This window comes from Pseudomonas sp. PHC1, from assembly GCF_046487845.1.
GTDB lineage: Bacteria > Pseudomonadota > Gammaproteobacteria > Pseudomonadales > Pseudomonadaceae > Aquipseudomonas > Aquipseudomonas sputi.
Genome location: NZ_JBJXHJ010000010.1, coordinates 1 through 114,215 on the forward strand (window position 1 = coordinate 1; position 114,215 = coordinate 114,215).

Below are 114,215 nucleotides of genomic sequence, written 5' to 3' on the forward strand. Positions count from 1 at the left end.
ATGTGTTTGCTCGCACGAACATCATCAACCAAATCGGCGTTCTTGTTTCTATGTTTCCCGGGATTCCGTGAAGAACCTTTTTTTCGCCTGTCGAACGGCGATCAAACCGAGAACCTGGCCACCATGCTGTTCAGGTCCACCGCCAGCCGCGACAGCTCCTGACTCGCGGCGCTGGTCTGATTGGCACCGGCCGACGTCTGCATCGCCAGGTCACGGATGTTCATCAGGTTGCGATCGACTTCCCGCGCCACGGCCGCCTGCTCTTCCGACGCACTGGCGATCACCAGATTGCGCTCATTGATCAAGGTGAATGCCGAAGCGATTTCCTCCAGCGCCACGCCGGCGGCCTTCGCCAGCTCCAGGGTCGAGCGCGCTCGGACGTTGCTTTGCTGCATCGAGCTGACCGCCGAATCGGTGCCCTGCTGAATGCCGCCGATCATCTGCTCGATCTCCTGGGTTGACTGCTGAGTGCGATGAGCCAGCGCCCGCACCTCATCCGCCACCACCGCAAAACCGCGTCCGGCATCCCCCGCCCGCGCCGCCTCGATCGCCGCGTTCAACGCCAGCAGATTGGTCTGTTCGGCAATTGAGCGGATCACATCCAGCACCTTGCTGATGCTGTAGACCTTCTGCGCCAGATCCTCCACCTGCGTGGCATTGGCAGTGACATCATCCGCCAGCAGCTCGATGGACGACACGGTCTGCTGCACCTGCTCGCGGCCATGCTGGGCGATGCGGTCAGACTCACGGGAAGCCTCGGACGTCGCGACGGCATTGCTCGCCACCTCCTCCACGGCGGCGGTCATCTGATTGACTGCCGTGGCGGCCTGTTCGATTTCCAGGCTCTGCTGGTGCAGCCCCCGCGTCGCGTCCTCGGTGACGCAGCTCAACTCTTCCGAGGCCGAAGCCAGTTGACTGGAGGACTCCGAGATCTGGCGGATGGTGTCCCGCAAGTTGTGCTGCATACTTTTGAGCGCATGCAGCAGACGCGCCGGTTCGTCCTTGCCGGAAATGCTGATATCCCCGGTCAGATCGCCACCGGCCACCACTTGCGCGACATTGAGCGATTGCGACAGCGGCAGCACGATGCTGCGGGTCAGCAACAACGCCAGCGCGATGGTAATCAGCGCAGAGATGCCGATCATCACCCCGACCCACACCCGCGAGTTGGTGAACACCAGCCGTGCGGCCTCTGTGGCGAGGTTGGCGTTGTGCTTGTTCAACTCGACCAGCTCACGCAGGGTCACTGCAATTTCATCCGCCAGCGGGCTCATCTGCCCGTTGAGAATGGCGGCCGCCTCTTCCACTCGTCCCTGAGCAGACAACGTCATCACCTGCGCCTGCAGCTCCAGGTACTTGTGTTCGGCAACCCTGAAGCGGTCGAACAACGCACGCTCTTCAGGCAGTACGATCAACACGTCATAGCGCTGCTGGGCCTCACTCAAGGCACCGCGCAACTCATTGAGCTTGGCCACGTTCTGGTCCAGCGCCTGTGGATCGCGATTGAGCAACAGGCGCATGGTCAACGCGCGCAGGCGCAACATGTCCTGGCTCATCTCGCCCACCGCCATCACGCTGGGCAGCCAGTTATTGTCGACCTCGTCGGATTGCGCGCGCATGTTCGCCATCTGCAGCAGGGCGAACGCCCCAAGGGCAAACACCATCAGCGCCAGCACGCCAAAACCCAGCCCGGCCCGGGGCGCAATATTGAGACTACGGATACTCATTGCTCTGGTTCCTTCCAAAAGCGCTGCATCAACCCTGCAGCTGGTTGCTCTAGAAGGTATCGGCCCTTTGGAAAAATGCGTAAGACCAAAACGTGATATCAAATAGCCTTGATACTTCGAACCTACAGCATTAACGATTCAGCGCGGTTTTCTCGGACTTGAGCGATGTTCGCGGCAGGATCGCGAGAAAGTTGTCCCGTGCGACTTTTTTAGCGACCGCCTCGGGCAAGGCGTCGAGAAACGGCTTGAAACCGTGGATTTCCTTGCCGAGTTTATTGAATCGCCCGACCACGTCCGAACCGAGCATGAAACGATCCGGGTAGCGCTCCACCAGTTGCACCCACTCCGCCCGCGGCTGACCCTTTTCGTCCAGCAGATAAGGCGTCAGCAGGCTCCACGACAGATCGATGAATAGGTTCGGATACGCATCCAGCATTCGCGTAAGGGTCGGCAGCAGAAAATCCAGCTGCGTTTGATGACGATGGATTTCGGCGCTGGTGCCGGCATGCGCCCAGATGAACCGCGTGTGCGGATGATTACGCAGCGGCTCTTCGATTTCCTTCAGGTACAGCGGATTCTTCTCACGCTTGGAAGTGATGTTGGAATGCAGCATCACTGGCAGATCGTTTTCGGCGGCCAGGTGATAGATGCGGGTCATGGCTTCGTTGTTGGCGCGTGGCGTGTCGCCGGAGGTCAGTGCCGTAAGGTCGTCGTGACGGGTGAAGACCTCGCCGATGCCCTGCCACAAGCCAGGATACAGATCGAGCATGCGCTGGATATGCGCAGCGGAGTTTTTGTCGTTGGGGTTGAAGCCTGAAAGAAACGGGTGAAAGGACTGACGTTGCTCCGGCGTCAGCTTTTGCACAGCGTCGGCGACAATCACGTCAGTCGCGCTGTACCAATAGGCATCGGCGTCATCGCCGGCGTAATAACGCGGACGCTTCGGCTCGTCTTCATGCCACTTCTTCGCCACGGGAATGCCGGAAATCATCACATGCTCGATGGCATTTTCCTTCATGGCCGTCAGCAATTTCGGCATGCCGGCGGTTTCCTGGAAAAAATCCACGTAATGCAGGTGCGCATCACTGTAGGTGTATTCCCGGGCAGTGGCGGCATTGGTGAAAACCACCAGCCAGGCAAGGCTCAAACGAAACAAGGACACAAGCATTCTCCGGCAGACAGGCATAGCCTAGACCCTCGCCGGGCAACGAGGGTTCACCCGGCGAGAAAGTGGAACGCGCCTGTGTGGGAATGCTCTATACCTGCAAGGTCTTTTTTGATCGAATCCCTTTTCCTGTCGCTTGCGAGGTTCACATGACCGTTACCGTCAATACCGTGTCCGCCGAAGGTTTTCGCCACACCGTACAGATCGATGAGCATGAACTGTTCGCCGATGTCCCGACCACTGCCGGCGGCGAAGGCTCGGCTCCGGAGCCGCACGATTACTTCGACGCCGCCCTCGGCGCCTGCAAGGCCCTGACCCTGAAGCTGTACGCGAAAAAGAAAGACATTCCGCTGACCGGCGTCGGCGTTGAGGTCAAACGCGACAACAGCGAGGAGCAGAAAGGCAAGTATGCCCTGCACGTAACCCTTACCCTCAAGGGCGTGCTCACCGATGCCCAGCGCGAAGAACTGCTGCGCGTGGCCGATCGCTGCCCGATCCACAAGCTGATGACTACCAGCGAAGTCACTATCGAAACCCACGCCCCCGTCGGCTTCGACAGCCAGTAATCACCCCGACGACACTGGCGGGTTATGCTCCACGCATCACCCGCCCAGCCTGGAATGGACCATGGACACCCAACCCCTGATCATCCGCCCGCGCGCCGAAGACGTCGAAGGCCAGCCGATCCTGCGCCCGCTGCCGTCAGCCAAATGCCGCAGCGTCGGGCCTTTCGTGTTTTTCGACCACATGCTCGAAACGGTTTATCCCGCCGGTAAAGGCATGAACATCCGACAGCACCCGCACATCGGTCTGTCGACCCTCACGTATTTGTTCGACGGGCAGATCCAACACAAGGACAGCCTGGGTTCGGATCAGGTGGTCAGCGCCGGCGATGTCAGCTGGATGACCGCCGGCACGGCGATCGCTCACGTCGAGCGCACGCCCGAACCGTTGTGGGAACAAAGCTTCAAGATGCACGGCTTGCAAATCTGGCTCGCCTCGCCCAAAGAGCACGAACAAGGCCCGGGGCATTACAGCCATCATCCGGCCTCGACCTTGCCGGTCAGCGATAACCTCGGCGTGCAGATCCGCATGATCGCCGGGTCAGGCTTTTGCCTGGAATCACCGGTGCCGGTGCTTTCTCCTACGCTGTATGCCGAACTGAAGATGCAAACCGCGACCACACTGCTGATCCCGACCGAGCATGAAGAGCGGGCGCTGTACGTGTTGAGCGGCGATGTGCAGTTGAATGGCGAAACGATTGAGCCGCATGCGCTGGTGGTGTTGCCGGCCGGGGAAGAGATGAGCCTGTTCGCCGAGAGCGACAGCCACGCCGTGTTGTTCGGCGGTGCGCCACTGGACGGGCCACGGCGGATCAACTGGAATTTTGTCGCGAGCGATCCGGCAGCAATCGATGAGGCGCGACGCAAGTGGGCGGCCGGGGATTGGCCGACAGTGCCAGGGGAAGTCGAGCGGATCGAGCTGCCCAAATCGCGCAGCGAACCGACACCGTTGTAAACGAGAACTCCCACGTTTGGCGTGGGAGTACTTTCAGTCGATCAGCCGTTGAACACTTCTTCCAGCAAGTCATGCATCGACTTGAACGCCCGCGCTGCGGTCTTCGCGTCGTACATCATCTTGCCCGGCACATTGGCGTGCGGATCAGTGAACGAGTGCACCGCGCCGCCATAGCTCAGCAACTGCCAGTCCACACCGGCGGCGTTCATCTCGTCTTCAAATGCCGGCAACTGCTCTTTCGGCACCAGCGGGTCCGAAGCGCCGTGCAGCACCAGCACCGAGCCCTTGATGTTCTTCGCGTCCGCCGGGTTCGGGGAATCCAGTGTGCCGTGGAACGACACCGCCGCTTTCACCGGGGCACCGGTGCGGGCCAGGTCCAGCGCACAGCAGCCGCCAAAGCAGAAGCCGAACACCGCCAGTTTCGAGGCATCGACCGCCACCTCGCCCTGCTTCTGCAATTGCTCGAATGCGGCCTGCAGACGCTTGCGCAGCAGCGCACGGTCGTCCTTCAGCGGCATCATCGCCGCGCCGGCCTGATCGGCATTCTGCGGACGTACGGCCTGACCGTACACGTCAGCGATCAGCACCACATAACCCTTGGCCGCCACCGATCTGGCGATCTCTTCAGCGCCAGCGCTGACACCCATCCAGTTCGGCGCCATCAGCAGGCCCGGACGCGCACCTGTGTGCTCGGCGTCGAACGCCAGGCGACCTTCATAAGGCTGGGCGTCAATCTGATAGACCACGGAACGTACAGTGACTTGGCTCATTTCTGACTCCTGATTGATTGAACACCAGAATGAAAAAACCCGCCGAAGCGGGTTTTTCTACAGCTTGATCAGGCCGACAGCTCGACCAGCAGCTTGTTCAGACGGGTCACGTAAGCGGCCGGGTCTTTCAAGCTGTCGCCAGCCGCCAGGGCGGCCTGGTCGAAGAGGATGTGCGACAGGTCGCTGAAGCGATCTTCGCTGGCCTCGTTGTCGAGCTTCTCGATCAGCGGGTGGCTCGGGTTGAATTCGAAGATCGGCTTCGAATCCGGCACCTTCTGCCCGCTGGCCTCGAGGATCTGACGCATTTGCAGACCCAGGTCCTGCTCGCCAATGGCCAGAATGGCCGGCGAATCGGTCAGGCGATGGGAAACCCGGACTTCGGCAACGGAATCGCCCAGTGCGGTTTTCAGACGCTCGACCAGACCTTCTTTCGACTTGGCAACTTCTTCTGCGGCCTTTTTGTCCTCTTCCGAGTCCAGGTTGCCCAGGTCCAGGTCACCGCGCGCGACGTCGACAAACGTCTTGCCGTCGAACTCGCTGAGGTAGCTCATCAGCCACTCGTCGATACGGTCGGTCAGCAGCAGTACTTCGATGCCTTTCTTGCGGAAGACTTCCAGGTGCGGGCTGTTCTTGACCTGCGCGTAGGTTTCGCCGGTGAGGTAGTAGATCTTGTCCTGACCTTCCTTGGCGCGCGCCAGGTACTCGGCCAGACCGACGATCTGCTCGCCGTCGGTGCCGTTGGTCGACGCGAAACGCAGCAGACCGGCAATTTTTTCCTTGTTGGCGAAATCTTCTGCCGGGCCTTCTTTCATGACCTGACCGAAGTTTTTCCAGAAGCCTTTGTATTGCTCAGGCTCGTTTTTCGCCAGTTTTTCCAGCATGTCCAGCACGCGCTTGGTCAGCGCCGACTTCATCGAGTCGATGATCGGGTCTTTCTGCAGGATTTCCCGCGACACGTTCAGCGACAGGTCGTTGGAGTCGACCACGCCTTTGATGAAACGCAGGTACAGCGGCAGGAACGACTCGGCCTGATCCATCACGAACACGCGCTGTACGTACAGCTTCAGGCCTTTCGGCGCTTCACGCTGGTACAGATCGAACGGTGCGCGGGCCGGCACGTACAGCAGCGAGCTGTACTCGAGCTTGCCTTCGACCTTGTTATGGCTCCACGACAGCGGGTTTTCGAAGTCGTGAGCGATGTGTTTGTAAAACTCCTGGTATTCCTCGTCCTTCACTTCGGTGCGAGGACGGGTCCACAGGGCGCTGGCGCGGTTGACGGTTTCCCATTCAACTTCAGGCTTCTCTTCGCCTTCGGCAGCGGCCACTTCTTTCGGCAGCTCGATCGGCAGCGCGATGTGGTCGGAGTACTTCTTGATGATGTTGCGCAGGCGCCAGCCATCGGCAAACTCGTCTTCACCGGCTTTCAGGTGCAGGACGATGCGGGTGCCACGTTCCGGTTTGTCGAGGGTGGCGACTTCGAATTCGCCCTCGCCTTTCGACGACCAGTGCACGCCTTCGCTGGCAGCGGTGCCGGCGCGACGGCTGTACACGTCAACCTGGTCGGCAACGATGAATGCGGAGTAGAAACCCACACCGAACTGACCGATCAGGTGCGAATCCTTCTTCTGATCGCCGGACAGGTTTTTCATGAAATCGGCGGTGCCGGATTTGGCGATGGTACCCAGGTGGGTGATCACATCGTCACGGTTCATGCCGATGCCGTTGTCTTCGAGGGTGACGGTCTTGGCGTCCTTGTCGAAGCTCACACGGATTTTCAGTTCAGCGCCACCTTCGAGCAACTCAGGCTTGGCCAGGGCTTCGAAGCGCAATTTGTCGACGGCGTCAGAGGCGTTCGAGATCAATTCGCGAAGGAAGATTTCCTTGTTGGAATACAGCGAATGGATCATGAGGTGCAGCAGTTGCTTCACCTCGGTCTGGAAGCCCAGGGTTTCCTTTTGAGTTTCCACACTCATGGTCATCAAACTCCAATCAGATGGCATTGGCCGCGACCTTGCCGGTCGGCGGCGGGTTGTTCTGTGAGTTGGGGGCGTGCTTCAGGATTTCAAGGGCTCATCGATTTTGAAATGCGCGCGGGCAGTGGCGATCGGTTCGCTTTCGGTACTTTGCCAGGCCGTGACCGCGACGTTGGCCACCCGCCGGCCCTGACGGCACACCTGACACCGGGCCCAGGTATCGCGAAACTGCCCGGCCCGCAGGTAATCGAGGGAAAAATCGATAATCTTCGGCACACCGGGCGCACCAGTGAAAATCAGCAGGTGCAGGGCCGCGGACAGCTCCATGAATCCGGCAATCACCCCGCCATGGATCGCCGGCAGTAAAGGGTTACCAATGTTGTCCTTGTTGGCCGGCAGTTTGAACAACAAGTCATCACCGACCCGCGAACACTCGACGCCGATGAGTCCGGCGTAGGGGATCAGCTTCAGCAGCGGCGCGTAGTCACCCTTCTCGTGCGCCTCTTGCAGTTGCTGCTTGAAATCATCGCTCATCGGTTTTCTCCCTTGATCGCGCCACCGAAGCCTTTGGTGCCTTTAAGGCCCTTGCCCATGCGCATGAAGGTACCGACGACATGGGCAATCGGCTGCTCGGGATCATCCTGATAGGCAAAGCCGCGAGCGAAGATCACATCGGTGGTGACTCGATAACATTGGGCGAAGCCATACACGTCTTTATGCGGCTCGGCGGCGTGCATGTAGTCGATGCGCAGATCGAGGGTCGGGCAGACTTCGAATTCCGGCAGCACGCACAGGGTCGACATGCCGCACGCGGTGTCCATCAGCGACGTGATCGCCCCGCCGTGGACCACACCGGTCAGCGGGTTGCCCACGATTTGCGCACTGTACGGCAGTACCACCGTCAGACCTTCGCGACTTGCGCTATGCACCTTCAATCCCAGCACCTGACAGTGGCGCAAGGCCGAGAGAAACCGTGTCGCACGCTCAAAAACGGGGTTTTCGGCCATTTGATAATTACTCTTGTTAGTCGCTATTCCCCGTAGTGGAAAGAACAGCAAAAGTTCCATTGCAAAACAAACTTATATATCTGAAAGAAATGAGGAACTTAAGCCTTGGGCCTGAGCTCTTAAGGCCAGTAGTTATTTTCCATAAGGAGAAACACCCCATGCGTAAGACTTTAGCTATTGCCTTGATGTTGACCGCTTCCCTCGGTCTCGCTGCCTGCGATAAAAAATCCGAGGACAAAGCTCAAGATGCCAACCAGCATGCTGAACAAGCTCAGCAAGACATGAACAAAGCTCAGGATAAAGTGAACGACGCAGCGAAAGAAAACGCCGAAGCTGCCAAAGCTCAGGCCGAATCGAACGCTGCAGCGCAAGAAGAAGCTGCCAAGAAGCAATAAGCCGCTTCTCGCTGGCAAAAAGAAAACCCGCCAAGTGCGGGTTTTCTTTTGCCTGTGATTTTTTACCCATGCCGCCTTAGAGCAAGGCAGTTCTAAAAGTCGGACTAATCATCAACAACAATGAACACACTAAGCCGACCAGCCAGACCAGACTGCGCAGCGTGGGAATATCTGCCAGATAAAACCACAAATAGAAAATCCGTGAGAGTACGAAGATGATCGCCAAGGTATCGATCAGCCATCCCGCCGTCTGCGTGGTATGTGCCACCAGCACGCCAACGGCAAACAGGATGAACGCTTCGATGCTGTTCTGATGTGCCGCCAGCGCCCGGGCACCGTAACCAGTGAGTTGCGCCTGCTGCTGACGCGGCAGGTGGTTGTTGTAACCGCCCTGCTCTTTCATGGCCTTGCTGACCGGCATACGCGCCACGTAAATCAACAGTGCACTGATAAATACACACCAGAACGGAATACTCATCAAGCAGCCTCTTTGTTCGCTTCGGGCAATGGTGCCTCTGTAGGGGTATAGACCATTACATCGAGCACGTCGGAATGAAACTCCCGGCGATACAACACCAGCACCACGCCGGCGCTCATCAACATGAACAGCCACGGGCTGACGAACCACGCCAGCATGCTCATCCCGAAGTAATAGGAACGCAGACCGAAGTTGAACTGGTTGGCCGCCATCGAGATCACCCGCGCCGCCCGCGAGGCAAACGCCTTGCGCTCCTGCTCCGAGACCTGCCGCTCGCCGATCATCGGGGCCGAGCCGACCAGAATCGCGGCGAAGTTGTATTGGCGCATGCACCAGCTGAAGGTGAAGAAGGCATAGACGAACACCAGCGCCAGGCACAGCAACTTGATTTCCGACATGCCCTGTGAGGCCTGCTGCACCATCGGAATATCCGCCAGCAATGACACCGCGCGCTCGGAAGCGCCAAGCACAGTCAGAATGCCCGCCAGGATAATCAGCGTGCTGGAGGCGAAGAACGAGGCGTTGCGCTCAAGGTTGCCGATCACGCTGGCATCGGCGATGCGGTTGTCGCGCAGCAGCATGCGGCGCATCCAGTCTTCGCGGTACAGGTGCAGCACGCTGGCCAGGCACGCGGTGTCACGGCCCTTCCAGGTGGCATAACGGGTGTATCCGCCCCAGCAGATGACAAACCAGAGCGCGGCCAGCAGATGGATCAGGTTGGCTTGGATGAACGACATGCAATTCCCTGTGATGAAGATTTCGGCTCCCCTTCGACGTTAGTCGAGGGAAAAAGACACTGCCTCACGCCCATAAAAAATGCCCCGTATCGATTGATACGGGGCATTTCTGTTTAATCGCTCGGCAGCCGCTTGTGGCGGCCCGGCAGTCTTAGGCGAGCGCTTCGGCGCGCTTGCCCAGCAGGCGGTCGCAAACTACGGCAACCACCAGGGTCATCACGCACGGCACCAGCCACGCCAGACCTTGCTCGCTCAGCGGCAGGTGGGCCAGTTGCGATGGCATCCAGTCAGCCAGACCGGCGCCTTTCAACGCATCGATGGTGCCGAACACGAACGACACCAGCATCACCGGGCCCATGATGCGGCTCTGCTCATGCCAGAACGCAGCGCAGAAGCTCAGGGCCACCAGCACGATGCACGGCGGGTAGATCGCGGTCAGCACCGGGATCGAGAACGCGATCAGCTTGGTCAGGCCCAGGTTGGACACCAGCAGCGAGAACGCCGCCAGGATGATCACCAGGGTCTTGTACGACAGCGGCAGTACGCGGCTGAAGTATTCGGCACAGGCGCAGGTCAGGCCAACCGCCGTCACCAGGCACGCCAGAGAGATCAGCACGGCGAGGAAGCCACTGCCCAGCGAACCGAAGGTGTGTTGCACGTAGGCGTGCAGCACCGCCGCGCCATTGGTTGCGCCTGCAGCCACTTCATGGCTGCCCGCCCCCAGACGGAACAGGCTGACATACACCAGCGCCAGACCGACGCCGGCAATCAACCCGGCGATGATCGCGTAACGGGTGATCAGCGCTGGCGATTCGACGCCACGGGAGCGGATTGCGTTGACGATGACGATGCCGAACACCAGCGCGCCCAAGGTATCCATGGTCAGGTAACCATTGATGAAGCCTTGGGAGAACGGTGCCGCAACGTATTCCGGGGTGGCTACGCCGATGTCACCGGCCGGCAGTGCGAATGCGGCGATGCCGAGCACGGCCAGGGCGATGATCTTCAGTGGCGCGAGGAAGCGCCCGACGGTGTCCAGCAGACGCCCAGGGTAGAGCGAAATGAAGAACACCAGCAGGAAGTAAACCGAACTGTAGAGGAACAGTGCCAGCGGGCTCTCGCCGGTCAGCGGCGCCAGACCGACTTCAAAGGAGACGGTCGCGGTTCGCGGGGTGGCGAACAACGGGCCGACGGCCAGGTAGCAAGCCGCTGCCAGCACGCCACCAGCGATTTTGCCGATCGGGCTGCTCAGGGCGTCCATTGCGCCACCGACCTTGGCCAGTGCGACCACGGTGACCACCGGCAGGCCGACAGCCGTGATCAGGAAGCCCAGCGCCGCGATCCAGACGTTAGGCCCGGACTGCAAACCGACGATAGGCGGGAAGATGATGTTGCCGGCCCCGACGAACAGGGCGAATGTCATAAAGCCAAGTGCCAGGATGTCCTGACCTTTCAAAACTTTCATTAAGGAAATACCACACTACTGAATCGGAATTTAGAGGGGGATTTCCCTGTGGGGTTAGGGAAATGCTGTCAATCCGTATAAGACTGACCCGTTTAGCGCGTTGCATGCCTTGTGGGCGGCAGACGCAAAAATGGCGGCTAGCCTAACGAATTTGCCCGACAAACGCACTGTTAGAGGGCGAACTATCCGATACGCGACGTTTCTGTGTCGCGTTTTTGCATGTTATTGGGTGAGTGCTTATAAATTGCCATCGTCCACCCGAACGCCAGAAACGACAAAGGCCACCCGAAGGTGGCCTTTGTTGCTGGAGCAGAGAAATCAGCCGAAGCTTACTTCTTCACTTCCCAGCCAGTCAGCTCGGCCAGGGCCTTGCCGATGTCTGCCAGCGAACGCACGGTTTTCACGCCTGCGTCTTGCAGAGCAGCGAATTTCTCGTCTGCAGTGCCTTTGCCGCCGGAGATGATTGCGCCAGCATGGCCCATGCGCTTGCCCGGAGGAGCAGTCACACCCGCGATGTAGGAAACAACCGGCTTGGTCACGTTGGCCTTGATGTAGGCAGCCGCTTCTTCTTCAGCCGAACCGCCGATCTCGCCGATCATGACGATCGCTTCGGTCTTCGGGTCTTCCTGGAACAGCTTCAGGATGTCGATGAAGTTCGAACCCGGGATCGGGTCACCGCCGATGCCGACGCAAGTCGACTGACCGAAACCGGCGTCAGTGGTCTGCTTCACAGCTTCGTAAGTCAGGGTGCCGGAACGGGAAACGATACCGACCTTGCCTGGCAAGTGAATGTGACCTGGCATGATGCCGATCTTGCATTCGCCTGGGGTGATCACGCCTGGGCAGTTAGGGCCGATCAGGGTAACACCCAGCTCGTCGCACTTAACTTTGGCGTCCAGCATGTCCAGGGTAGGAATGCCTTCGGTGATGCAGACGATCAGCTTGATGCCGCCGAACGCTGCTTCCAGGATCGAGTCCTTGCAGAAAGGAGCCGGAACGTAGATCACGCTGGCGGTGGCGCCAGTGGCTTCTACAGCTTCTTTCACGGTGTTGAACACAGGCAGGTTCAGGTGAGTGGTGCCACCCTTGCCTGGCGTCACGCCGCCAACCATTTTGGTGCCGTAGGCAATGGCTTGTTCGGAGTGGAAAGTACCCTGCGCGCCGGTGAAACCCTGGCAGATGACTTTGGTGTCTTTATTGATCAGGACGCTCATTACTTGCCCTCCGCAGCTTTAACGACTTGTTGAGCAGCGTCGGTCAGGCTGGTAGCAGCGATGATGTTCAAACCGCTTTCTGCCAGTACTTTAGCGCCCAGTTCAGCGTTGTTGCCTTCAAGACGAACAACAACCGGGATTTTCACGCCGACTTCTTTCACTGCACCGATGATGCCTTCGGCAATCATGTCGCAACGAACGATGCCGCCGAAGATGTTAACCAGTACTGCAGCGACATTGCTGTCGGACAGAATGATTTTGAAAGCTTCGGTTACGCGTTCTTTGGTAGCACCACCACCTACGTCGAGGAAGTTGGCTGGCTTGCCGCCGTGCAGGTTGACGATGTCCATGGTACCCATGGCCAGGCCGGCACCGTTCACCATGCAGCCGATGTTGCCTTCCAGCGCTACGTAGTTCAGTTCGAACTTGGCAGCGTGCGCTTCGCGCGGATCGTCCTGCGACGGATCGTGGAAAGTCTTCAGCTTAGGCTGACGGTACATTGCGTTGGCGTCGATGTTGATCTTGGCGTCCAGGCAGTGCAGATCGCCGTCAGCCTTGATCACCAGCGGGTTCACTTCCAGCAGAGCCAGGTCGTGATCCTTGAACAGCTTGGCCAGACCTACGAAGATCTTGGCGAACTGAGCAACCTGCTTGCCTTCCAGACCCAGCTGGAATGCCAGCTCGCGACCCTGGAATGGCTGAGCGCCAACCAGTGGATCGATCGTGGCTTTCAGAATTTTTTCTGGAGTGTCGTGAGCGATTTTCTCGATGTCCACGCCACCTTCGGTGGAAGCCATGAACACGATGCGACGGCTCGAACGGTCAACGACAGCGCCCAGGTACAGCTCTTTAGCGATATCAGTGCACGATTCAACCAGGATCTTGGTGACTGGCTGGCCGTTGGCGTCAGTCTGGTAAGTCACCAGACGCTTGCCCAGCCACTGCTGTGCGAAGGCTTTGGCGTCTTCTTTGCTGCGAACCAGCTTGACGCCGCCCGCTTTACCGCGACCACCGGCGTGAACCTGGGCTTTGACAACCCACTCGTTGCCGCCGATTTTGTCGCAAGCTTCTGCTGCTGCTTCCGGGGTGTCTACTGCGAAACCAGTGGAAACTGGCAGGCCGTATTCAGCGAACAGCTGCTTACCCTGATACTCGTGAAGATTCATGCTTTTTACCGTCTTCGTTAGGTACTGCGCATTCGGCGCTGCGCTCTTTATGAGTGCCGCGCCACCTGTGACTGCTGCTTGCGTAGCCTTTCCGGATACCCGGTGCAGCTACGCAAGGCTGCGTCCAGCGGACATTCCGCGGTGAGTCTTGCACGCAAGGCTCACGACGGGCCGACACCGCCGTGGTTTCTTATTGTGTCTTAACGCTTCTTGCGGTTGGCGATGTGGATGGCGCCGCCATTCACTGCCAAAGCGGCTTCGTGCAACGCTTCAGACAGGGTCGGATGGGAGAAAACCATCATGCCCAGGTCTTCAGCGCTGGTGCCGAATTCCATACCGATCGCGCCCTGCTGAACCAGCTCTGCGGCGCTCGGGCCAATCACGTGCACGCCCAATACGCGGTCAGTCTTGGCATCGGCGATGACCTTGACGAAACCACCGGTATCGTTGGCGGCCATGGCACGGCCGGAGGCTGCGAACGGGAAGGTGCCGACGTTAACTTCAACGCCTTCAGCTTTCAAGGCCTGCTCGGTTTTACCGACCCATGCGATTTCCGGGTGAGTATAAATAACCGAAGGGATCAGGTCATAGTTCATCTGGGCCTTGTGGCCCTTGATGCGCTCGACAACCATGATGCCCTCTTCCGAGGCTTTGTGAGCCAGCATCATGCCGCGAACCACGTCACCAATGGCGAAAACGCCCGGTACGGCGGTTACGCAGTAGTCATCGACCGCGATGAAACCGCGTTCGTCGATTTCCACACCGCTGTCGGCAGCCAGCAGATCAGTGGTCACCGGACGGCGACCAACGGCTACGATCAGCTTGTCGAAAGTGATGGACTGTTCGCCGTTGGCGTCGGTGTAGTTCACAACGACTTCGTCGCCGTTCACTTTCGAGCCGGTTACGCGAGCGCCCAGTTTGATGTCCAGACCCTGCTTGGTCAGGGTTTTCAGCGCTTCCTTGGAAACAGCGGTGTCCGCTGCCATCAGGAAGGTGTCCAGGGCTTCCAGGACAGTCACTTCTGCACCCAGACGCGACCAGACCGAACCCAGTTCCAGACCGATCACACCAGCGCCGATCACGCCCAGACGCTTAGGTACGGATTGGAATTCCAGAGCACCAGTCGAATCGACGATGACTTTCTGGTCGACCGGAGCCGGTGGAATGTCGATCGGACGCGAGCCTGGCGCCAGGATGACGTTTTCGGCTTCGATGACTTCAACCGAGCCGTCCGGCTTGGTGACTTCGACTTTCTTGCCGGCCAGCAGTTTGCCGTGGCCCTGGATCGAAGTGACGCCGTTGGCCTTGAACAGGGTGGCAACACCGCCGGTCAGGTTCTTGACGATGCCAGCCTTGCGGCCAACCATCGCAGCGACGTCCATTTTGACTTCGCCGGTCGAGATACCGTGGACATTGAAGCTTTCTTTCGCTTCCTTGTATTTCCAGGAGCTGTCCAGCAGCGCCTTGGAAGGAATGCAGCCTACGTTCAGGCAGGTGCCGCCCAGGGCTTGCTTGCCTTCAGCATCGGTGTACTTCTCGATGCAGGCAGTGCTCAGGCCGAGTTGCGCGGCCTTGATAGCTGCCACGTAGCCGCCAGGGCCCGCACCGATCACTACTACGTCAAATTTCTGCGACATTCAAAAAATCCTCTTTAGCGAAAAGCTTCAAGCCGCGCGCTGCAAGCCAGGCTGCGTTTTCCCGCAGCTTGAAGCTTGCAGCGCGTGACTGCTTCTATCAGATATCCAGCAACAGACGAGCCGGATCTTCCAGCAGGTTCTTGATGGTCACCAGGAAGGTTACAGCTTCTTTGCCATCGATCAGACGGTGATCGTAGGACAGTGCCAGGTACATCATCGGACGGATCACGACCTGACCATTGATGGCCATCGGACGCTGGATGATGTTGTGCATGCCCAGAATCGCTGCCTGCGGCGGGTTGACGATCGGGGTCGACATCATCGAACCGAAGGTACCACCGTTGGTGATGGTGAAAGTACCGCCGGTCATTTCGTCCATCGACAGTTTGCCGTCACGGGCTTTCTTGCCGAAGGTGGCGATGCCGCCTTCGATTTCAGCCAGGCTCATGTGTTCGGCGTTACGCAGAACCGGAACCACCAGGCCACGGTCGCTGGAAACAGCGACGCCGATGTCGGCATAACCGTGGTAAACGATGTCGTTGCCGTCGATCGAAGCGTTGACCGCCGGGAAGCGTTTCAGCGCTTCGGTGGCAGCCTTCACGAAGAACGACATGAAGCCCAGGCGTACGCCGTTGTGGGACTTCTCGAACAGGTCCTTGTACTTCGAACGCAGGGCCATGACTTCGGTCATGTCGACTTCGTTGAAAGTGGTCAGCATCGCCATGTTCGATTGAGCCTCAACCAGACGCTTGGCAACGGTGGCACGAACGCGGGTCATCGGCACGCGCTTCTCGATGCGGTCGCCAGCGGCGAACACAGGAGCGGCGGCGGCCGGAGCAGCAGCCTTGGCAGGCGCGGCAGCCGGAGCGGCTTTCTTGGCAGCAACGGCTGCAACCACGTCTTCCTTGGTCACGCGACCGCCCTTGCCGGTGCCGGCAACGGAAGCGATGTTGATGCCGTTCTCTTCAGCCAGCTTGCGCGCGGCAGGAGCAGCGATCGGGTCGTCTTCGCCATCAGCGGCAGCAGGTGCAGCGGCGGCAGCGGCCGGAGCAGCAGCGGCAGCCGGAGCAGCGGCAGCAGCGCCGCCTTCAACGATGGAGCCCAGGACTTCGTCGGACAGGACGGTTTCGCCCTCGCCCTTGACGATTGCGCCCAGCACGCCGTCGGCGGTAGCCAGCACTTCCAGTACGACTTTGTCGGTTTCGATGTCGACGATCAGTTCGTCACGCTTGACGGCGTCGCCCGGTTGTTTGTGCCAGGTGGCAACGGTGCCATCGGCAACCGATTCCGGGAAAGTGGGGGCTTTGATCTCGATAGCCATTATCTGTGGTTCCTTAAATTCGGTTTCAGGTGCGCGAAGGCGTTAAACGGTAAACGCGTCTTGCAGCAGTTGTTCCTGCTGCTCGGCGTGCATCGATGCGTAACCACATGCTGGGGCAGCAGAAGCCTCACGGCCCGCGTACTCGAGTACGAGAGATTTGTTGAGGTTGCTGATGCTGCGACGCAGGTGGTGCTGGCTGCAGTACCAGGCGCCCTGGTTCATCGGCTCTTCCTGACACCACACGGCCGCTTTGGCATTGGTGTAAGGAGCCAGGACTTCTTTCAAGTCGTCCTCAGGGAACGGGTACAGCTGCTCGATACGCACGATGGCGATATCTTCGCGGCCTTCGGCACGACGCTTTTCCAGCAGGTCGTAGTAGACCTTGCCGCTGCACAGAACAATGCGCTCGACCTTTTTCGGGTCCAGGGCATCGATTTCCGGGATAACGGTCTGGAACGAACCTTCGGCCAGGTCTTCCAGGGTCGAGATGGCCAGCTTGTGGCGCAGCAGCGACTTTGGAGTCAGAACGACCAATGGCTTGCGCAGCGGGCGAATCACCTGACGGCGCAGCAAGTGGTAGATCTGGGCCGGGGTGGTCGGCATGCACACCTGAATGTTGTGCTCGGCGCACAGCTGCAGGTAACGCTCAAGACGCGCCGAGCTGTGCTCAGGGCCCTGACCTTCGTAGCCGTGTGGCAGCAACATGGTCAGACCGCAGAGACGGCCCCACTTGTGCTCGCCGCTGGTGATGAACTGGTCGATAACAACCTGCGCACCGTTGGCGAAGTCGCCGAACTGGGCTTCCCAGATCACCAGCGCGTTAGGCGTGGTGGTCGAGTAACCGTATTCGAACGCCAGTACGGCTTCTTCCGACAGGAACGAGTCGTACAGGTCGAAGCGTGGCTGACCTTCATACAGATGCTTGAGCGGAATGTAGGTACCGGCATCTTTCTGGTTGTGCAGCACAGCGTGACGGTGCGAGAACGTACCGCGGCCGATGTCCTGACCGGTCATGCGGATCGGGTGACCTTCGAACGCCAGGGTCGCGTACGCCATGGTTTCGGCGTAACCCCAGTTGATCGGCAGGCCGCCGGCTTGCATCTTCTGACGGTCTTCGTAGATCTTCGCGACCTGACGCTGAACCACGAAGCCTTCCGGAATTTCCAGCAGCCTGGCGGACAGTTCCTGCAGGGTCTTGAGGTCGAAGCGAGTGTCGTGACGCGCAGTCCAGGCGTGGCCCAGATACGGACGCCAGTCCACGAACAGCTCTTTGTTCGGCTCTTTGACCAGCGATTTCACGACGTGCAGACCGTTGTCCAGCGCGTTGCGGTATTCGTCGACTTTTGCCTGAACACGTTCGGCGTCCAGCACACCACTCTGGGTCAGACGATCAGCGTACAGCTCACGGGTGGTGCGCTGCTTGGTGATCTGCTGATACATCAGAGGCTGGGTGCCGCTAGGCTCGTCGGCCTCGTTATGGCCGCGACGACGGTAGCAGACCAGGTCGATCACCACGTCACGCTTGAACTGCATGCGGTAGTCGATGGCCAGCTGGGTCACGAACAGTACGGCTTCCGGATCATCGCCATTCACATGGAGGATCGGCGCCTGGATCATCTTCGCAACGTCGGTCGCGTACTCGGTGGAACGCGAGTCCAGCGGGTTGCTGATGGTGAAACCGACCTGGTTGTTGATCACGATGTGCACGGTACCGCCGGTCTTGAAACCGCGGGTCTGCGACATCTGGAAGGTTTCCATCACCACGCCTTGACCGGCGAATGCCGCGTCACCGTGGATGGAGATCGGCAGAACCTTCTCACCGGTCGAATCGTTGCGACGATCCTGACGGGCGCGAACCGAACCCTCGACCACCGGGGAAACGATTTCCAGGTGGGACGGGTTGAACGCCATGGCCAGGTGAACTTCACCGCCGGTGGTCATTACGTTGGACGAGAAGCCCTGGTGGTATTTAACGTCACCGGAACCCAGCTCGACCTTCTTCTTGCCTTCGAATTCGTCGAACAGCTCGCGCGGGTTCTTGCCGAAGGTGTTGACCAGTACGTTCAGACGGCCACGGTGGGCCATGCCGATGACGACTTCCTTGGTGCCGTAGGAACCGGAACGCTGGATCAGTTCGTCGAGCATCGGAATCAGGCTTTCGCCGCCTTCCAGACCGAAACGCTTGGTGCCCGGGTATTTGGTACCCAGGTATTTTTCCAGGCCTTCACCGGCCGTCACGCGCTCGAGCAGGTGGCTCTTGATGTCCGCGGAATATTCCGGACGTCCACGCACGCTTTCCAGACGCTGCTGGAACCACTGGCGCTGCTCGGAATCGGTGATATGCGTAAATTCAGCGCCGATGGTGCGGCAATATGTCTGCTGCAACGCTTCGTGAATTTCGCGTAGGCTCGCTTCCTCTTTGCCGATGAACAGGTCGCCGGCACGGAAGGTCGTATCAAGATCGGCATTGGTCAAGCCGTAGTGATTGATCGACAGGTCTGCAGGTGCAGGACGCTGCCACAGCCCCAGCGGGTCAAGCTGGGCTGCCTGGTGGCCACGCATACGGTAGGCCTGGATCAATCGCAGCACTTCAACTTGCTTCTTCTCGTGCTCACTGCTCACGCTGCCGGCGGAAACCGGTTGGGCGCGGCGCTGGTTCTTTGCCAGCAGCACGAAATGATCGCGAATTGTGGAGTGCGAAACATCGGTGGCAGAGCTGCCGTCGGCAGGCAGCTTCTGAAAGTAGGTGCGCCACTCTTCTGGCACAGCGTTAGGGTCGTGCAGGTAGAGCTCGTAGAGCTCTTCCACATAGGCAGCGTTTCCACCTGAAAGGTAGGCGCTGTTCCACATGCGCTGCATCACGCTTTCTTGCATGCTTGGTCACCCTCGGTTAGGGGAACACCATCGGTGCCGACACCGAGCAAGCTTGCAGAAGTCCGAATGCAGCGACCAAAACAAGCCACTTAGGATCACACTGATAGTCCGGGTACCAGCCCGGATGCCCCTGCTTGTCTCATTTCTTCAAAATAAGAGCCGCAGCTTATGGCTGCTGCTCTGGTTATAGCCATGGCGCGGGTTGAAGCCCGCGCCTAAGCCCTCTGCGGGTACAGCGGTTACAGCAGCTGAATCAAACGCCGCTCGAAAGCAGCATGTTACGGATGTGACCGATGGCCTTAGTCGGGTTCAGGCCTTTCGGACATACGTTGACGCAGTTCATGATGCCCCGGCAGCGGAAGACGCTGAACGGGTCATCGAGGGACGCCAGACGCTCGGACGTCTTGGTGTCACGGCTGTCTGCCAGGAAGCGGTACGCTTGCAGCAGGGCAGCCGGACCCAGGAACTTGTCCGGGTTCCACCAGAAGGACGGGCAAGAGGTCGAGCAGCAGGCGCACAGGATGCACTCGTACAGACCGTCGAGCTTTTCACGCTCTTCAGGGGACTGCAGACGCTCGATGGCCGGAGCCGGCGTGTCGTTCTGCAGGAATGGCTTAACCTTCTCGTATTGCTTGTAGAAGATGCTCATATCGACAACCAGGTCACGGATAACCGGCAAACCTGGCAACGGACGAACGATCAGCTTGTTACCCTTGACGACAGCGGACAGCGGCGTGATGCACGCCAGGCCGTTCTTGCCGTTGATGTTCATGCCGTCGGAGCCGCAGACACCTTCACGGCAGGAGCGACGATAGGAGAAACCTTCGTCCTGCTCTTTGATCAGGGCCAGCACGTCCAGCACCATCAGGTCTTTACCACCGGTATCAACCTGGAATTCCTGCATGAACGGCGCAGCGTCCTGATCAGGGTTGTAACGATAAACACTGACTTGCAACATGGCGGTCACCCTTAATAAGTCCGGACTTTAGGTTCGAAAGTCGGAACAGTCTTCGGCGAGAAGTTAACGGCACGCTTGGCAACGCGTTTCTCACCCGGGAAGTACAGGGTGTGGCACAGCCAGTTTTCGTCGTCACGGTCTTCGAAGTCTTCACGGGCGTGAGCACCGCGGGACTCTTTACGTACTTCGGCAGTGATGGCGGTAGCTTCAGCCACTTCCAGCAGGTTTTGCAGTTCCAGCGCTTCGATACGTGCAGTGTTGAACGCCTGCGACTTATCGTTGATCTTCACGTTGGCGATGCGCTTGCGCAGATCGGCCAGCTGGGCAATACCTTTCTGCATGTATTCGCCGGTACGGAATACGCCGAAGTAGTTCTGCATGCAGCTTTGCAGCTCGCGACGCAGGGTAGCGACGTCTTCGCCGTCGGTACGGTTGTTCAGGGCGTTCAGACGCGCCAGGGCAGCTTCGATGTCGGCTTCGGTAGCGTCGTCGTATTCGATGCCGTCGGTCAGCGCCTTCTCCAGGTGCAGGCCGGCAGCGCGGCCGAATACCACCAGGTCGAGCAGCGAGTTGCCGCCCAGACGGTTGGCACCGTGAACCGATACGCAAGCCACTTCACCTACAGCGAACAGACCAGGAATGATCTGATCCACGCCTTCGGCGTCCTGGGTGATCGCCTGGCCATGAATGTTGGTGGCAACGCCGCCCATCATGTAGTGGCAAGTCGGAACAACCGGAACCGGAGCAACCACCGGGTCAACGTGTGCGAAAGTCTTCGACAGCTCGCAGATGCCTGGCAGACGGCTGTGCAGCACTTCCTCGCCCAGGTGGTCGAGCTTGAGCATCACGTGGTCGCCATTCGGACCGCAACCGTTGCCGGCGATGATTTCTTTAACCATCGAGCGGGCAACCACGTCACGACCGGCAAGGTCTTTGGCGTTCGGAGCATAACGCTCCATGAAACGCTCGCCGTGCTTGTTGATCAGGTAACCACCTTCACCACGGCAACCTTCGGTAACCAGCACACCGGCGCCGGCGATGCCGGTCGGGTGGAACTGCCACATTTCGATGTCTTGTACCGGTACGCCAGCACGCAGAGCCATGCCGACGCCGTCACCGGTGTTGATCAGGGCGTTGGTGGTGGAGGCATAGATACGACCTGCACCGCCGGTAGCCAGTACGGTGGCTTTGGCGCGGATGTAGGTGGTTTCGCCGGTTTCGATGCAGATCGCGATCACACCGACGAATTCGCCTTCCTGGTTTTTCACCAGGTCGACAGCGTAGTACTCGTTCAGGAACGTGGTACCGGCCTTCAGGTTGCCCTGATAAAGGGTATGCAGCAGCGCGTGACCGGTACGGTCGGATGCGGCGCAAGTACGGGCAGCCTGCCCGCCTTTACCGTAATCCTTCGACTGACCGCCGAACGGACGCTGGTAGATACGGCCTTGCTCGGTACGCGAGAACGGCAGACCCATGTGGTCCAGCTCGAAAACGGCAGCCGGGCCTTCCTGACACATGTATTCGATAGCGTCCTGGTCACCGATGTAGTCGGAACCCTTGACGGTATCGTACATGTGCCAGCGCCAGTCATCGTTCGGGTCGGCCGAAGCGATGGCGCAGGTGATGCCGCCCTGTGCGGACACAGTGTGCGAACGGGTCGGGAAAACCTTGGTGATCACGGCAGTCTTGTGACCACCCTGTGCCAGTTGCAGCGCTGCGCGCATGCCGGCACCGCCGCCACCAATAATGATGGCGTCGAAAGAAATCGTTGGAATGTTAGCCATGAATCAGATACCCCAGAGAATCTGCACACCCCAGACGAAGTAAGCGAACATCGCGACGCCGCATACTGCCTGGAAAAGGAAACGTACTGCAGTCGCGGACTTGCCCAGCGCCATTGGCGTCAGGTAGTCGGTCGCGATGGTCCACATGCCGACCCAGGCGTGAGCGCCCAGGGCAACCAGTGCCAGCAGACTGAAGATACGCATTCCGTTGTGGGCGAACAGGCCGTGCCATTGGTCGTAGCCAATGCCCGGGTTCGCGGCGAGGTAGCCGATCAGGAATATGAAATAAGCCGCGAGAACGACCGCAGACACACGCTGTGCCATCCAGTCATAGAGGCCTGAACGCGAAAGGTTTGTAACGCTGGTTACCATATCCAAACTCCTGCCAGAACGATCAGCACCACGGAAACGGCGATGATCAGTTTCGAGCCCAGGCGGCCGCCTTCCAGCGTCTCACCGATGCCCATGTCCATGATCAAGTGGCGCACACCGGCAACCAGGTGATACAGAAGAGCGGACAGGAGGCCCCATGCTACGAACTTGGCCAGCGGGCTGGTCAAGCATGCCTTCACCTCGACATAACCTTCCTCGGAACCCAGGGATTTGCCCAATGCATAAAGCATGATGCCAAGTCCCAGGAAGAGGATGATGCCGGAAACACGGTGAAGAAACGACGTAACGCCGGTGATGGGGAGTTTGATGGTCCTTAGGTCTAGGTTTACAGGTCGTTGGCTTTTCACGGCTTTTTTTTCACACTGAAGAGCCCCTAACAATCAGGGCAAAGTTGTTGGGGAGTGCACTGGTCAGGTAACCACCACCCAGGGATGCGACCCCCAATGAAAGCAAGCCCAAAAGCCCTTGGCGGTCGGTCGCCGAGTATAGACAGTTAGGCTACTAATGACAACGCAATCGCCTACCCCCAATAGCGGATTGCACAAGTCGTATAAAAGGCGTAAATGGCAGGCAATTTCGAGGAAAAAGTACGGTTAAAGCCTTCTGGAGCAAGACTTTAGGCAAATTGACATTCGAATTTATCTCACTATAGTGGTGCGGGCCCTGCGTGGGGGGTCTGTCTGATGATTTCAAGCATAAATAGGAGGCCACATGGCTGACAAAAAAGCGCAGTTGATCATCGAGGGCGCAGCCCCCGTCGAGCTGCCCATTTTAACCGGCACCGTTGGTCCCGATGTTATCGATGTTCGGGGCCTGACGGCCACGGGCCGCTTCACTTTCGACCCCGGTTTCATGTCGACCGCTTCCTGCGAATCGAAGATCACCTATATCGACGGCGACAACGGCATCCTGCTGCACCGCGGCTACCCGATCGAACAGCTGGCTGAAAAGTCGGACTACCTGGAAACCTGCTACCTGCTGCTCAACGGCGAACTGCCGACCGCAGAACAGAAGGCCCAGTTCGTCGGCACCGTGAAGAACCACACCATGGTTCACGAACAGCTGAAAACCTTCTTCAACGGCTTCCGCCGTGACGCCCACCCGATGGCCGTCATGTGTGGTGTAGTCGGCGCCCTCTCGGCCTTCTACCACGACTCCCTCGACATCAATAACCCGCAGCATCGCGAAATCTCCGCGATCCGCCTGGTTGCCAAGATGCCGACCCTGGCCGCGATGGTTTACAAGTACTCCATGGGCCAACCCATGATGTACCCGCGCAACGACCTGTCGTACGCGGAAAACTTCCTGCACATGATGTTCAACACCCCGTGCGAGATCAAACCGATCAGCCCGGTACTCGCCAAGGCCATGGACCGGATCTTCATCCTCCACGCCGACCACGAGCAGAACGCTTCGACCTCCACCGTGCGTCTGGCGGGCTCCTCGGGTGCCAACCCGTTCGCCTGCATCGCCGCCGGGATCGCCGCACTGTGGGGCCCTGCCCACGGCGGTGCGAACGAAGCCGTGCTGACCATGCTCGATGAAATCGGCGATGTCTCGAACATCGACAAGTTCATCGCCAAGGCCAAGGACAAGAACGATCCGTTCAAGCTAATGGGCTTCGGTCACCGGGTCTACAAGAACCGCGACCCACGTGCGACCGTGATGAAGCAGACTTGCGACGAAGTCTTGAAGGAACTGGGCATCCAGAACGATCCGCAACTCGAACTGGCCATGCGCCTGGAAGAGATCGCCCTGACCGACCCATACTTCATCGAACGCTCGCTGTACCCGAACGTCGACTTCTACTCGGGGATCATCCTCAAGGCGATCGGCATTCCGACCAGCATGTTCACTGTGATCTTCGCCCTGGCACGTACTGTCGGCTGGATTTCGCACTGGAAGGAAATGCTCTCCAGCCCGTACAAGATTGGCCGTCCGCGCCAGCTGTACACCGGCTACGAGTCGCGGGATATCACCAAGCTGGAAGACCGCAAATAAGAGCTGTCTTGCGATAGCGTCTTAGCGCTGTACCGGGAACGGCCTCCATGTGAATGGGGGCCGTTTTTGTTTGCTTCATCTCAGCGGCCTTTGGGCCGACTGGTTTTTTTGTTTATTGGGTACATATCCGTTTCTTCGGGTGCTGCCGCTGGCGGTTTCGCTCTTACAGCGACTCACTTTTCCAAACGCCGAAAAGTAAGCAAAAGGCTTTTGCCCCGGCGTACGGCACTTCGCCTAGGCTCAGTGTTCCCTCGCTACGGTGTCCATCAGGGGGCATCGCCTACGGTTTGCTTCGCACCTCCTCTCGATGTATGCGGCTTCGCCGCACGGCGCTGCGCGCCTACCCCCTTATGGACACCTACGCTCGGCCTGCCGAAGGGGCAAAAAACAAAAGCAGATCAAGAGCCAGATCAAGAGCCCCTCACCCTAGCCCTCTCCCGAAGAGAGAGGGGACCGACCGAGTTGATTGGGAGAGTTGTGCCGATGTGCAATACCGCGTCGAACTCAGGCTCTGAAAAGCACAAAAATCGGCTCCCTCTCCTCGGGGAGAGGGCTGGGGGGAGGGGTAAACCCACCACAAAACCAAAGCCAAACACGCCCTGCTCCCCCCACTCAAAACGATGAGCGTTAGCTCGAGTACCGCTTTTGATCGCAGGGCCCGTCGGCAGGCTGAGTGGAGGGATTGATCCGGGGGTGGGAGCGCAGCGACCGTTTGGCGAAGCCAAACACATCGAGAGGAGGTGCAGCGAAGCAAACCGTAGGCGATGCCCCCGGATCAATCCCGGAGCGAAGGAACCCCGAGCCTCAGCGAGGGGCCGTACGTCAGGGTTAGAGACCTTTTGGTTACTTTTGGCTGGGCCGGCATTCCGGGCGTTTGCCAAAAGTGACCCGCCGTAAGGGCGGAACCCCAAGCAGCCGTTACCGCAGCAACGGATATACACACAAATCAAAACCACCCCAAAGAAAGTCCGATAACCGCCCACAAAAAAAATGCCCCAATCTCTCGACCAGGGCATTTCCATCCAACTCAACCTACATATTCAACCTGAAAGCCTCAGTGCGAAACCGCCCCACTAGCCCCCAACCCAGTCTGCGAACGCACAAACTGCGGGAAGAACAGCGCACGCTCATTCTCGGCTTCGGCCGACTTATCGGTGACCGAGAAGAACCAGATGCCGATGAACGCAATGATCATCGAGAACAGCGCCGGATACTCGTAAGGGAAAATCGCCTTCTCATGATGCAGAATCTGCACCCAGATGGTAGGGCCGAGAATCATCAGACCCACCGCACTCACCAGCCCCAGCCAGCCGCCAATCATGGCGCCTCGGGTGGTCAGTTTCTTCCAGTACATCGAAAGCAGCAGCACCGGGAAGTTGCAGCTCGCCGCGATGGAGAACGCCAGGCCGACCATGAACGCGATGTTCTGGCTTTCGAACAGGATGCCCAGGCCGATGGCCAGAACGCCCAGTGCGATGGTGGTGATCTTCGAAACGCGGATCTCATCCTTCTCGTTGGCCTTGCCCTTCTTGATCACGCTGGCATACAGGTCGTGAGACACCGCCGAAGCACCGGCCAGGGTCAGGCCCGCCACGACCGCCAGAATGGTCGCGAACGCCACCGCCGAGATGAAGCCGAGGAATACGCTGCCGCCCACGGCGTTGGCCAGGTGCACCGCCGCCATGTTGTTGCCGCCGAGCAGAGCGCCAGCCGCATCTTTAAAGGCCGGGTTGGTGCTGACCAGCAGGATCGCGCCGAAGCCGATGATGAAGGTCAGGATGTAGAAGTAACCGATGAAACCGGTTGCGTACAGCACGCTCTTGCGGGCTTCTTTCGCGTCGCTGACAGTGAAGAAGCGCATCAGGATGTGCGGCAGGCCGGCGGTACCGAACATCAGCGCCAGGCCCAGGGAGAACGCCGAGATCGGATCTTTTACCAGACCGCCCGGGCTCATGATCGCTTCGCCCTTGGCGTGGACCTTGATGGCTTCGGAGAACAGGGTGTTGAAGTCGAAGTTGACGTGCTTCATCACCATCAGCGCCATGAACGAGGCACCGGACAGCAACAGCACCGCCTTGATGATCTGCACCCAGGTGGTCGCCAGCATGCCGCCGAACAGCACGTACAGGCACATCAGGATACCGACCAGAATCACCGCAACGTGGTAGTCGAGACCGAACAATAGCTGGATCAGCTTGCCGGCACCGACCATTTGCGCGATCAGGTAGAACGCCACCACCACCAGCGAACCGCAGGCCGACAGGGTGCGGATCTGGGTTTGCCCAAGACGATAGGACGCCACGTCGGCAAAGGTGTATTTACCCAGGTTGCGCAGACGCTCGGCGATCAGGAACAGAATGATCGGCCAGCCCACCAGGAAGCCGATCGAGTAGATCAGGCCGTCGTAGCCGGAGGTGAACACCAGCGCGGAAATCCCCAGGAAGGACGCCGCCGACATATAGTCGCCCGCAATCGCCAGACCGTTCTGGAAACCGGTGATCTTGCCGCCCGCCGCATAGTAGTCGGCCGCCGAGTTGTTGCGTTTGGACGCCCAGTAAGTGATGCACAGGGTCGCGCCAACGAACGCCACGAACATGACGATCGCGGAAACGTTGAGCGGTTGTTTGTGGACTTCGCCGGTCAGGGCGTCAGCGGCCCAGACGGCTGGAGCAAACGCTGCGATGCTCAAAAGAGCCAGTAGACGCCGGATCATTGCTGAGCCTCCTTGAGAATCGCGTTGTTCAGGTCGTCGAACTCGCCATTGGCGCGGCGTACATAAATGCCGGTCAGGATGAAGGCCGAGACAATCAGTCCGACACCGATCGGGATGCCCCAGGTGATGGATGATTCGGGGTTGATTTTCGTCCCGAGCACTTGCGGCCCGTACGCGATCAGAAGGATGAAGCCGGAGTAGAGCCCGAGCATGATCGCCGAGAGTATCCAGGCGAACCTTTCTCTTTTCTTGACCAGCTCCTTGAAGCGCGGGCTGTTCTGAATCGAGAGGTAAATGCTGTCGTTCATTGTTTTTATCCTCGCAGCACAGATTTTTATTTTTGGAACGTATCCACTGTATGCGGCTGCGAGCCGGGTTCCAGACGACCTTAGTAGTAGAACGCCATGACGTTTTTGCCAATTTCCAGACCAGCCGAAAACCGCCATCCCTGCCTATTAATAGAGGACAAACAAAAAAGGCCGCCCGACTGTCATGTCGGGCGGCCCTGGGAAGCGCAGATTAGACGCTTCGGCTTAAATCACTTGGTCCAGTCGGCAACCCGATCCGGGTGCTTGGCAACCCAATCCTTGGCCGCTGCGTCAGGTTTTGCACCGTCCTGAATCGCCAGCATGACTTCGCCGATTTCGTCTTTCGAAGCCCACTGGAAGTTCTTCAGGAACTTGGCCACTTCAGGCGCCTTGGTCGCCAGTTCCTTGCTGCCGATGCTGTTCACGGTTTCAGCCGCGCCGTACACGCCTTTCGGGTCGTCGAGGAAGCGCAGTTTCCACTTGGCGAACATCCAGTGCGGCACCCAGCCGGTGACAGCGATGGATTCGTTTTTCTTCTCGGCGCGGGTCAGCTCGGCAATCATGCCGGCGCCGGAACTGGCCTTGAGGGTGTATTTGTCGAGGCCGTAATCCTTGATCGCCTGATCGGTCTTGAGCATCACGCCTGACCCGGCATCGATGCCGACGATGCGATTCTTGAAAGTGTCATCGGTTTTCAGGTCTTCGATCGACTTGGCTTTCACATACTCCGGCACGATCAGACCGATTTTCGCGTCCTTGAAGTTCGGGCCGTAATCGACGACCTGATCCTTGTTCTTGGTCCAGTATTCGCCGTGGGTCACCGGCAGCCAGGCCGAAAGCATGGCGTCGAGTTTACCGGTGGCAACGCCCTGCCACATGATGCCGGTGGCGACGGCTTGCAGTTTCACGTCGTAGCCGAGTTTCTGCTTGATCACTTCGGCCGCCACGTGGGTGGTCGCGACGCTGTCGGACCAGCCGTCAACGTAGCCGATGTTCAGGGTCTTGGTTTCAGCACTGGCGAGTGTGGAGCCCATCGCAAGTACCAGAGCGGCACCTGCGCCTAAAAGTCGTCGCATCTTCATCGTTACTTCCCCGAAATGCTGCGCCCGACGGATGCCGGGCATCGTCAACGTGTTGTTATGGTGCTCGGCGCCCCCATCACGCCCGTTCGCAAACTCGTTCGAACATCAGCGGAGTACTGATGAGTCCGATCATCAACCTGACGCACGCAGCGACCTGCTCTGTCAGCGACCTCAAGGCAACGAGAAACGACATCAGAAAGCCATTAACTGCGTCCGGATATTTGGCGCCAGACAATCCGCCCGAACTTTGCATGTCAAAATCGTGCGAGCCACCAACCTCCTTATAAATGCAGGTAACATGCGTCGCTTTGCAGCCACTCGGCCTGACCATGTCCGCGACCTCCCGCTTCCCCTTTCTTCCTTATCTGTTCGCCTGCCTGCTCGGGCTGTTTGCCCTGTGCGGTTTCTGGTACGGCCTCGGTAAACCAGTGATCCTGCCGGACGTCGCCACCCCCACCCACAAGCTGCAATGCGCCTCCTACACGCCATTCGATAAGGACCAGTCGCCGTTCGACGTGCCGTTCAAACTGCGCCCGGAGCGCATGGACGCCGACCTCGCCCTGCTCGCCACCCGCTTCGAATGCATTCGCACCTACTCGATGACCGGCCTCGAAGCGCTGCCGGATCTGGCGCGCAAGCATGGTTTGAAGTTGATGATCGGCGCGTGGGTCAACAGCAATCCGGTGGACACCGAGAAAGAAGTCGATCTGCTGATCGCTTCGGCCAACGCCAACCCGGACGTGGTCAGCGCCGTGATCGTCGGCAACGAAGCCTTGCTGCGCAAGGAGGTCACCGCCACCCAACTGGTGAAGTTGATCAACAGGGTCAAGAGCCACATCAAGCAGCCAGTCACCTATGCGGATGTCTGGGAGTTCTGGCTAAAGCACCCGGAAATCGCGCCGGCGGTGGATTTCCTGACCATTCATTTGCTGCCGTATTGGGAAGACGATCCGTCGAACATCGACGCCGCGCTGCAACATGTGGCGCAAGTGCGCCAGGTTTTCGGCAACAAATTCGCGCCCAAGGACGTGATGATCGGCGAAACCGGCTGGCCGAGCGAAGGTCGCCAGCGTGAGACCGCGTTGCCGAGCCGGGTCAACGAAGCCAAGTTCATTCGCGGCTTTGTCACCCTCGCCGAACAAGAGGGTTGGCGTTACAACCTGATCGAAGCGTTTGATCAGCCGTGGAAGCGCGGCAGCGAAGGTGCGGTCGGCGGTTACTGGGGGCTGTTCGATGCGGATCGCCAGGACAAAGGCGTGTTGGCCGGGCCGGTGTCGAATGTGCCGTACTGGTCGCAGTGGCTGGCGGTCGGCGGGCTGATCTTCCTCGGAACATTACTGCTGGGCGGCCGGGTTCGCACGACGCGCTCGGCGCTGATCCTGCCGCTGCTCGGCGCCCTCGCCGCCTGCTCGATCGGCGCCTGGGGCGATCTGGCGCGGGTGACCACGCGGTTTGCCAGCGAATGGCTGTGGGTCGGATTGCTGACCGCTCTGAATCTGTTGGTGCTGACCCATGCCGCGCTGACCTTGAGCGCCCGCAATGGCTGGCGTGAGCGGGCGTTCAACGCTTTCGAGCGACGGGCCGGCTGGCTGGTGGCGGCAGCCGGTTTCGCCGCCGCCGTGATGATGCTCGAGCTGGTGTTCGATCCGCGCTATCGCAGCTTTCCAAGCGTGGCGTTCATTCTGCCGGCGCTGGTTTACCTGTGCCGTCCGGTCAATGTCGCCCGTCGGGAGATCGCCTTGCTGACCTTCATCATCGGCGCGGGCATTGCGCCGCAGCTGTTCCGTGAAGGATTGCAGAATCAGCAGGCCTGGGGCTGGGCGCTGGTCAGCGTGTTGATGGTGGCTGCGTTGTGGCGCTGCCTGCGGGTTCGCAACCGCTGACCTTCAGAGGCTGAACCGGCCTCTTCGCTGGCAAACCCGCTCCCACAGGATTGCTGTCTGCCACAGGTTCTGCGTCCAAATAGATCAAATGTGGGAGCTGGCTTGCCAGCGATGGCTGACTATCTAACCAGCCGCAACCCGGCAATCACCAGCGCAAACACCGCCAGCGTCGTGTTGTACAGCGCCAGCGCCGGCAACCCGAACACCAGCGCCAGCACCGCCAGCCACCACCCTGCCCGGCCCGGCACGACAAAACCGAGCACGGCTGCAGCGATCGCCGCCCAACCCAGCAGCTGGAAATGAATCATCAGGCCCAGGTTCGAGCGCACCGAGCACTCCCAGCGGCTCGCCTCATCCACGCAGATGCCCACCCACTGCGCATCTTCCATGAAGCCATAACGCGCGCCATAACTGGCAGCCAGCCACAACGGCAACAGAAGGAGCAGCAGAATCACGGGCAAGCGGCGGGACATGGAACACTCCAATCGATGAAATCGGCGGCCAGCTTAATCTGCCGCTGCGCATACGCAAGGGCTAACAACTCTTAACTGGTCATTCCTTCCTTGCAAAGTGTATCGTCCGGCTACTATTACTCCGAATTCTGTCAGTTTGGTGCCGTGGCATGGCACTTTGACGCAAACCCGGTGGTCATAGCCTGCGAACTTCATTCGGCACCTTCCTCTAAGGGATCCAGTCATGCTCCGTTCCTTGCGCTTCGCCGCCTTGTTTGGCGGCCTTATTCTGAGTGCGTCCGCGCTGGCGGTGGATATCGACGCCGCCAGCTATGGCTATCCCCTGACCAACCCGTTCGAGGCGACCATCGCCACCACGCCACCGGACTTGCGCCCGGAACTGCCACTGGACGACGACATCGATCAGGCTGATCGCAGCGTCACCCTGCGTCCCGAGCGCGAATTCATCCTGCCGGACAATTTCTGGCCGGTAAAAAAACTGACTTACCGCATCGCCACCCAGGACAAGGCCGCACCGCTGATCTTCCTGATCGCCGGCACCGGCGCGCGCTACGACAGCACGCTCAACGAATACCTGAAGAAGCTTTATTACAAGGCCGGCTACCACGTGGTGCAGCTGTCATCGCCGACCAGCTTCGACTTCATGAGCGCTGCCTCGCGTTTCGCCACCCCCGGCGTGACCAAGGAAGACGCCGAAGACATGTACCGGGTGATGCAGGCCGTGCGGGCGCAGAACCCGAAGCTGCCGGTCACCGACTATTACCTCAGCGGCTACAGCCTCGGCGCCCTGGACGCGGCGTTCGTTGCCCATCTGGACGAAACCCGGCGCAGCTTCAACTTCAAGAAAGTCCTGCTGCTCAATCCGCCGGTCAACCTCTACACCTCGATCACCAACCTCGACAAGCTGGTGCAGACCGAGGTCAAGGGCATCAACAACAGCACCACGTTCTATGAACTGGTGCTGAGCAAACTGACCCGCTACTTCCAGCAAAAGGGCTACATCGACCTCAACGATGCACTGCTCTATGACTTCCAGCAGTCCAAGCAGCACCTGAGCAACGAGCAGATGGCGATGCTGATCGGCACTTCGTTCCGCTTCTCGGCGGCGGATATCGCGTTCACTTCGGACCTGATCAACCGTCGCGGCCTGATCACTCCGCCGAAATTCCCGATCACCGAAGGCACCAGCCTCACGCCGTTCCTCAAGCGTGCGCTGCAATGCGACTTCGACTGCTACCTCACCGAACAGGTGATTCCGATGTGGCGCGCACGCACCGACGGCGGCAGCCTGCTGCAACTGATCGATCAGGTGAGCTTGTATGCGTTGAAGGATTACCTGCACGACAGCCCGAAAATCGCCGTCATGCACAACGCTGACGACGTGATCCTCGGCCCGGGCGACCTCGGTTTCCTGCGCCGGACCTTCGGCGATCGCCTGACCGTTTACCCGCTGGGCGGCCATTGCGGCAACCTTAACTACCGCGTCAACAGCGACGCCATGCTGGAGTTCTTCCGTGGCTAAATATCTCCTGCTGATTGCAGCGCTCCTCAGTGCAGGTATGGCCCAGGCCGACAACAGCAAGGCCAATGCACCGGTGGTCATCGACAGCGACGGTTTCAAGGAGCCGCTGTCCAAACTCAAGTTCAACCCGGGGCTGGATCAGCGCGAGTTCGAGCGCTCGACCCTCAGCGCGCTGAACGTCTACGACCCGCTGGAAGAGTGGAACCGCCGCGTCTACCACTTCAACTACCGCTTCGACCAATGGGTGTTCCTGCCGGTGGTCGATGGCTATCGCTACATCACCCCGAGCTTCGTGCGCACCGGCGTGAGCAACTTCTTCAACAACATTGGCGACGTACCGAACCTGGTCAACAGCCTGTTGCAGTTCAAGGGCAAGCGCTCGATGGAAACCACCGCGCGCCTGCTGCTCAACACCACCATCGGCATCGCCGGGCTCTGGGATCCGGCCACCGCCATGGGCCTGCCGCGTCAGAACGAAGACTTCGGCCAGACCCTGGGCTTCTACGGCGTACCGGGCGGCGCTTACTTCGTGCTGCCGATCCTCGGTCCGTCGAACCTGCGCGATACCGCGGGCCTGGCCGTGGACTACACCACCGAGTCCGCGATCAACTTCCTCAATGTCTCGGAAGTCAGCTCCAACCACCCGGAAGTGTGGGCCTTGCGTGCCGTCGACAAGCGCTATCAGACCAGCTTCCGTTATGGTCAGCTGAACTCACCGTTCGAGTACGAGAAGGTGCGCTACGTCTACACCGAGTCGCGCAAGTTGCAGATCGCCGAGTAAAAACGCCAACCACAAAAAAGGCCATTCGATACGAGTCGAATGGCCTTTTTGTTTGCCTCAGGATTTACCCCTTCAGCGCTTTCCAGACTTTGCCGATTACGGTCACACCCGCCAGCACCACTGCACCCGCGATGATTCCCGCCACGCCGTTCAACAGCATCGGCACCACGAACCCGGCGCCTCCGGCCGCAGCGCCGACGCTTTCGATCCAGTGATGCACCACCGGTACGCCATGGGTCAGGATGCCACCACCGACCAGGAACATCGCCGCCGTGCCGATCACCGACAGGCTTTTCATCATGTACGGCGCGGCGCGCAGGATGCCGTTGCCGATACTTTTGGCCATCTGCCCGGGCTTCTGAGTCAGCCACAGACCGAGGTCGTCGAGTTTGACGATACCGGCCACCAGACCATAAACGCCCACGGTCATGACGATGGCGATGCCCGACATCACGATCACTTGCTGGGTCAGCGAAGCATCGGCCACGGTGCCGAGGGTAATGGCAATGATTTCCGCCGACAGGATGAAGTCGGTGCGGATGGCGCCCTTGATCTTGTCCTTCTCGTACGCCACCAGATCGGTGGCCGGATCTGCCACGGCTTCAACCAACTGGGCGTGCTCAGCCTCGTCTTCGGCCTTGCTGTGCAGGAACTTGTGCGCGAGCTTTTCGAAACCTTCGAAACACAGGTAGGCACCACCGACCATCAACAGCGGCGTCACCAGCCATGGCACGAACGCACTGATCGCCAGCGCCGACGGCACCAGGATCAGTTTGTTGACGAAAGAACCCTTGGCCACTGCCCACACGACGGGGATTTCCCGCTCCGCGCGCACACCGGAGACCTGCTGGGCGTTGAGCGCCAAGTCGTCGCCGAGCACGCCGGCGGTCTTCTTGGCAGCCATTTTGGTCATCAACGCAACGTCGTCCAGAACGGTGGCGATGTCGTCGATCAGCACCAGCAAACTGCTTCCTGCCATGAATCATGTTTCCTTATGTGAATAATGCCGCGCAGCATACCGCGACTGCGGGCCACACGGGGCATTGTTGAGCGCCGCGCGAGGCCGGTGCTACCATGCGCAACCGCCAGAACAGGCAAGGAACCACCGGGTTTATGAGCACAATCCGCGAGCGCAACAAAGAACTGATCCTGCGTGCAGCCAGTGAAGAGTTTGCCGACAAGGGCTTCGCTGCGACCAAAACCAGCGACATCGCCGCCAAGGCAGGACTGCCCAAGCCCAACGTCTATTACTACTTCAAGTCCAAGGAAAACCTCTACCGCGAGGTGCTGGAAAGTATCATCGTGCCGATCCTGCAGGCCTCGACCCCGTTCAACCCGGACGGCGTACCGAGCGAAGTGCTGAGCGGCTACATCCGCTCGAAGATCCGCATCTCCCGCGACCTGCCCTTCGCCTCCAAGGTGTTCGCCAGCGAAATCATGCACGGGGCCCCGCACCTGAGCGCCGACCTGGTCGAGCAGCTCAATGGCCAGGCCAAGCACAACATCGACTGCATCCAGACCTGGATCGACCGCGGCCAGATCGCCCCGATCGACCCCAACCACCTGATGTTCAGCATCTGGGCCGCGACCCAGACCTACGCCGACTTCGACTGGCAGATCTCCGCCGTCACCGGCAAGGCCAAGCTCGACGAAGCCGACTATGAAGCGGCAGCACAAACCATCATCCGGTTGGTGCTCAAGGGCTGCGAGCCGGACTGAACTCCGCCCCTCCAGACATAAACAAGCCCGCCCTGACATCATCCTGTGAGGGCGGGCTTGTGCGTTTCATCGACTATCCGGTTTTAGCCACTCAGGCCGCCACCCCCGCATCCGCTCGCAGGTCCAGGGCCTCCACGGCCTTGATTGCCACCTGCTCATCGATGTCCGACAGATCGCCGCTGATGCCGATCGCACCCAGCACGTACCCCGCCTGATCCCGAATCAACACACCACCCGGTGCCGGCACGACGCTGCCCTGCCCCATGCTGTTGAGTGCGGCGATGAACGCCGGGCGTTGTTGCGCGTCCAGCGCCAGCAGGCGTGAGCCCTTGCCAAGGGCGATGGCGCCCCAGGCTTTGCCGATGGCGATGTTCGGGCGCAGCAGGCTGGCGCCGTCTTCGCGTTGCAAGGTGACCAGATGCCCGCCGGTATCCAGTACCGCGATGGTCAGCGGCGCGGCGCAGATGGCCCGCCCTGCACTGATGGCTTCGTTGACCAGCTTGACTGCGACTTCCAAGGTTAAAGCGCTCATGGTGCCGTCCTCATTTTGTTATTGGGAAAGTCGTTGGGCTGCGCTTTTCTGCCGCAGCTCGATGCAACAAATAGAACACAATGAATTATTTTTTTGTATACAATAATTCTCGAAAAGCGCCTCGTGCGACGAAAAGCCACAGCAGAACCGGCCTCCGACGAATGAAACAGGCGCTTGAGAAAATGGATTGACCTGCGCCGTCCGCCGTGAATACACTCTGCGCAAAGCCACTTGTATACAATTACAAAACGTAAAGAGGCACAAAACCATGAGCAAAATGAGAGCAATCGAAGCCGCCGTTCTGGTGATGCGCCGTGAAGGGGTTGATACCGCTTTTGGCATTCCAGGCGCTGCAATCAACCCGCTGTACTCCGCCCTGCAGAAAGTCGGTGGCATCGATCACGTCCTCGCTCGCCACGTTGAAGGCGCCTCGCACATGGCCGAGGGCTACACCCGCACCAAGGCCGGCAACATCGGCGTGTGCATCGGTACTTCCGGCCCGGCCGGTACCGACATGGTCACCGGCCTGTACAGCGCCTCCGCGGACTCGATTCCAATCCTCTGCATCACCGGGCAAGCACCCCGCGCCCGCATGCACAAGGAAGACTTCCAGGCCGTCGACATCACCAGCATCGTCAAGCCGGTGACCAAGTGGGCGACCACCGTTCTGGAGCCGGGCCAAGTGCCTTACGCCTTCCAGAAAGCCTTCTACGAAATGCGCTCCGGCCGTCCAGGCCCGGTGCTGATCGACCTGCCGTTCGACGTGCAGATGGCTGAAATCGAATTCGACATCGACGCCTACCAGCCACTGCCGCTGGCCAAGCCGAGCGCGACCCGCGTGCAAGTCGAAAAAGCCCTGGCGATGCTCGATCAGGCCGAGCGTCCATTGCTGGTTGCCGGCGGCGGCATCATCAACGCCGACGCCAGCGAGTTGCTGGTGGAGTTCGCCGAACTGACCGGCATTCCAGTGATTCCGACCCTGATGGGCTGGGGCACCATTCCGGACGATCACCCGCTGATGGTCGGCATGGTCGGTCTGCAGACTTCGCACCGTTACGGCAACGCCACCCTGCTCAAGTCCGACGTGGTGCTGGGCGTCGGCAACCGCTGGGCCAACCGTCACACCGGCTCGGTCGACGTCTACACCGAAGGCCGCAAGTTCATTCACGTCGACATCGAACCGACTCAGATCGGCCGCGTGTTCACCCCGGACCTGGGCATCGTGTCCGACGCCGCTGCCGCGCTGACCGTGTTCATCGAAGTCGCCCGTGAATGGCAAGCCGCCGGCAAACTGAAAAACCGCAGCGCCTGGTTGCAGGACTGCCAGCAGCGCAAGGCCAGCCTGCAACGCAAGACCCATTTCGACAACGTGCCGGTCAAGCCGCAGCGCGTTTACGAAGAAATGAACCAGGTGTTCGGCAAGGACACCTGCTACGTCAGCACCATTGGTCTGTCGCAAATTGCCGGCGCGCAGTTCCTGCACGTCTACAAGCCGCGTCACTGGATCAACTGCGGCCAGGCCGGCCCGTTGGGCTGGACCATTCCGGCAGCGCTGGGCGTGGTGAAGGCCGATCCGAACCGTAAAGTCGTGGCCCTGTCGGGGGACTATGACTTCCAGTTCATGATCGAAGAACTGGCGGTCGGCGCTCAGTTCAAACTGCCGTACATCCACGTCGTGGTGAACAACTCGTACCTGGGGCTGATCCGTCAGGCCCAGCGCGGGTTCGATATGGACTACTGCGTGCAGTTGTCCTTCGATAACCTGAACGCGCCGGAACTCAACGGTTATGGTGTCGACCACGTCGCAGTCGCCGAAGGCCTGGGCTGCAAGGCACTGCGCGTGTTCGAACCGGCTGACATCGCCCCTGCCCTGCGCACGGCCGAAGAGCTGATCGAAGAGTTCAAGGTGCCGGTGATCGTCGAGATCATTCTGGAGCGTGTGACCAACATCTCCATGGGAACCGAGATCAACGCCGTCAACGAATTCGAAGACCTGGCGCTGGTCGGCAACGATGCGCCTACCGCGATTTCGCTGCTCGATTAAAACTGCTTGCCGTTCGTTCCCGCGCCGGGCGCGGGAGCGATCAATCTAACGGGAGACCACCATGCCGCGTTTCGCAGCCAACCTGTCCATGCTGTTCACCGAGCAGGATTTCCTTGCCCGTTTCGACGCCGCCGCCAAGGCTGGCTTCAGCGGTGTCGAGTACCTGTTCCCGTACGATTTCAGCTCTGCCGAAATCAAGGCCAGGCTCGACGCCAACGGTCTGACCCAAGTGCTGTTCAACCTGCCGGCCGGTGACTGGGCCAAGGGCGAGCGCGGTATCGCGTGCCTGCCGGACCGGGTCGAAGAGTTCCGCGCCGGGGTCGATCTGGCCATCGCTTACGCCCAGGTGCTGGGCAACACCCAGGTCAACTGCCTGGCCGGTATCCGTCCGCAGGGCGTGGACGATGCCACCGTTGAAAAGACCTTCGTCGCCAACCTCAAGTACGCCGCCGACAAGCTGCAAGCCGTCGGCATCAAACTGGTGATGGAAGCGATCAACACCCGCGACATCCCGGGTTTCTACCTGAACAACACGGCGCAAGCCCTGTCGATTCGCGAGCAGGTCGGCAGCGCCAACCTGTTCCTGCAATACGACATCTACCACATGCAAATCATGGAAGGCGATCTGGCCCGCACCCTGCAATCGCACCTGGCCGAGATCAACCATGTGCAGCTCGCCGACAACCCGGGCCGCAACGAGCCGGGCACTGGCGAAATCAACTACCGCTTCCTGTTCGAACACCTCGATCGCATCGGTTATCAGGGCTGGGTCGGCTGCGAATACAAACCGCTGACCACCACGGAAGCGGGCCTAGGCTGGCTGAAGACCCACAACGCGATCTGACCCCTATTTGCTTGAGCAAGACAAAAACAAGAGGATTTTCTCATGGCTAAAATCGGATTCATCGGCACCGGCATCATGGGCCACCCAATGGCGGCGAACCTGCAGAAAGCCGGTCACAGCCTGTTCCTGTCGGCGCACCACGACGCCGCCCCTGCCGACCTGGTCGCCGCTGGCGCCGTCGCCCTGGCCAACCCGAAAGAAGTGGCCCAGGAAGCTGAATTCATCATCGTCATGGTCCCGGATACCCCGCAGGTCGAAGACGTGCTGTTCCGCGCCGACGGCGTCGCGGCCGGTATCGGCAAAGGCAAAGTCGTGATCGACATGAGTTCGATCTCGCCGACCGCCACCAAGGCTTTCGCCGCGAAGATCAACGAGAAAGGCGCGCAATACCTCGACGCCCCGGTATCCGGCGGTGAAGTCGGCGCCAAGGCCGCGACCCTGAGCATCATGGTCGGTGGCGACGCCGATGCCTTCGAACGCGCACTGCCGCTGTTCCAGGCCATGGGCAAGAACATCACCCTGGTCGGCGGCAATGGCGACGGTCAGACCGCCAAAGTGGCGAACCAGATCATCGTTGCGTTGAACATTCAGGCTGTCGCTGAAGCCCTGCTGTTCGCGTCGAAAAACGGTGCCGATCCAGCCAAGGTGCGTGAAGCGCTGATGGGCGGTTTCGCCTCCTCGAAGATTCTTGAAGTGCACGGCGAGCGCATGATCAAGGGCACCTTCGATCCGGGCTTCCGCATCAGCCTGCACCAGAAAGACCTGAACCTGGCCCTGCAAGGCGCCAAGGAGCTGAACATCAACCTGCCGAACACCGCCAACGCCCAGCAAGTGTTCAGCACCTGCGCGGCCATCGGTGGCAGCAACTGGGACCACTCGGCGCTGATCAAGGGCCTGGAACACATGGCCAACTTCTCGATTCGCGACAAGAAGTAAGCCCTGCCCCGTCGCTCATTCCCACGTCGAGGCGTCGAACCGTTTGCGTGGGAATGCAGCCCGGGACGCTCCGCATCCCTGCCGAAGCGGACGCAAAGCGTCCATTGAGGCATTCCCACGCAGAGCGTGGGAACGATCACCTGCACTAACCAAGAACAATAAGAATGGGAGCCCGCCATGTCGGTCGATCCGCAACAACTGCTGCGCGAGCTGTTTGCCACAGCCATCGACGCGGCCCATCCGAACCAGGTCCTCGAAGCGCATCTGCCGGCCGATCGCACAGGTCGCGTGATCGTCATCGGCGCCGGCAAGGCTGCCGCTGCCATGGCGCAAGTGGTCGAGCGCTGCTGGGAAGGTGAAGTCTCGGGCCTTGTGGTGACCCGCTACGGTCACGGCGCCCCGTGTGAAAAGATCGAAGTGGTCGAAGCCGCGCACCCGGTGCCGGACGCTGCCGGGCTGGCCGTGGCCAAACGGGTGCTGGAACTGGTCAGCAACCTGACCGAAGACGACCGCGTGATTTTCCTGCTGTCCGGTGGCGGCTCTGCCCTGCTGGCGCTGCCGGCCGAAGGCATCACCCTGGCCGACAAACAATCGATCAACAAAGCCCTGCTCAAATCCGGCGCGACCATCGGCGAGATGAACTGCGTGCGCAAACACCTCTCGGCGATCAAGGGCGGACGCCTGGGCAAGGCCTGCTGGCCAGCAACTGTTTATACCTACGCGATTTCCGATGTACCGGGCGACCTCGCCACGGTCATCGCCTCCGGCCCGACCGTGGCCGACCCGAGCACCAGCGCCGAAGCACTGGCGATCATCAAGCGCTACGGCATCGAGATTCCGGCGTCCGTGCGCAGCTGGCTGCAAAGCCCGGAATCGGAAACCGTCAAACCCGGTGATCCGAGCCTGGCCCGCAGTCACTTCCAGCTGATCGCCCGCCCTCAGCAATCGCTGGACGCGGCGGCGGTGAAATGCCGTCAGGCCGGTTTCAGCACGCTGATCCTCGGCGACCTGGAAGGCGAATCCCGCGAAGTGGCGAAAGTCCACGCCGGCATCGCGCGCCAGATCATTCATCACGGCCAGCCGCTGGCGGCGCCGTGCGTGATTCTCTCCGGCGGCGAAACCACAGTGACCGTGCGCGGCAATGGCCGTGGCGGACGCAACGCCGAATTCCTCCTCAGCCTCACCGACAGCCTCAAGGGCCAGCCCGGCGTCTATGCGCTGGCCGGTGACACCGATGGCATCGACGGCTCGGAAGACAACGCCGGCGCGATCATGACCCCGGACAGCTACGCCCGCGCCGCCGCCATGGGCCTGAGCGCCAGCGATGAGCTGGATAACAACAACGGTTACGGCTACTTCGCGGCGCTCGATGCGCTGATCGTCACCGAACCGACCCGCACCAACGTCAACGACTTCCGCGCCATCCTGATCCTCGAGAGCTCTAAATCATGACGCCTGATAAAAAGGTCAAAATCCTCGCCACCCTCGGGCCTGCCGTCGACGGCATCGAAGACATCCGCGAGCTGGTCGAGGCCGGGGTCAATATCTTCCGCCTCAACTTCAGCCACGGCGATCACGCCGACCACGCCAAGCGCTATCAGTGGATCCGCGAAGTCGAGCGCCAGCTCAACTATCCGCTCGGGATCCTGATGGACCTGCAAGGACCGAAGCTGCGGGTCGGCAAGTTCGCTGACGGCAAGGTTCAGTTGCATCGCGGTCAGGCCTTCCGCCTCGATCTGGACGCAACACCGGGCGACGAACGCCGGGTGAACCTGCCGCATCCGGAGATCATCGCGGCGCTGGAAGCCGGGATGGATCTGCTGCTCGATGACGGCAAACTGCGCCTGCGGGTCGTCACCAAATACTCCGACGCGATCGACACCACCGTGCTCAATGGCGGCGAGTTGTCGGACCGCAAAGGCGTGAACGTGCCGCAAGCGGTGCTCGACCTGAGCCCGCTGACCCCCAAGGATCGCCGCGACCTGAGCTTCGGTCTGGAGCTGGGGGTGGACTGGGTGGCGCTGTCGTTCGTGCAACGTCCGCAAGACATCCGCGAGGCCCGCGAACTGATCGGCGACAAAGCGTTCCTGATGGCGAAAATCGAGAAGCCGTCGGCCGTCGAGCAACTGCGCGAGATCGCCGAACTGAGCGACGCGATCATGGTGGCTCGTGGCGACCTGGGCGTGGAAGTGCCGGCCGAGAGCGTGCCGCAGATCCAGAAAAACATCATCACCACCTGCCGTCATCTCGGCAAACCGGTGGTGGTGGCGACGCAGATGCTCGAGTCGATGCGCTTCTCGCCGGCCCCGACCCGCGCCGAAGTCACCGACGTCGCCAACGCCGTGGCCGAAGGCGCCGATGCGGTGATGCTGTCGGCTGAAACGGCGTCCGGCGAGTACCCACTGGAAGCCGTGCAGATGATGAGCAAGATCATCCGCCAGGTGGAGAACGGTCCGGACTACCAGACCCAACTCGACGTCAGCCGGCCGAAAGCCGAAGCGACCGTGTCCGATGCCATCAGCTGCGCGATTCGCCGGATCAGCAACGTGCTGCCGGTGGCGGTGCTGGTCAACTACAGCGAGTCCGGTGCTTCGAGTTTGCGTGCAGCGCGGGAACGGCCGAAAGCGCCGATCCTCAACCTGACGCCGAACCTGCAGACCGCCCGCCGGTTGAGCGTGGCGTGGGGCATTCACTCGGTGGTCAATGATCGCCTGCGCCAGGTGGATGAGGTGTGCTCGACCGCGCTGGAAATCGCTCAGGCACAAGGAATGGCCGAGCGTGGCGACACATTGCTGATCACCGCGGGTGTGCCGTTCGGACAGCCCGGATCGACTAATTCGCTGCGGATCGAAACATTGATTTAAGTCACACCTGTGTGGCGAGGGAGCGTGCTCCCGACGCTCGGCATGACGGTTTCCACAAGAGACACCGCATTCACCGGGCACGAGCTCCGTCGCCACAGCTTCACGCAAGACCCTTTGATTTTCCCACTGCCCAGATTCTCCAGACATGCCTGCCAACCATTTCAACACCCACTGCCCTGACTGGGCCGAAGCGTTGCTCAACGGTTTCAGTCAAATCTTCCTCCAGCGCCATCCGCTGTGTGGACTCCTGTGCCTTCTGGCCATTTTATTCACCGCGCCGGTGCTGTTCGCCGGTGCGCTGCTGGGCGCGGTCGCCGGTCTGCTCACCGCGCAACGGCGCAACTACGCCAAGGCGGATCGCCAGGCCGGACTGTTCAGCTACAACGGCGTGCTGGTCGGCCTGTTGCTGAGCCTGTATTTCCCTTGGTCGCCGATGCTGCCGCCGCTGATTCTGGCGGCCGGTGGTCTGAGCGCGATGATCACGCAGCAGTGGCTCAAACGCGCACGCCTCACCGAGCTCCTGCCCGCCTACACCGCGCCGTTCGTGTTGCTGAGCTGGGGGTTCCTGTGTTTCGCCGAGCCTTTGTCCAGCGCACCGGCATTAGAACTGAACACGCTGAACCTGCTCGGCGCCGCCCTCAAAGGCTTCGGTCAGGTGATGTTCCTCGACCATCCGTTGGCCGGTGGATTGATCGCTGCCGGTTTGCTGATCGCCAATCGCCGGGCTTTCGCCTGGGCGCTGCTGGCTTCGGCGATCGGTCTGGGCTCCAGCCTGTTGCACCACGACAGCCAGGTCGCGCTGCTGGGTATGGGCGGCTACAACGCGGTGCTCGCCGCCCTCGCCTTCAGCGCGCAACGCCAGCAACCGTGGCTGCCGCTGTTCGGCATCGGCCTGGCGCTGCTGTTGACGCCGCTGTTCAGTGCCCTGGGGCTGGCGACGCTCACGGCACCGTTCATTCTCGCCTGCTGGCTGCTGCGCACCGGCGTTCGCCTGATGCAGCAACCGCAGATCAACGTCGCGCCTTGCGCTCACGGGGAGAATCAACCTAGGCTGCGCTGATTGATGGCCAAGGCGATGTGCATGAACGGTAACAACACGTGGCGTGATCGCCTGTACGTGATCATTTTCCAGACCGACACGGTGGCCGGCCGCCGTTTCGACAAGACCCTGCTGCTGATCATCCTCGCCAGTCTGGTGATCGTGATCCTCGACAGCATCGATGAAGTCCACCGGAACTACGCCAATGTGCTGGCGTACATCGAATGGGGCTTCACAATCATCTTCCTCGGCGAGTACCTGCTGCGCCTGTACTGCTCGCCCAGGCCGTTGCGCTACGCCTTCAGTTTCTACGGGTTGGTGGACTTGCTGGCGATCGTGCCCGGCATCCTCGCGCTGTATTACAGCGATGCCCAGTACCTGCTGATCATCCGAGTGATCCGGATGCTGCGGATCTTCCGCGTACTCAAGCTCGGGCCCTACCTGAAACAGGCGCATTACCTGCTCGACGCCCTGCGCGGCAGCAAGCAGAAAATTCTCGTGTTCCTGCTCAGCGTCTGCACCCTGGTCACGGTGTTCGGCACCTTGATGTACGTGGTCGAAGGCCCGCAACACGGCTTCACCAGCATTCCCAAAGGCATCTATTGGGCTATCGTGACCCTGACCACCGTGGGTTACGGCGACATCGTGCCCCGTACCGTGCTGGGCCAGGTGATTTCGTCGCTGGTGATGATCACCGGTTATTCGATCATTGCCGTGCCCACCGGAATTTTCACCGCTGAGCTGGCCACCGCCATGCGCGGCGGACAACAGCAGCACGACTGCCCCGTGTGCAAGAAAAGCAGCCATGAACAGGAGGCTTCGTTCTGCTCCCGTTGCGGTAATGCGTTGTTCAAGAAAATGGAATAAGCAAAGTCCTTTTTAATCTTTAAACGACTATGGATGCCCCGCTATAGTCGCTGGCAAATGGCCTCACCTTTGTCAAATACACCCCTACAGAACAAGGAATGCGCAGTGAAAAAACTCTTTGGCGCCTCACTTCTCGCCGCAGGTCTTGCCTTCGGCAGCGTGGCTCAGGCCGCACCGACCCTGCTCAACGTTTCCTACGACGTGATGCGCGATTTCTACAAGGACTACAACGCTGCGTTCCAGAAACACTGGCAAGCCGAGCACAAAGAAGACATCACTGTGCAGATGTCTTTCGGCGGTTCGAGCAAGCAGGCCCGTTCAGTGATCGATGGCCTGCCGGCTGACGTCATCACCATGAACATGGCCACCGACATCAACGCCCTGGCCGATAACGGCCAACTGGTGCCGAAGGACTGGGTCACCCGTCTGCCGAACAACAGCGCGCCGTTCACCTCGGCCACCGTGTTCATCGTGCGCAAGGGCAACCCGAAAGCCCTGAAAGATTGGCCGGACCTGCTCAAGGACGGCGTGCAAGTGATCGTGCCGAACCCGAAAACCTCGGGCAACGGTCGCTACACCTACCTGTCGGCGTGGGGCTACGTGCTGAAAAACGGCGGTGACGAAAACAAGGCCAAGGACTTCGTCGGCAAGCTGTTCAAACAGGCGCCGGTGCTGGATACCGGTGGCCGCGCCGCCACCACCACGTTCATGACCAACCAGATCGGCGATGTGCTGGTGACCTTCGAGAATGAAGCCGAAATGATCGCCCGCGAATTTGGCCGCGACCAGTTCGAAGTCATCTACCCAAGCGTTTCCGCCGAAGCCGAGCCGCCGGTGTCGGTGGTCGACAAAGTGGTCGAGAAGAAAGGCTCCCGCGCCGCTGCCGAGGAATACCTGAAGTTCCTGTGGTCGCCGCAAGGTCAGGAAATCGCCGCCGCCAACTACCTGCGTCCACGTGACCCGGCGGTGCTGGCCAAGTACACCGATCGCTTCCCGAAAGTCGACTTCCTGTCGGTCGAGAAGACCTTCGGCGACTGGCGCACCGTGCAGAAGACCCACTTCAACGATGGCGGAGTCTTCGACCAGATCTACAACGGCCAGTAAGGCGTGAGCTGACATGAAAAAGGCGACCTGAAGAGGTCGCCTTTTTTGTTGCCGGCTACATGGGCGGCTTCACGCCATCCTTGCCCGCCGAAATCGATTGCGCAGTCAGCGTGCCGTCCGCGCTCTGGGTCACGAAGGTGACGATCTTCACCCCGACCTTGAGCAGGCTGCGGTCGCCCGGCGTCAGATTGACGATCGGCACGTCCTCCGGCACCAGAATCCTCTGCTGGCCGCCCTTGTAGTTGACGGTCAGCACCCGGCCGTTGCTCACCACCAGATCGCCGACGCTGCCATTGGTCATGCTGCTGCCCTTGGCCAGGTCGAACGGCCGATGGCCATCGCCGCTGCCGGCCAGCTCCGGCGGGAACACGTGAACCTCCAACGCCTTGAGCGTGCCATCCTCCTGGGGAATGGCCGCCGACCCGATGTAGCTGCCGGGCTTGATGTCTTCGATATTGGCCAGGGTGACCGCGCGGACCTTGGTGTCCGGGGTCAACTGAACCACCACGTTTTCACCGGTGTTGACGTGAACCTTGAGCGAGTCGGCACTCACCCCGGTGATCTCGCCGCGCACGCCCATGCGCATGCCGGGCGCTTCGGCGGCCTGCGTGGCAGTGGCGCCGAGCAGACTGATCAGGGCAATCGTTGTGGTGTGGCGAAGCAACTGACGAAACATCGCAATCCTCCGGTGATGAACGCTGAAACCCGCTCACAACATAAGCACGCTATCGAACAAGATGTAAGTGAATGTATCATCGACGCTCAACGGTCGGACGCAAGGTTCGCCGATGAACAATGGATTGTTCGGCGCCACCTGTTCCGCAACGGAATAACTGATATCGATCAGAAGCCTCTACTGCCGGCTCGGCCCGTCCCTTAGCCTCACCGCATTCCTTTTCGCTGGATCGAGAAACCCATGACCGCCACAACTCACGCAATGACCCGAGGCATGGTGCTGCTGTTCGCTTTCTGCTGCGGCGCCATCGTTGCCAACATCTACTACGCCCAACCGATCATCGGCCTGATCGCGCCGGACATCGGCCTGAGCGACACCATGGCCAGTTTCATCGTGTCGCTGACCCAGATCGGCTATGCGCTGGGCCTGTTCTTCCTGGTGCCGCTGGCGGATCTGCTGGAAAACCGCCGGTTGATGATCATCACCACCGTGGTGGCGATTGCCAGCCTGCTCGGGGCGGCGTTTACCGATCAGCCGAATGTGTTCCTGCTGATTTCGTTGCTGGTGGGTTTCAGCTCGGTGTCGGTGCAGGTGCTGATTCCATTGGCGGCGCACCTGGCGCCAGAGGAATCCCGCGGCCGAGTGGTCGGCGGGATCATGGGCGGATTGCTGCTGGGGATTCTGCTGGCGCGTCCGGTGTCGAGCGTAGTCGCCGACCACCTCGGCTGGCGGGCGATGTTCATGATCGCAGCCGTCTTGATGGCAGCGATCAGCGTGGTGCTGGCGTTGACCGTACCCAAGCGCCAACCGGATCACAGCGCCTCCTACGGCCAGTTGCTGGGTTCGTTGTGGACGCTGCTGCGCCAACAACCGGTGCTGCGTCAGCGGGCGTTTTACCAGGCCTGCATGTTCGCCACGTTCAGCCTGTTCTGGACCGCCGTGCCGCTGGAACTGGCGCGCAACCATGGCCTGTCCCAGAGTGAAATCGCGATCTTCGCCCTGGTCGGCGCCATCGGTGCCATCGCCGCGCCGATCAGCGGACGCCTGGCCGACGCCGGCCACACCCGCATCGCCTCGCTGCTGGCCATGCTGTTCGCCAGCCTGAGCTTCCTGCCGGCCTTCATCCACCCGGCCTACAGCGTGATCGGCCTGGCCGTGACCGGCGTGGTGCTCGACTTCTGCGTGCAGATGAACATGGTCCTCGGCCAGCGAGCGGTCTACTCCCTCGACGCCAAAAGCCGCGGCCGCCTCAATGCGCTGTACATGACCAGCATCTTCGTCGGCGGCGCCTTCGGCTCATCGGTGGCCAGTGCGGTGTACGAGCATGGCGGCTGGTTGTGGATTGTGATTGTCGGCAGTGCTTTTCCGCTGCTGGCGCTGGTGCGGTTTTTGAGTGCTTCGCAGAAGACGGTTCTGGCAACGGCCTAGCCTCTGAAAAACACTGCCGAATCGCTGATCCGACAGTGCTCGAAGCTCATTGCCGAACCAGTTTTTCCAGGGCGGCATCCGCCAGGAAAGAGGAACGGCTTTTGACATTGTGCTCACGCACGTAGCGGTCGATCCGCTGGATGACATAGCCCGGCAACGTCACATTGACCTTTTCGGTCTTGCCCATGTACGGCGAGATGTCCAGCTCGAGCATGCCCCAGCCCATGTCGGCAAACTCCGGGTTGTTGCGATGGGTGGCCGCCGAGGTCGGCATCGGAATCGAATCACCATCCGACGCGATCTCCTACAGCATGATGTGGGCAATCTCGACGGCTGCGTTGTAGGCATCCTCAAACGTATCCCCGGCCGTCACCGCGCCGGGAATATCGGGGATCTGAATCCCGATGGCGGTGTTCTCGTCACCCCACTCGATGCAGATTGGGTATTGCATTGTGAAATTGCCTCGCCCATTAAAGTAACTCTAGAGATACCTTTAGTAGCCTGCGGAAGGTTGTGACACAACGTTGGTTGTTTTGCAGGATGTTTTGACTACCTGTCGGCGGTGTTTCCCACGGGCAGGCTGGCCAGTGTCAAGGCGCGGGCGTTCGTTGAATATGTGCAGGGTTGTTGGCGGAAAAACCATAAAACCCACACCTGTTTCGTTTATTGCGATTTTCGCTTATTTCGAATAACGTTCCGGCATTCCTCATTTCCAAAGCCGGACTCGCCATGTCGACCGTTATTCATCCCTCCATCAGCCTCCCCGTAGAACGCGAAGTCAAAGCCGCCATCGAAGGACAACGCGCCCTGGCCGCTTACCTTGCGACCCATTTCGAGACTCAGCACATCCAGATTTTCGACGAGAAGAACGAAGCTCATCGCGTCGAACTGCCCACCTCGGCCCTGCGCCTGTTGATCGACATTCTGGCGGAGCTGGCAGCCGGCAACGCGGTGCAGGTCGTACCGGTGCATGCCGAATTGACCACCCAGGAAGCCGCGGACCTGCTCAACGTCTCACGTCCACACCTCATAAAACTGCTGGAAAGCGGCGAGTTGTCCTACCACAAAACAGGCAAGCACCGACGTGTGCGCTTTGCCGATCTGATGGACTATAAGAACCGGCGCACCAGCGCCAGCGAGCAGGCAATGGCGCTTCTCGCAGAGCAAGCTCAGGCGTTAAGGACAGGATACGAGTGAGGCATTCCTCTTTCACCGCTTTATATGATGCATGCGTCTTGTACCCCGCCCCCTTAAGAGATTTCCTCATGTGGCTTGCCCTCTCGGGGCGATTTCGGGCGCGATGGACCCTGGAGATTCACCGCGAATGGAAACGCAATCTGCTGAAGAACCGCCCTGACCTGACGATGGAACAGCTGGATCGTACGTCCGGCCTGATGGATCAAGCGATACCCGACGCCTGTGTCCATGACTATGAAGACCTGATTGCCGGACTCAGCTTGCCCGACTGCGATGATCGTCATGTTCTGGCAGCGGCCATCCGTTGCGGCGCAAGCGTGATAGTGACGTTCAACCAGAAAGACTTTCCCTGCAAATCGCTGGAGCCTTTCGGCATCGAAGCGCAGCATCCGGACGAGTTCGTCGACAACCTCTTGGGGCTTGATCCGGCAGCAGTGGTTGCAGCGGCCCAAAAACAGCGTCGGCAGCTGAAAATGCCTGCCATGGACGTCGAACCCTTTCTTGATCTACTGCAACGACAAGGCCTGATTAAATCGGTCCAGGCACTCAGCAGTTATCACGCGATCCTTTAAAACTCATCACCCCAGACAGCAAAACGGCGATCCTGAGATCGCCGTTTTTCATTACTCCCCGAACTGCTTGCCCAGTCCCGCCGGTACGCCGTGGATGTTGGTTTCTTCCCACGGGCCGTTGGGGCTGATCGAGCGGCTCCAGCCGTTGTTCCAGCGGTAGTAGGTGCGCTGGCGGTAGAACGTGTTGGTCTGGTCATCCAGTACATACACGCCGAGTTTCTGGTCCCAGTGGCTGTTGCCGCCCGGTGGCGGAGCGAAACTGGCGGAGGTGCGCGGGACCGGTTTGGCGGGTTTGGCCGGGATGCCCGGTTTGCTCGGCGTCGGAGTGGTCGACGGGGTCGGGCTGGGTTGTGACGGCGGGATCGGCGGCAGCCTGGTGGTCGGCTCCGGTCGTTGCACCGCACATGCGCTCAAGCCCAGGGCCAGTGTGAGGACTGTGATTCGGGCGATGGCGTTCATGGCGGTGCTTTCCTGTTGGTTCCGGCTATTTGTCCGGGCTGTCGATGGTCAGTGTCTGCGGCGCGGTGGTGCTGCTGGCCAGAGGCCCGCTGCGACCGACCCACTCACCGGCGGTCGGCTGACCGGCACGGGAGATGCGCGCAACCAGTTGGACTTCGGGAAAGTTCGACAGTTTCAATTGCGGCATCATCGCGTCGGCATCGCCCAGTTCAACGGTCACCGGCAGATCGGCGACGGTCAGGCGCTTGGCCGCCAGCGGAGCCGGTGGGCCCGAAGTGGCGCGGGCAAAAATGAACACGCTGTCGCCCGGCTGCACCTTGGCTTTGAGCTCGCTGGCCAGATCCACACGCACTTTCAACAGGGCCGCCGCCTTCGTCGCCGGTGCCTGGGCGACCTTGCCGCCGCTGGCTTGCAGTTTTTCAGTGGCGCGGGTGATGCCGCCCTGCAGGGCCTCGCGGGATTTGTCCTGCGGCGGCAGTTGCGCGAGCAGACGGTTCCAGTAGTCGATGGCGTCCTGGTAACGCTCACCTTCGAACGCGGCAATGCCCAACAGGCCGAGGCTGGTGACTTCCTTCGGATCGGCTTTCAGTGCTTCATCGGTCAGGGCCTGAACCTTGTCCGACCATTTTTTGTTGTCGGCGAAGTACTGGGCCTGCGCCCACTGGCCGAGCAGTTCCGGCTGACGACCGGCGAGATTGACCGCGCGCTCGAACATTTTCGCCGCGTCCGCCGGACGATCCTGGGCCATGTAGGTACGACCGAGGAAATACACGCCTTCAGCCGAATCCGGTTGGGCGGCGACGGCGCGCTCCAGACGCTGGGTCATCTCTTGCATCGACTGCGGCGCCTGGGCGAACTCGCGGGTCAGTTCGACCTTGTCGCTCGCGCCAAAGTGCAGATACAGACCGAGGCCCAACACCGGCACCAGTACGGCCGCCAGCAAAGGCAGCGGCTTGCCCAAATGCGAAACCCGCGCCGGCGCCACGCCTTCGGTGTCGGCCAGCAGTTCCCGCGCCGCCTCGGCACGGCCGCTGTCCATTTGCGCAGCATCGAGCACGCCTTCGGCCTGCTGCGATTGCAGTTCGGCGACGCGTTCCTGATACAGCGCGACGTTGAGAGCGGTTCGATCCTCTTCACGCTGGGCGCGACGTTCGCGCAGGACGGGGATCAGCAGAAAACTCAGGGCGACCAGAAGCAACAGCCCTGCGGCAAGCCAGAAATCAATCATTCTTGGTTTTTATCCAACAGTTGGTCGAGGCGCTGACGCTCTTCAGGGGACAGCGATTGCGGCGTCTCGGCGCGTTGCCCGCGACGACGGCGGACGATCACGGCAATCACCACGAAACCGCCCAGCAGCAAGCCGGCCGGGCCGAACCAGAGCAACGCGGTCTTGGCATTGAGCGCCGGTTTATAGCGGACGAAATCACCGTAGCGGTCGACCATGAAGTCGATGATCTGCTGATTGTCCTTGCCCTCGCCGAGCATGCGGAAAATCTCTTTGCGCAGGTCGGCGGCAATCGGCGCGTTGGAGTCGGCGATGTCCTGGTTCTGGCACTTGGGGCAGCGCAGCTCCTTGGTCAGCTCGCGGAAACGCTCGCGATCGCCTTCTTTGGCGAATTCGTAGGTGTCGATGGCCGCGTGGGCCACACCGGCCAGGCTCAAACCCAGCACCATGGCCGCTAAAAAGCGCTTCATGGCTTGGCCTCGTCGACCAGCGCCTGATACTTGGCCGCCAGTTTTTCCCGCCAGACCTGCTCGTCGATCACCCCGACGAACTTGTCGCGGATGATGCCCTTGGCGTCGATGAAGAAGGTTTCCGGCGCGCCGTAGACCCCGAGGTTCAGGCCCAGAGAGCCTTCGTCGTCGCGGATGTCCAGTTGATACGGGTTGTGGAACTCGGCCAGCCACTTCAACGCATCGGCGTTGGTGTCCTTGTAGTTGATGCCGTAGATCACCACGCCGCGTTCGGCGAGTTTGTTCAGCACCGGGTGCTCGACCCGGCAGGAAATGCACCAGGTGCCCCAGACGTTGACCAGTGCCGGTTTGCCGAGGATGTCAGCGCGGGTCAGGGTCTTGTCGCCCTGCACCGCCGGCAGGGAAAACTCCGGAAACGGTTTGCCGATCATCGCCGACGGCAGTTCCGCCGGATCCAGGTACAGACCGCGATAAAGGAAAACGGCCACCAGCAGGAAAATCGCCAATGGCACCAGCATCAACCAACGTCTCATGCAGCGGCTCCTTCCATGCCCAGCGCTTCACGCACGCGGGCTTTGACCTTGACTCGATAACGCCGATCCAGCGCCGCCAGCAGACCACCGAAACCGGTCAGCAGACCGCCGAACCAGATCCAGCGCACGAACGGTTTCACATGCACCCGCACCGCCCAGGCGCCATCACCCAGCGGTTCACCCAGGGCGACGTAGAGGTCGCGGGTGAAACCGGCGTCGATCCCGGCCTCGGTCATCACTGAGTTTTGCACGGTGTACAGACGTTTTTCCGGGTGCAGCACGCTGACTTCCTGACCGTTGCGGATCACCCGCACGGTGCCCTTGTCGGAGGTGAAGTTCGGGCCTTCGAAATGTTTGGCGCCTTCGAACACGAACTGATAACCGGCCAGGTCCATCGACTCGCCCGGTGCCAGACGCAGGTCGCGCTCGGCACTGTTCTGGCTCGACAACACCACGCCCAGCGCACAGACGGCGATGCCCAGGTGCGCGATCTGCATGCCCCAGTAACTGCGGGTCAGGGTCGGCAGGCCTTTGATCAAACCTTTGTGGCGAGTCTTGTCGAAAATGTCGCGCACACCGGCCAGTAACACCCAGGCCGCGAGCAGGAAAGTCGCGATCACGGCCCAGTTGAAATCGCCGTAAGCGACACCGGCCACCACCGCCAGCGCAACGCTGCCCAGCAACACCGGAGTGAGCATGCTCACCAGCCATTTCATCGGCGTGTCTTTCCAGCGCACGATCACGCCGACCGCCATCACCAGCATCAGCAGCGCCATCAACGGAATGAACAGCGCGTTGAAGTACGGCGGGCCGACCGACAGTTTGGCGCCGCTGATCGCATCGAGAATCAGCGGATACAGCGTGCCAAGCAGGATCATCGACGCCGCCACCACCAGCACCAGGTTGTTGCCCAGCAGCAGGGTTTCCCGCGACCACAGGTTGAAACCGACCTGGCTCTTGACCACCGGGGCGCGCAGGGCAAACAGGGTCAGCGAACCACCGACCACAAACAGCAGGAAGATCAGGATGAACACGCCGCGCTCAGGATCCGAGGCAAACGCATGCACCGAGGTCAGCACACCGGAGCGCACAAGGAAGGTGCCGAGCAGGCTCAGGGAGAACGCGGCAATCGCCAGCAACACCGTCCAGCTCTTGAACACGCCACGTTTCTCGGTGACCGCCAGCGAGTGAATCAGCGCCGTGCCCACCAGCCATGGCATGAAGGAAGCGTTTTCCACCGGGTCCCAGAACCACCAGCCGCCCCAGCCGAGTTCGTAGTAGGCCCACCACGAACCGAGGGTGATGCCGATACCGAGGAAGGCCCAGGCAACGATGGTCCACGGACGTGACCAGCGTGCCCACGCCGCATCGAGGCGACCGCCAAGCAGTGCGGCGATAGCGAAGGCAAACGCCACCGAGAAACCGACGTAGCCCATGTACAGCATCGGCGGGTGGACGATCAGGCCGATGTCCTGCAGCAACGGATTGAGGTCACGGCCGTCGGCCGGAATTTGCGGCAGAATCCGCGAAAACGGGTTCGAGGTGAGGATCAGGAACAGCAGGAACCCGGTGCTGATCATGCCCATCACCGCCAGCACGCGAGCGAGCATGACTTGCGGCAACTGCCGGGAGAACACCGACACCGCGAAGGTCCAGCCGCCGAGGATCAACGCCCACAGCAGCAGCGACCCTTCGTGGGCGCCCCACACCGCGCTGAACTTGTAATACCACGGCAGCGCACTGTTGGAGTTCATCGCGACGTAAGCCACGGAGAAATCGTCGGTCATGAACGCATAGGTCAGGCAACCGAAGGCGAACAGCAGAAACGCAAACTGCCCCCACGCCGCCGGTTGGGCGAGGCCCATCCACAGACGATCGCCGCGCCAGGCACCGAGCAACGGCACCACGGCCTGCACCAGCGCGAAACACAGCGCGAGGATCATGGCCAGATGGCCGAGCTCGGGAATGAAAATGCTGGATGTCATCGATCAACCCTCCTTCGCAGGGGTTGGCGCGGATTGACCGCTGTCCTTCAGGGCCTTGGTCACTTCAGGCGGCATGTATTTCTCGTCGTGCTTGGCCAGCACTTCATCGGCGACCACCACGCCGTCGGCGTTGAGCTTGCCCAGTGCGACGATGCCCTGCCCTTCGCGGAACAGGTCCGGCAGGATCCCGCGATAGGTGATGGTCACGGACTTGTTGAAGTCGGTGACCACAAATTTGACGTCCAGTGAATCCGGGGAGCGTTGCAGCGAACCCTTCTCGACCATGCCGCCGGCGCGGATACGGGTGTCCTGCGGCGCTTCGCCGTTGGCGATCTGGGTCGGGGTGTAAAACAGGTTGATGTTCTGCTGCAGGGCGCTCAGGGCCAGGCCGACGGCAGCGCCGACCCCGACCAGAATTGCCAGGATGATGATCAGACGCTTTTTACGCAGCGGATTCACTTGCCGTTCTCCCGGCGCAGACGACGCGCCTCTTGTTGCAGATAGCGCTTGCGGGCCGCGATCGGCGCCGCCACGTTGAGGATCAGTACCGCCAGGCAGATGCCGTAGGCCGACCAGACATACAGGCCGTGATGGCCCATGGCGAGAAAGTCGCCGAATGACGCGAAACTCATCGAGCGGCCTCCAGGCTGTTCTGCACTTCTTCTTTCACCCAACTGGCGCGGGCTTCGCGCTTGAGCACTTCAAGGCGCATGCGCAGCAACAGCACGGCGCCGAAGAAACAGTAGAAACCCAGCACCGTCAGCAGCAACGGCAGCCACATCTCGGCGGGCATTGCCGGTTTTTCGGTGAGGGTGAAGGTCGCGCCCTGGTGCAGGGTGTTCCACCACTCCACCGAGTATTTGATGATCGGAATGTTGATCACGCCGACGATGGCCAGCACCGCGCAGGCCTTGGCGGCGCTGTCGCGATTGCTGATGGCGTTGCCCAGGGCGATCACGCCGAAGTACAGGAAAAGCAGAATCAGCATTGAGGTCAGCCGCGCATCCCAGACCCACCACGAACCCCAGGTCGGCTTGCCCCAGATGGCCCCGGTGACCAGCGCCACGGCGGTCATCCACGCGCCGATCGGCGCGGCGCATTGCAGGGCGACGTCGGCCAGTTTCATCTTCCACACCAGCCCGACCACCCCACACACCGCCAGCATCACGTAGATCGATTGAGCGAGCATCGCGGCGGGAACGTGGATGTAGATGATGCGAAAGCTGTTGCCTTGCTGATAGTCCGGCGGCGCGAAGGCCAGGCCCCAGACAACGCCAACGCAGATCAGCAACAACGCTGCGAGGCTCAACCACGGCAAAAACTTGCTGCTGATGCCGTAGAACCACTTGGGCGAGCCGAGCTTGTGAAACCAGGTCCAGTTCATACTGTTTCCATCACGGGTGCCGCTCATCGGTGTGAGCAGTCTCAGGGTCTTTGCTGGTTAAATTTTAACCAGACCTCATTATTCGCCGACGCTGATCTTCAGGCCAGCCGCTATTGCAAAAGGTGTCAGGGTTATCGCCAGGGCGGTCAGGCTGCCAAGCCACAACAGATAACCAATCGCCGGCATCCCCTGCAACGCCGCCTGCAAGGCGCCACTGCCCAGGATCAACACCGGGATGTACAACGGCAGAATCAGCAGCGCCAGCAACAGGCCCCCGCGTTTCAGACCAACCGTCAGCGCCGCGCCCACCGCGCCGAGCAAGCTCAGCACCGGCGTTCCCAGCAGCAACGAAAGCAGCAATACCGGCAGACACGCAGCCGGCAACCCGAGCATCAACGCCAGTAACGGCGAGAGCAAAACCAGTGCCAGCCCGGAAAAAAGCCAGTGTGCCAGCACCTTGGCCAATACCAGAAGTGGCAGGGGGTGCGGCGAAAGGACCCACTGTTCAAGGGAGCCATCTTCGAAATCACTGCGGAACAGCCCGTCCAGCGAGAGCAGGACCGACAACAGCGCCGCCACCCAGACTAACCCCGGGGACAAGTTTTGCAATACTTGAGTTTCCGGGCCGACGGCCAGCGGGAATAAAGCGATGACGATGGCGAAGAAAATCAGCGGATTGGCCAGCTCCGCCGGGCGGCGGAACAGCAGTCGGGATTCACGGGCAACCAGCAGGCCGAACACACTCATACCGCCCAATTCCCCAGATCGATGTCGCGATAACCGGCCGGCATCCGGCTGAGCGTGTGGTGCGTGGTGAGCACCACCAGCCCTCCCCGTTCGCAGTGCCCGGCCAGGTGTTCTTCAAGCTGTGCCACGCCCTGCTTGTCGAGGGCGGTGAACGGTTCGTCGAGAATCCACAACGGCGGGCTGTCCAGATACAACCGCGCCAGTGCCACGCGGCGCTGCTGGCCGGCAGACAGACTGTGGCAGGGAACATCCTCGAAACCGCGCAATCCGACCGCCGCCAGAGCCTGCCAGATCGCGTCGCGTTCGGCGGGTTGATGCAGGGCGCAGAGCCAGGCGAGGTTTTCTTCCGGCGTGAGCAAGTCCTTGATTCCGGCGGCATGGCCGATCCACAACAGGTTGCGCGCCAGCTCGCTGCGTTGCTCGCCCAGTGGCTTGCCGTTGAGCAGCACCTGACCGTCGGTCGGCTGCATCAGACCGGCCAGCAAACGCAACAGGCTGGTCTTGCCGCTGCCGTTGGGGCCACTGATCTGCACCATATCGCCACTGGCCAGTCTCAATTCGAGATTGTCGAAGAGCAGTCTGAGATCACGCTCACACGCGAGGGCAACGGTTTGCAGGACAGGACTGGTCAAGGGTTCACGGGCCTTATACGGTTCAAGTCGGCTCTGGCGCGGCCGTTAAAGAGTTGCAGCATAAATGCAATGACGGCTCAATCCAGAGAGCTGCGTCAAACAATTGCTATGTTTTTTGAACGAATGGAAGGACGGGCGGCATTATACATGGCGTCCCCCGCTCTCCCGAGTGCATTTTCCTCAGGTTGTGTCCGCGTATGACAGGCGAAATGAACATCCTCCCGCTCCCGCCCACCCCCCCGGCGACCGTTCGCCCGCAGGTGGGTGAGCTGCTGAAGTTGCTGACGCCGGTCGACGGGCTGATTGCCGCCGGCCAGAGCGCCAAGGCCGAGGTGTTGTCGCTCAAACAGGCGGATCAGACCTTTCAGTTGCTGCTCAAGGTCACGCTGGACAGCGGCCGCCAAACCACCGTGCAGGCAACCAGCAATCTGCCGCTGCCCCAGGGCACCAGCCTGGCGATCACCCAGCCGTCGGCGGGCAATCTGGCGATCACCGTGCAACAGGCCATCGCCAGCAGCGTCGCCACCCTCACCCGTATCGACACCGCGCAACTGCCGGTCGGCACGCTGCTGCAAGGCAAGGTGCTGACGGCTCAGGCCTTGCCACAGGTGCCGGAGCAACCGACGGTGTACCGCTCGATGGTCAGCCTGCTCAACACCGCGTTGAGCGGCAGCACCCTGAGCATCGACAGTCCGCAACCGTTGCGTATCGGCACCCTGCTGTCGGCGCTGGTGCAGGACTCGCAGACCTTGAAGTTCCTGCCGCTGAGCAATCGCCAGGAACAACTGGCGGTCAGCCAGCAACTGGTCAGTCAGCAAAGCCGCCAGGGCTCGCTCGACGGCTTGCTGAAAATGCTCCAGAGCCTGCCCCCCGCCACCGACCAGACCTCCCAGGATTTGCGCGCCGCCGTGGACAAACTGCTCGCCAACCTGCCGGACGCGCAGCAACTGAGCACTCCAAAGGGTCTGGCTCAGGCGCTGGCCAACAGCGGCGTGTTCCTGGAGACCAAACTGCTGACCGGGCAGAACCCGACGCTGGTCCCGGACATGAAAGCCGACCTGCTCAAACTGATCGCCCAGCTCACCCCCGGCCTGCCCGGCAACACCAACCTGAATGCAATCATCGCCGCCAACACACTGGCTCAGGCATTGCCAAGCTTCGTGCGCAACGCCCTCGGCATGCTCGGTCAGGTCAGCGCGAAACCGGTGCCGAGCAGTTTCCCGCTGCCCGACCGACTGCTGCAAAGCCTGGAAGGTGAAGGCGATCTGGAACATCTACTGCGCCTCGCTGCGGCTGCCGTGTCGCGCCTGCAAAGCCATCAGCTGTCGAGCCTGGAACAGACTGGCGTCACCGACGACGGCCGTCTGCTCAGCACCTGGCAACTGGAAATCCCGATGCGCAACCTGCAGGACATCGTGCCGTTGCAGGTCAAATTCCAGCGCGAAGAAGCCCCGGAGAAACAGGAAGCGAACGAACAGCGTCGCGATGAGCGGGAACCGAAACAACAACTGTGGCGCGTCGAGCTGGCGTTCGACATGGAACCGCTTGGGCCGATGCAGATTCAGGCACAGTTGATCAGCGGCAGCCTGTCCAGCCAGTTGTGGGCCGAGCGGCCGTACACTGCGAGCCTGATCGAAAGCAACCTGACCGCACTGCGCCAGCGCCTGCTGGATTCCGGGCTGAACGTCGGCGACCTCGACTGCCACCTCGGCACTCCGCCACAAGGCATCCAAACCCGCCTCGAACACCGCTGGGTCGACGAAACCGCATGAATGACACCACCGCTCCACGCCAGGCCATCGCCCTCAAATACGACGGCAGCCACGCCCCGACCCTCACCGCCAAGGGCGACGAAGAACTGGCCGAAGAAATCCTGCGGATCGCCCGCGACTATGAAGTGCCGATCTACGAAAACGCCGAACTGGTGAAGTTGCTGGCACGGATGGAACTGGGTGACAGCATCCCGGAGGAGCTGTACCGCACGATCGCCGAGATCATCGCGTTTGCCTGGAACCTCAAGGGCAAGTTCCCGGCAGGACACGTCCCGGATGCACCGATGGTCGAGAAAGACATCACCGAGCGCGGCGACGATTACTGAAGGCAAAAAAAACGCAGTCATCGATGACTGCGTTCTTTCGCTGATTGTTCCCACGCTCTGCATGGGAACACCCGCCCGTGACGCTCTGCGTCACCGTACACACGCGGAACGCGGAGCGTCCCAAGAGGCATTCCCACGCAGAGCGCGGGAATGATCACGGTGTGACAACTAGTTCTTGTGCAGCTTGCGCATCAACTCCGCCTCAGCCTGGGTCAACCCGCAGGACTGGGTCAGCTCATCGACACTCGCGCCCATCCCCACCAGTTTCGCCGCCTGGGCGAAAGACAGGCTCGAGGGGTCACGCTGTTCGAGCTGGGAAAGCTTGTCCGGAATCGGACTGACCACCGCGCGCAGCTCGTGCAGGGCTTCGCCCATGCGCACATTGCCGTTCTGGTAATCGTCGACACGCTTGGCCAGGTCCTTGATGCGCTGATCACGCAGCGCATCGCCCTGGGCCTGTTGCGCAGCGATTACCCGCTGCGCCTTGATGTACGCCAGAAACATTGCCAGCGTGCCTGCCCAGAACAGGAACAGGACAATGACCGCTACCTCGAGAATCAATCAGATGTTCTCCAGTTCCGACCATTCTTCTTCGCTCATCATCTTGTCCAGCTCGACCAGGATCAGCAACTCGTTGTTCTTGTTGCACACGCCCTGGATGAACTTGGCCGACTCTTCGTTACCGACGTTCGGTGCGGTCTCGATTTCCGACTGACGCAGATAAACCACTTCAGCCACGCTGTCGACCATGATACCGACCACCTGCTTGTCGGCTTCGATGATGACGATACGGGTGTTGTCGCTGATCTCACCGCTCATCAGGCCGAAGCGCTGACGGGTGTCGATCACGGTCACCACGTTGCCGCGCAGGTTGATGATGCCCAGCACGTAGCTTGGCGCACCCGGAACCGGAGCGATCTCGGTGTAGCGCAGGACTTCCTGAACGCGCATCACGTTGATGCCGTAGGTTTCGTTGTCCAGCTTGAAGGTCACCCATTGCAGGATCGGATCTTCGGAACCCTTTGCCGCCGTAGCCTTGTCGTTCATACCCTAGCCCCTCGAAAAACCGCGCCTGGCGGTGTGTGTTCTGTGCGCCGGCTTCAAGGGCCAGCGCCTGTCTGTTATGTAAGCGTTATGTCGGTTTGTGGTTCGGCTTACTGCCGGGCATGTGCTTTGCCCCACCGCTGGCGATCAACTCGGCCAGTGCGGAGACATCGAGCAAGGCGCACATGTGTTCAATCACCGTGCCGGCGAGCCATGGCCGCTGACCCCGGTGACTTCTCCATTTGATTTCATTCGGATCCAGGCGCAACGAGCGACTGACCTGATGCACCGCCAGGCCCCACTCGTAACCCTGCACCGAAATCACGTATTGCAGGCCCTGACGGAAATCATCGCGGTAACGGTCTGGCATGACCCAGCGTGCGGTGTCCAGCACCTTCAGGTTGCCAGCCTGGCTCGGCAAGATGCCGAGGAACCATTCAGGCTGACCGAACAGCGGCGTCAGTTCATGGCCGGCCAGCGAATAGATCGAACCCAGGCACACCAGCGGCACCGCCAGCGTCAGGCCGGCCACGTCGAACAACAGGCATTCGAACGCTTCCGAAGCCCAGGCCGGACGGCCGTCGGTCTCCACCGGTGGCGGCGTGTTGCTGGGCGGCAAGTGCACTTCGACCAGCGGCGCCACCAGGGTCGGTTCGGCCGGGGCTGGCGCAGGCGCTTCAGGCTCGGGCTCTGCCGGAACCGGAGGCGCTTGCAGAAGTCGGGTTTGCAGCAGCGGCGCCAGCGTCGATACCACGCGCACCGGCTCAGGCTCTTTGATCAACGTCGCAGGTGCCTTGGCTACCACAGCGGCAGGCGCTGCAACCGGGGCCACCGGCCGGGCGGCTTTTTGCGCATCCCGGGCCTGCTCTTCAAGCACCGCGGCCTGGAATTCATCGAGTGCCGCGGCGGTCTCGACCACCTCGACCGGCGCAACGACTGGTTGCTCGACCTCGTCCGTCACTTCCTGCAGCAAGCCGTCCAGATAGGACTGCAGCGCCAGTTGCGGCTTCGACGTCAGCTTGATCGGCCGATTCATGCTCAAGCCACCTGCGGAACGAGTTGCTGCGCCAGCAGATGCTTGAGCAGCGCGCGATAAGCCAGCACGCCCCGGCTCTTGCCGTCGAACTGCGAAGGGGTGACACCGGCGCGACTGGCGTCGCGCAGACGGGTATCGACCGGGATGTAACCCTGCCAGATCTCGTCAGGGAATTTGTCACGCAGCACGCGCAGGGTGCCCATCGACGCCTGGGTGCGGCGGTCGAACAGGGTCGGCACGATGCTGAACGGCAGCGCCTGTTTGCGCGAGCGGTTGATCATCGCCAGGGTGTTGACCATGCGCTCCAGACCTTTGACGGCCAGGTGCTCGGTCTGCACCGGGATCACCAGTTGCTGACTCGCGGCCAGGGCGTTGACCATCAGCACGCCGAGCAACGGCGGGCTGTCGATGATCGCGTAATCGAAGTCCTGCCACAGCTGCGCCAGACTCTTGGCGATCACCAGGCCCAGGCCGCTCTGCCCCGGCGACTGGCGCTCGAGGGTGGCCAGTGCGGTGCTCGATGGCAACAGAGAAATGCGCTCGTCGCTGGTCGACAGCAGCAACTGGCCCGGCAAACCTTGCGGCACGCCGCCCTTGTGCAGAAACAGATCGTAGTTGCTGTGCTCCAGGCTGTCGGGGTCGTAACCGAAATAGCTGGTCATCGAGCCGTGCGGGTCGAGATCGACCACGACCACGCGCTTGCCCGCCTCCGCCAGCAACCCGGCTAAAGCGATGGAAGAAGTGGTTTTACCAACACCACCCTTTTGATTGGCGACTGCCCAGACTCTCATTCGGATCGTTCCTCCCGGCCGGGATACTCGGCCGAGACATGGTTCAGCGTATTAATGCGGGCGACGGAGAATTGACGGCACTCTCGCGTCCCGGCGTCTTGACCGGGGTCGGTGCAGTTTGTGTGCCAGCACGCTTCAACGCGGCATCCGGTTGCGCGTGGGCGGTTCCGGTGCCCGTCAGGCTGCGGCGCACATCGAGATTGCGCGACACCACCAGCACCACACGACGGTTCTTCGCCCGGCCTTCGGCAGTGGCATTGTTGGCCACCGGCTGGAATTCGCCGTAGCCCACCGACGCCAGGCGCCCGGGGTTCACCCCCTGCATCGCCAGCATGCGCACGATGCTCGCCGAACGCGCCGAGGACAGTTCCCAGTTGGTCGGGTACTGCGCGGTGCGGATCGGCTGATCGTCGGTGAAGCCTTCGACATGGATCGGGTTGTCGAACGGTTTGAGGATCGCCGCGACCTTGTCGATGATGTTGAACGCGATGTCGCTCGGCATCGCATCACCGCTGCCGAACAACAGGCTGGAGTTGAGTTCGATCTCGACCCACAGCTCGTTGCCGCGCACGGTCATCTGGTTCGAGGAGATCAGGTCGCCGAACGCGGCACTGATGTCATCGGCGATGCTTTTCAGCGGATCACTGGCCCCGGCGATACCGGCGTCGACCTGTTCGGCGTCCTTGACCAGCGGCTTGGCCGGGGTCACGGTCTTCGGTCGTTCTTCACCGATCGGGATCGGCTTGAGCGCGCGGTCGGAGTCGGTGAAGACCCCGATCAACGCTTCGGAGATGATCTTGTACTTGCCTTCGTTGATCGATGAGATGGAGTACATCACCACGAAAAAGGCAAAGAGCAAGGTGATGAAGTCGGCGTAGGAAACCAGCCAGCGTTCATGGTTTACGTGCTCTTCATGCTGGCGACGACGTGCCATGAGGTCAGTCCCTTAATCCATGAAGCCCTGAAGCTTCAACTCGATGGAGCGTGGGTTTTCACCTTCAGCGATCGACAAGATCCCTTCCAACAACATTTCGCGATAACGCGACTGTCGCAACGCGATTGACTTGAGCTTGGCAGCCACCGGCAACAGGATCAGGTTGGCACTGGCCACACCGTAGATGGTGGCGACGAACGCGACCGCGATCCCGTTGCCCAGCTGCGACGGATCGGCCAGGTTGCCCATCACGTGGATCAGGCCCATCACCGCACCGATGATGCCGATGGTCGGCGCGTAGCCGCCCATGCTTTCAAAGACTTTGGCGGCTTCGATGTCGCGGGCTTCCTGGGTGTAGAAATCCACTTCGAGGATGCTGCGGATCGCTTCCGGCTCGGCGCCGTCGACCAGCAGTTGCAGGCCCTTGCGCGAGTAGGCGTCGGGCTCGGCATCCGCCACGCCTTCCAGGCCCAGCAGGCCTTCCTTGCGGGCGGTGAGGCTCCAGTTGACCACGCGGTCGATGCCGCCGGCCAAGTCGACACGCGGCGGAAAAAAGATCCAGGCCAGAATCTGCATGGCGCGCTTGAACGCGCTCATCGGCGATTGCAGCAGCGCGGCACCGATGGTGCCACCGAGCACGATCAGCGCCGCCGGGCCGTTGGCCAGCGCGCCGAGGTGACCACCTTCAAGGTAGTTGCCGCCGATGATGGCGACGAACGCCATGATGATCCCGATAAGGCTTAGAACATCCATCAGACGCACGCCTCGACGATGTGCTTGCCGATATCGTCCAGGCTGTACACCGCGTCGGCGAGGTCAGCCTTGACGATGGCCATCGGCATGCCGTAGATCACGCAACTGGCTTCGTCCTGAGCCCAGACCGTGCTGCCGCCCTGCTTGAGCAGGCGGGCGCCTTCGCGGCCGTCGGCGCCCATGCCGGTCAGTACGACCGCCAGAACTTTGTCGCTGTAGGATTTGGCTGCAGAACCGAAAGTGATGTCCACGCATGGCTTGTAGTTCAGACGCTCGTCGCCCGGCAGGATTTTCACCGCGCCACGGCCGTCGATCATCATCTGCTTGCCACCCGGTGCCAGCAGCGCCAGGCCCGGACGCAGGATGTCGCCATCCTCGGCTTCCTTGACGCTGATGCGGCACAGCTTGTCCAGACGCTCGGCGAAGGCCTTGGTGAACGCTGCCGGCATGTGCTGGATCAGCACGATCGGCGCCGGGAAGCTGGCCGGCAACTGGGTCAGGACCCGTTGCAGGGCAACCGGGCCGCCGGTCGATGTACCAATCGCCACGAGCTTGTAGTTCTTGCGTTTCGGCGCCGGCGACGACGCGCTGGCGGCTGGCGCACGCGTCGGTGCAGGCGCAGGTGCCGGACGGGCCGCAGCGCTGCTGTGACTGCTGAAGCTCGACGGCGCAGGAGCCGCCGGCGCAGGCGTCGGTGCAGCGGCAGGCGCCGGCGCACTGTAGGCACTGAAACGACGGTTGCTGCGCGAGATGCTGTGAACCTTCTCGCACAGCAGTTGCTTGACCTTCTCCGGATTACGGGAGATGTCTTCGAAATTCTTCGGCAGGAAATCCACCGCGCCGGCATCCAGCGCATCCAGGGTGACCCGGGCGCCTTCGTGTGTCAGCGAGGAGAACATCAACACCGGCGTCGGGCAGCGCTGCATGATGTGCCGCACGGCCGTGATGCCATCCATCATCGGCATCTCGTAGTCCATGGTGATCACGTCCGGCTTGAGGGCCAGGGCCTGATCGATCGCCTCTTTACCGTTGGTTGCCGTGCCGACAACCTGGATGCTCGGATCCGCTGAAAGAATTTCCGAGACGCGGCGGCGGAAAAAACCCGAATCGTCCACCACCAGGACTTTGACTGCCATAAACACTCCATTAGGTGCGGCGGGACGTCGTCGCCCCGCCACCCCGGATTCAAATACGCCGTGCGGCGTAACGCTTGAGCATGCTCGGAACATCGAGAATCAGTGCAATGCGGCCGTCACCGGTGATGGTGGCGCCGGACATGCCCGGAGTTCCCTGGAGCATCTTGCCCAATGGCTTGATGACCACTTCTTCCTGACCGACCAGTTGATCGACGACGAAGCCGATCCGCTGGGTGCCCACCGAAAGGATCACCACATGGCCTTCGCGCTGCTCTTCGTGAGCGGCGGAGCTGACCAGCCAGCGCTTGAGGTAGAACAATGGCAGCGCCTTGTCCCGCACGATCACCACTTCCTGACCGTCCACCACGTTGGTGGTCGACAGGTCGAGGTGGAAAATTTCGTTGACGTTCACCAGCGGGAACGCGAACGCCTGATTGCCGAGCATCACCATCAGGGTCGGCATGATCGCCAGCGTCAGCGGCACCTTGATGACGATCTTCGAACCCTGACCCTTGGTCGAGTAGATGTTGATCGAACCGTTGAGCTGGGAAATCTTGGTCTTCACCACGTCCATGCCGACACCGCGGCCGGATACGTCGGAGATCTCGGTCTTGGTCGAGAACCCCGGGGCGAAAATCAGGTTGTAGCACTCGGTATCGCTCAGGCGATCGGCGGCATCCTTGTCCATCACACCGCGTTTCACGGCGATGGCACGCAGGACGTTAGGGTCCATGCCTTTGCCGTCGTCGGAGATCGACAGCAGGATGTGGTCGCCTTCCTGCTCGGCCGCCAGGATCACCTTGCCGCCACGGGCCTTGCCCGAGGCTTCGCGTTCTTCCGGCGACTCGATACCGTGGTCGACCGCGTTGCGCACCAAGTGGACCAGCGGGTCGGCCAGGGCCTCGACGAGGTTCTTGTCGAGGTCGGTCTCTTCGCCCACCAGTTCCAGGTTGATCTCTTTCTTGAGCTGACGCGCCAGGTCGCGAACCAGACGCGGGAAGCGGCCGAAGACTTTCTTGATCGGCTGCATCCGGGTCTTCATCACCGCGGTCTGCAAGTCGGCGGTGACCACGTCGAGGTTCGACACGGCCTTCTGCATCGACTCGTCGCCGCTGTTCAGGCCCAGGCGCACCAGACGGTTACGCACCAGCACCAGCTCGCCGACCATGTTCATGATTTCGTCGAGACGCGCGGTGTCCACACGCACGGTGGTCTCGGCTTCGCTCGCCGGTTTTTCCGGTGGCGGCGTCGCCGGTGCACGGGCCGGAGCCGGTGCCGCAGCGGCGGCTGGCTTGGCCGGTTCGGCTTTCGGTTCAGGCGCTTTCGCAGCAGGTTTTGCCGCAGCGGCCGGGGCCTTCGCAGCCGGCGCTGCAACCGCCGAAGCGTTGCCGGCAGTCACGACGGCACCGGTGGCGACGTCAGTGAACTTGCCTTTGCCATGCAGATCATCGAGCAGCGATTCGAACTCGTGGTCGGTGATCAGATCGCTACCGGCCGCAGCGGCTGCCGGAGCAGCCGGCGCAGGAACCGAAGCAATCGCCGACTCCAGCGCATCGACGGCAAAGTTGCCCTTGCCGTGCAACTGATCGAGCAAGGCTTCGAATTCGTCGTCGGTGATGTCCGAGCTGTCGCCCGCCGCCGGAGCAGCAGGCGCAGCGGCCGCCGGAGCCACGGCGTCGGCCGCGAACTGGCCTTTGCCATGCAACTGGTCGAGCAGCGACTCGAACTCGGCGTCGGTGATTTCATCGCTGGCCGCTTCGGCGGAAGCAGGCGCAGCGGCAGGCGCCGGGGCTTCGGCTTCGGCCTTGACGGCATTCAGCGAGTCCAGCAACTGTTCAAATTCGTTATCGGTGATGTCGCCCGAATCGCCTTCGACGACCAGCTCTTCGATCATCTCGGCAACCGGCGAAGCCGGGGCTTCATCCGCCGATTGCGGTTCGGCCAGACGCGCCAGGGCGGCCAGCAGTTCCGGGGTGGCGGCGGTGATCGGGCTGCGATCGCGGACTTCGCTGAACATGCTGTTCACCGCGTCCAGCGCTTCGAGCACCACGTCCATCAGTTCTGCATCGACGCGTCGCTCACCCTTGCGCAGGATGTCGAACACGTTTTCGGCGATGTGACAGCACTCCACCAGCTCGTTGAGCTGAAGGAAGCCGGCGCCCCCTTTTACAGTGTGGAAACCGCGAAAAATTGCGTTGAGCAGATCTGCGTCATCCGGGCGGCTTTCCAGCTCGACCAGTTGTTCGGACAGTTGCTCAAGAATCTCGCCGGCCTCAACCAGGAAATCCTGAAGGATCTCTTCATCGGCGCCGAAGCTCATTAATGGGGTGCTCCTACAGGTCTAAAAACCCAAAAAACCTAGAATTCCAAAACTCTAGAATCCAAGGCTGGATAACAAATCGTCCACATCGTCCTGACCGGACACAACGTCTTCTCGTTTATCGGCATGAATCTGCGGACCTTCACCCTGCGAGAGATGTTTTTGTGGATCTTTTTCAGCAAGCATCGCCGCACGGTCATGTTCGATGCCCGCAAAGCGGTCCACCTGGCTGGCCATGAGCACGAGCTTGAGCAGGTTGCTTTCGACTTCGGTGACCAACTGGGTCACGCGCTTGATCACCTGGCCGGTGAGGTCCTGGTAATCCTGGGCGAGCAGAATGTCGTTCAGATTGCTCGACACCGCGCGGTTGTCCGCGCTGCTGCGTGCCAGAAAACCGTCGACCCGGCGCGCCAGTTCACGGAACTCTTCAGCCCCGACCTCACGGCGCATGAAACGGCCCCAATCGGCGCTCAAGGCCTGGGCTTCGTCAGCCAGGCCATTGACCACAGGGGTCGCGCTTTCCACCAGATCCATGGTGCGGTTGGCGGCAGCTTCGGTCAGTTTGACCACGTAGCCCAGGCGCTCGGTAGCGTCGGTAATCTGCGACACTTCCTCGGCCTGCGGCATGTGCGGATCGATCTGGAAATTGACGATCGCACTGTGCAGTTCACGCGTGAGCTTGCCCACTTCCTGGTACAGGCCACGGTCACGGGTCTGATTGAGCTCATGGATCAGTTGCACCGCGTCGCCGAACTTGCCTTTCTCAAGGCTTTCGACCAGTTCGACCGCGTGTTTTTTCAGGGTCGACTCGAAATCGCCCTGTGAAGATTCGTTATGCTCCATAGCTCCCCCGCGCGTCATCAGCCGATGCGTTCGAAAATCTTCTCGATTTTTTCTTTCAGCGCCTGAGCCGTGAAAGGTTTGACCACGTAGCCGTTCACGCCGGCCTGGGCCGCTTCGATGATCTGCTCGCGCTTGGCTTCAGCAGTCACCATCAGCACCGGCAGGTGCTTGAGCTTTTCATCGGCGCGCACGTGGCGCAGCAGGTCGATGCCGGTCATGCCGGGCATGTTCCAGTCCGTTACCAGAAAGTCGATGCTGCCGCTGTTGAGCACCGGAATGGCAGTGGTGCCATCGTCGGCCTCGACCGTGTTGGTGAACCCCAGATCACGCAACAGATTCTTGATGATCCGCCGCATCGTTGAGAAGTCATCAACGATGAGGATTTTCATGTCTTTGTTCAATTCGACCTCCAAGCAGTCTTAAACGCGCCCAGCACCTGGACGCGCCATTTCAATCAATCCGGCAAAACACTCGATGACTGTCTGGAGCACAACAGAGCAAGACCGGTGCCGTTCACCACCGCACCAGCCTCGTTCACAGTGTCCCCACACTGCCTTCAGCGCGCTCGCCACTCCCCCAAACGCCCCCGCAAGCGGGCCGCGCACTGGCTGTGTAACTGGCTGACCCGCGATTCACTGACGCCAAGGACTTCACCGATCTCCTTGAGGTTCAGCTCTTCGTCGTAGTACAGCGCCAACACCAGTCGCTCACGCTCCGGCAAATTGGCAATCGCGTCCGCCAGCGCGGCCTGGAAACGTTCGTCTTCCAGATCGCGCGACGGCTCCAGATGAGCACTGGCGCCATCCTCGTGCAGCCCTTCGTGTTCGCCGTCCTGCAACAGGTCGTCGAAACTGAACAGGCGGCTGCCCAGGGTGTCGTTCAAAATCCCGTAGTAATCGTCGAGACTCAATTGGAGTTCGGCCGCAACTTCGTGATCTTTAGCGTCACGGCCGGTTTTAGCTTCAATTGCACGAATCGCGTCGCTGACCATACGGGTATTGCGGTGAACCGAGCGTGGCGCCCAGTCCCCCTTGCGTACTTCATCGAGCATCGCACCGCGGATCCGGATGCCCGCGTATGTCTCAAAACTGGCGCCCTTGCTGGCGTCGTATTTGGTCGAGACTTCGAGCAGGCCGATCATCCCGGCCTGGATCAGGTCTTCGACCTGCACACTGGCCGGCAATCGCGCCAGCAAGTGGTAGGCGATGCGTTTGACCAGTGGCGCGTAACGCTCGATCAGCTCGTACTGCGCGTCACGCGCCGACTTCTTGTAGAAATTCATACCGCTGGCGGTCATAGCACAGGTCCTGCCGTTTGCTGCACGAGGCGCTCGACGAAAAATTCGAGGTGGCCACGCGGGTTGGCGGGCAGCGGCCAGGTGTCGACCTTCTGTGCGATCGCCTTGAACGCCAGCGCGCACTTGGAACGCGGGAAGGCTTCATAGACCGCACGCTGCTTCTGCACCGCCTTGCGCACGCTTTCGTCGTAGGGCACCGCACCGACGTATTGTAGGGCGACGTCGAGGAAGCGATCCGTGACCTTGGTCAACTTGGCGAACAGATTGCGACCTTCCTGTGGGCTCTGGGCCATGTTGGCCAGGACGCGGAAGCGGTTCATGCCGTAATCGCGGTTCAGCAGTTTGATCAGCGCGTAGGCGTCGGTGATCGAGGTCGGCTCGTCGCACACCACCAGCAACACTTCCTGGGCTGCGCGAACAAAACTGACTACCGAGTCACCAATACCCGCAGCGGTGTCAATCACCAGCACATCGAGATTGTCGCCGATGTCACTGAACGCCTGAATCAGGCCGGCATGCTGGGCCGGGCTCAGGTGAACCATGCTCTGGGTGCCGGAAGCGGCCGGCACGATGCGGATCCCGCCGGGGCCCTGCAACAGCACGTCGCGCAGCTCGCAGCGGCCTTCGATCACGTCGGCCAGGGTGCGTTTGGGTGTGAGGCCCAGCAGAACGTCGACGTTCGCCAGCCCCAGGTCGGCGTCCAGCAGCATGACCCGACGGCCAAGCTCTGCCAGGGCCAGGGACAAGTTCACTGACACATTAGTCTTGCCGACGCCACCTTTGCCGCCGGTCACCGCGATCACCTGTACGGGATGCATGCTGCCCATGTTATTTCTTTACCTTGTCTTGCATAGACGGAGGCCACATTACTGGCTGCGCGTTCACAACCGGAACAATGCATGGCAGACCATCGATGTAGGTACAAAAACGGTTCATTACCTCAGCCAACCTGCTTGGTCGGACTGTGGTAGATATCAGCGAACATGTCAGCCATGGCTTCTTCGCTGGGTTCTTCCTGCATTTGCACACTGACGGCGCGGCTGACCAGTTGATGACGGCGCGGCAGATGCAGATCATCCGGAATACGCGGCCCATCGGTCAGGTAGGCGACCGGCAGTTCGTGACTGATTGCCAGACTCAGCACTTCGCCAAGGCTGGCCGTTTCATCCAGTTTAGTCAGGATGCACCCGGCGAGCCCGCAACGCTTGTAACTGTGATAAGCGGCGGTTAGAACCTGTTTCTGGCTGGTGGTTGCCAGCACCAGATAATTTTTCGACCGAATGCCACGACCGGCCAGACTTTCCAGCTGCATGCGCAGGGCCGGATCGCTGGCTTGCAGGCCGGCGGTATCGATCAGCACCACGCGCTTGCGCAGCAGTGGATCCAGCGCCTGCACCAGGGACTGGCCCGGATCGACGTGGGTCACCGAGACATTGAGGATACGGCCCAGCGTCTTGAGCTGCTCCTGGGCGCCGATACGGAAACTGTCCATGCTCACCAGCGCGATGTTCTGCGCGCCGTACTTGAGCACGTAGCGGGCGGCCAGTTTGGCCAGGGTGGTGGTCTTGCCCATGCCGGCCGGGCCGACCATGGCAATCACCCCGCCCTCTTCCAGCGGCTCGACTTCCGGTACGGCGATCATTCGTGCCAGATGCGCCAGCAGCATGCGCCAGGCCTGACGGGGCTCGTCGATCTCGGTGATCATCGACAGCAGATCGCGGGACAGCGGGCCGGACAAACCGATGCGTTGCAGACGACGGTACAGATTGGCCTGGGCCGGACGGCTGCCTTGCAGTTGGTTCCAGGCCAGGGTGCCGAGTTGCACTTCCATCAGCTCGCGCAGGCTGTTGAGCTCGAAACGCATCGAGTCCAGTGCACGCGGGTCGACGCCTGCGGCAGCCGGTGCAGGCGCCGGTACCGGACGGGCCGGCGCCTCATAGGTCGGTTCGGTCAACGGTTCGGCGGCGGTCAGCGGCAGGCCGGCCGTCAACGGCAGCCCGGCGAACAGCTGGCGATTGGTGTTGCCGTCGGCCTCGCCACGCAGACTCAGTTCGGCCTGGGCGGTAACGATGCGCGACTGGGTCTTGCGCAGCTCGTCCTCGAGCTCCATGTTCGGAACACGCGGGGCCAACGCCGACAGTTTGTAATCGAGCGCCGCCGTTAGCTCGACGCCGCCGGCGATGCGGCGGTTGCCAATGATAGCGGCATCAGCGCCCAGCTCATCACGAACCAGCTTCATGGCCTGACGCATATCGGCGGCAAAAAAACGCTTAACTTGCATAAACCACTACCTCAGCCGTTGGGCCCTACTGTCGCAACGATGGTCACTTGCTTGTTGTCCGGAATTTCCTGGTAGGCCAGCACATGCAGTCCGGGAACTGCCAGGCGACCAAAGCGCGAGAGCATCGCGCGAACCGGGCCTGCTACCAACAGGATCACCGGCTGACCTTGCATTTCCTGGCGCTGCGCCGCTTCGATCAGCGAACGCTGCAGCTTCTCGGCCATGCTCGGTTCCAGCAGAACGCCCTCTTCCGAGCCTTGTCCTGCCTTCTGCAGACTATTGAGCAATATTTGTTCCAACCTTGGCTCCAGCGTGATAACTGGCAGCTCCGACTCAGTCCCTACAATGCTTTGGACGATGGCGCGGGATACGCCGACCCGCACAGCGGCCACCAAAGCGGCGGTATCTTGACTCTTGGCGGCATTGTTGGCGATGGCTTCGGCAATGCTGCGGATATCGCGCACCGGCACGTGTTCGGCCAGCAACGCCTGCAGCACCTTGAGCAATTGCGACAGCGTGACCACGCCCGGCACCAGCTCTTCAGCCAGTTTCGGCGAGCTCTTGGCCAGCAATTGCATCAATTGCTGCACTTCTTCGTGACCGATCAGCTCGCTGGAGTGCTTGTACAGAATCTGGTTCAAGTGCGTGGCGACCACGGTGCTGGCATCGACCACGGTGTAACCGAGCGATTGCGCCTGAGCCCGCTGGCTGACCTCGATCCACACCGCCTCCAGGCCGAAAGCCGGATCTTTGGCGGTGATGCCGTTGAGCGTGCCGTAGACCTGACCCGGGTTGATCGCCAGTTCGCGATCCGGGTAGATCTCGGCTTCGGCCAGGATTACGCCCATCAGGGTCAGACGATAGGCGCTCGGCGCCAGGTCGAGGTTGTCGCGAATGTGCACAGTCGGCATCAGGAAGCCCAGATCCTGCGAGAGCTTCTTGCGCACGCCCTTGATCCGCGCCAGCAATTGCCCGCCCTGGTTGCGGTCCACCAATGGAATCAGGCGGTAGCCGACTTCCAGGCCGATCATGTCGATCGGGGTCACGTCGTCCCAGCCCAGCTCCTTGGTTTCCATGGCGCGGGCCGGCGACGGCAGCAGTTCCTGCTGGCGCTTGACCTCTTCCAGCGCGATGACCTTGGCCACGTTCTGCTTCTTCCAGAACAGGTAAGCAGCACCGGCAGCCAGCGCAGCCATGCTCAGGAACGAGAAGTGCGGCATGCCCGGCACCAGGCCCATGACCGCCATCAGACCGGCCGCCACCGCCAGCGCTTTGGGCGAGGCGAACATCTGGCGATTGATCTGCTTGCCCATGTCTTCCGAACCGGAAGCACGGGTCACCATGATCGCTGCTGCTGTAGATAACAACAGTGATGGCAATTGCGCCACTAAACCGTCACCGATGGTCAGCAAGGCGTAGACCTTGCCGGCTTCGGCGAAGCTCATGTTGTGCTGGAAGATACCGACAGCAATGCCGCCGATCAGGTTGATGAACAGAATCAGCAAACCGGCGATGGCGTCACCACGGACGAACTTGCTGGCACCGTCCATCGAACCGTAGAACTCTGCCTCCTGAGCAACTTCCTGACGACGGGCCTTGGCCTGGGCCTGGTCGATCAGGCCGGCGTTGAGGTCGGCGTCGATCGCCATTTGCTTGCCGGGCATCGCATCGAGGGTGAAACGCGCGCTCACCTCGGAAATCCGCCCGGCACCCTTGGTCACCACGACGAAGTTGATGATCATCAAAATCGCGAAGACCACGACACCGACCACGTAGTTACCGCCGATCACCACCTCACCGAAGGCCTGGATCACCTTGCCGGCCGCGGCGTGGCCGTCCTGACCGTGGAGCATCACCACCCGCGTCGACGCCACGTTCAGCGCCAGCCGCAACAACGTCGCCACCAGCAGGATCGTCGGGAACACCGCAAAATCCAGCGGCCGCAAGGCGTACACGCAGACCAGCAGCACGACGATCGACAGGGCAATGTTGAAGGTGAAGAACACGTCGAGCAGGAACGGCGGCACCGGCAACATCATCATCGCCAGCATGACCAGCAGCAACAGCGGCACACCCAGATTGCCCCGGCTGAGGTCGGCAACATTCGAGCGAGCAGTGTTGAATAACTGAGAGCGATCCACCGGTTTTCCCCGTTCCTTTAAAGCAAACTTTTGACGCCCGAAGCAGGCGCACGGCGGCTACTGCAAGAAGCCTTCCAACTTTTGCCAAGGCCTGGGGTGATGAATGCACAAAGGGGCGGCACGCACGTCGTGCGCCCGCCCCTATGCAGCGATGTTCACCGAGAAGAAACCCCGATAGTCAACTGGCTACCAGAATGTGCGCCGAAGTGATCGGACCGAAAGAGAGGGCCGCATTATCCAGATAGCGCGTGCCCCTGAACACGCTGTGACCACCGACATCGACAACGTCCTCCTCCGTATACATCAGTACCACCATGGTGACAGGCGCGACATCAGCGGACTTCACATGACCTTCCATCAGGTTCAAGGCCCATTCGAAACGCATGAATGGCAGATCACTGATTTCGATCGGAGGCGCGCCCGCATCCAGTCGAAAGTACTGCCGCGTCGTGATGCGCAATTGGTTGCCGACCACCGTGAACGAGGGTTTTCCATATCGTTGTTCTACGGGCCCGCCATCACTCGCCCACTGGTCCATGTAATAACCAGGGTGGGTGAAGAGAGCGAACAACGACGGGTTATCGCTGATATTACCGGCCGCATCAAAGAAGTAGTTGTAGGAGTAGTGATACGCAAACCCGGCCAGTTCAGGCCGAATCGCATTGATGGGCTTATCCAGATAATTCGGAATGAACTGATTAGCCATGACCAGAAAGTTGAGAAAGTCCAGCTTCAGGTCGAACGTCACCTCATAGAAGATGGTCCGCTCGCCTGCGTCCCTTTCCAGCTTCCCTGAAACGAACTCCATCTCCATGCCCGGCAGTTTTCGGTAAACGCGCCTTGTCATGATCTACCCCGGATTTCCAGTGAATGAGTTATCAACCACTGCGTTCGCAGAGTGCGAATAGGCAACGGCGTGAATTCCGGGCTTATGAGGCGCCAGGGAACAACACGCGTCTACTGTCAGAACTAACAGGTGGAGGGACTTTTCAGACCGGCGGCACCAAGCGCTCCTTAAACTGCGGTGTTTAAAAGACACCTCCAGACACGCCTTCAAGGCTACGATTCCTTGCGCCGTTGCCTACAGCTACGCCAGAATCCGCCGGCTTGTGCGCCTTGGGGTCGGGTTCTATTGTGGATCGGTCGCTGACGAATCAGCGATCGGGTTTAGCGACTCGGTTCGAATTAAAGGTGCACCAGCGTTCCAGGCTTCGTTGCGGATCTGTATGTCTGCAATTTCGTTATGGTGGCTGTATGCGGGAGACCCTTGCGGTCTACCGGGTGCCTTTGACCGGTTCGCTAACCTGCGTACAGCCGCCACCCTTCCTGTTTAGCGACTGGACTTGGCGGCTTCACCCCAAAGGAGCTTCACCATGATCAAACCCACACCCAACCCACCCGAAACCGACCCCGCCTCGCCCTACAAATCCCTCGATTCCAGAAAGCTTCACGAAGCCGCCGACCGCGCCCTCGATCACTATCTCTGCCCGCCCGGCTCCACCTCACCACCGCGCAAGACCCGCAGAATGTATGCCGTCACCGCGGACTTCAAAAACGAAGAGCTGCTGGCCGATGCCTGCGAAACCCTCGCTTCGGCCAGAGCCATCGTCAATGACTTCGCCCACCTCATGCCCGCCTCGCAGCGCAGGACGCTGATCGGCATTGGGCAACTGATCATGCTCGGCGAGCTGGCAGCGAATCGGGTGCTGGATAATCTGGAAATACCGCCGTCGCAGACTTCCACATAAGGGCTGAGAGATGTGTCGTGGCGGCTGACGCCTGCTCGCGAAAGCGGCCTCACAGCCAACACATTTCATCAGGCCTGAAAAAACCGCCACCGGGTATCACCAGATGGCGGTTTTTTTTGTTTCATCAGCATCAGGAATCGCGCCGCAGATCCGGCGGAATCGGCAAATCATCCTTGAGCGGTTCCGGGAACTTACCCTTGCCTGCGCGGTGCTGGCGGATCTGGTAGACGTAGGCCAGGACCTGGGCGACCGCCAGGTACAGGCCGCCGGGGATTTCCTCTTCCAGTTCCGTGGAGTAATAGATCGAACGCGCCAACGCTGGCGATTCGAGGAGCATGACGTTGTTGGCCACGGCGATTTCGCGGATCTTCAGCGCCAGGAAATCGCTGCCCTTGGCCAACAGCATCGGCGCCCCGCCCTTCTCCGCGTCGTACTTGAGTGCCACGGCGTAGTGGGTCGGGTTGGTGATGACCACGTCGGCATCCGGAATCGCCGCCATCATCCGCCGCTGCGACATCTCGCGCTGGAGCTGGCGAATGCGCTGCTTGACCTCCGGCCGACCTTCCTGATCCTTGTGCTCGTCGCGCACTTCCTGCTTGGTCATCTTGAGCTTTTTGATGCTTTCCCAGATCTGCACGGGCACGTCGACAGCCGCGATGATGATCAAACCGCACGCCAGCCACAAAGAGCTCCAGCCCACCAGTTGCAGGCTGTGAATGATCGCCCGGTCCAGCGGTTCGTGGGCGATGCGCAGCAGGTCGTCGATGTCCGCATTGAGCACCACCAGCGCCACGCCCAAGGTAATGAGAAACTTGGCCAGCGCTTTGAGCAGCTCGATCACAGCCTTCATCGAGAACATCCGCTTGAGGCCCGCCGCCGGGTTCATCCGGCTGAACTTGGGGGCCAGCGAACCGGCGGCGAACAACCAGCCACCCAGCGCAATCGGCCCGAGGAAAGCGGCCAGCAACAAGGTGATCATGATCGGCTGAATCGCCAGCAATGCCTGCAACCCGGAGTTCATCAGGAACGTGGCCATGGAGCGCTCGTCCATGATAACTTCCCGCGACAGTGTGAAGTTCTGGCGCATCAGGTCCATCAATTCCTGCGCCAGCATCCCGCCAAAAATCAGCAGTGCGGCAGAGCCGGCGAGCATGATCGCCAGGGTGTTGAGTTCCTTGGAGCGCGCAATCTCACCCTTTTCCCGGGAGTCCTTCTTGCGCTTCTCCGTGGGGTCTTCTGTTTTGTCCTGACCGCTTTCGCTTTCAGCCATGACTCAGCGCGCCTGTGCCAGTTCGCGTAAAAACTGCAAGGCCTCGGTGGCCAGCGGTTGATACTGATTGAGAATGTCCGCCAGCCCGACCCAGACAATGAACAGGCCCAGCACCAGGGTCAGCGGGAAGCCGATGGAGAAGATGTTGAGTTGCGGTGCGGCGCGAGTCATCACGCCAAAGGCGATGTTGACGACCAGCAGCGCAGTGACCGCCGGCAGCACCAGCAATAACGCGGCGCCCAGCACCCAGCCGAGTTTGCCGGCCAGCTCCCAGTAATGCGTGGTCATCAGCCCGCCGCCGACCGGCAGCGTGGTGAAGCTTTCGGTGAGCACTTCGAAGACCACCAGATGCCCGTTCATCGACAGGAACAGCAAGGTCACCAGCATCGTGAAGAACTGCCCGATCACCGCCACCGACACGCCGTTGGTGGGGTCGATCATCGACGCGAAGCCCATGCCCATCTGGATCGCGACAATCTGCCCGGCCACCACGAAAGCCTGAAAGAACAATTGCAGTGAGAAGCCCAGCACCGCGCCAACCAGAATCTGTTCGGCGATCAGCAGCAGACCGCTGAGATCCAGAGGGCTGACCGCCGGCATCGGCGGCAGGTTGGGCGTGATCACCACGGTGATCGCAAAGGCGAAGTACAGACGGATCCGCCGGGGCACCAGCGTGGTTCCGAAGACCGGCATCACCATCAACATTGAGGCGATGCGAAACAGCGGCAGCATGAACGTCGCCACCCAGGTACTGATCTGGGTGTCGGTCAGCTGAAGCAGCGATTGCATGGCTTAGCCGATGACCATCGGAATGTTTTTGTACAACTGGGTGATGTATTCCATGAACGTCTGCACCAGCCACGGGCCGACGACGATCAGCGTTACCAGCATCACCAGCAGACGCGGCAGGAAACTCAGGGTCTGTTCGTTGATCTGGGTGGCGGCCTGGAACATGGACACCAGCAGACCCACCAAAAGGCTCGGGACCACCAGGATCGCCACCATCATGGTGGTCAGCCACAGGGCCTCGCGGAAGATGTCGACCGCTACTTCTGGCGTCATGGCGATACACCTCCGAAACTGCTGGCCAGGGTGCCAATGATCAGCGCCCAGCCATCCACCAGCACGAACAGCATGATTTTGAACGGCAGGGAAATGATCAGCGGCGACAGCATCATCATGCCCATCGCCATCAGCACGCTCGCGACCACCAGGTCGATGATCAGGAACGGGATGAAGATCATGAAACCGATCTGGAACGCGGTTTTCAGTTCAGACGTCACGAACGCCGGCACCAGAATCGTCAGCGGCGCAGCATCCGGAGTCGCGATGTCGGTGCGCTTGGACAGGCGCATGAACAGCTCCAGATCGCTGGAACGGGTCTGGGCGAGCATGAAGTCCTTGATCGGCACCTGCGCCTTTTCCACCGCTTGCTGGGCGGTCAGCGTTTCCGCGAGGTAGGGCTGCAAGGCATCGTTGTTCACGCGGTCGAACACCGGCGCCATGATGAACAGCGTCAGGAACAGCGCCATGCCGGTGAGGATCTGGTTCGACGGCGTCTGCTGCAGGCCCAGGGCCTGACGCAGGATCGAGAAGACGATGATGATCCGGGTGAAACTGGTCATCAGGATGACGGCGGCCGGAATGAAGCTCAGCGCCGTCATGATCAGCAGGATCTGCAGGCTGACCGAATATTCCTGCGCGCCCTCGGCGTTGGTGCCCAGGGTGATCGCCGGGATCGACAACGGATCGGCGGCAAATGCCAGCGGCGCGGCCAACATCAACGCCAGGGTCAAGACGATGCGCAACGCACCCATTACTTCTTATCCTTCTGATCCTTGCCGAGGATCTTCAACAGATGCTGGGCAAATTCCGGAGTCGCTTTGTCGGCGGTGCTCGGCACCTCGACCGGCTCTTTGAGCACGTGCAGCGCAGTGATGGTTCCGGGGCTGAGGCCGAGCAGGATCTGCTCGTTGCCGACCTGCACCAGCATCAGACGGTCACGCGGCCCGAGCGCGCGGGAACCGATCAGCTCGATCACCTGGCCCTTGCCGGCGGGACCTGCCTGCTGCACCCGGCGCAACAGCCAGGCGAGGAAGAAGATCAGCCCCAGCACCAGCAACAGCCCCAGCACCAACTGAGTCAGCTGTCCGGCCACGCCGCTGTTGACGGCCGGCGCAGCAGCGGCTGCGGTGGTCGCCACCGGCTCGGCCGCCAGCACGCTGAACGGCAACGCCAGTGCCAGGCCGAACAAAGCACCCAGAAGCTTTTTCACTCAGCGCAGCTTCTTGATGCGTTCGCTCGGGCTGATCACGTCAGTCAGACGGATGCCGAACTTTTCGTTGACCACGACCACTTCACCGTGAGCGATCAGGGTGCCGTTGACCAGCACGTCCAGCGGCTCGCCGGCCAGACGATCAAGCTCGATCACCGAACCCTGGTTGAGTTGCAGCAGGTTGCGGATGTTGATGTCGGTGCTGCCCACTTCCATCGAGATCGACACCGGGATGTCGAGAATCACGTCCAGGTTCGGACCGTCGAGGGTCACCGGATCGTTGTTCTTCGGCACGCTGCCGAACTCTTCCATCGGCAGACGGTTGGAGTTCGAAGCGCCTGCATCGGCGGCCAGCAGCGCGTCGATGTCGGCCTGCCCGGCTTCACCGGTTTCTTCCAGGGCGGCAGCCCATTCATCGGCCAGTGCCTGATCGTCCTGGGTGTTCATATCGTCGTTCATCATTTGTCCTCGGCGGGCAAAAAACCGGTAAAAAAATCAGGGAATGAGGGCGCCGCTTCAGCGGCGCTCGATCGGCTCGATCACTTGCAACGCGAGGTTGCCTTTGTGCGAGCCCATCTTGACCTTGAAGGCCGGCACGCCGTTGGCGCGCATGATCATGTCTTCCGGCATCTCGACCGGGATCACGTCACCCGGCTGCATGTGCAGGATGTCGCGCAGCTTCAACTGGCGGCGGGCCACGGTGGCACCGATCGGCACGTCGACGTCGAGCACGTCCTGACGCAGGGCGTTGACCCAGCGCTCGTCCTGGTCGTCGAGGTCCGACTGGAAACCGGCGTCGAGCATTTCGCGCACTGGCTCGATCATCGAGTACGGCATGGTCACGTGCAGATCGCCGCCACCGCCGTCGAGTTCGATGTGGAACGTGGAGACCACGATCGCTTCGCTCGGGCCGACGATGTTGGCCATGGCCGGGTTCACTTCCGAGTTGATGTACTCGAAGTTGACTTCCATGATCGCCTGCCAGGCTTCTTTCAGGTCGACGAACGCCTGTTCCAGCACCATGCGCACCACGCGCAGTTCGGTCGGGGTGAATTCACGCCCTTCGATCTTGGCGTGACGGCCGTCGCCGCCGAAGAAGTTGTCCACCAGTTTGAACACCAGTTTGGCGTCGAGGATGAACAGCGCGGTGCCACGCAGGGGTTTGATCTTGACCAGGTTGAGGCTGGTCGGCACGTACAGCGAGTGCACGTATTCACCGAACTTCATCACCTGTACGCCACCGACGGCAACGTCCGCCGAGCGGCGCAGCATGTTGAACATGCTGATGCGGGTGTAGCGGGCAAAACGCTCGTTGATCATTTCCAGAGTCGGCATGCGTCCGCGGACGATGCGATCCTGGCTGGTCAGGTCGTAGCTTTTGACACTGCCGGGTTCGGCAGCGTTATCGGTCTGTACCAGACCATCGTCGACGCCATGCAACAGCGCGTCGATTTCATCCTGGGACAGCAGATCCTGCACGGCCATGTCGTGTTCCTACTGCAGTACGAAATTAGTGAAAAGCAACTGTTCGATCACCACTTTGCCCAGCTCTTTCTGCGCCACTTCCTGGACGCTGGCCGTGGCCTTCTGGCGCAACATCTCTTGACCGACCGGGGTCGCCAGCGTGGCGAAATCCTGACCGGAGAAGAGCATCACCAGGTTGTTGCGGATCACCGGCATGTGCAATTTGAGCGCTTCCAGATCAGCCTGATTGCGCGCCAGCATGGTGATGCTCACCTGCATGTAGCGCTGACGGCCGTTCTGGTTGTAGTTGGCCACGAAGGCCGGTGCCATCGGCTCGAAAATCGCCGGTTGCTTGCCGACCGGGGCCGCGTCGGCGGCCGCCGCAGGCTTGCTCTGGGCACTGTGCATGAAGAACCAGGTCGCCCCCACGGACGTGCCGATCGCCAGCAACAGACCCAGCACGATCACGATGATCAGCTTGAGTTTGCCTTTGGTTGCGGGGTCTTTTACTGCTGCAGCTTCGCTCTTCGCCATGCCAATAATCCGTCACTAATCGGGTTTTCACAGTCGCACGGCAAGGCAAGAGCAAGTGTTATGCCAGAAGTGTCGGAGGGAGAAATCGGGCGCACCGCAAAGCAATGTGGGAGCGGGCTTTCTCGCGAATGCGGTTCAACATTCAACAGATGTGTTGTTTGTCTTACCGATTTCGCGAGCAAGCCCGCTCCCACAGGAGTACAGCGTCGTGTCAGGCGTAGTAGTCGACGGCGCTGCTGCCGATCACGCTAGTGGTTTGCGCGGCGGCTTCAGCCACGGCTGCCGGCGTCAACTCTTCTTCGGCCGAATCCAGGCGACCGCCGGCAGCGCTGGTGCGACCGCTCTGCCCCTGTTGCGCCTGCTCCTGACCTTGGCCCTGCCAGCCACGGTTCTGATCGGAAACGTTGACGTCGACCTGACCCATGCCTTGCTGGTTGAACATGTCGCGCAGGCGGTGCATCTGACCGTCGAGGGCTTCACGCACGCTCGGATGCGCGCTCATGAAGGTCACCTGGGTCTGCTGGTCCGGCACCATGTTCACCCGGATATCCAGACGCCCAAGTTCCGCTGGCTGCAACTGGATGTCAGCGGCCTTCAGGTTGTTGCTTGACAGGTACATGACCCGGTTGACCACTTCTTCGGTCCAGCCGTTCTGGTGCATGGCAATCGGCTGGTTCACCGGCACCGCGTTGGCGGTTTTCGGCGTGGCAGCCTGGGTCAGCGCCGCCAGACGGTTGGCAAAATCATCCACGCGGGTGTCGCTGGTGGCGGTCTTCAGGTCTTTCAGGCCGTCATCGATCAGACCGCTGAACGCCTTTTCGCCGCCCTGACTGGTGCTGTCCTTGTCAGCCTGCACATCGAGCATGCTGGCCATGCCGGCAGCGAAGTTCTGCGCCGAGGTCAATTCGCCGTCAGCCTGAGCCTGGGCCGAGGTGGCCTTGGGCTGGGACTGGCTGGAAGCAGAAATGTGGCCACTCTGCTCCATGGCCATGCGTACGGCGGGAAGCGAATCCAGCGGATCCGCTTCGGGGTCGAAAGCCGGATCGGTGGCCGGCGCCGGATCCTTGACCATACCCGGCAATGCCGCCACGGCAGGTTTGTCGGTTTCAGGTTGCGCAGCGGTCTCGACGACCGGCGTGACTACCACCGGTGCCGTGACGACGGGCTGCACCGCCGCCACCAGTGCCGGATCCACCGGCGCCGTATCGGCAACGGGAGCCGGCGCTGTTTCAGCCGTTTCGTCATCGGCAGTGGTCTTGCCGTCCGTTGCCGCCGTCGCCGGTTTGTCGGCGGGCAAGGCTTTGCCGCTATCGGCAACCGCCGGCGCCGGGGCGGCAGACTGATCCTTGCCGAGGTCTTTCTTGCCGCCGTTGTCGGCGACCTTGTCACGGGAAGGTTTTGCCGAATTGTCGACGGTCACCGAAGGCTTGTTCGGGCCTTGATCGGCGAACACCTGAGCGAAGCTGGAGGCCTTGTCCCCGGGCTCTGCGGCCACTGCCGATGATTTGGCAGAGGCGGCTTGCGCCTTGGCCTGGGCGGCGGTCTGAAGAAGAATGTTGGGGCTTGCAGGCATGGCACGGTCTCCGCTGCACTGGATCGTAGGTACAGTTGGGATAGATAACTGCAAGTGCCGGGCCAGTTTCGTCAGAACTTCGACAAAACCGCCCGGCGGCAGGATCAGTGCATCAGCGAGCGCTGCCGCTCGGCGACATAAACGGGCCGCACATCGGCAAATTCGCTGTGAATATCGGCGACCAGTTTGATGATCTCAGAAGGACTTTTGTCTTTGGCGTGCTGCTCCAGCTCCTGGCACAGCACGGCAAGACGGGTCGCACCCATGTTGCTGCTGCTGCCCTTGAAGCTGTGCGCAACGGAGGACAATGCGTCGGCATCGGCAGTCTGCTGCAACTCCCGCAGGCGATTTTCGGAATCGGCAAGAAAGGTATCCAGCAGTTCCGGATAGCTGTCTTCCATCACTTCCCGGAGCGCGCTCAGCGCCTCGTGGTCCACATGTGTATCAGCCACTTGTTCACTCCTTGATCAAGAATGCGCGGATTATGCCAGAGCCTCCCAGAAAAACTCCACGCGGGCACTGCGCCCATCGTCCGACCAGCTGGCATTTCTGCCCAACTGCCGGATCAGACTGACACCGCGTCCCGACAGACGGACTTCGTCAAGCGGCCGTTGCATCACGCGCGAGACGTCAAATCCCTGGCCGCTGTCCTCGACTTGCACCACCAGACAACCGCCCTCGCCTTCCGGCCGCACCTGCAAATGCACGCGCACGAAACCGTCCTGCAAGGCCTCGAGGCGCGCATTGCGCTGCTCATAATAACGGGCGAAACCTGGCGCATCGCGCTTGAGGCTCGAATCCAGCCCCAGCACGCCATGCTCCAGCGCGTTGGAATAAAGCTCGGCCAGCACGCTGTACAGTGCGCCACTCTGCGCCCGCAATCCATGTACTTCCAGCAGCAACTGCAACAGGTAAGGCAACGGATTGAAACGCTTGAGCGTGGCACCGCGAAATTCGAAGCTCACCGACCAGTCCAGCGGGCAGGACTGGCCGCTGTCGGAATACACCGGTGCCGACGGATGGATCTGCTCGGCCTCCAGCAGGCTGACCTCGACCATGCTCACATCGTCCCGGGCCTCCCCGCGAAAGTCCTGCAGCGCCTGTTCGATGTCCTCGAACAGCCGATCCGGATGGCGATTGGCGGCGAACACCTTGTGCAAACGCTCGACACCGAACAACTGATCGTTGGCATCGCAGGTATCGATGACCCCGTCCGAAAGCAGGAACACCCGATCGCCCACTGCCATCGGGTGAACCTCGGTGCGGTCATCGAAGTCCTGCGGGCTGAGCACCCCCAACGGCAGGTGACGTGCCGCCAGCGGTGTGCGCGTGCCCGTGGCGAGGCAATGCAGATAGCCGTCGGGCATGCCGCCATTCCAGACTTCCACCGAGCGCCGCTGAAAACTCAGGCACAACAGCGTCGCGCAGCAGAACATGTCCACCGGCAGGATGCGCTTGAGCTTGGCGTTCATTTCCCGCAGGGTCTCGGCCAGGCCGTAACCCTTGGCAGTCATGCCGTAAAACACCTCGGCCAGCGGCATCGCGCCGACCGCCGCGGGCAATCCATGACCGGTGAAGTCACCGAGCAACACGTGCATGTCGCCGGCCGGGGTGTACGCAGCCAACAGCAGATCGCCGTTGAACAGCGCATAGGGTGATTGCAGGTAACGGATGTTCGGCGCGCTCAGGCACCCGGAATGCGCGACCTTGTCGAACACGGCCTTGGCGACCCGCTGCTCGTTGAGCAGATAGTCGTGGTGTTTGGCGATCAGGTCGCGCTGCTGAAGAACCGTGGCCTGCAAACGCCGCAAGCGATCCATCGCCTTGATTTTGGCGGCGAGGATCACCTGGTTGTACGGCTTCGCCAGAAAGTCGTCACCGCCGGCCTCAAGGCAACGGGCCAGCGCTTCACTTTCCGTCAGCGAGGTGAGGAAGATGATCGGCACCAGATTCTCACCCGCCAGCCTCTTGATCTGCCGTGCGGCTTCGAATCCGTCCATCACCGGCATCATGGCGTCCATCAGCACCAGATGCGGCTTTTGCCGGATGAATGTCTCGACCGCCTCCGCACCGTGGGTGGCCGTCAGCACCTCGTGCCCCTGGCGACGGACGATGGTCGACAACAGCAGCCGGTCGGCGGCGCTGTCTTCGGCGATCAGGATCGTCAGCGGCTCTTGCGGCTGCATGGCCGTCAACTGATGTCGAACAGTTTGTCGAAGTTGGAGATGGCGAGGATTTTCTTCACGTCGGAACTGCTGTTGACCACGCGGATTTCCGAATCGTCACCGCCGACATGATCACGCAGCAGAAGCAGCATGCCGAGCGCCGAACTGTCGAGATAGGTCGCCTCCTTGAGGTCGACAATCACCGATTCGGGCTGCTCTTTTTCGTAGGATTGGCGAAATTCCTGATGCTTGGCGAAATCGAATCGCCCCTTGACCGAAATCGTCAGCTTTTTCTTGTCCGCGGACACTTCTGTAACGACTGACATTTACTGGCTTCCTTGTCATTGACGAACTTGTACAAGGTTTAGCACCTGCCGGGGCCATGGGCAAGGCGCGATGGCGTCGGGAGCTGTCAGAGATCGGCTCGTCAAAACACCTCGTGACGCGGCAAACGCTGGGACAATTCGTCCAGCAGCTTCTGTTCGCGCTTGTCTTCGGCACGCTGGGCCTCGTCGCGGTAGCGCTGGACAAGTTTGCGCAAACCTTCGACCCGGGCAAACGCCTGCTGCCAGGCATCGCGAGCCTTGTCCAGGTTGTTCTGGTGCCATTGCAGGCTCTGGCGCTGCTGATCGACGGCAGTGTCAAGTTGCGCCAGGAAGCCCTGAAAACCCAGCAGCCACTGACCGGTCACGCCGGTGCTGCCGCGCACGATCCACTGCTGCGAATAATCCAGACGAAAGGCGTTGAGGTCGGCGAGTTTGCTTTCGGCCACTTTCACCTGCCCCTGAAAGTAACCCAGGCGCTGCACGGCGGTTTTTTCGGCCTTCTCGGCCATGTCCACCACCGGCGCCAGGCGCGCGGCTCGACTCAGAGCCATGACCGGTTACCCGCCGGCCGCCGGGGCGAAAATCGTTTCGAGGTACGCCTCGCTTTCACCCAGGCTGATTTTGTCGTTGAGACCCTGACGCAGGTATCTGACCAGTTGCGGCTGCAGGTTGATGGCAAGGTCCGTCTCGCGATCACCGCCCGCGACATAGGCGCCGACGCTGATCAGGTCGCGACTCTGTTGATAGCGCGACCACAGTTGCTTGAAGTATTGCGCGCGCTGCATGTGTTCCGGCGCCACGACGGCAGGCATCACCCGGCTGATCGAAGCTTCGATGTCGATGGCCGGGTAATGCCCCTCCTCGGCCAGCCGCCGCGACAGCACGATGTGCCCGTCAAGCACGCCCCGCGCCGAGTCGGCAATCGGGTCCTGCTGGTCATCGCCCTCGGACAGCACGGTATAGAACGCTGTGATCGAACCACCGCCCTTCTCTGCATTACCGGCACGCTCCACCAGTTTCGGCAGTTTGGCGAATACCGACGGCGGATAACCCTTGGTTGCCGGCGGCTCGCCGATGGCCAGGGCGATTTCCCGCTGGGCCTGGGCAAAACGGGTCAGGGAATCCATCAGCAACAGGACGTTCTTGCCCTTGTCGCGGAAATATTCGGCGATCCGCGTGCAGTACATCGCCGCGCGCAGACGCATCAGCGGCGCGTCGTCAGCCGGGGACGCCACGACCACGGAACGCTTGAGGCCTTCTTCACCAAGAATGTGCTCGATGAATTCTTTAACTTCCCGACCCCGCTCACCGATAAGGCCGACGACGATGATGTCGGCCTCGGTGAAGCGGGTCATCATGCCCAGCAACACCGATTTACCGACACCGGTACCGGCGAACAGGCCCAGACGCTGACCGCGACCGACCGTCAACAATCCGTTGATGCTACGGATCCCGACATCCAGCGGCTCGCTGATCGGGTCTCGGTTGAGCGGGTTGATCGTCGGGCCGTCCATCGGCACCCAGTCTTCAGCCTTCATGCCGCCCTTGCCGTCCAGCGCACGTCCGGCGCCGTCGAGCACGCGACCGAGCATGCTCATGCCCATCGGCAAGCGGCCGGTGTCGGCCAGCGGCACCACGCGGGCACCCGGCGCAATGCCGGCCACGCTGCCGACCGGCATCAGGAACACCTTGCTGCCGGAAAAGCCCATGACTTCGGCTTCGACCTGGGACGGGTGATAGGTGTCGTCGTTGATCACCATGCAGCGAGTGCCCATGGCGGCGCGCAGGCCTTCGGCTTCAAGCGTCAGGCCGACCATGCGCAGCAGGCGCCCTTCGAGAATCGGCGCACCGGCGATTTCGGTGGCCTCGGCATAAGTGCTCAGGCGCTTGGCGAAGCTGGTGCGTTCAAGGCGCATCGGGGGCGTCCGCGAGCGGCTCGTCAATGACAGGGGCCGGTTTCGGCGTTTCCGGCAAGTCCAGGCTCAGGTCCGGCGCGGCCGGGTGCAGAGCCTGCTCGTGCAACTGGTCGAACAGCTTGGCCATGACCTGGCTGACGCGGGTTTCGATGCTGGCATCGATCCGGCTGTGGTCGGTCTCGACCCGGCAACCGCCTGGCAACAGGGTTTCGTCCTCGACGATGCGCCAGGTTTCCTCATGACGTTCGCGCAGGGCTTTGACCTGTTCGAAATCCTGCGGATTGACGTACAGCCGCACATTGCCCACGCCCAGCGGCAACAGCTTGAGGGCGTCGCGCATGACGTGTTCGATCTGCGTCGAGTCGATGGCGAGCTCGCGCTGAATCACCTGACGGGCGATGTGCTGCACGAGGTTGACCAGCGACTTTTCGATCTGGGTGTCTTGCTCGGCAATGGGCTCGAACAGGTGGCCCATCAGTTGCTCGAGGCTCTCGACCTTGGCCGTCAGGACCCCTTCGGCTTCCTGGCGCACCTTGAGGGTGGCGCTGTGAAAGCCTTCCTTTTCACCGATGGCGAAGCCCTCGTTGTAGGCCTCCTGACGGATGCTTTCGAGCTCTTCGAGCGTCAGTGGCTGGACTTCCTCCAGCGGCACTTCTTCCATTTCCGGCGGTTCAGGCTCCGGTTCCGGCTCGGGTTCCGGTGCCGGCGGATCGAAGCTTGGGATTGCCCAAGTTTCGAAACCGCGGACGTCCCGGGCACGGATCAGGTCCGTCACGTCGTCGTCATGCTTGTCCATGGGCTTAGATCATTTCCTCGCCGCCCTTGCCACCGAGCACGATTTCTCCGGCTTCGGCCATACGGCGGGCGATGGTGAGGATTTCCTTCTGCGCGGTCTCCACGTCGCTGACGCGCACCGGGCCTTTGGCCTCGAGGTCGTCGCGCAGCAGTTCGGCGGCACGCTTGGACATGTTCTTGAAAATCTTTTCCTTGACGCCTTCGTCCGAACCCTTGAGGGCCAGCACCAGCACGTCGGAAGAGACTTCGCGCAGCAGCGCCTGGATACCGCGGTCGTCGACATCGGCCAGGTTGTTGAACACGAACATGAGGTCTTCGATCTGACCGGACAGGTCTTCGTCGACTTCGCGGATCGAGTCCATGAGCTGGCCTTCGATCGAGCTGTCGAGGAAGTTCATGATGTCCGCCGCCCGCTTGATGCCACCCAGGGTGGTGCGCGAGGCATTGGAGTTACCGGAGAACTGCTTCTCGAGGATCTGGTTCAATTCTTTCAGTGCGGCCGGCTGTACGGTGTTCAACGACGAGACGCGCAGGATGATGTCCAGACGCACCTTGTGGTCGAAGTTGCCGAGCACTTCACCGGCCTGATCCGGGTCGAGGTACGCCACCACGATCGCCTGGATCTGCGGGTGCTCGTAACGGATCACGTCGGCAACGGCGCGCGGCTCCATCCATTTCAGGCTGTCGAGGCCGCTGGTGTTGCCGCCCAGCAGAATGCGGTCGATCAGGCCGTTGGCCTTGTCTTCACCCAGGGCCTGGGTGAGCATTTTGCGCACGTAGTCGTCGGAGCCGACGCCCAGGCTGGTCTGGTCGCCGACAATGTCGACGAACTCGCTCATGACCTGCTCGACCTGCTCACGGTGGACGTTGCCCATCTGGGCCATGGCCACGCCAACCCGCTGAACCTCTTTGGGGCCCATGTGGCGCAGCACTTGTGCGGCATCGGTCGAACCCAGGGACAGCAGCAGAATCGCGGCTTTATCGACCCGGGACAGTTTGGCGACGGCGGCTCGGTTATCACTCATCTGCGTTAATCCACTCTTTCACGACCTGGGCCACACGACCCGGGTCTTCTGCCACCAGACTCTTGATTGCGTTCAACTGAGCGTCATAGCCCTCACTCGGGCTCGGCAGCAGGATGCTGGTCGGGCCGCCGAGGCTGACGCGATCGTTGGACAGTTCACCGTCCAGACCGCCCATGCCACCGAGTTCCATGTCGCCGCCCAGACCGGCCAGCTCCTTGCTTTTGCCGCCACCGGTGATGTTGTTGAGCACCGGACGCAGCACGCCGAACACCAGCACCAGGATGAACAGCACGCCCAGCACTTGTTTGACGATGTCCCAGAACCATGGCTGGGAGTAGAACGGAATATCGGCGATCACTTCGCCGCGCTCGGCGGAGAACGGCATGTTGATCACGCTGACGCTGTCGCCACGGCTGGCGTCGAAGCCGACGGCGTCCTGTACCAGACGGGTGAAGCGCGCCAATTCGTCGGCGCTCCACGGCGCACGGGTGGTTTCGCCGTTGGCCGGGTTGATCTTGACCTGATCGTCCACCACCACCGACACCGACAGGCGATTCAGGCGACCCTGCTGCTGTTTGGTGTGGCTGATGGAACGGTCGAGCTCGAAGTTCTTGGTGGATTGTTGACGCTTGTCCGCCGGGTACGGCGCGAGCATTGGCTGGCCGGTGGCCGGGTCCATGATCTGCTGACCGTTGGCATCAACCAGTGGCTGACCTGGCTGCACCATGCTCGCCGGGGCGGCTGCGCCACCGGTGGTCTGCGGCGCTGAAGCCGGCGACGGCGGCTGGTTGCTCAGGGCACCCGGCACACCTTGCGGGCCATTGCTGGCGGTGCGTTGTTCGTTGACCGACTGTTCGCTGCGCAGGGCCGGTTGATCCGGGTTGAACTGCTCGGCTGTCGACTCGACGGCACTGAAATCGACATCGGCCGAGACTTCAGCCTTGTAGCGATCATTGCCCAGTACCGGTTGCAGAATGTTGTGCACGCGCTGAGTGAGCATGCTTTCCATGCGGCGGCTGTAGTCGAACTGCTTGCCGGCCATGGTCATTTCGGAATTTTCCGCCTGATCCGACAGCAGGTTGCCCTTCTGGTCGACGACGGTGATCTGCGATTTGCTCAGCTCGGGAACGGAAGTCGCCACCAGGTTGATGATTGCAACCACCTGGCCCGGCTCCAGCGAACGACCGGAGTACAGCTCGACCAATACCGATGCGCTTGGCTTGCGCTCGTCACGCACGAACACCGAGCTTTTCGGGATCGCCAGGTGAACGCGCGCGCCCTTGACGTTGTTCAGGCTGGAGATGGTGCGGGCCAGTTCGCCCTCGAGGCCGCGACGATAACGGGTCGCTTCCATGAACTGGCTGGTGCCCAGCCCCTGTTCCTTGTCGAGGATTTCGAAACCGATGTTGCCGTCGCTGGGAGTGACACCAGCGGCCGCGAGCTTGAGCCGCGCACGGGACAGGTCATCGGCCTTGACCAGCAAGGCGCCGGAATTCGGTTCGACGGTGTAGGGAATGTCGGCGGAGGCCAGGGTGTCCATGACCTGCTTGGCATCCATGCCGGCAAGGCTGCCGTACAGAGGCCGGTAGTCCGGCTGCTGCGACCACAGCACCACGGCAAAGCCAATCGCCACGCTCGCGGCCAGGCCGACCAACAGGCCCACCTGACGCAGCACGGTCATCTCGGAGAGGTTTTCCAGGAAGGACAGGCCGAACAACGGCGGTTTGCCGTCTATCGGGGTGGCCTTGGCCGGAACGTTATCGGCGACTGCTTCTGCCATGACTCAATCTCGTCCTTAAACCGGCATCTGCATGATGTCTTGATAAGCCTGAACCAGCTTGTTGCGCACCTGGGTCAGAGCCTGGAACGATACACTGGCTTTCTGCGAGGCGATCATCACATCCGTCAGATCGACGCCGCTCTTGCCGATCTCGAACGCGTTGGCCAATTGGCTCGACGCCTGTTGGGTATCGTTCACTTTGTTGATGGCCTGACCGAGCATGTCGGAAAAGCTGCTGCCTGCCACTTCCGGGACGGCAGCAGTCGATTTCGGCTTCGACATGGCGTCCATTTGCATGGCCTTCATGTCCATCATCAACCGATTAAATTCAATACCTTGGCTCATGGTCTACTCTCTTGGGCGGCCCGCAATTTTTTGACACTCACTCGGCGGGTACTCAGGTGTTAGCAACAACGGTGCCAGCTCACGGGCACCGCTTTGAGAAAAGCCGTTTCAAACGTTTGCGCCACCGGTCAGGTGGCGAACAGGTAGCCTTCGACATCCATGCCCGCATCGCGCATTTGCGCCAGTTTGTAACGCAAGGTGCGCGGGCTGATGCCGAGCTTTTCCGCAGCTTCCTTGCGCCGGCCGCGCTCGGTACGCAGGGTGTCGATGATCATCTGGAATTCGCGGCGACGCAGGTCATCGCCCAGCGCACCGGCCGAATCCGCTTCGATCTCGACTTCGCGAATGACCGGAGCGACAGGCACCGTAGCCGGTAATGGAGCAAACAGCGCCGGCCCGGAGAGACAGAAATCCTGCGGCTGGATGAGGCCGCCCTGCTGCAGAATCAAGGCCCGCTGGACCGCGTTATCCAGCTCGCGCACGTTGCCCGGCCACGGATAAGCGATCAGGCACGCTTGCGCCTCGGGCGAGAACTTCGCCATCGCGTGCTTCATTTTATTGACGTGCTTGACCAGCAGACGCTCGGCCAGCGGCAGGATATCGGCGGTGCGCTCGCGCAACGGACGCCAGGCCAGCGGAAATACCGACAGACGATAATAAAGGTCTTCGCGGAACCGCCCCGCTGCGACTTCACCGGCCAGATCACGGTTGGTGGTCGCCACCACGCGAATATCGAGAGTGATCGGCTTGCGCGCCCCCACCCGCTCCACTTCCCGCTCCTGCAACACCCGCAGCAGCTTGGCTTGCAGGCCCAGAGGCATTTCGGAAATTTCATCCAGCAGAATGGTGCCGCCATCCGCCTGTTCGAACTTGCCGGCCTGGGCGGCGATGGCGCCGGTGAACGAGCCTTTTTCGTGACCGAACAAAGTGGCTTCGAGCATGTTGTCCGGAATCGCCGCACAGTTGATCGCAATGAACGGCTGACTGGCGCGATGGGATTGCTGGTGGATGTAGCGCGCCAGCACTTCCTTTCCGGTGCCGGACTCGCCGGAAATCAGCACGGTGGAATCACTGCGTGCGACCCGCGCCGCCAGCTCCAGCAATTGAGCACTGGCAGGTTCGACTGCGACCGGCCCTTCGGCATCACTGGTGCCGAGACTGCCCAAGGCATGACGCGCCACCAGATCCAGCAGAGCCTTGGGCTCGAACGGTTTGACCAAATAATCCGCCGCACCCTGGCGCATCGCATCGACCGCGCGCTCGACCGCGCCATGAGCGGTCATCAGCAGCACCGGCAACTGTGGTTGCCGCGCGCGCAACAGCCCGAGCAATTGATGGCCGTCCATGCCCGGCATGTTGACGTCGCTGACCACCAGACTGAACGCTTCGCGCTCCGCGGCCTTCAGCGCCTCTTCGGCCGAACCCACCGCGTGATAGTCGTAACCGGCCAGCAACAGGGTATCGGCCAGCGCCTCGCGCAACGAGCGATCATCCTCGACCAGCAGAACCTTGATGCCCATGACCTTCACTCAGCTCCCTGTACAGCGGAAAACAACGGCAGGATGACCTGCGCGCACGTACCGCGCCCGACCCGCGAACGCAGCTGCAATTCTCCCTGATGCGCACGCGCCACGGCCTTGACCACGGTCAGGCCCAGGCCGGTCCCGGTAACCTTGGTGGTGAAAAACGGCTCGCCCAGCCGCGCCAGCACTGCTGCATCAATACCGCTGCCGCTGTCACTGACGCACAAACGCAGGGTGTTGTCGCGGGTATAACAATGCACCTTCAGACGCACCTCACCGGCACTCGCCTGAATCGCGTTTTCAATCAGATTGAGCAGCGCCCCGACCAGCGTGTCGCGATTGCACAGCAACTCACCGGCATGGCTGTCGCACTGCCAGCGGATCGGCAGATCCTGCACGTGGGTCAGCGCCGCGGCCTGCAACGACTGCATCAAGGCATTCGGCGTGACACGGTCGGTCAGCGGCAACTCACCGCGGGCAAACACCAGCATGTCACGCACCTGATGCTCCAGCTCGTGCAGGCGCTCCTTGAGGCGCCCGGCAAAACGCTGCTGGGTGGCGACCGGCAATTCCTGCTCGGTCAAATGGCTGGCGTACAGCAATGCGGCGGACAACGGCGTGCGGATCTGATGCGCCAGCGACGCGACCATCCGCCCCAGGGACGACAGGCGCTCGTGGCGCGCCAGTTGATCCTGCAGGTGACGGGTTTCAGTCAGGTCGTTGAGCAGCACCAACTGTCCTGGCTCGGCATCCAGCGAGCGAGTGGCAATCGACAGGCGTCGACCGTTTTTCAGGGAAATTTCGTGACCGTCGTCTTCACGGGGCGCGAAGCAACGGGCGATGACATGGCGCCACAGCTCGCCTTCCAACGGCAGGCCGAGCAATTCGATGGCGGCAGGATTGGCCTCGCACACAATGCCGTGACCGTCGATGACGATGACGCCACCGGGCAACAGATCGAGGAGATTTTGCAGACGGTTGGCCAGGCGTTCTTTTTCCGCCAGTTCCTGCATGCGCTGGGCGCTGACCACGGCCAGCTCGCCCTTGAGCTCGGTGACCCGGGCTTCGAGCATGCTGTAGGAGTCGGTCAACTGGCTGGACATCTGGTTGAACAGGGCGAACGCCTGCTCAAGCCCCTGGCGGCTCGCCTGCTCTACGGACGGCAGTTGCCCCGAGGACTCGGGAACAGAAGACATCTGGGAGGCTTGGGGCATTGTGCTCTCTCGCTTGGCTGACCGTCAGTTAAACGGAACGTTGCGAGGGACGTAGCAATACCCGTGCCTAAAAAAAACCGCTTATAAATGAAGCGGTTGAAAAACAGGCGTCAATCATCCGCCTGTTCATCACCTTCACGACGGCTCATGCCGTACTTGCGCATCTTCTCCACCAGCGTGGTGCGGCGAATACGCAGGCGTTCGGCGGCGCGGGCCACGATGCCGTTGGCGTCGTCCAGCGCTTGCTGGATCAAGCCCTGCTCCAGGCCACCGAGGTAGTCCTTCAGATCGAGACCTTCCGGCGGCAGCATGGCGTTGGCGGTGAAGTCCGGCGTGTGGCCGTTGATCGCCACGCGCTCTTCCAGATCGCTGCGCAGGCTGTCGACCATTTGCTCGTCCTCGTCGTCGACGTAGCGGAACTTCTTCGGCAGCTCGACCACGCCGATCACCCCGTACGGATGCATGATCGCCATGCGCTCCACCAGGTTGGCCAGCTCGCGGACGTTACCCGGCCAGCCGTGGCGGCACAGAGACATGATCGCAGCAGAGTTGAAGCGGATCGAACCGCGCTTCTCGTGCTCCATGCGCGAGATCAGTTCGTTCATCAGCAGCGGAATGTCTTCGACGCGCTCACGCAGCGGTGCCATCTCGATCGGGAACACGTTCAGGCGATAGTAGAGGTCTTCGCGGAAGGTGCCGATCTCGATCATGCTTTCGAGGTTCTTGTGGGTCGCGGCAATGATCCGTACATCGACGCTCTGGGTCTTGTTGCTGCCCACGCGCTCGAAGGTGCGTTCCTGCAGTACACGCAGCAGCTTGACCTGCATCGGCAGCGGCATGTCGCCAATTTCATCGAGAAACAGCGTACCGCCGTTGGCCAGTTCGAAGCGGCCGGCACGGCTGGTGATCGCGCCGGTGAAGGCGCCCTTCTCGTGACCGAACAGTTCGCTTTCCAGCAATTCGGCCGGGATCGCCCCGCAATTGACCGGCACGAATGGCGCGTCGCGGCGCTTGGAATGGTAATGCAGGTTGCGCGCAACCACTTCCTTGCCGGTCCCGGACTCGCCGAGGATCAGGACGCTGGCATCGGTGTCGGCCACTTGCTGCATCATCTGGCGCACGTGCTGGATCGCGCGACTGGTGCCGACGAGGCTGCGGAACAGGTTGGGTTCGCGATGCCGGCCGCGTTCGCGGGCCTGGTCGTACATTTCGCGATAGACCTGGGCACGGTGCAGGGAATCCAGCAGTTTGCTGTAGCTCGGTGGCATTTCGAGGGTCGAAAGCACCCGGCGGCGCTGATCTTCGGGCAGGTCCACCGAAGAATTATCGCCCATCAGCAAAACTGGAAGGAACTCATCCCAGGTTGAGAGTGTCTTTAACAGGCCCAAAAGCGCACCAGGAGCATTGACCGTCCCGATCAGTACGCAAATGACCTCACGACTAGACGACAAAGAGCCGACTGCCTGCTGCCAGTCATGGCTTCCGCAGGGTAAATTTTCTTCGCCAAGAAAATTTAAGATCACCGCCAAGTCGCGGCGGCGGACGCTATCGTCATCGATCAGCAGAATTTTGGTTTCACGCCACATGCAATAGCAACTTCCCTAGTCAACTCAATGCCCAAAATGAGGGGCAAGCGAGACGCTTGCAGGACACCTTGTGCCTGTAGACGCCTGAAATCTGAAAACAGCCACTAGTTAAGTCAAAAAACCGTGCACAGTCAAATTTATGGCGCACATGTCTGGATTAACTGAGGGTTAACTAACCAAACAGATGGTAAACCTTTGCCGCATTCTGCGCTTGGGTGATCTGCGACATCTCGTCGACTATCGCCTGACGCTCACCCATCGCCACTTCAAGCAGTTGCTTGTAGACATGCAGCAACTCTTCCAGATTATTGCGCAGGGCCTCCTCATCCAGCGAGGCCTCGGCCATGACGTCTTCCATGCAGGAACGGCAATCCAGATCCAGTTGACCGATCGCCTCCCAGTTGCGCTCGGCCAGGGCTCCGACCAAGGCTACTCGGGTTTCTTCAATTCGCTGCAAAACAAGACTCATGGTGATCTCCTCAGAACTGCGGAGCGGGCGCAGGTGCGATCGCATCCCAGCCTTCCTTGACGGTGCTCAGCAAGCCGGCAACCTCATCAAGAATGCGCGGATCGCTGCTGATGTTCGCCTCGGCGAGGCGCTTCATCATGTAGATATACAGACCGTCCAGATCAGCCAGCGTATCGGCGCAGTTTTCCAGATCCAAACCTTCACGCAGTCCGCTGACGATGCCGATGGCCTTGCTGATCGACGTGCACTTGGCAGGAATGTCCTTGCGCTCGATCGCACCCTTGGCCTGGGCGATGCGGTCCAGGCCGCCTTCCATCAGCATTTGCACCAGGCGATGCGGGCTCGCTTCAGATGTCTGAGCGTGGGCACCTACTTTCTGGTATTGCCGAAGGGCTAACATCGGATTCATGTTCTACCTCATTTGCCACAATGACTCGTATGAACAGTGTATCGCCAGCGAGTCGAAAAACTTTAGACCACAAGACAAAAACCCGGCACACGCTCGAAAGCGTAGCCGGGTTTTTGTCGCTCTTGCATGTTACTTCGCGGATTGCTGAGCGTTGAGCGAGGCGAAGAACGATGTGATGTTGCTCGCCGTAGACTTCATCTGACCCACCAGCAAGTCCATGGCGTTGTATTTTGCAGTCAACGTCTTGGTCAGGTTGGCAACACGCAGATCGAGCGCCAGTTGCTGACTGGTCAGGCTCCTGGTGTTGTTGTTCAGGATGGCCATGCGCTGATCAAGCAAGCCTGTGGCGGTAGGGAGACTGCCGGCAGGAGGCTTCAGATACGGATCCACCGCCTTGCTCATGCGCGCCAAAAGACCGTTGGTGTCGGTGGTCCCCGTAAACATCTGCTGGACCTGACCGGTCATGCCCGGCGTGGACATGGTCTTGTTGAATGCAACAGTGTCAAATGTCAGGTTACCGGTGAGCTTGTCGGTCATCACCCCCAATTGCGACAAGTAGGCCATCGGACCGCTGCCGGTTCCGCTCGGCATGGTCAACTGGCTACGGATATCGGCAATCAGCGAACGCGGCAGGGAGTCACCGGTAAAAGCCGCTTGAACAGTCAGCTTGCCATCTTCGTCCGGCGTCGCCTTGGACAGACTGTCGATGGTGGTCTTCAGCGTGTTGTAGGCATCAACGAAAGCCTGGACAGACGTCTGCAGACCTTTGGTGTTGGCGTCGACACTCACCACAACAGGCGTGCCTGGCGGATTCGGGACAGTCAGCAGGTTCATCGACAAGCCACTGATGGCGCCGGTCACCGTGTTGCTCTTGCTGGTCACTGTCAGCCCGTCGATGGTCAGCGACGCATCTTTGGCGAGCCCGTTGACCGCTCCGGAATCACCCGCCGCCGGAGTGGCACCCATCGTTTGGGTGCCATCGATTTCCAGACCGGCAATGCCGCTGACGCTCAAGTCAGAGCCTGCGCCCGTCTTGCTCGAACTGATCACCAGACGTGAAGCACCGGTGCTGTCAGTCACAATGTTGGCGGAAATACCATTGACACCCTGAGCCGTGTTGATGGCATCACGAGTACTCTGCAGGGTCGCGTTGGCCGGAATCGTGACATTGTAATCAGTGCCATTCTGACTGATTTTCAGGGTACCACTCGGAATGGCACTGGCCGCACCGCCGGCAAAGGACGCACTGGCCACTTTCGAGCCGGTAGCCAGGTTATTCACAACAACACTGTAAGTACCCGAGACCGCGGTGTTATCTGAAGTAGCGCCCAGAACAGTCGGGGTACTCGAGGTCGCCGTATAACCGGCAAACGCTGGGTTGGTCTTGCTGCCAAGGTTCGTCATCGCCGTCTGGAATGCGGTCAATGCACTCTTCAACGTGCCGACACCGGAAATCTTCAGCGTGTTGGTCTTGGTCGCGGTATCGATCTGCGTCTGCTTCGGCGACTTGTCGGCGTTGACCAACGCAGTAACGATTGCACCGATGTCCAGGCCGGAACCCAGGCCCGAACCCGGTAAAATTGGACTTGCCATGTGCATCTCCCTTGGGTTGTTGCCAGTCTTTTGACCACTACCTGCGCCTAAAGAACTTCAAACACTATTCATGCCAGCTATCAGACTTTGGCGTCGAACAACACGTGACTCGCGTTGGCGAGGCTGTCTGCCAGCTTGAGGGCTTCTGCGGAAGGGATCTGTCGTACGACCTCGCCCGTCTCGCTTGCAATCACCTTGACGATGACCTTTCCGGAGTGCTCGTCGATCGAGAATTCCAGATTGCGCTTGATCGACTGAACGAACTTCTCGATCTCCTGCACCGCCAGCTTCAGCTTGGTTTCATCTGCTTCCTGGCTCTTTTTCGAGGCGGGAACAGCATCAACGGTCAGAGGCTTGGTCTCCGACGGCTTGTCGGTGACGGTATTGGCTGGCTTGGGAGCCGGATAAGACACGTTAAGCTTGACGCTCATGTCCATGCTCATCACCTCATAACGTAAAAAGCGAGAGAGCACGCAAGCGCACTCCCCCGCTAAAACTCATTCCGAAATTACTGAAGCAGCTTCAGTACAGCGGAAGGCAGCTGGTTGGCTTGAGCCAGAACAGAGGTCGAAGCCTGTTGCAGGGTTTGCTGCTTGGTCAGGTTAGCAGTCTCTGCGGCGAAGTCGGTATCTTGTACGCGACCTTGTGCAGCAGTGGTGTTCTCAGTGATGTTCTGCAGGTTGGAGATGGTGCTGGTCAGACGGTTTTGCGAAGCACCCAGGCTGGCACGAGTTGCACCGATGGCAGCGATAGCGGCGTCGATTGCGGTGATCGCGTTGTCGATGTTCTGCGAAGCAGAACCAGCACCAGTACCCGAAGTACCGGTCAGAACTACAGTGCCGCTACCTACGGACAGGCTGACGGCGTCGAACTTGGAGCTCAGTACCAGGTCGATGTGGTTAGCCGAACCGGTGTTTGCGCCCACTTGCAGGGTCACAGTACCAGCCGAACCGTCCAGCAGGTTTTTGCCGTTCAGGTTGGTAGCAGCCGAGATACGGGTGATCTCGTCGGACATCTGAGCGAATTCAGCGTTGGTAGCGGTCTGGTCAGCAGTGCCGTTGGTACCGTTACGTGCTTTAACAGCCAGTTCACGCATACGCTGCAGAATGTCGGTCGAAGCCTGCAGAGCGCCTTCAGCGGTCTGAGCAACGGAGATACCGTCGTTGGCGTTCTGGATGGCCTGGGTGTTACCGCGGATCTGGGAAGACATACGGTTGGAGATCTGCAGGCCAGCGGCGTCGTCTTTAGCGCTGTTGATTTTCAGGCCGGAAGACAGGCGCTGCATCGAAGTCGACAGAGCGTCGGAAGCGCGGTTCAGGTTTTTCTGAACGTTCAACGACGTGGTGTTGGTGTTTACTGTTAAAGCCATGACGAATTCCTCGTTGGTTGGGTACTGCGGCTTCCGGCCCTGGCAACCGCCGGGTATGGCCTAGAGAACCTTCGTAATAGTTATCGTCGGGTTTGCAGGTTGCTTGAGGGCTTTTTTGAAAAAATTTGCCATCACCCTGCCACCCCCTAGAAAACAAAGACTTAGCAGCACTTTACCTTCGAAAAAATGACGTCATAAAACCGTCCGTGGCGCAAACCGGCGGGCCAGCGCCTTCGCTCCTCTTCAGGCGGACGATTCTTCCAGCAATTGAATCAACTCGTACTCCATGAAATCGGCAAGACCCAGCCAGTCCTGACGCTCCTGACACTCGAGCATTTGCGTGAGCAACTGCGCCCAGACTTGCTGCGTCTGCGCGCCGGCCAACAGCAATGACTGCTGCGCGCCCTCGAACACATCGACCATGGTCAATGCCGCCTCGACATCGCGCCCCAGGCGGAACAGCCCGGCGCACTGGTGGCATTCGTCTACCCAGCGTTGCAGCGCACTCATTGCACGAACTCCTGATTGAAACCCGTCCCGGCAATCTGCGCACCCGCCCGGCTGCTGTTGAAAAACGCCACGTGCGGCTGACTGGCGATGTATCGCTCCAGCACACAGAGATAACCGCGAAAATTGAGCTGGGTACTGACGCGCTGACCATGCCCGTCACGCACCCAGTGCCGCGCCTGATTCACCGACGGCCCCAGGTCACCATCACTCCAGCCGGCATGGGTCTTGTTCATCGGGAAGGCAAAATCGGCGCCGAACAGGGTGATGCGTGCGGCGCCCATCTTCACTGCCAGATCCACGGCCGGGTGAATCACGCTGCCGCCCATATGCAACAGCGCCCGCGGGTACTGTTCACGCAATGCCGCATAGACCGGGCTGGCCGAGTAACCGCCATAACGCTTGCCCTTCCAGGCCCTGAGTACCTCAGGGTCACTCATGGGCAGGTACACCAGCGGGATGCCGTCGGACGCCTCGGAAGGCAAATGCCGAAAGCTGATGCGCTGATCGATGCTCACCACATAGTCGGGCACGACCCCGTGCTCGCGCAGCGGTCGGTACGCGGTGTCGACACAAATGAACAAAGGACGCTCGACCCGCGCGCGGATCGCCGCCAGACGTTCGAAATGCTGTTCCAGCGTCGGCCCGGTGCCGATCACATAGATCTCCCGACCGGCACAGGTGCCGAACAAGGTCGCCACATCATCATCGGCGAGCAACACAGGCAAGCAGTCGCGCAGACGCTGTTGAATGAACGGTGACTGCGGATCGAATTCACGATTGTTGAAGCTCAGGTGCACTTCGCTGACCAGCCGATCACGAATCTTCGCGTTGAAGTCATCGGCCAGCAGCATTTCGGCAGGCAATGCGAAGAACGGCGTGCAGATGTCGGACAGGTCGCCGGCGTACAGCAATTCAACCCGTGGATCTTGCAGCCACTCGCGCTGATCGATCAATTGCAGCACCAGGGCGAACAGCGCGCCGTTGAGGATGTGCACATACAAGCGCTCAAGCCCGGTGCGCTCCAGCAACACCGTGGGCAAGTCCCCAAGGCCGGTGCCATAGACATGCAGTTGCGGCTTGTCCGCCGGCAGGCTGGCGGCCTGAATCTGCGCTTCACGGACACGGTCATGCCGACTGGTGAGCTGAATGCCGCCAATGCTCAGCGTCGAGCCCAACCCTTGCGTCAGCTCGGCCTCGATCGCCGAACTGTCTTCGTTCAGCAATCGTGCGTACAGCGCCGGCCAGCGTCGTTCGATGACCTCAGCATTGGCCTGGAAAAACTCACTCATGACGCCTCGCGCTCCTTTCAGGCAAAAAAATAGCGTTCAAGGTTAACCCTTGAACGCTATTTTTGTATCCGTCGTTCTTGCCGGGTTCAAGGACGATAAATAATCGCTGAACCCCACGACAGACCGACGCCGAAACCACTGATCGCGATGCGGCTCCAGTCGGAATCCATCACGTGTTTTTCCAGCAGCAAAGGCACACTGGACGACACGGTATTACCGGTCTCGACCATGTCCTTGATGAACTTCTCCGGCTCGCCTTCGAAGCGCCGCGCCACGGCGTCGACAATCGCCGCACTGCCCTGGTGGATGCAGAAGGCATCGATGTCATCGGCCTTCAGGCCGGAATCGTCGAGCAGTTCATGCAAGTGCGCCGGCACTTTGAGCAGCGCGAAGTTGAACACCTGACGGCCGTTCATGAAGAACACGCCATCGGTCACTTTCAAGTGCGGTGCGCCGGAACCGTCGGTGCCAAACTTGGCCTTGCCCAGCGCCCAGGTCGGGTCTTCACCCATCCAGGTGGCGGTGGCGGCATCGCCGAACAGCATGGTGGTGTTGCGATCTTCCGGATCGACGATCTTCGAATACGGATCAGCAGTGATCAGCAGACCGTTCTTCAGACCGGCGGCTTCCATGAAGCCTTTGATCGCGTAAATGCCGTAGACGTAGCCGGAACAACCCAGGGAAATGTCGAACGCCGCGACATGGGTCGGCAGGCCGAGTTTGTCCTGGACGATGGCAGCGGTGTGCGGCAGGCCTTCTTCGTCACCGTTCTGGGTGACGACGATCAGCGCATCGATGGATTCACGTTTCAGTTCAGGGTTGTTGGCAAACAGCGCATTGGCCGCTTCAACGCACAGATCGGAGGTTTCCTGTTCCGCGTCTTTGCGTGGGAGGAAGGCCGAACCGATCTTGCCGAGGATGAATTCTTCATCCTTCTCGAATTTTGCACCTTGTGCGTAATTGTCCACGCCGGCTACAGGAACGTAGCTCGCAATGCTTTTTATGCCAATCATTACGGCTTCCCAATAATAAACAGCCCAATACCACCGCTCGCAAGGATTCGAGGGGCGCCGACAAACAGAAAACGGCCGCCACAACGGGCAGCCACGGGGAGCGCAAAGGGCTATCACTGGAACCGAAAACGGGCCAGGCGCCATCTCCCCGGTCATTACAATACAGTGAAGATGCGCGTTATGACTCGCAGGTCACGCTATTTTGCCGAATCGGTGACAGATCGGGTCATTCGACCAATGACCAGTCCAGCGGCGTACCGCGTTTGATCGGCTGGCGCGCATGGCGCCCGAGGACCGCATCGGTGTGCTTGGGCGGCAGACCGAGACCGGGACGAATGGCGCGCACATTGGCCGCCGTGAAAGGTTCACCGGCCGCCATATCGGCCGTGACGTACAGCGACCGGCGGTAGACCAGCGACTTTTGCTCGGCCTCGGTGACGCCGTAATGCACCTGGCCCATGGCCTGCCAGGCGCGCTCGGTTTCGACCACCAGACTGGCCAGTTCCGCCGGTTCCAGCGAGAAACTGGCGTCCACCCCACCAGCCGATCGGTCGAGGGTGAAGTGTTTTTCCACCACCGTCGCGCCCAGCGCCACCGCTGCCACCGACACGCCGACGCCCATCGAATGGTCTGACAGCCCAACCTCACAGCCGAACAACTCGCGCAGATGCGGGATCGTGCGCACGTTGCTGTTGATCGGGGTCGCCGGGTAGGTGCTGGTGCACTTGAGCAGCACCAGATCCTTGCAGCCGGCTTCGCGGGCAGCGCGCACGGTTTCGTCGAGTTCGGCGAGGCTGGCCATGCCGGTGGAAATGATCAGCGGTTTGCCAGTCGCTGCGACACGCCGGATCAACGGCAGATCGGTGTTTTCGAAACTGGCGATCTTGTAGGCCGGCACATCGAGGCTTTCGAGAAAGTCCACGGCGCTGTCGTCAAACGGCGTCGAAAACGCGAGCATGCCCAGCTCCCTGGCCCGGGCGAAGATCGGCGCATGCCATTCCCAGGGCGTGTGGGCCTTTTCATACAGGTCGTAGAGCGAGGTGCCCGCCCACAGACTGTTCGGATCCTTGATGAAGAACTCGCCTTGCGCCAGATCCAGGGTCATGGTTTCGGCGGTGTAGGTTTGCAGCTTCAGGGCGTGCGCACCGGCCTTTGCTGCCGCTTCGACAATCTGCAGGGCTACGTCCAGCGACTGGTTATGGTTGCCGCTCATTTCCGCGATGATGAACGGGGGCGCATCGGCACCGATCTGACGGTTGCCGATCTTGAAACTGCTCATTGACGGGATTCCTTCAAAACCTTGGTGAACGCGCAGGCACTCTGAGTGAACCCGGCGTCACGAAAAACATTCATCGAGGGCCGATTGGCCGGCAACACCTGAGCGGTGATGGCGGTCATTTGCGGCCAGTGCGCCGCCACAAAGGCTTCACCCTGCGCCAGCAGCGCCCTGCCCCAGCCGAGGCCGAAACGCCCCTCAAGCAGATACAGCGAAACCTCCGCCTCAAAGCCGCGCAAATCGTAGCGCAGGACACCGACCGGGCCGTCATCCGCCTCGGCCACCAGCAGCAACCGCTGAGGATTGCGCAGGCTCGCGCCCAGCCAGTTCACATGCTGCGTCCAATCAATCGTGCCACTGTCCAGCGACCAGCGGCGCACCGCCTCGGCATTGCGTCCATCGAACAACAATTGCGCGTCCTCCGGCGTCGCCGGACGCAACTTGAGCACCGCGCCGGCCAGTGCCGCCGCCACCCGCAGCGCACCGCGTCCATCGACCAGTTGCCGCGAACGCTCGGCCAGGCTCTGGCGCAGATAAAAATTGCCCACGACAAAGCCGATGGCATCGCGCAGTTGCTCGACGCTGACCTGCTCCCGCGCGCCCATGAACACATGCGCCCCGGCCGCCGCCATCACTTCGCCGTTGGCCTGCTGATTGTTCGACACCGCGATGCAGATCGTCGGCAGGCCCAGGGCCGCGCGCTCCCAACTGGTGCCGCCGCCGGCGCCGATAAACAGGTCGGCCTCGGTCATGCGCCGATGAAAATCGCTGACGAAACTGTGCAGGCGCCAGTGCGGCCGCGCTTCGGCCAGCGCCTGCATCTCTGCCCAGGCCGGGTTGTCGGCACCGGCGACGAAATCGACTTCAAGCTCGGAAAAATCCGCCAGCGCCAGCATCGCGTGATGAGTCTGCCGTGCTGCGTCGAAGCCGCCGAAATTCACCAGCACCCGGCGCGCCACCGGTTTGATCTCGATGGCCGGGCCACTGAATTCTTCACGCAGCATGGCGAAGCGCGGGCCGAGCAGCGTTCGGCACCCGGCCGGCAGCAGCGGCTGATAGTTTTCGCTGAGCCCGGAGAGGTTCTGATTGAGCAGCAGATCCACGCTGTACCGGCGGGTCGCCAGATCGTCGACGGCGGCGATCCGTGGCGCGAAGCGACGAGCTGCGGTCTGCCAGTGATGGTCGAGGCCGTAATGGTCGGCGATGACCCAGTCAAATCCGGGCTGCCCTTCCAGTTGCGTCGCCAGTGCATCGATATCCGCCTGCCACGGCAGCATCGATTCGATGGCTTGCTCCGGGTCTTCACCGGCATAGCGATCCGGCAACGCGAAGGTCTCGAAGCCTTCGCTCTGCAACGCCTCGAGCCGATGGCCGGGTAAACGACGACAGGCGAACGCGACATGACTGCCTTGCGTAAGCAACACCCGCGCCAGCGTCAGGCACCGGGCGATGTGACCGCTGCCGATGGTCGGCGAGGCGTCGGCGCGGATCAGCACTCTCATTGCAGTTCTCCGCCGGCCTTGAGTGCCGCGTAAAGGTACTCGGCACGCTTCCAGTCTTCGACGGTATCGATGTCCTGCACCAGATACCGGGGCAGGATCACCGGCAGACTGACCGGCGAATACAGCACCTCGCCACCCAGCCAGGCCTCACTACGACCCCAATAGAACTGGCCGGCATCCTGAAAGGCAGCCGGCAGATCCTGCGAACGGGTATTGCGAAATTCGGGGTACAACGCCGTCAGGCCGCCCTGCCCGTCGAGGGTCAAGGCGCGCTGCACCGGAAAGCCGAAATCGGTGACCGAAAAAGCAAAGGACTTGCCCGGGTGTCGCTTCAGCAATTCAAAGCCCTGACGCAGAAACCGTGCCTGCAACAGCGGCGCCGTGGCGTACACACAGCAGGCGTAATCGAAGGCCGGCAGCTGCTGCAAGGCATGCACGATCACTGCCGCAGTGCCGGTGAAATCATCGGCCAGTTCCGCCGGACGCATGAACGGCACGTGAGCACCGTTGGCTCGCGCCACGTCTGCGATCTCTGCGTCGTCGGTGCTGACCACCACTTGCTCGAACAACCCGGAATCGAGGGCCGTGCGAATCGAACGGACAATCATCGGCACACCGTCGAACGGCGCAAGATTCTTGCGCGGGATGCGTTTGCTACCCCCGCGGGCCGGGATGATTGCGACGTTGTTCAAGGACGTTTTTCCGGCAGGATCACCCATTACCATTTCCATCCACCGCCGCGACAATCATTCAGTCAACCGACGCAATTGCTCGACCACGTAATCCTGCTGCTGATCGCTCAGCAACGGGAACAGCGGCAGGCTGATCGCTTCGGCGTAATAGCGTTCGGCTTCGGGGAAGTCACCCTCGGCGAAACCCAGGTCACGATAGTACGGCTGCAAATGCAGCGGAATGTAGTGCAGGTTCACGCCGACGCCGGCGGCACGCAAGCCTTCGAACACCTGACGGTGGCTGAGGCTGATACGCTCGGTCTGCAAACGCACCACATAAAGATGCCAGGCCGATTCGGCCTCCGGCTGGAGGCTCGGCACGGTGACCGGCAAGTACGCCAGCAGACGGTCGTAACGCGCCGCCAGCGCCCGGCGCCGGGCAATGAATTCGTCCAGTTTGCCCAGCTGCGACAGACCCAGTGCGGCTTGCAGATCGGTGATCCGGTAATTGAACCCCAGCTCGACCTGCTGGTAATACCAAGGGCCGTGGCTGGGTTCGGTCATCTGCTGCGGATCGCGGGTCATGCCGTGGCTGCGCAGGCGTTGCAGACGCTCGGCCAGTTCCGGGCGATTGGTCAGCACCATGCCGCCTTCGCCGCTGGTGATGATCTTCACCGGATGAAAGCTGAACACGGTCATCGCGGCAAATTCACCGCAGCCCACCGGACGCCCGGCATAGCTTGCGCCAACCGCGTGGGAAGCGTCTTCGATCACCGTGAAGTTGTAGCGCTCGGCCAGTTCGGCAATCCGCCGCATGTCGCAGCTCTGCCCGGAGAACGCGACCGCCACCAGTACTTTGGGCAACGTGCCGTCGCATTCGGCCGCGTCGAGTTTGCTCGCCAGAACCTCGGCATCGAGGTTCCAGGTCAGCGGATCGATGTCCACAAAGTCAACGTCGGCACCGCAATAACGCCCGCAGTTGGCCGACGCGAGAAAGGTGTTCGGCGTGGTCCACAAGCGGTCGCCCGCGCTGAGCCCCGCCGCCAGACAGGCAATGTGCAGCGCCGCCGTGGCGTTGCACACCGCCACGGCAAAGTCGGCCTGACAACGCTCGGCCATCGCCTGCTCGAAGCGTTCGATGGTCGGCCCCTGGGTCAACCAGTCGGACTGCAACACCTCGACAACGGCGTCAATGTCCCTCTGGTCGAGGCTTTGCCGACCGTAGGGAATCATACCGACAGCTTCGCGTGCAGGTCGGCGATCTGCCCCACCGAGAGGAAGTGCGGGTTGGTGTCGGAGCGGTATTCGAAATCTTCACCGACCGGCACGCCACGCTCACCGAGTTTGTCCTCGGCAAAATCCACATCGACGCTGGTGAAGCGAATCGACGGCTGGATCGTGTAGTGATCGGCAAACTCCAGAGTCATCCGCGCATCGTCCAGCGGCACCATCAACTCGTGCAGTTTCTCGCCCGGACGGATGCCGACGTTCTTGTGCGGCAGATGCTCGGCCATGCCACGCGCCAGATCGACCACGCGAATCGACGGGATCTTCGGCACGAACACTTCACCGCCGTGCATCCGCGCAAAGCTGTCGAGCACGAACTGCACGCCGTGATCGAGGGTGATCCAGAACCGGGTCATGCGCTCATCGGTGATCGGCAGCTCTGTCGCACCGTCAGCGATCAGCTTGCTGAAAAACGGCACCACTGACCCGCGCGAACCGGCGACATTGCCGTAGCGCACCACGGCAAAACGCGTTTGTTGCTCACCGGCAATGTTGTTGGCCGCGACGAACAACTTGTCCGACAGCAACTTGGTCGCGCCGTACAGGTTGATCGGGCTCGCGGCCTTGTCGGTGGACAGCGCGACGACTTTCTTCACACCGTTGTCGATGGCGGCGGCGATGATGTTTTCCGCGCCGTTGACGTTGGTGCGGATGCATTCGGTCGGGTTGTATTCCGCCGCCGGCACCTGCTTCAACGCAGCGGCATGCACCACGTAATCGATGCCGCGCATGGCCTGGCGCAGGCGATCGGCGTCGCGCACGTCACCGAGGAAGTAACGCATGCAAGGCGCGTTGAACGTCTGCTGCATTTCGTATTGCTTGAGCTCATCCCGGGAGAACACCACCACGCGCTTGGGCTGGTATTGCTCGAGCAGGCGCGCGATGAACGTGCGCCCGAACGAGCCGGTGCCACCGGAGATGAAAATCGATTTGCCGTTGAACATGTCTTGAGTCCTGTTCCTTGTGCGCCAGACCTAGGCGATCAGTTGCGCCCAATTCAGCGAAGCGCTGTCGTTCAGCACAAAGCCTTTGCCAGTCAGACTCAGGTTCGCGTTGTACGCCTGATCCCGGGCGAACGCCGCCGCCCATTTTTCCTGCAGCGCAGTCAGTGCCTGGCTGGTCTGTGCGATATCGCCCTGATGGATGACTTGCACCGATGGCGTCCAGACAGTCAGGTAGCCGGCCTCGCCGGCCCTCAGGCACAGATCGACATCGCTAAAGCCGGCAGCGAACGTGCTGTCGTCCAGACCGCCCAGCGCCTCGAACAGCTCTTTGCGTACCATCAGGCATATGTCGGAAACCGCCGAGTAGTTCTGGTCCACGGACAACCGATACAAATAGCCTTCGGCGTCGTGTTTCTCGCCGATGAATGCAGAGCCGACACCACCGTTCATGCCCAGGATCAGGCCAGCCTGGCTGACCTTGCCGTCGCGGTTGACCAGTTTGGGGCCGACCACACCGATTTCCGGGCGTAGCGCATGGTTGAGCAGCGAGTCGAGCCAGTTCGGATTGACCACTTCCGCATCCGCTGCCAACAGCACCAGAAACTCGCCTTGAGCCTGCTGGCTGGCCGCGTTGCACAGCGCAGCCGTGCTGAGCGATTGATCGGCGCGTAGCACGCTGACTTTCGGGTGCTGATAAGTCCCGAGCCAGTCATTGACCTCGGCCGATTGCGAAGCCGTGGTTGCAATCAGGATTTCGTACTTGTGATAGCGGGTGCGCAGCTGCACACCTTCCAGGCAGCGTTGCAGCGCAGACAGATCGTCCCCGGCCGGGATAACGATCGAAACCAGAGGGCGATCACTATGGTGATAATCGATCTGGTAGACCCCCGGCACCGCCGACGTGACCTTGGCCTTGTAACCGCGATTGCCCAGATGACGCAGCAATGCCAGACGCTCATGCGCATTCTCTTGCAGCTCCGGTGCCTGAGTGATCAGCAGCGGTTCATCGAGGTGCGCCAGACTGTTCAGGCCACCCTGCTCAATGATGCGCAGCAGCAGATCGAACTCCAGCGCCTTGCTGAAATCGGCACGGTAGCCGTCAACGTTCAGCAAAACTTCGCGACGGATCAGCCAATGCCGCGCCATCAACCCCGGCAGGCTCAGCAACAGGTCGAGATTGAAGCCCGGACGGAATACGTCCATCAGCGCCCCGTTTTCCCGCCGCTGTATCTCGTCCGTGGAAACGGCGCTGATACCGCCGGCATTCATCAGCTCCAGGCTGGCGCGCAACAGGCCGCCGGCGGTGAACTCATCCCCTGCCTCAGCCAGCAGCAACCAGTCGCAAGGCGACTGACGAGCACTCTGATTGAGTTTGTCGACGAGATTGTCAGGCGTCACGCGGACAAAGTGCAGGGTGTTCTGCGCAGTGGTCGCCACCGGTGCTTCACCGGTGGTGAACACGACAATGCGGAACGCCTTGCATTGACCCTCGAGCAGACTGTCGAGACTGACCTGCAACTTGTCGATATCGTTATCCATATCCAGCAGGAAGATGCCGAACTGCGGGCCACCACCGTTGACGGCCAGGTGCTCGGCAATCGACGCGATCTGCCCGGCATCGGCCTGACGCGACTCCAGCCACTTGAGCAGACGGCCGGACTGCATCTTGTCGAATACCGGGTGGTGATCGGCAACGGTCAGCGTTTCCAGGCGTGCGATCCAGTCACGCATCTTCTGCGCCTCTTCATGCTCGCCAGACAGTTCCAGTTGCGCGGCCAGGCGTTTGGCGACCGTGCGGTTGAACGCATTGAGGTCATGGGCCTGCCACAGACGGTCGAGCACACTTTCAGGGGTGTCGTTGTTGCGCGCCTGGATCAGATGCGCCTGACGGGTCCACACCCCTTCCAGACCTTCGAGTTGAATACGCCCCGCCGGCATTGCGTGCAGCATGAATTCAAACTGTTCGAGGCGATCGAAGAACTCCTTGTTGTAGAACGGCATTTCGACATACTGCAGAGGTCCGAAACGGCGATCCGGATGTTTGAGCTCCTGGTTCCAGGTGGACTGGATGATCAGCTCGGCCGTCAGGGCCCGATTGGTTTGAAGGCTGTCGACCATCGCCTCGAAGCTTCTCAAGGCAAACGCCTTGCCCTGCTCCGGGTTCAAATCCTTGATACCGGTCGGCAACGATGCCAGGAATTCGGCGAAGGCCTCGCGCTCGGCCACCGATTTGGGATCGATATAGGTCAGCGAGTGATACACCTCGGTGCTGTGCTCGGAGGCGCCATAGTTGATCTCGCGCACCACATACGGGATCGGCAGGATCCGCGCCTTGGCACTGGCCAGCAGGAAGTACACGTGGCCGATTTCCTGCCACTGGAAACTGGTGCCCGGCGGCAATGCCGAATGCCAGGTTTTCATCAGGTCGGTACGGGTCACCGCGTAGAACGGCGGGATGTACTGACTCATGTAATCCACGACCCGGTCCTGCGCCCGCTCGGACGCGTAGTCCTCCTGCACTTTCTTGTCGCGGCGGTAGTAGCTCACGCCACCGGCCAGCGTCAGGTACATCATGCAGTAGCCATGGCACATGCCGTAGTCAGGGTTCGCCTGCAGGAAGCCCACCGACTCGGCCAGCGAATCGTGCAGGATGAAATCGTCGTCGGCTGCCAGCACCATGTACGGCGTGGTCAGTTGCTCCACGCCATAGGCCAGCTTGGCCTGCATACCCCAGTAGGCGAACTGCGGCACATGGTGGTAATCGACCGCGGAAAAGTCGCCTTCTGGCCGCTCGGCGGTGGAGTCCAGCACCATGATTCTGCAGGGCAAGCTGCTGTAATACTTCACCGCCCGACGCAGGAACGCCGGACGATTGTGCGTAATCAGCACCACGGTCAACAGCTCGTTGAGCGGTAGCGTCAATTCAGAACTGAACTTGCCTTGCATAACTTTCTCCACAACCGGCGATCCGCCGAGATAACGCTTGGGTGATGTTGCGAATTAACGAACGCGGCGCAGATAGCCGTCCGGCGCCACGGTGATCAACAGCTTGTTCTGCAACTGAACATCGATCTCGAAATCCTTGTTCTCTTCCAGGTATTTCCACACGGCAGTTTTCGGGTTGTCGCCCGGGCCCCACGGACGATCCGGGAAGAAATCGGCCGGCATGTCTTCAACCACGGTGTCCATCACCACGCAGTAGCTGTCGACCGAAACCAGTGGCGCGTAAAGGCGCAGCTCTTCGAGCACGTGGTCGTGGGTGTGGTTGGAATCGAGCACCAGAATGACTTTCTTGCCTTCAGCGGCAGCGCGAACCTGAGCGGCGATGGCCGGATCGATGCTCGAGCCTTCGATCATCTTGATGCGCTTGCTCATCGGGTGGCTTTCGATGGCTTCACGGTTGTGCGCACGGATGTCCAGATCGATGCCCAGCACTTCGCCGTGACCTTGCAGTTCCAGCAGGGAGGCGTAGTAGATGATCGAACCGCCGTGGGCGATGCCGCACTCGATGACCAGATCCGGTTTCACCTGCCAGATGATTTCCTGCATCGCCATCATGTCTTGCGGCAGCTGGATGATCGGACGGCCCATCCACGAAAAGTGGTAGCTGTATTTGTGCTTGGCCGATTCATTGAAGAAATCGCGGGCCAGACCGGTGAGTTTCTGGTCGTCACCCTGCTGGGCGATCTGCTCGCGGCATTCGGCTTCGAAAGCTTTGTTGATGCTGTTGTCGGTCATTTTCAAAATCTCAAGGGTCACTGGAACGAAGCGCTGTCGACGGCGTGATAGACGTAACGTCCACCGGTCATCCGCTTGATCTCTTCGAGGTAATTGGAGTTCATCACAAACAGGTTGGCGCCCTCGGGCAAGGCGTCCATCGCCTCTTGCGGCGAGGACACCCGGGCGCCGCTCAGGGGCAGGTAACGCCCCTGTTTGGCCGGGTTGATGTCGACCACCCGATCCACCGCCACGCCGGCGCGTTGCAGGAACAGCGAATAGATCACGCCTTTGGACGAGGCGCCCCAGATCGCCGAACCCTGCTCGGGCGCGCCCTGGATGATCTGCACCGCGCGCTCGAGGCTGGCGGTGAAATCGTCCGGCAAGGCCAGGCGTGGCACCGGTTGTTCCGGAGTCAGGCGCAACGTGGCGAGGTCAGCGACGATGTACAGGTACTGGCCACCGAACAGGTGACCGGCCTCGTGCACCGTGCCGAACATCCGGCGCAGGTCGTCGAGGCGGAAATAATTGACGTGCTCGTAGAACAGGTCGAACCAGGCGCGGTGTTCGAGGATCCAGTCGAAGCACGGCACTTCGATGTAGATCTGCCCGCCGCCCTGGTTGGCTTCAGCAATCACCGCCAGAAAGCTCAGCGGATCCTGAATGTGTTCCAGCACATGACGCAGCACGATGGCGTCCGCCTCAAGGCCCAGGCCTCGGGTGAACGGGGCCTTGATCACGTCGGCGTTCTCGCCTTCGTAGGCCGGGTCGATGCCGGTGATGTGGTAACCCAGACCCTTGAGCAGCTCCAGGAAATAACCTTTGCCGCAGCCGACTTCGATCAGTTCCTGGCCCTTGAAGTGCCGGGCAATGATGCCTTCGACATCGCTCAGGTGTTTCTGGAACTGGCCGGAATGCGCCTGCTCGTTCTGGTAATCAGCGTCATAGCTGAGCTTGTCGGCGTCGAACGCCGCATTGAAGATCAGACCGCTGCGTTCATCCTGCACCAGCAACATGTCGGCGCTGGCCGAGGCCTTCGCCGATTCGGGATCGGCAAAGGTGCGGTTCTGCAACACCGGCAGGTCGGTGACCCGATACAACTCGTGCCTCATTGCAGCTCTCCCAATAACTGTTGCAAGCGCTCGGTCACCGCCCAGAACGCCAGCGGTTCGTGGGTCGGATACGGGTAGTGGCCGAGGTTCAGGCCGATGGTCGCGCCGCGTTCACGTACGCGCAGCTCAACCAGTGCCCGCACCGAAACCGGCTGGCCGCTGGCGCAGTTGATCGTGCCGTCGAAGTCGCGTTTGTGCAGGATCGCGGCGAGGTACGCGGTAGCCGTTTCAATCGCCAGGAAGTCCCGCAGCTGTTCACCGGCCGACATGTTGAACGTCGCATCGCCGGCATCGATGGCCCGGTCCAGCGCCGCCAACAGACTGTTGGGGTTTTGCCCTTCGCCGTGCAAATAGAACAGGCGCGCCCACTGCAAAGTGAATGGACGCTCCTGCTGCAGATGCTGCAGAAACAGGTGCAGGGTGTGCTTGGCCAACCCGTAAGGATTGCTCGGCTGCGGCGCCGTGCTTTCGCTGAGCGGGCCGCTCTGCATGCCGTACTCGAAGCAGGTGCCGGTGACCAGCACCTGCTTCACGCCCGCCTCTACCGCGCCTTTGATGAAGCGGTAGTCGGCCATCAGGTTGTGCTCGAAATGGAACAGCGCCCGATAGTTCGGCAACCCCGGCCAGGCCAGGTGCGCGAGTGCATCGACACCCTCGGTCAGCGCGTCGAAATCCAGATCCGCCGCGTGAATATCCGCGCTCACGAACTCGACGTCCTTGATCCACGGCATGTCCGCGGCTTTCCGCACGTCGCGTGCAACCGCCCGCACCATGCAGCCACGGGCCAGCAACGCTGCGACCAGATGCCGACCGACGAAGCCTGTGGCACCGGTGACCAGCACCTTCACAGCACGCTCAACTCAGGCACGGCGATCACGAAGCGACCGTCCCACTGACGCACCTGAGCCAGTTGCTGACTGACTTCGTGCAGCAGGTTCCATGGCAGCACCAGCACGTAATCCGGTTTCTCGATATCGATCTGCGCTGGCGCGACAATCGGAATGCGGCTGCCCGGCAGAAACTTGCCCTGTTTGTGCGGGTTGGCATCGGCGACCCAGGCCAACAGATCCGGCTTGACCCCGGCGTAGTTGAGCAGAGTGTTGCCTTTGGCAGCAGCGCCATAACCGACCACACGCTTGCCGTCGGCTTTGGCCTGCAACAGGAAACGCAGCAGGTCATGCTTGATGCGTTCGGCAGCCGGCGCCAGCGTCGCGTAGTACTCGGCCGTTTTCACGCCTGCATTGAGTTCGGCCTGCAACTGTTGTTGTACCGCTGGCTGGACATCACGACGCTCGCCATCCTTGCGCTGGACAAACACCCGCAGCGAGCCGCCATGAGTGGTCAGTTGGCTGACGTCGAACACTTCCAGGCCGTTGCGCTCGCACAAGGTCTGCACGGCGGTCAGGGACAGGTAGGAATAATGTTCGTGATACAGCGTGTCGAACTGCGCGCCCGCCATCAGCGTCAACAGTTGCGGGAATTCGAAGGTGGCGACGCCGGTCGGCTTGAGCAGTGTGGCGAAACCACCGAGGAAATCGTTGATGTCCGGCACATGGGCCAGCACGTTGTTGGCGGCCATCAGGTCGGCGGCCCAGCCTTCGCTTTTCAGCTGGGCGGCGGTGTCGCAACCGAAGAACAGTTCACGAATCTCCAGGCCTTTTTCCCGTGCCGCCTGCGCTGTGCTGCGGGTCGGCTCGACGCCCAGGCACTGGATGCCGCGACCGGCCACGTATTGCAGCAGGTAGCCGTCGTTGGCCGCGACTTCCACCACGCGGCTGTCGGCAGTCAGACCGAAGCGCTCGACCATCTGGGCCACATAACGCTCGGCATGGGCCAGCCAGGTGCTGGAAAACGAACTGAAGTAGGCGTACTCGGCGTCGAACAGGCTGTCGGCGCTGGTGTAATCCTCGGTCTGCACCAGCCAGCATTGCTGGCACACGGCGACCTTCAGCGGCACCCATTGCTCGGCCTGTTCCAGCCGATCGGCATGCACGTAGGCATTGGACGGTGGCGAGGTACCGAGATCGATCAGCGGCAGGCTCAGCGGTGCGGCGCACCCACGGCAGTTCATAGACGCACTCCAGCAAAGTGTTGATCAAGCGCGGGATGGCTGGAATCCCGGGCTGACAAATTATTGACAGGCAACGGCCAGGCGATCGCCAGCCGTGGATCGTTCACCGACAGCCCGCCCTCGTGCTCCGGCGCGTAATCGGCGCTGTGCAGGTAAAGCAGTTCAGCG

At 60.8% G+C, this 114,215-nt stretch carries 112 protein-coding genes and 1 pseudogene (1 of these 113 running past the window's edge); 22 read left to right on the top strand and 91 right to left on the bottom strand.

The window, feature by feature from the left end; all coding sequences use genetic code 11:
* Positions 1–101 precede the first annotated feature (101 nt).
* Together ACKJSM_RS15055 and ACKJSM_RS15060 are read right to left on the bottom strand one after the other, a co-directional pair.
* Positions 102–1,727, bottom strand: a complete 1,626-nt coding sequence (locus ACKJSM_RS15055) for a methyl-accepting chemotaxis protein (protein WP_410238154.1) — start codon at positions 1,725–1,727, stop codon at positions 102–104.
* Positions 1,728–1,857: 130 nt separating this feature from the next.
* Positions 1,858–2,913: an amidohydrolase family protein gene (locus tag ACKJSM_RS15060; protein WP_410238155.1), complete on the bottom strand. Its 1,056-nt coding sequence runs from the start codon at positions 2,911–2,913 to the stop codon at positions 1,858–1,860.
* A 128-nt stretch (positions 2,914–3,041) separates the two neighbouring features.
* On the opposite strand from ACKJSM_RS15060, the gene ACKJSM_RS15065 reads away from it, so the two are divergent.
* Together ACKJSM_RS15065 and ACKJSM_RS15070 are read left to right on the top strand one after the other, a co-directional pair.
* The gene (locus tag ACKJSM_RS15065) at positions 3,042–3,458 is read left to right on the top strand and encodes an OsmC family protein (RefSeq protein ID WP_074687563.1); all 417 of its coding nucleotides are present in this window, start codon (positions 3,042–3,044) and stop codon (positions 3,456–3,458) included.
* Between the two features lie 61 nt (positions 3,459–3,519).
* Entirely contained in the window at positions 3,520–4,410 is an 891-nt protein-coding gene (locus tag ACKJSM_RS15070; RefSeq protein ID WP_236181878.1) for a pirin family protein, read from the top strand.
* Positions 4,411–4,451: 41 nt separating this feature from the next.
* On the opposite strand, the gene ACKJSM_RS15075 is transcribed toward ACKJSM_RS15070, so the two are convergent.
* From ACKJSM_RS15075 to ACKJSM_RS15090, 4 genes are all read right to left on the bottom strand, one after another.
* Positions 4,452–5,180, bottom strand: a complete 729-nt coding sequence (locus ACKJSM_RS15075; RefSeq protein WP_410238156.1) for a dienelactone hydrolase family protein — start codon at positions 5,178–5,180, stop codon at positions 4,452–4,454.
* Positions 5,181–5,248: 68 nt separating this feature from the next.
* Positions 5,249–7,153 carry a molecular chaperone HtpG gene (gene htpG / locus ACKJSM_RS15080; RefSeq protein WP_236181876.1) on the bottom strand — a complete coding sequence of 635 codons (1,905 nt, stop codon included), beginning with the start codon at positions 7,151–7,153 and terminating at the stop codon, positions 5,249–5,251.
* Positions 7,154–7,234: 81 nt separating this feature from the next.
* Positions 7,235–7,687 carry a PaaI family thioesterase gene (locus ACKJSM_RS15085; RefSeq protein ID WP_007959014.1) on the bottom strand — a complete coding sequence of 151 codons (453 nt, stop codon included), beginning with the start codon at positions 7,685–7,687 and terminating at the stop codon, positions 7,235–7,237.
* Complete coding sequence (locus ACKJSM_RS15090; RefSeq protein WP_410238157.1) at positions 7,684–8,160, bottom strand: PaaI family thioesterase; 477 nt, start codon at positions 8,158–8,160, stop codon at positions 7,684–7,686. Before ACKJSM_RS15090 ends, ACKJSM_RS15085 begins: the two co-directional genes overlap by 4 nt.
* Positions 8,161–8,318: 158 nt before the next feature.
* On the opposite strand from ACKJSM_RS15090, the gene ACKJSM_RS15095 reads away from it, so the two are divergent.
* Positions 8,319–8,555, top strand: coding sequence for a hypothetical protein (locus tag ACKJSM_RS15095; RefSeq protein ID WP_007959016.1), 237 nt, complete (start codon positions 8,319–8,321; stop codon positions 8,553–8,555).
* A gap of 76 nt (positions 8,556–8,631) precedes the next feature.
* On the opposite strand, the gene ACKJSM_RS15100 is transcribed toward ACKJSM_RS15095, so the two are convergent.
* The 12 genes from ACKJSM_RS15100 to sdhC form a co-directional block, all read right to left on the bottom strand.
* Positions 8,632–9,033, bottom strand: coding sequence for an MAPEG family protein (locus ACKJSM_RS15100; protein ID WP_236181874.1), 402 nt, complete (start codon positions 9,031–9,033; stop codon positions 8,632–8,634).
* Positions 9,033–9,770 carry a DUF599 domain-containing protein gene (locus ACKJSM_RS15105; RefSeq protein WP_011333121.1) on the bottom strand — a complete coding sequence of 246 codons (738 nt, stop codon included), beginning with the start codon at positions 9,768–9,770 and terminating at the stop codon, positions 9,033–9,035. The genes ACKJSM_RS15100 and ACKJSM_RS15105 overlap by 1 nt, the downstream gene beginning before the upstream one ends.
* Positions 9,771–9,921: 151 nt before the next feature.
* On the bottom strand, positions 9,922–11,235 hold the full coding sequence (gene brnQ / locus ACKJSM_RS15110) for a branched-chain amino acid transport system II carrier protein (protein ID WP_236181873.1): 1,314 nt from the start codon (positions 11,233–11,235) through the stop codon (positions 9,922–9,924).
* Positions 11,236–11,564: 329 nt separating this feature from the next.
* Complete coding sequence (gene sucD / locus ACKJSM_RS15115) at positions 11,565–12,449, bottom strand: succinate--CoA ligase subunit alpha (RefSeq protein WP_011333119.1); 885 nt, start codon at positions 12,447–12,449, stop codon at positions 11,565–11,567.
* Complete coding sequence (gene sucC / locus ACKJSM_RS15120; RefSeq protein WP_007959029.1) at positions 12,449–13,615, bottom strand: ADP-forming succinate--CoA ligase subunit beta; 1,167 nt, start codon at positions 13,613–13,615, stop codon at positions 12,449–12,451. Before sucC ends, sucD begins: the two co-directional genes overlap by 1 nt.
* 200 nt (positions 13,616–13,815) lie before the next feature.
* Entirely contained in the window at positions 13,816–15,252 is a 1,437-nt protein-coding gene (lpdA, locus tag ACKJSM_RS15125) for a dihydrolipoyl dehydrogenase (RefSeq protein ID WP_236181872.1), read from the bottom strand.
* A 97-nt stretch (positions 15,253–15,349) separates the two neighbouring features.
* Positions 15,350–16,573 carry a 2-oxoglutarate dehydrogenase complex dihydrolipoyllysine-residue succinyltransferase gene (odhB, locus tag ACKJSM_RS15130; RefSeq protein ID WP_085648494.1) on the bottom strand — a complete coding sequence of 408 codons (1,224 nt, stop codon included), beginning with the start codon at positions 16,571–16,573 and terminating at the stop codon, positions 15,350–15,352.
* Positions 16,574–16,615: 42 nt separating this feature from the next.
* Positions 16,616–19,447 carry a 2-oxoglutarate dehydrogenase E1 component gene (locus ACKJSM_RS15135; RefSeq protein WP_236181871.1) on the bottom strand — a complete coding sequence of 944 codons (2,832 nt, stop codon included), beginning with the start codon at positions 19,445–19,447 and terminating at the stop codon, positions 16,616–16,618.
* 253 nt (positions 19,448–19,700) lie between these two features.
* Positions 19,701–20,405 carry a succinate dehydrogenase iron-sulfur subunit gene (locus tag ACKJSM_RS15140; RefSeq protein ID WP_007959035.1) on the bottom strand — a complete coding sequence of 235 codons (705 nt, stop codon included), beginning with the start codon at positions 20,403–20,405 and terminating at the stop codon, positions 19,701–19,703.
* Positions 20,406–20,416: 11 nt separating this feature from the next.
* On the bottom strand, positions 20,417–22,189 hold the full coding sequence (gene sdhA / locus ACKJSM_RS15145) for a succinate dehydrogenase flavoprotein subunit (protein WP_410238158.1): 1,773 nt from the start codon (positions 22,187–22,189) through the stop codon (positions 20,417–20,419).
* 3 nt (positions 22,190–22,192) lie between these two features.
* A complete protein-coding gene (gene sdhD / locus ACKJSM_RS15150) occupies positions 22,193–22,561 on the bottom strand; it encodes a succinate dehydrogenase, hydrophobic membrane anchor protein (protein ID WP_007977503.1) in 369 nt (122 codons plus the stop codon).
* The gene (gene sdhC / locus ACKJSM_RS15155; protein ID WP_011333113.1) at positions 22,555–22,929 is read right to left on the bottom strand and encodes a succinate dehydrogenase, cytochrome b556 subunit; all 375 of its coding nucleotides are present in this window, start codon (positions 22,927–22,929) and stop codon (positions 22,555–22,557) included. Before sdhC ends, sdhD begins: the two co-directional genes overlap by 7 nt.
* Positions 22,930–23,293: 364 nt before the next feature.
* Here sdhC and gltA point away from each other — a divergent pair, with 364 nt between their 5' ends.
* Positions 23,294–24,583 carry a citrate synthase gene (gltA, locus tag ACKJSM_RS15160; RefSeq protein WP_007959044.1) on the top strand — a complete coding sequence of 430 codons (1,290 nt, stop codon included), beginning with the start codon at positions 23,294–23,296 and terminating at the stop codon, positions 24,581–24,583.
* A 1,054-nt stretch (positions 24,584–25,637) separates the two neighbouring features.
* Here the strand turns inward: gltA and ACKJSM_RS15165 are convergent.
* The 3 genes from ACKJSM_RS15165 to ACKJSM_RS15175 form a co-directional block, all read right to left on the bottom strand.
* On the bottom strand, positions 25,638–27,296 hold the full coding sequence (locus ACKJSM_RS15165; protein ID WP_085682950.1) for a cation acetate symporter: 1,659 nt from the start codon (positions 27,294–27,296) through the stop codon (positions 25,638–25,640).
* Positions 27,293–27,604, bottom strand: a complete 312-nt coding sequence (locus ACKJSM_RS15170; RefSeq protein WP_410238159.1) for a DUF485 domain-containing protein — start codon at positions 27,602–27,604, stop codon at positions 27,293–27,295. The genes ACKJSM_RS15165 and ACKJSM_RS15170 overlap by 4 nt, the downstream gene beginning before the upstream one ends.
* Before the next feature lie 230 nt (positions 27,605–27,834).
* Positions 27,835–28,686, bottom strand: a complete 852-nt coding sequence (locus ACKJSM_RS15175) for a glycine betaine ABC transporter substrate-binding protein (protein ID WP_236181869.1) — start codon at positions 28,684–28,686, stop codon at positions 27,835–27,837.
* A gap of 287 nt (positions 28,687–28,973) precedes the next feature.
* Here ACKJSM_RS15175 and ACKJSM_RS15180 point away from each other — a divergent pair, with 287 nt between their 5' ends.
* The gene (locus ACKJSM_RS15180; protein ID WP_410238160.1) at positions 28,974–30,569 is read left to right on the top strand and encodes a beta (1-6) glucans synthase; all 1,596 of its coding nucleotides are present in this window, start codon (positions 28,974–28,976) and stop codon (positions 30,567–30,569) included.
* A 119-nt stretch (positions 30,570–30,688) separates the two neighbouring features.
* Here ACKJSM_RS15180 and ACKJSM_RS15185 read toward each other — a convergent pair whose 3' ends face one another.
* Positions 30,689–31,042 carry a hypothetical protein gene (locus ACKJSM_RS15185; RefSeq protein ID WP_410238161.1) on the bottom strand — a complete coding sequence of 118 codons (354 nt, stop codon included), beginning with the start codon at positions 31,040–31,042 and terminating at the stop codon, positions 30,689–30,691.
* 223 nt (positions 31,043–31,265) lie between these two features.
* Here ACKJSM_RS15185 and ACKJSM_RS15190 point away from each other — a divergent pair, with 223 nt between their 5' ends.
* Both ACKJSM_RS15190 and ACKJSM_RS15195 read left to right on the top strand, forming a co-directional pair.
* A complete protein-coding gene (locus ACKJSM_RS15190) occupies positions 31,266–32,564 on the top strand; it encodes a serine/threonine protein kinase (protein WP_085747084.1) in 1,299 nt (432 codons plus the stop codon).
* The gene (locus tag ACKJSM_RS15195) at positions 32,557–33,345 is read left to right on the top strand and encodes a VacJ family lipoprotein (protein ID WP_410238162.1); all 789 of its coding nucleotides are present in this window, start codon (positions 32,557–32,559) and stop codon (positions 33,343–33,345) included. The genes ACKJSM_RS15190 and ACKJSM_RS15195 overlap by 8 nt, the downstream gene beginning before the upstream one ends.
* Positions 33,346–33,409: 64 nt before the next feature.
* On the opposite strand, the gene ACKJSM_RS15200 is transcribed toward ACKJSM_RS15195, so the two are convergent.
* Entirely contained in the window at positions 33,410–34,324 is a 915-nt protein-coding gene (locus ACKJSM_RS15200) for a DUF808 domain-containing protein (RefSeq protein ID WP_410238163.1), read from the bottom strand.
* 134 nt (positions 34,325–34,458) lie between these two features.
* Here ACKJSM_RS15200 and ACKJSM_RS15205 point away from each other — a divergent pair, with 134 nt between their 5' ends.
* Positions 34,459–35,064, top strand: a complete 606-nt coding sequence (locus tag ACKJSM_RS15205; RefSeq protein WP_236181864.1) for a TetR/AcrR family transcriptional regulator — start codon at positions 34,459–34,461, stop codon at positions 35,062–35,064.
* 91 nt (positions 35,065–35,155) lie between these two features.
* Here ACKJSM_RS15205 and ACKJSM_RS15210 read toward each other — a convergent pair whose 3' ends face one another.
* On the bottom strand, positions 35,156–35,596 hold the full coding sequence (locus tag ACKJSM_RS15210) for a GlcG/HbpS family heme-binding protein (RefSeq protein WP_236181863.1): 441 nt from the start codon (positions 35,594–35,596) through the stop codon (positions 35,156–35,158).
* Positions 35,597–35,864: 268 nt separating this feature from the next.
* Between ACKJSM_RS15210 and gcl the strand changes: the two genes are divergently transcribed.
* The 8 genes from gcl to ACKJSM_RS15250 all read left to right on the top strand — a co-directional run bounded on the left by gcl (position 35,865) and on the right by ACKJSM_RS15250 (position 45,294).
* Entirely contained in the window at positions 35,865–37,640 is a 1,776-nt protein-coding gene (gcl, locus tag ACKJSM_RS15215; RefSeq protein ID WP_410238164.1) for a glyoxylate carboligase, read from the top strand.
* 61 nt (positions 37,641–37,701) lie between these two features.
* A complete protein-coding gene (gene hyi, locus ACKJSM_RS15220; RefSeq protein WP_011333102.1) occupies positions 37,702–38,484 on the top strand; it encodes a hydroxypyruvate isomerase in 783 nt (260 codons plus the stop codon).
* A gap of 42 nt (positions 38,485–38,526) precedes the next feature.
* The gene (locus tag ACKJSM_RS15225; RefSeq protein ID WP_163974329.1) at positions 38,527–39,420 is read left to right on the top strand and encodes a 2-hydroxy-3-oxopropionate reductase; all 894 of its coding nucleotides are present in this window, start codon (positions 38,527–38,529) and stop codon (positions 39,418–39,420) included.
* 177 nt (positions 39,421–39,597) lie between these two features.
* Positions 39,598–40,872 (top strand): glycerate kinase, encoded by a 1,275-nt coding sequence (locus ACKJSM_RS15230; RefSeq protein ID WP_236181862.1) that lies wholly within the window; start codon positions 39,598–39,600, stop codon positions 40,870–40,872.
* A complete protein-coding gene (pyk, locus tag ACKJSM_RS15235; RefSeq protein ID WP_410238165.1) occupies positions 40,869–42,284 on the top strand; it encodes a pyruvate kinase in 1,416 nt (471 codons plus the stop codon). Before ACKJSM_RS15230 ends, pyk begins: the two co-directional genes overlap by 4 nt.
* Positions 42,285–42,429: 145 nt before the next feature.
* Positions 42,430–43,344 (top strand): urea transporter, encoded by a 915-nt coding sequence (locus ACKJSM_RS15240; protein ID WP_410238166.1) that lies wholly within the window; start codon positions 42,430–42,432, stop codon positions 43,342–43,344.
* Between the two features lie 21 nt (positions 43,345–43,365).
* Entirely contained in the window at positions 43,366–44,190 is an 825-nt protein-coding gene (locus ACKJSM_RS15245; RefSeq protein ID WP_236181860.1) for an ion transporter, read from the top strand.
* Between the two features lie 105 nt (positions 44,191–44,295).
* Complete coding sequence (locus ACKJSM_RS15250; protein ID WP_236181859.1) at positions 44,296–45,294, top strand: sulfate ABC transporter substrate-binding protein; 999 nt, start codon at positions 44,296–44,298, stop codon at positions 45,292–45,294.
* A gap of 55 nt (positions 45,295–45,349) precedes the next feature.
* Here the strand turns inward: ACKJSM_RS15250 and ACKJSM_RS15255 are convergent, their stop codons facing one another.
* Positions 45,350–45,970, bottom strand: coding sequence for a DUF5666 domain-containing protein (locus ACKJSM_RS15255; RefSeq protein ID WP_236181858.1), 621 nt, complete (start codon positions 45,968–45,970; stop codon positions 45,350–45,352).
* Between the two features lie 240 nt (positions 45,971–46,210).
* On the opposite strand from ACKJSM_RS15255, the gene ACKJSM_RS15260 reads away from it, so the two are divergent.
* Positions 46,211–47,398, top strand: a complete 1,188-nt coding sequence (locus ACKJSM_RS15260; RefSeq protein ID WP_410238167.1) for an MFS transporter — start codon at positions 46,211–46,213, stop codon at positions 47,396–47,398.
* A gap of 46 nt (positions 47,399–47,444) precedes the next feature.
* Here ACKJSM_RS15260 and ACKJSM_RS15265 read toward each other — a convergent pair.
* Positions 47,445–47,849, bottom strand: a pseudogene (locus tag ACKJSM_RS15265) (type II toxin-antitoxin system HicB family antitoxin).
* A 278-nt stretch (positions 47,850–48,127) separates the two neighbouring features.
* Here ACKJSM_RS15265 and ACKJSM_RS15270 point away from each other — a divergent pair.
* Positions 48,128–48,595: a helix-turn-helix domain-containing protein gene (locus ACKJSM_RS15270; protein WP_236181855.1), complete on the top strand. Its 468-nt coding sequence runs from the start codon at positions 48,128–48,130 to the stop codon at positions 48,593–48,595.
* The gene (locus ACKJSM_RS15275; RefSeq protein WP_410238168.1) at positions 48,592–49,167 is read left to right on the top strand and encodes a PIN domain-containing protein; all 576 of its coding nucleotides are present in this window, start codon (positions 48,592–48,594) and stop codon (positions 49,165–49,167) included. The genes ACKJSM_RS15270 and ACKJSM_RS15275 overlap by 4 nt, the downstream gene beginning before the upstream one ends.
* Before the next feature lie 51 nt (positions 49,168–49,218).
* On the opposite strand, the gene ACKJSM_RS15280 is transcribed toward ACKJSM_RS15275, so the two are convergent.
* The 10 genes from ACKJSM_RS15280 to ccmA form a co-directional block, all read right to left on the bottom strand.
* Entirely contained in the window at positions 49,219–49,626 is a 408-nt protein-coding gene (locus ACKJSM_RS15280; protein ID WP_085605822.1) for a hypothetical protein, read from the bottom strand.
* Positions 49,627–49,651: 25 nt separating this feature from the next.
* Positions 49,652–50,854, bottom strand: a complete 1,203-nt coding sequence (ccmI, locus tag ACKJSM_RS15285; RefSeq protein WP_410238169.1) for a c-type cytochrome biogenesis protein CcmI — start codon at positions 50,852–50,854, stop codon at positions 49,652–49,654.
* Complete coding sequence (locus ACKJSM_RS15290; RefSeq protein ID WP_011333089.1) at positions 50,851–51,321, bottom strand: cytochrome c-type biogenesis protein; 471 nt, start codon at positions 51,319–51,321, stop codon at positions 50,851–50,853. Before ACKJSM_RS15290 ends, ccmI begins: the two co-directional genes overlap by 4 nt.
* On the bottom strand, positions 51,318–51,854 hold the full coding sequence (locus tag ACKJSM_RS15295) for a DsbE family thiol:disulfide interchange protein (RefSeq protein ID WP_236181852.1): 537 nt from the start codon (positions 51,852–51,854) through the stop codon (positions 51,318–51,320). Before ACKJSM_RS15295 ends, ACKJSM_RS15290 begins: the two co-directional genes overlap by 4 nt.
* Positions 51,851–53,839, bottom strand: a complete 1,989-nt coding sequence (locus tag ACKJSM_RS15300) for a heme lyase CcmF/NrfE family subunit (RefSeq protein ID WP_236181851.1) — start codon at positions 53,837–53,839, stop codon at positions 51,851–51,853. Before ACKJSM_RS15300 ends, ACKJSM_RS15295 begins: the two co-directional genes overlap by 4 nt.
* Positions 53,840–53,842: 3 nt before the next feature.
* On the bottom strand, positions 53,843–54,298 hold the full coding sequence (gene ccmE / locus ACKJSM_RS15305; RefSeq protein WP_085699419.1) for a cytochrome c maturation protein CcmE: 456 nt from the start codon (positions 54,296–54,298) through the stop codon (positions 53,843–53,845).
* Positions 54,295–54,471 carry a heme exporter protein CcmD gene (ccmD, locus tag ACKJSM_RS15310; RefSeq protein ID WP_011333085.1) on the bottom strand — a complete coding sequence of 59 codons (177 nt, stop codon included), beginning with the start codon at positions 54,469–54,471 and terminating at the stop codon, positions 54,295–54,297. The genes ccmE and ccmD overlap by 4 nt, the downstream gene beginning before the upstream one ends.
* Positions 54,468–55,223 carry a heme ABC transporter permease CcmC gene (gene ccmC / locus ACKJSM_RS15315; protein WP_410238170.1) on the bottom strand — a complete coding sequence of 252 codons (756 nt, stop codon included), beginning with the start codon at positions 55,221–55,223 and terminating at the stop codon, positions 54,468–54,470. The genes ccmD and ccmC overlap by 4 nt, the downstream gene beginning before the upstream one ends.
* 78 nt (positions 55,224–55,301) lie before the next feature.
* Positions 55,302–55,970 carry a heme exporter protein CcmB gene (gene ccmB, locus ACKJSM_RS15320; RefSeq protein WP_007959235.1) on the bottom strand — a complete coding sequence of 223 codons (669 nt, stop codon included), beginning with the start codon at positions 55,968–55,970 and terminating at the stop codon, positions 55,302–55,304.
* Entirely contained in the window at positions 55,967–56,602 is a 636-nt protein-coding gene (gene ccmA, locus ACKJSM_RS15325) for a cytochrome c biogenesis heme-transporting ATPase CcmA (protein ID WP_007959232.1), read from the bottom strand. Before ccmA ends, ccmB begins: the two co-directional genes overlap by 4 nt.
* 197 nt (positions 56,603–56,799) lie before the next feature.
* On the opposite strand from ccmA, the gene ACKJSM_RS15330 reads away from it, so the two are divergent.
* Both ACKJSM_RS15330 and ACKJSM_RS15335 read left to right on the top strand, forming a co-directional pair.
* The gene (locus tag ACKJSM_RS15330) at positions 56,800–58,374 is read left to right on the top strand and encodes a flagellar hook-length control protein FliK (protein ID WP_410238171.1); all 1,575 of its coding nucleotides are present in this window, start codon (positions 56,800–56,802) and stop codon (positions 58,372–58,374) included.
* Positions 58,371–58,700 carry an EscU/YscU/HrcU family type III secretion system export apparatus switch protein gene (locus ACKJSM_RS15335; RefSeq protein ID WP_236181602.1) on the top strand — a complete coding sequence of 110 codons (330 nt, stop codon included), beginning with the start codon at positions 58,371–58,373 and terminating at the stop codon, positions 58,698–58,700. Before ACKJSM_RS15330 ends, ACKJSM_RS15335 begins: the two co-directional genes overlap by 4 nt.
* Positions 58,701–58,868: 168 nt before the next feature.
* On the opposite strand, the gene ACKJSM_RS15340 is transcribed toward ACKJSM_RS15335, so the two are convergent.
* The 15 genes from ACKJSM_RS15340 to ACKJSM_RS15410 form a co-directional block, all read right to left on the bottom strand.
* Positions 58,869–59,261: a DUF2802 domain-containing protein gene (locus ACKJSM_RS15340; RefSeq protein WP_236181603.1), complete on the bottom strand. Its 393-nt coding sequence runs from the start codon at positions 59,259–59,261 to the stop codon at positions 58,869–58,871.
* Entirely contained in the window at positions 59,262–59,747 is a 486-nt protein-coding gene (locus ACKJSM_RS15345) for a chemotaxis protein CheW (protein ID WP_007959223.1), read from the bottom strand.
* An 85-nt stretch (positions 59,748–59,832) separates the two neighbouring features.
* Complete coding sequence (locus ACKJSM_RS15350; protein ID WP_410238172.1) at positions 59,833–60,780, bottom strand: CheW domain-containing protein; 948 nt, start codon at positions 60,778–60,780, stop codon at positions 59,833–59,835.
* A gap of 2 nt (positions 60,781–60,782) precedes the next feature.
* A complete protein-coding gene (locus ACKJSM_RS15355; protein WP_011333076.1) occupies positions 60,783–61,571 on the bottom strand; it encodes a ParA family protein in 789 nt (262 codons plus the stop codon).
* Positions 61,572–61,614: 43 nt separating this feature from the next.
* Entirely contained in the window at positions 61,615–62,505 is an 891-nt protein-coding gene (gene motD, locus ACKJSM_RS15360; RefSeq protein WP_011333075.1) for a flagellar motor protein MotD, read from the bottom strand.
* Positions 62,506–62,517: 12 nt separating this feature from the next.
* Positions 62,518–63,258, bottom strand: a complete 741-nt coding sequence (locus ACKJSM_RS15365) for a flagellar motor protein (RefSeq protein ID WP_039769734.1) — start codon at positions 63,256–63,258, stop codon at positions 62,518–62,520.
* On the bottom strand, positions 63,258–64,394 hold the full coding sequence (locus tag ACKJSM_RS15370) for a chemotaxis response regulator protein-glutamate methylesterase (RefSeq protein WP_236181605.1): 1,137 nt from the start codon (positions 64,392–64,394) through the stop codon (positions 63,258–63,260). The genes ACKJSM_RS15365 and ACKJSM_RS15370 overlap by 1 nt, the downstream gene beginning before the upstream one ends.
* Positions 64,395–64,443: 49 nt before the next feature.
* Positions 64,444–66,714, bottom strand: a complete 2,271-nt coding sequence (locus tag ACKJSM_RS15375; protein WP_410238173.1) for a chemotaxis protein CheA — start codon at positions 66,712–66,714, stop codon at positions 64,444–64,446.
* A 54-nt stretch (positions 66,715–66,768) separates the two neighbouring features.
* Positions 66,769–67,557 carry a protein phosphatase CheZ gene (locus ACKJSM_RS15380; protein WP_011333071.1) on the bottom strand — a complete coding sequence of 263 codons (789 nt, stop codon included), beginning with the start codon at positions 67,555–67,557 and terminating at the stop codon, positions 66,769–66,771.
* Between the two features lie 17 nt (positions 67,558–67,574).
* Positions 67,575–67,946, bottom strand: a complete 372-nt coding sequence (locus tag ACKJSM_RS15385) for a chemotaxis response regulator CheY (protein ID WP_003183998.1) — start codon at positions 67,944–67,946, stop codon at positions 67,575–67,577.
* Between the two features lie 167 nt (positions 67,947–68,113).
* Entirely contained in the window at positions 68,114–68,854 is a 741-nt protein-coding gene (gene fliA, locus ACKJSM_RS15390; protein ID WP_115077011.1) for an RNA polymerase sigma factor FliA, read from the bottom strand.
* A complete protein-coding gene (gene fleN, locus ACKJSM_RS15395; RefSeq protein WP_003222917.1) occupies positions 68,851–69,681 on the bottom strand; it encodes a flagellar synthesis regulator FleN in 831 nt (276 codons plus the stop codon). The genes fliA and fleN overlap by 4 nt, the downstream gene beginning before the upstream one ends.
* A gap of 113 nt (positions 69,682–69,794) precedes the next feature.
* Entirely contained in the window at positions 69,795–71,135 is a 1,341-nt protein-coding gene (flhF, locus tag ACKJSM_RS15400) for a flagellar biosynthesis protein FlhF (RefSeq protein WP_236181608.1), read from the bottom strand.
* Positions 71,136–71,146: 11 nt separating this feature from the next.
* Positions 71,147–73,276 carry a flagellar biosynthesis protein FlhA gene (flhA, locus tag ACKJSM_RS15405; protein ID WP_410238174.1) on the bottom strand — a complete coding sequence of 710 codons (2,130 nt, stop codon included), beginning with the start codon at positions 73,274–73,276 and terminating at the stop codon, positions 71,147–71,149.
* A gap of 178 nt (positions 73,277–73,454) precedes the next feature.
* Complete coding sequence (locus ACKJSM_RS15410; protein ID WP_410238175.1) at positions 73,455–74,123, bottom strand: hypothetical protein; 669 nt, start codon at positions 74,121–74,123, stop codon at positions 73,455–73,457.
* Positions 74,124–74,649: 526 nt separating this feature from the next.
* Here ACKJSM_RS15410 and ACKJSM_RS15415 point away from each other — a divergent pair.
* Complete coding sequence (locus ACKJSM_RS15415; protein WP_410238176.1) at positions 74,650–75,024, top strand: DUF6124 family protein; 375 nt, start codon at positions 74,650–74,652, stop codon at positions 75,022–75,024.
* A 130-nt stretch (positions 75,025–75,154) separates the two neighbouring features.
* Here the strand turns inward: ACKJSM_RS15415 and flhB are convergent, their stop codons facing one another.
* The 40 genes from flhB to rfbC all read right to left on the bottom strand — a co-directional run.
* Positions 75,155–76,294 (bottom strand): flagellar biosynthesis protein FlhB, encoded by a 1,140-nt coding sequence (flhB, locus tag ACKJSM_RS15420; RefSeq protein ID WP_410238177.1) that lies wholly within the window; start codon positions 76,292–76,294, stop codon positions 75,155–75,157.
* A 3-nt stretch (positions 76,295–76,297) separates the two neighbouring features.
* Positions 76,298–77,083, bottom strand: coding sequence for a flagellar biosynthetic protein FliR (fliR, locus tag ACKJSM_RS15425; RefSeq protein ID WP_410238178.1), 786 nt, complete (start codon positions 77,081–77,083; stop codon positions 76,298–76,300).
* Between the two features lie 3 nt (positions 77,084–77,086).
* A complete protein-coding gene (gene fliQ / locus ACKJSM_RS15430; protein WP_236181614.1) occupies positions 77,087–77,356 on the bottom strand; it encodes a flagellar biosynthesis protein FliQ in 270 nt (89 codons plus the stop codon).
* The gene (gene fliP, locus ACKJSM_RS15435) at positions 77,353–78,111 is read right to left on the bottom strand and encodes a flagellar type III secretion system pore protein FliP (protein WP_236181615.1); all 759 of its coding nucleotides are present in this window, start codon (positions 78,109–78,111) and stop codon (positions 77,353–77,355) included. Before fliP ends, fliQ begins: the two co-directional genes overlap by 4 nt.
* The gene (fliO, locus tag ACKJSM_RS15440) at positions 78,111–78,569 is read right to left on the bottom strand and encodes a flagellar biosynthetic protein FliO (RefSeq protein ID WP_074687540.1); all 459 of its coding nucleotides are present in this window, start codon (positions 78,567–78,569) and stop codon (positions 78,111–78,113) included. Before fliO ends, fliP begins: the two co-directional genes overlap by 1 nt.
* On the bottom strand, positions 78,570–79,028 hold the full coding sequence (fliN, locus tag ACKJSM_RS15445) for a flagellar motor switch protein FliN (protein ID WP_410238179.1): 459 nt from the start codon (positions 79,026–79,028) through the stop codon (positions 78,570–78,572).
* A gap of 57 nt (positions 79,029–79,085) precedes the next feature.
* Positions 79,086–80,054, bottom strand: coding sequence for a flagellar motor switch protein FliM (gene fliM, locus ACKJSM_RS15450; RefSeq protein WP_003222890.1), 969 nt, complete (start codon positions 80,052–80,054; stop codon positions 79,086–79,088).
* Positions 80,055–80,063: 9 nt separating this feature from the next.
* Positions 80,064–80,567: a flagellar basal body-associated protein FliL gene (fliL, locus tag ACKJSM_RS15455; protein ID WP_410238180.1), complete on the bottom strand. Its 504-nt coding sequence runs from the start codon at positions 80,565–80,567 to the stop codon at positions 80,064–80,066.
* A 211-nt stretch (positions 80,568–80,778) separates the two neighbouring features.
* Complete coding sequence (locus tag ACKJSM_RS15460; protein ID WP_236181617.1) at positions 80,779–82,140, bottom strand: flagellar hook-length control protein FliK; 1,362 nt, start codon at positions 82,138–82,140, stop codon at positions 80,779–80,781.
* A 104-nt stretch (positions 82,141–82,244) separates the two neighbouring features.
* Complete coding sequence (locus ACKJSM_RS15465; protein ID WP_236181618.1) at positions 82,245–82,592, bottom strand: Hpt domain-containing protein; 348 nt, start codon at positions 82,590–82,592, stop codon at positions 82,245–82,247.
* 30 nt (positions 82,593–82,622) lie between these two features.
* Positions 82,623–84,326, bottom strand: coding sequence for a SpoIIE family protein phosphatase (locus ACKJSM_RS15470; protein WP_410238181.1), 1,704 nt, complete (start codon positions 84,324–84,326; stop codon positions 82,623–82,625).
* Positions 84,327–84,331: 5 nt separating this feature from the next.
* Positions 84,332–84,631 (bottom strand): STAS domain-containing protein, encoded by a 300-nt coding sequence (locus ACKJSM_RS15475; RefSeq protein WP_011333053.1) that lies wholly within the window; start codon positions 84,629–84,631, stop codon positions 84,332–84,334.
* A 101-nt stretch (positions 84,632–84,732) separates the two neighbouring features.
* Complete coding sequence (gene fliJ / locus ACKJSM_RS15480; protein ID WP_039765596.1) at positions 84,733–85,182, bottom strand: flagellar export protein FliJ; 450 nt, start codon at positions 85,180–85,182, stop codon at positions 84,733–84,735.
* Between the two features lie 6 nt (positions 85,183–85,188).
* Positions 85,189–86,547 (bottom strand): flagellar protein export ATPase FliI, encoded by a 1,359-nt coding sequence (gene fliI, locus ACKJSM_RS15485; RefSeq protein WP_039765593.1) that lies wholly within the window; start codon positions 86,545–86,547, stop codon positions 85,189–85,191.
* Entirely contained in the window at positions 86,537–87,343 is an 807-nt protein-coding gene (gene fliH / locus ACKJSM_RS15490; protein ID WP_236181620.1) for a flagellar assembly protein FliH, read from the bottom strand. The genes fliI and fliH overlap by 11 nt, the downstream gene beginning before the upstream one ends.
* Before the next feature lie 4 nt (positions 87,344–87,347).
* Positions 87,348–88,367 carry a flagellar motor switch protein FliG gene (gene fliG, locus ACKJSM_RS15495; RefSeq protein ID WP_007958288.1) on the bottom strand — a complete coding sequence of 340 codons (1,020 nt, stop codon included), beginning with the start codon at positions 88,365–88,367 and terminating at the stop codon, positions 87,348–87,350.
* On the bottom strand, positions 88,360–90,147 hold the full coding sequence (fliF, locus tag ACKJSM_RS15500) for a flagellar basal-body MS-ring/collar protein FliF (RefSeq protein WP_007958290.1): 1,788 nt from the start codon (positions 90,145–90,147) through the stop codon (positions 88,360–88,362). Before fliF ends, fliG begins: the two co-directional genes overlap by 8 nt.
* A gap of 15 nt (positions 90,148–90,162) precedes the next feature.
* Positions 90,163–90,492 (bottom strand): flagellar hook-basal body complex protein FliE, encoded by a 330-nt coding sequence (fliE, locus tag ACKJSM_RS15505; RefSeq protein WP_065260774.1) that lies wholly within the window; start codon positions 90,490–90,492, stop codon positions 90,163–90,165.
* A gap of 128 nt (positions 90,493–90,620) precedes the next feature.
* Positions 90,621–92,012: a sigma-54-dependent transcriptional regulator gene (locus tag ACKJSM_RS15510; RefSeq protein WP_410238182.1), complete on the bottom strand. Its 1,392-nt coding sequence runs from the start codon at positions 92,010–92,012 to the stop codon at positions 90,621–90,623.
* Between the two features lie 5 nt (positions 92,013–92,017).
* A complete protein-coding gene (locus tag ACKJSM_RS15515; protein WP_011333046.1) occupies positions 92,018–93,229 on the bottom strand; it encodes a sensor histidine kinase in 1,212 nt (403 codons plus the stop codon).
* 110 nt (positions 93,230–93,339) lie between these two features.
* Complete coding sequence (locus tag ACKJSM_RS15520) at positions 93,340–94,815, bottom strand: sigma-54 dependent transcriptional regulator (protein ID WP_003222863.1); 1,476 nt, start codon at positions 94,813–94,815, stop codon at positions 93,340–93,342.
* A 172-nt stretch (positions 94,816–94,987) separates the two neighbouring features.
* Positions 94,988–95,284: a flagellar protein FliT gene (locus tag ACKJSM_RS15525; protein ID WP_410238183.1), complete on the bottom strand. Its 297-nt coding sequence runs from the start codon at positions 95,282–95,284 to the stop codon at positions 94,988–94,990.
* A gap of 10 nt (positions 95,285–95,294) precedes the next feature.
* Positions 95,295–95,693 carry a flagellar export chaperone FliS gene (fliS, locus tag ACKJSM_RS15530; protein ID WP_236181622.1) on the bottom strand — a complete coding sequence of 133 codons (399 nt, stop codon included), beginning with the start codon at positions 95,691–95,693 and terminating at the stop codon, positions 95,295–95,297.
* 129 nt (positions 95,694–95,822) lie between these two features.
* The gene (gene fliD, locus ACKJSM_RS15535) at positions 95,823–97,286 is read right to left on the bottom strand and encodes a flagellar filament capping protein FliD (protein WP_236181623.1); all 1,464 of its coding nucleotides are present in this window, start codon (positions 97,284–97,286) and stop codon (positions 95,823–95,825) included.
* A gap of 80 nt (positions 97,287–97,366) precedes the next feature.
* Positions 97,367–97,723, bottom strand: coding sequence for a flagellar protein FlaG (locus tag ACKJSM_RS15540; RefSeq protein ID WP_236181624.1), 357 nt, complete (start codon positions 97,721–97,723; stop codon positions 97,367–97,369).
* A gap of 71 nt (positions 97,724–97,794) precedes the next feature.
* On the bottom strand, positions 97,795–98,655 hold the full coding sequence (locus tag ACKJSM_RS15545; RefSeq protein ID WP_016771090.1) for a flagellin domain-containing protein: 861 nt from the start codon (positions 98,653–98,655) through the stop codon (positions 97,795–97,797).
* Between the two features lie 243 nt (positions 98,656–98,898).
* Positions 98,899–99,165, bottom strand: coding sequence for a hypothetical protein (locus ACKJSM_RS15550; protein ID WP_410238184.1), 267 nt, complete (start codon positions 99,163–99,165; stop codon positions 98,899–98,901).
* Complete coding sequence (locus ACKJSM_RS15555) at positions 99,162–100,454, bottom strand: motility associated factor glycosyltransferase family protein (protein WP_410238185.1); 1,293 nt, start codon at positions 100,452–100,454, stop codon at positions 99,162–99,164. The genes ACKJSM_RS15550 and ACKJSM_RS15555 overlap by 4 nt, the downstream gene beginning before the upstream one ends.
* Before the next feature lie 86 nt (positions 100,455–100,540).
* Entirely contained in the window at positions 100,541–101,467 is a 927-nt protein-coding gene (locus ACKJSM_RS15560) for a ketoacyl-ACP synthase III (protein ID WP_236181627.1), read from the bottom strand.
* 226 nt (positions 101,468–101,693) lie between these two features.
* Complete coding sequence (pseI, locus tag ACKJSM_RS15565) at positions 101,694–102,746, bottom strand: pseudaminic acid synthase (RefSeq protein WP_410238186.1); 1,053 nt, start codon at positions 102,744–102,746, stop codon at positions 101,694–101,696.
* Positions 102,743–104,245 carry a UDP-2,4-diacetamido-2,4,6-trideoxy-beta-L-altropyranose hydrolase gene (pseG, locus tag ACKJSM_RS15570; protein WP_410238187.1) on the bottom strand — a complete coding sequence of 501 codons (1,503 nt, stop codon included), beginning with the start codon at positions 104,243–104,245 and terminating at the stop codon, positions 102,743–102,745. Before pseG ends, pseI begins: the two co-directional genes overlap by 4 nt.
* Complete coding sequence (gene pseF / locus ACKJSM_RS15575; RefSeq protein WP_410238188.1) at positions 104,242–104,937, bottom strand: pseudaminic acid cytidylyltransferase; 696 nt, start codon at positions 104,935–104,937, stop codon at positions 104,242–104,244. The genes pseG and pseF overlap by 4 nt, the downstream gene beginning before the upstream one ends.
* A 54-nt stretch (positions 104,938–104,991) precedes the next feature.
* On the bottom strand, positions 104,992–106,149 hold the full coding sequence (gene pseC, locus ACKJSM_RS15580; protein ID WP_410238189.1) for a UDP-4-amino-4,6-dideoxy-N-acetyl-beta-L-altrosamine transaminase: 1,158 nt from the start codon (positions 106,147–106,149) through the stop codon (positions 104,992–104,994).
* Positions 106,146–107,147: a UDP-N-acetylglucosamine 4,6-dehydratase (inverting) gene (gene pseB / locus ACKJSM_RS15585; RefSeq protein WP_410238190.1), complete on the bottom strand. Its 1,002-nt coding sequence runs from the start codon at positions 107,145–107,147 to the stop codon at positions 106,146–106,148. The genes pseC and pseB overlap by 4 nt, the downstream gene beginning before the upstream one ends.
* A 30-nt stretch (positions 107,148–107,177) precedes the next feature.
* Positions 107,178–110,093, bottom strand: coding sequence for a glycosyltransferase family 2 protein (locus tag ACKJSM_RS15590; protein ID WP_410238191.1), 2,916 nt, complete (start codon positions 110,091–110,093; stop codon positions 107,178–107,180).
* Between the two features lie 54 nt (positions 110,094–110,147).
* Complete coding sequence (locus tag ACKJSM_RS15595; RefSeq protein ID WP_064378606.1) at positions 110,148–110,885, bottom strand: cephalosporin hydroxylase family protein; 738 nt, start codon at positions 110,883–110,885, stop codon at positions 110,148–110,150.
* A gap of 17 nt (positions 110,886–110,902) precedes the next feature.
* A complete protein-coding gene (locus ACKJSM_RS15600) occupies positions 110,903–111,976 on the bottom strand; it encodes a class I SAM-dependent methyltransferase (protein WP_410238192.1) in 1,074 nt (357 codons plus the stop codon).
* Complete coding sequence (locus ACKJSM_RS15605; RefSeq protein ID WP_410238193.1) at positions 111,973–112,824, bottom strand: NAD-dependent epimerase/dehydratase family protein; 852 nt, start codon at positions 112,822–112,824, stop codon at positions 111,973–111,975. Before ACKJSM_RS15605 ends, ACKJSM_RS15600 begins: the two co-directional genes overlap by 4 nt.
* Positions 112,821–114,047 (bottom strand): methyltransferase domain-containing protein, encoded by a 1,227-nt coding sequence (locus tag ACKJSM_RS15610; protein WP_410238194.1) that lies wholly within the window; start codon positions 114,045–114,047, stop codon positions 112,821–112,823. The genes ACKJSM_RS15605 and ACKJSM_RS15610 overlap by 4 nt, the downstream gene beginning before the upstream one ends.
* Positions 114,044–114,215 carry the final stretch of a dTDP-4-dehydrorhamnose 3,5-epimerase gene (gene rfbC, locus ACKJSM_RS15615; protein WP_236181637.1) on the bottom strand. Its footprint extends 389 nt past the window's final position, so only the last 172 of its 561 coding nucleotides appear in the window; its start codon lies off the right edge, out of view; the stop codon is at positions 114,044–114,046. The genes ACKJSM_RS15610 and rfbC overlap by 4 nt, the downstream gene beginning before the upstream one ends.

Coding starts and splice junctions, on each gene's coding strand:
- ACKJSM_RS15055 (WP_410238154.1), bottom strand. CDS start 1,727: ATGAGTATCCGTAGTCTCAATATTGCGCCCCGGGCCGGGCTGGGTTTT.
- ACKJSM_RS15060 (WP_410238155.1), bottom strand. CDS start 2,913: ATGCCTGTCTGCCGGAGAATGCTTGTGTCCTTGTTTCGTTTGAGCCTT.
- ACKJSM_RS15065 (WP_074687563.1), top strand. CDS start 3,042: ATGACCGTTACCGTCAATACCGTGTCCGCCGAAGGTTTTCGCCACACC.
- ACKJSM_RS15070 (WP_236181878.1), top strand. CDS start 3,520: ATGGACACCCAACCCCTGATCATCCGCCCGCGCGCCGAAGACGTCGAA.
- ACKJSM_RS15075 (WP_410238156.1), bottom strand. CDS start 5,180: ATGAGCCAAGTCACTGTACGTTCCGTGGTCTATCAGATTGACGCCCAG.
- htpG (WP_236181876.1), bottom strand. CDS start 7,153: ATGAGTGTGGAAACTCAAAAGGAAACCCTGGGCTTCCAGACCGAGGTG.
- ACKJSM_RS15085 (WP_007959014.1), bottom strand. CDS start 7,687: ATGAGCGATGATTTCAAGCAGCAACTGCAAGAGGCGCACGAGAAGGGT.
- ACKJSM_RS15090 (WP_410238157.1), bottom strand. CDS start 8,160: ATGGCCGAAAACCCCGTTTTTGAGCGTGCGACACGGTTTCTCTCGGCC.
- ACKJSM_RS15095 (WP_007959016.1), top strand. CDS start 8,319: ATGCGTAAGACTTTAGCTATTGCCTTGATGTTGACCGCTTCCCTCGGT.
- ACKJSM_RS15100 (WP_236181874.1), bottom strand. CDS start 9,033: ATGAGTATTCCGTTCTGGTGTGTATTTATCAGTGCACTGTTGATTTAC.
- ACKJSM_RS15105 (WP_011333121.1), bottom strand. CDS start 9,770: ATGTCGTTCATCCAAGCCAACCTGATCCATCTGCTGGCCGCGCTCTGG.
- brnQ (WP_236181873.1), bottom strand. CDS start 11,235: ATGAAAGTTTTGAAAGGTCAGGACATCCTGGCACTTGGCTTTATGACA.
- sucD (WP_011333119.1), bottom strand. CDS start 12,449: ATGAGCGTCCTGATCAATAAAGACACCAAAGTCATCTGCCAGGGTTTC.
- sucC (WP_007959029.1), bottom strand. CDS start 13,615: ATGAATCTTCACGAGTATCAGGGTAAGCAGCTGTTCGCTGAATACGGC.
- lpdA (WP_236181872.1), bottom strand. CDS start 15,252: ATGTCGCAGAAATTTGACGTAGTAGTGATCGGTGCGGGCCCTGGCGGC.
- odhB (WP_085648494.1), bottom strand. CDS start 16,573: ATGGCTATCGAGATCAAAGCCCCCACTTTCCCGGAATCGGTTGCCGAT.
- ACKJSM_RS15135 (WP_236181871.1), bottom strand. CDS start 19,447: ATGCAAGAAAGCGTGATGCAGCGCATGTGGAACAGCGCCTACCTTTCA.
- ACKJSM_RS15140 (WP_007959035.1), bottom strand. CDS start 20,405: ATGTTGCAAGTCAGTGTTTATCGTTACAACCCTGATCAGGACGCTGCG.
- sdhA (WP_410238158.1), bottom strand. CDS start 22,189: ATGGCTAACATTCCAACGATTTCTTTCGACGCCATCATTATTGGTGGC.
- sdhD (WP_007977503.1), bottom strand. CDS start 22,561: ATGGTAACCAGCGTTACAAACCTTTCGCGTTCAGGCCTCTATGACTGG.
- gltA (WP_007959044.1), top strand. CDS start 23,294: ATGGCTGACAAAAAAGCGCAGTTGATCATCGAGGGCGCAGCCCCCGTC.
- ACKJSM_RS15165 (WP_085682950.1), bottom strand. CDS start 27,296: ATGATCCGGCGTCTACTGGCTCTTTTGAGCATCGCAGCGTTTGCTCCA.
- ACKJSM_RS15170 (WP_410238159.1), bottom strand. CDS start 27,604: ATGAACGACAGCATTTACCTCTCGATTCAGAACAGCCCGCGCTTCAAG.
- ACKJSM_RS15175 (WP_236181869.1), bottom strand. CDS start 28,686: ATGAAGATGCGACGACTTTTAGGCGCAGGTGCCGCTCTGGTACTTGCG.
- ACKJSM_RS15180 (WP_410238160.1), top strand. CDS start 28,974: ATGCAGGTAACATGCGTCGCTTTGCAGCCACTCGGCCTGACCATGTCC.
- ACKJSM_RS15185 (WP_410238161.1), bottom strand. CDS start 31,042: ATGTCCCGCCGCTTGCCCGTGATTCTGCTGCTCCTTCTGTTGCCGTTG.
- ACKJSM_RS15190 (WP_085747084.1), top strand. CDS start 31,266: ATGCTCCGTTCCTTGCGCTTCGCCGCCTTGTTTGGCGGCCTTATTCTG.
- ACKJSM_RS15200 (WP_410238163.1), bottom strand. CDS start 34,324: ATGGCAGGAAGCAGTTTGCTGGTGCTGATCGACGACATCGCCACCGTT.
- ACKJSM_RS15205 (WP_236181864.1), top strand. CDS start 34,459: ATGAGCACAATCCGCGAGCGCAACAAAGAACTGATCCTGCGTGCAGCC.
- ACKJSM_RS15210 (WP_236181863.1), bottom strand. CDS start 35,596: ATGAGCGCTTTAACCTTGGAAGTCGCAGTCAAGCTGGTCAACGAAGCC.
- gcl (WP_410238164.1), top strand. CDS start 35,865: ATGAGCAAAATGAGAGCAATCGAAGCCGCCGTTCTGGTGATGCGCCGT.
- hyi (WP_011333102.1), top strand. CDS start 37,702: ATGCCGCGTTTCGCAGCCAACCTGTCCATGCTGTTCACCGAGCAGGAT.
- ACKJSM_RS15225 (WP_163974329.1), top strand. CDS start 38,527: ATGGCTAAAATCGGATTCATCGGCACCGGCATCATGGGCCACCCAATG.
- ACKJSM_RS15230 (WP_236181862.1), top strand. CDS start 39,598: ATGTCGGTCGATCCGCAACAACTGCTGCGCGAGCTGTTTGCCACAGCC.
- pyk (WP_410238165.1), top strand. CDS start 40,869: ATGACGCCTGATAAAAAGGTCAAAATCCTCGCCACCCTCGGGCCTGCC.
- ACKJSM_RS15240 (WP_410238166.1), top strand. CDS start 42,430: ATGCCTGCCAACCATTTCAACACCCACTGCCCTGACTGGGCCGAAGCG.
- ACKJSM_RS15245 (WP_236181860.1), top strand. CDS start 43,366: ATGAACGGTAACAACACGTGGCGTGATCGCCTGTACGTGATCATTTTC.
- ACKJSM_RS15255 (WP_236181858.1), bottom strand. CDS start 45,970: ATGTTTCGTCAGTTGCTTCGCCACACCACAACGATTGCCCTGATCAGT.
- ACKJSM_RS15260 (WP_410238167.1), top strand. CDS start 46,211: ATGACCGCCACAACTCACGCAATGACCCGAGGCATGGTGCTGCTGTTC.
- ACKJSM_RS15270 (WP_236181855.1), top strand. CDS start 48,128: ATGTCGACCGTTATTCATCCCTCCATCAGCCTCCCCGTAGAACGCGAA.
- ACKJSM_RS15280 (WP_085605822.1), bottom strand. CDS start 49,626: ATGAACGCCATCGCCCGAATCACAGTCCTCACACTGGCCCTGGGCTTG.
- ccmI (WP_410238169.1), bottom strand. CDS start 50,854: ATGATTGATTTCTGGCTTGCCGCAGGGCTGTTGCTTCTGGTCGCCCTG.
- ACKJSM_RS15290 (WP_011333089.1), bottom strand. CDS start 51,321: ATGAAGCGCTTTTTAGCGGCCATGGTGCTGGGTTTGAGCCTGGCCGGT.
- ACKJSM_RS15295 (WP_236181852.1), bottom strand. CDS start 51,854: ATGAGACGTTGGTTGATGCTGGTGCCATTGGCGATTTTCCTGCTGGTG.
- ACKJSM_RS15300 (WP_236181851.1), bottom strand. CDS start 53,839: ATGACATCCAGCATTTTCATTCCCGAGCTCGGCCATCTGGCCATGATC.
- ccmD (WP_011333085.1), bottom strand. CDS start 54,471: ATGAGTTTCGCGTCATTCGGCGACTTTCTCGCCATGGGCCATCACGGC.
- ccmC (WP_410238170.1), bottom strand. CDS start 55,223: ATGAACTGGACCTGGTTTCACAAGCTCGGCTCGCCCAAGTGGTTCTAC.
- ccmB (WP_007959235.1), bottom strand. CDS start 55,970: ATGAGTGTGTTCGGCCTGCTGGTTGCCCGTGAATCCCGACTGCTGTTC.
- ACKJSM_RS15330 (WP_410238171.1), top strand. CDS start 56,800: ATGACAGGCGAAATGAACATCCTCCCGCTCCCGCCCACCCCCCCGGCG.
- ACKJSM_RS15335 (WP_236181602.1), top strand. CDS start 58,371: ATGAATGACACCACCGCTCCACGCCAGGCCATCGCCCTCAAATACGAC.
- ACKJSM_RS15345 (WP_007959223.1), bottom strand. CDS start 59,747: ATGAACGACAAGGCTACGGCGGCAAAGGGTTCCGAAGATCCGATCCTG.
- ACKJSM_RS15350 (WP_410238172.1), bottom strand. CDS start 60,780: ATGAATCGGCCGATCAAGCTGACGTCGAAGCCGCAACTGGCGCTGCAG.
- ACKJSM_RS15355 (WP_011333076.1), bottom strand. CDS start 61,571: ATGAGAGTCTGGGCAGTCGCCAATCAAAAGGGTGGTGTTGGTAAAACC.
- motD (WP_011333075.1), bottom strand. CDS start 62,505: ATGGCACGTCGTCGCCAGCATGAAGAGCACGTAAACCATGAACGCTGG.
- ACKJSM_RS15365 (WP_039769734.1), bottom strand. CDS start 63,258: ATGGATGTTCTAAGCCTTATCGGGATCATCATGGCGTTCGTCGCCATC.
- ACKJSM_RS15370 (WP_236181605.1), bottom strand. CDS start 64,394: ATGGCAGTCAAAGTCCTGGTGGTGGACGATTCGGGTTTTTTCCGCCGC.
- ACKJSM_RS15375 (WP_410238173.1), bottom strand. CDS start 66,714: ATGAGCTTCGGCGCCGATGAAGAGATCCTTCAGGATTTCCTGGTTGAG.
- ACKJSM_RS15380 (WP_011333071.1), bottom strand. CDS start 67,557: ATGGAGCATAACGAATCTTCACAGGGCGATTTCGAGTCGACCCTGAAA.
- ACKJSM_RS15385 (WP_003183998.1), bottom strand. CDS start 67,946: ATGAAAATCCTCATCGTTGATGACTTCTCAACGATGCGGCGGATCATC.
- fliA (WP_115077011.1), bottom strand. CDS start 68,854: ATGACCGCCAGCGGTATGAATTTCTACAAGAAGTCGGCGCGTGACGCG.
- fleN (WP_003222917.1), bottom strand. CDS start 69,681: ATGGGCAGCATGCATCCCGTACAGGTGATCGCGGTGACCGGCGGCAAA.
- flhF (WP_236181608.1), bottom strand. CDS start 71,135: ATGCAAGTTAAGCGTTTTTTTGCCGCCGATATGCGTCAGGCCATGAAG.
- ACKJSM_RS15410 (WP_410238175.1), bottom strand. CDS start 74,123: ATGACAAGGCGCGTTTACCGAAAACTGCCGGGCATGGAGATGGAGTTC.
- ACKJSM_RS15415 (WP_410238176.1), top strand. CDS start 74,650: ATGATCAAACCCACACCCAACCCACCCGAAACCGACCCCGCCTCGCCC.
- flhB (WP_410238177.1), bottom strand. CDS start 76,294: ATGGCTGAAAGCGAAAGCGGTCAGGACAAAACAGAAGACCCCACGGAG.
- fliR (WP_410238178.1), bottom strand. CDS start 77,083: ATGCAATCGCTGCTTCAGCTGACCGACACCCAGATCAGTACCTGGGTG.
- fliQ (WP_236181614.1), bottom strand. CDS start 77,356: ATGACGCCAGAAGTAGCGGTCGACATCTTCCGCGAGGCCCTGTGGCTG.
- fliP (WP_236181615.1), bottom strand. CDS start 78,111: ATGGGTGCGTTGCGCATCGTCTTGACCCTGGCGTTGATGTTGGCCGCG.
- fliN (WP_410238179.1), bottom strand. CDS start 79,028: ATGAACGACGATATGAACACCCAGGACGATCAGGCACTGGCCGATGAA.
- fliM (WP_003222890.1), bottom strand. CDS start 80,054: ATGGCCGTGCAGGATCTGCTGTCCCAGGATGAAATCGACGCGCTGTTG.
- fliL (WP_410238180.1), bottom strand. CDS start 80,567: ATGGCGAAGAGCGAAGCTGCAGCAGTAAAAGACCCCGCAACCAAAGGC.
- ACKJSM_RS15460 (WP_236181617.1), bottom strand. CDS start 82,140: ATGCCTGCAAGCCCCAACATTCTTCTTCAGACCGCCGCCCAGGCCAAG.
- ACKJSM_RS15470 (WP_410238181.1), bottom strand. CDS start 84,326: ATGCAGCCGCAAGAGCCGCTGACGATCCTGATCGCCGAAGACAGCGCC.
- ACKJSM_RS15475 (WP_011333053.1), bottom strand. CDS start 84,631: ATGTCAGTCGTTACAGAAGTGTCCGCGGACAAGAAAAAGCTGACGATT.
- fliJ (WP_039765596.1), bottom strand. CDS start 85,182: ATGGCTCTGAGTCGAGCCGCGCGCCTGGCGCCGGTGGTGGACATGGCC.
- fliI (WP_039765593.1), bottom strand. CDS start 86,547: ATGCGCCTTGAACGCACCAGCTTCGCCAAGCGCCTGAGCACTTATGCC.
- fliH (WP_236181620.1), bottom strand. CDS start 87,343: ATGGACAAGCATGACGACGACGTGACGGACCTGATCCGTGCCCGGGAC.
- fliG (WP_007958288.1), bottom strand. CDS start 88,367: ATGAGTGATAACCGAGCCGCCGTCGCCAAACTGTCCCGGGTCGATAAA.
- fliF (WP_007958290.1), bottom strand. CDS start 90,147: ATGGCAGAAGCAGTCGCCGATAACGTTCCGGCCAAGGCCACCCCGATA.
- fliE (WP_065260774.1), bottom strand. CDS start 90,492: ATGAGCCAAGGTATTGAATTTAATCGGTTGATGATGGACATGAAGGCC.
- ACKJSM_RS15510 (WP_410238182.1), bottom strand. CDS start 92,012: ATGGGCATCAAGGTTCTGCTGGTCGAGGATGATCGCTCGTTGCGCGAG.
- ACKJSM_RS15515 (WP_011333046.1), bottom strand. CDS start 93,229: ATGCCCCAAGCCTCCCAGATGTCTTCTGTTCCCGAGTCCTCGGGGCAA.
- ACKJSM_RS15520 (WP_003222863.1), bottom strand. CDS start 94,815: ATGTGGCGTGAAACCAAAATTCTGCTGATCGATGACGATAGCGTCCGC.
- ACKJSM_RS15525 (WP_410238183.1), bottom strand. CDS start 95,284: ATGAGTCTTGTTTTGCAGCGAATTGAAGAAACCCGAGTAGCCTTGGTC.
- fliS (WP_236181622.1), bottom strand. CDS start 95,693: ATGAATCCGATGTTAGCCCTTCGGCAATACCAGAAAGTAGGTGCCCAC.
- fliD (WP_236181623.1), bottom strand. CDS start 97,286: ATGGCAAGTCCAATTTTACCGGGTTCGGGCCTGGGTTCCGGCCTGGAC.
- ACKJSM_RS15540 (WP_236181624.1), bottom strand. CDS start 97,723: ATGGACATGAGCGTCAAGCTTAACGTGTCTTATCCGGCTCCCAAGCCA.
- ACKJSM_RS15545 (WP_016771090.1), bottom strand. CDS start 98,655: ATGGCTTTAACAGTAAACACCAACACCACGTCGTTGAACGTTCAGAAA.
- ACKJSM_RS15550 (WP_410238184.1), bottom strand. CDS start 99,165: ATGAGTGCGCTGCAACGCTGGGTAGACGAATGCCACCAGTGCGCCGGG.
- ACKJSM_RS15555 (WP_410238185.1), bottom strand. CDS start 100,454: ATGAGTGAGTTTTTCCAGGCCAATGCTGAGGTCATCGAACGACGCTGG.
- ACKJSM_RS15560 (WP_236181627.1), bottom strand. CDS start 101,467: ATGATTGGCATAAAAAGCATTGCGAGCTACGTTCCTGTAGCCGGCGTG.
- pseI (WP_410238186.1), bottom strand. CDS start 102,746: ATGAGCAGTTTCAAGATCGGCAACCGTCAGATCGGTGCCGATGCGCCC.
- pseG (WP_410238187.1), bottom strand. CDS start 104,245: ATGAGAGTGCTGATCCGCGCCGACGCCTCGCCGACCATCGGCAGCGGT.
- pseC (WP_410238189.1), bottom strand. CDS start 106,149: ATGATTCCCTACGGTCGGCAAAGCCTCGACCAGAGGGACATTGACGCC.
- pseB (WP_410238190.1), bottom strand. CDS start 107,147: ATGTTCAACGGCAAATCGATTTTCATCTCCGGTGGCACCGGCTCGTTC.
- ACKJSM_RS15590 (WP_410238191.1), bottom strand. CDS start 110,093: ATGCAAGGCAAGTTCAGTTCTGAATTGACGCTACCGCTCAACGAGCTG.
- ACKJSM_RS15595 (WP_064378606.1), bottom strand. CDS start 110,885: ATGACCGACAACAGCATCAACAAAGCTTTCGAAGCCGAATGCCGCGAG.
- ACKJSM_RS15600 (WP_410238192.1), bottom strand. CDS start 111,976: ATGAGGCACGAGTTGTATCGGGTCACCGACCTGCCGGTGTTGCAGAAC.
- ACKJSM_RS15610 (WP_410238194.1), bottom strand. CDS start 114,047: ATGAACTGCCGTGGGTGCGCCGCACCGCTGAGCCTGCCGCTGATCGAT.